At 73.8% G+C, this 115,343-nt stretch carries 103 protein-coding genes, 3 tRNA genes and 1 pseudogene (2 of these 107 only partly in view); 60 read left to right on the top strand and 47 right to left on the bottom strand.

Annotated elements, in window-relative coordinates; translation table 11 throughout:
• Positions 1-588, bottom strand: partial view of an endonuclease/exonuclease/phosphatase family protein gene (locus LBW97_RS06840; protein WP_224498657.1) — the 5' portion only. 180 nt of this gene lie to the left of the window's left edge; the window shows 588 of its 768 coding nt (coding positions 1-588); it begins with the start codon at positions 586-588; its stop codon lies beyond the left edge, outside the window.
• A 78-nt stretch (positions 589-666) separates the two neighbouring features.
• Between LBW97_RS06840 and LBW97_RS06835 the strand changes: the two genes are divergently transcribed.
• On the top strand, positions 667-1,233 hold the full coding sequence (locus tag LBW97_RS06835; protein ID WP_224498656.1) for a nucleotidyltransferase family protein: 567 nt from the start codon (positions 667-669) through the stop codon (positions 1,231-1,233).
• Here the strand turns inward: LBW97_RS06835 and LBW97_RS06830 are convergent.
• Positions 1,226-1,537, bottom strand: coding sequence for a DUF202 domain-containing protein (locus LBW97_RS06830; RefSeq protein ID WP_224498655.1), 312 nt, complete (start codon positions 1,535-1,537; stop codon positions 1,226-1,228). The two genes, LBW97_RS06835 and LBW97_RS06830, sit on opposite strands and share 8 nt — an antisense overlap.
• A 7-nt stretch (positions 1,538-1,544) precedes the next feature.
• Positions 1,545-1,904: a DUF202 domain-containing protein gene (locus tag LBW97_RS06825; RefSeq protein ID WP_224498654.1), complete on the bottom strand. Its 360-nt coding sequence runs from the start codon at positions 1,902-1,904 to the stop codon at positions 1,545-1,547.
• Positions 1,905-2,041: 137 nt separating this feature from the next.
• On the opposite strand from LBW97_RS06825, the pseudogene LBW97_RS06820 reads away from it, so the two are divergent.
• Positions 2,042-2,224: pseudogene (locus LBW97_RS06820) on the top strand (cold-shock protein); the annotation flags it as partial.
• Between the two features lie 206 nt (positions 2,225-2,430).
• Here LBW97_RS06820 and LBW97_RS06815 read toward each other — a convergent pair.
• A complete protein-coding gene (locus tag LBW97_RS06815) occupies positions 2,431-2,880 on the bottom strand; it encodes a DUF2771 family protein (protein WP_224498653.1) in 450 nt (149 codons plus the stop codon).
• Complete coding sequence (locus LBW97_RS06810; protein ID WP_224498652.1) at positions 2,877-4,502, bottom strand: MFS transporter; 1,626 nt, start codon at positions 4,500-4,502, stop codon at positions 2,877-2,879. The genes LBW97_RS06815 and LBW97_RS06810 overlap by 4 nt, the downstream gene beginning before the upstream one ends.
• A gap of 108 nt (positions 4,503-4,610) precedes the next feature.
• Between LBW97_RS06810 and LBW97_RS06805 the strand changes: the two genes are divergently transcribed.
• Positions 4,611-5,411: a DUF3027 domain-containing protein gene (locus tag LBW97_RS06805; protein WP_374489528.1), complete on the top strand. Its 801-nt coding sequence runs from the start codon at positions 4,611-4,613 to the stop codon at positions 5,409-5,411.
• A gap of 30 nt (positions 5,412-5,441) precedes the next feature.
• Here LBW97_RS06805 and LBW97_RS06800 read toward each other — a convergent pair whose 3' ends face one another.
• On the bottom strand, positions 5,442-6,680 hold the full coding sequence (locus tag LBW97_RS06800) for a DUF222 domain-containing protein (protein WP_308010431.1): 1,239 nt from the start codon (positions 6,678-6,680) through the stop codon (positions 5,442-5,444).
• A 215-nt stretch (positions 6,681-6,895) separates the two neighbouring features.
• Positions 6,896-7,123, bottom strand: coding sequence for a DUF2530 domain-containing protein (locus LBW97_RS06795; protein ID WP_224498650.1), 228 nt, complete (start codon positions 7,121-7,123; stop codon positions 6,896-6,898).
• Positions 7,124-7,239: 116 nt separating this feature from the next.
• Here LBW97_RS06795 and LBW97_RS06790 point away from each other — a divergent pair, with 116 nt between their 5' ends.
• Genes LBW97_RS06790 through thpR form a run of 5 tightly spaced genes read left to right on the top strand, consistent with a single transcriptional unit; the run spans position 7,240 to position 11,656 of the window.
• Positions 7,240-8,805, top strand: coding sequence for an NCS2 family permease (locus LBW97_RS06790; protein ID WP_224498649.1), 1,566 nt, complete (start codon positions 7,240-7,242; stop codon positions 8,803-8,805).
• 26 nt (positions 8,806-8,831) lie between these two features.
• Positions 8,832-9,269: a MarR family winged helix-turn-helix transcriptional regulator gene (locus tag LBW97_RS06785; protein ID WP_224498648.1), complete on the top strand. Its 438-nt coding sequence runs from the start codon at positions 8,832-8,834 to the stop codon at positions 9,267-9,269.
• A 47-nt stretch (positions 9,270-9,316) separates the two neighbouring features.
• Positions 9,317-10,651, top strand: coding sequence for an MFS transporter (locus LBW97_RS06780; RefSeq protein ID WP_224498647.1), 1,335 nt, complete (start codon positions 9,317-9,319; stop codon positions 10,649-10,651).
• Between the two features lie 52 nt (positions 10,652-10,703).
• A complete protein-coding gene (locus LBW97_RS06775; protein WP_224498646.1) occupies positions 10,704-11,090 on the top strand; it encodes a hypothetical protein in 387 nt (128 codons plus the stop codon).
• Positions 11,091-11,101: 11 nt separating this feature from the next.
• Positions 11,102-11,656 (top strand): RNA 2',3'-cyclic phosphodiesterase, encoded by a 555-nt coding sequence (gene thpR, locus LBW97_RS06770; protein WP_224498645.1) that lies wholly within the window; start codon positions 11,102-11,104, stop codon positions 11,654-11,656.
• Here thpR and LBW97_RS06765 read toward each other — a convergent pair.
• A complete protein-coding gene (locus LBW97_RS06765) occupies positions 11,637-12,605 on the bottom strand; it encodes an aldo/keto reductase (RefSeq protein ID WP_224498644.1) in 969 nt (322 codons plus the stop codon). The genes thpR and LBW97_RS06765 overlap by 20 nt on opposite strands.
• A 27-nt stretch (positions 12,606-12,632) precedes the next feature.
• On the opposite strand from LBW97_RS06765, the gene LBW97_RS06760 reads away from it, so the two are divergent.
• Together LBW97_RS06760 and LBW97_RS06755 are read left to right on the top strand one after the other, a co-directional pair.
• Entirely contained in the window at positions 12,633-13,454 is an 822-nt protein-coding gene (locus LBW97_RS06760; RefSeq protein ID WP_224498643.1) for an acyl-CoA thioesterase II, read from the top strand.
• Positions 13,451-14,998, top strand: a complete 1,548-nt coding sequence (locus LBW97_RS06755; RefSeq protein WP_224498642.1) for an APC family permease — start codon at positions 13,451-13,453, stop codon at positions 14,996-14,998. The genes LBW97_RS06760 and LBW97_RS06755 overlap by 4 nt, the downstream gene beginning before the upstream one ends.
• An 8-nt stretch (positions 14,999-15,006) precedes the next feature.
• On the opposite strand, the gene LBW97_RS06750 is transcribed toward LBW97_RS06755, so the two are convergent.
• From LBW97_RS06750 to LBW97_RS06735, 4 genes are all read right to left on the bottom strand, one after another.
• Positions 15,007-15,558, bottom strand: a complete 552-nt coding sequence (locus LBW97_RS06750; protein WP_224498641.1) for a TetR family transcriptional regulator — start codon at positions 15,556-15,558, stop codon at positions 15,007-15,009.
• Positions 15,559-15,623: 65 nt separating this feature from the next.
• Complete coding sequence (locus LBW97_RS06745; RefSeq protein ID WP_224498640.1) at positions 15,624-16,397, bottom strand: ABC transporter permease; 774 nt, start codon at positions 16,395-16,397, stop codon at positions 15,624-15,626.
• Positions 16,394-17,116, bottom strand: a complete 723-nt coding sequence (locus LBW97_RS06740) for an ABC transporter ATP-binding protein (RefSeq protein WP_224498639.1) — start codon at positions 17,114-17,116, stop codon at positions 16,394-16,396. Before LBW97_RS06740 ends, LBW97_RS06745 begins: the two co-directional genes overlap by 4 nt.
• Positions 17,117-17,194: 78 nt before the next feature.
• Positions 17,195-19,258, bottom strand: a complete 2,064-nt coding sequence (locus LBW97_RS06735; protein WP_224498638.1) for a bifunctional diguanylate cyclase/phosphodiesterase — start codon at positions 19,256-19,258, stop codon at positions 17,195-17,197.
• Positions 19,259-19,373: 115 nt separating this feature from the next.
• On the opposite strand from LBW97_RS06735, the gene LBW97_RS06730 reads away from it, so the two are divergent.
• Positions 19,374-20,180: an RNA methyltransferase gene (locus LBW97_RS06730; RefSeq protein WP_224498637.1), complete on the top strand. Its 807-nt coding sequence runs from the start codon at positions 19,374-19,376 to the stop codon at positions 20,178-20,180.
• Between the two features lie 5 nt (positions 20,181-20,185).
• Here the strand turns inward: LBW97_RS06730 and LBW97_RS06725 are convergent, their stop codons facing one another.
• Together LBW97_RS06725 and sepH are read right to left on the bottom strand one after the other, a co-directional pair.
• On the bottom strand, positions 20,186-20,662 hold the full coding sequence (locus tag LBW97_RS06725; RefSeq protein WP_224498636.1) for a general stress protein: 477 nt from the start codon (positions 20,660-20,662) through the stop codon (positions 20,186-20,188).
• 58 nt (positions 20,663-20,720) lie between these two features.
• Positions 20,721-21,617 carry a septation protein SepH gene (sepH, locus tag LBW97_RS06720; RefSeq protein ID WP_224498635.1) on the bottom strand — a complete coding sequence of 299 codons (897 nt, stop codon included), beginning with the start codon at positions 21,615-21,617 and terminating at the stop codon, positions 20,721-20,723.
• Positions 21,618-21,852: 235 nt separating this feature from the next.
• Here sepH and LBW97_RS06715 point away from each other — a divergent pair, with 235 nt between their 5' ends.
• Positions 21,853-23,781, top strand: a complete 1,929-nt coding sequence (locus LBW97_RS06715; RefSeq protein ID WP_224498634.1) for a prolyl oligopeptidase family serine peptidase — start codon at positions 21,853-21,855, stop codon at positions 23,779-23,781.
• A complete protein-coding gene (locus LBW97_RS06710) occupies positions 23,778-25,253 on the top strand; it encodes a circularly permuted type 2 ATP-grasp protein (RefSeq protein ID WP_224498633.1) in 1,476 nt (491 codons plus the stop codon). The genes LBW97_RS06715 and LBW97_RS06710 overlap by 4 nt, the downstream gene beginning before the upstream one ends.
• 8 nt (positions 25,254-25,261) lie before the next feature.
• Here LBW97_RS06710 and LBW97_RS06705 read toward each other — a convergent pair whose 3' ends face one another.
• From LBW97_RS06705 to LBW97_RS06695, 3 genes are all read right to left on the bottom strand, one after another.
• Positions 25,262-27,928: an ATP-binding protein gene (locus LBW97_RS06705; protein WP_224498632.1), complete on the bottom strand. Its 2,667-nt coding sequence runs from the start codon at positions 27,926-27,928 to the stop codon at positions 25,262-25,264.
• Between the two features lie 60 nt (positions 27,929-27,988).
• A complete protein-coding gene (gene serC / locus LBW97_RS06700; RefSeq protein ID WP_224498631.1) occupies positions 27,989-29,101 on the bottom strand; it encodes a phosphoserine transaminase in 1,113 nt (370 codons plus the stop codon).
• Positions 29,102-29,206: 105 nt separating this feature from the next.
• On the bottom strand, positions 29,207-30,331 hold the full coding sequence (locus LBW97_RS06695) for a citrate synthase 2 (RefSeq protein ID WP_224498630.1): 1,125 nt from the start codon (positions 30,329-30,331) through the stop codon (positions 29,207-29,209).
• A 124-nt stretch (positions 30,332-30,455) separates the two neighbouring features.
• On the opposite strand from LBW97_RS06695, the gene pdxH reads away from it, so the two are divergent.
• Both pdxH and LBW97_RS06685 read left to right on the top strand, forming a co-directional pair.
• Positions 30,456-31,112: a pyridoxamine 5'-phosphate oxidase gene (gene pdxH / locus LBW97_RS06690; RefSeq protein ID WP_224498629.1), complete on the top strand. Its 657-nt coding sequence runs from the start codon at positions 30,456-30,458 to the stop codon at positions 31,110-31,112.
• Between the two features lie 79 nt (positions 31,113-31,191).
• Positions 31,192-32,511 (top strand): MFS transporter, encoded by a 1,320-nt coding sequence (locus LBW97_RS06685; RefSeq protein ID WP_224498628.1) that lies wholly within the window; start codon positions 31,192-31,194, stop codon positions 32,509-32,511.
• A gap of 75 nt (positions 32,512-32,586) precedes the next feature.
• Here the strand turns inward: LBW97_RS06685 and LBW97_RS06680 are convergent, their stop codons facing one another.
• A complete protein-coding gene (locus LBW97_RS06680; protein ID WP_224498627.1) occupies positions 32,587-33,255 on the bottom strand; it encodes a UdgX family uracil-DNA binding protein in 669 nt (222 codons plus the stop codon).
• Positions 33,256-33,344: 89 nt separating this feature from the next.
• Between LBW97_RS06680 and LBW97_RS20360 the strand changes: the two genes are divergently transcribed.
• The 6 genes from LBW97_RS20360 (at position 33,345) to LBW97_RS06650 (ending at position 41,488) form a co-directional block, all read left to right on the top strand.
• The gene (locus tag LBW97_RS20360) at positions 33,345-34,259 is read left to right on the top strand and encodes an ABC transporter ATP-binding protein (RefSeq protein WP_224498626.1); all 915 of its coding nucleotides are present in this window, start codon (positions 33,345-33,347) and stop codon (positions 34,257-34,259) included.
• Positions 34,256-35,437, top strand: coding sequence for an ABC transporter permease (locus tag LBW97_RS06670; RefSeq protein WP_224498625.1), 1,182 nt, complete (start codon positions 34,256-34,258; stop codon positions 35,435-35,437). The genes LBW97_RS20360 and LBW97_RS06670 overlap by 4 nt, the downstream gene beginning before the upstream one ends.
• A gap of 33 nt (positions 35,438-35,470) precedes the next feature.
• Positions 35,471-36,451, top strand: coding sequence for a TIGR03557 family F420-dependent LLM class oxidoreductase (locus LBW97_RS06665; RefSeq protein ID WP_224498624.1), 981 nt, complete (start codon positions 35,471-35,473; stop codon positions 36,449-36,451).
• A gap of 115 nt (positions 36,452-36,566) precedes the next feature.
• Positions 36,567-37,430 carry a tetratricopeptide repeat protein gene (locus tag LBW97_RS06660; RefSeq protein WP_224498623.1) on the top strand — a complete coding sequence of 288 codons (864 nt, stop codon included), beginning with the start codon at positions 36,567-36,569 and terminating at the stop codon, positions 37,428-37,430.
• A 154-nt stretch (positions 37,431-37,584) separates the two neighbouring features.
• Positions 37,585-40,389 (top strand): phosphoenolpyruvate carboxylase, encoded by a 2,805-nt coding sequence (ppc, locus tag LBW97_RS06655; RefSeq protein ID WP_224498622.1) that lies wholly within the window; start codon positions 37,585-37,587, stop codon positions 40,387-40,389.
• Complete coding sequence (locus LBW97_RS06650) at positions 40,382-41,488, top strand: inositol monophosphatase family protein (RefSeq protein ID WP_224498621.1); 1,107 nt, start codon at positions 40,382-40,384, stop codon at positions 41,486-41,488. Before ppc ends, LBW97_RS06650 begins: the two co-directional genes overlap by 8 nt.
• Here the strand turns inward: LBW97_RS06650 and LBW97_RS06645 are convergent.
• On the bottom strand, positions 41,485-42,909 hold the full coding sequence (locus tag LBW97_RS06645) for an NADP oxidoreductase (RefSeq protein WP_224498620.1): 1,425 nt from the start codon (positions 42,907-42,909) through the stop codon (positions 41,485-41,487). The two genes, LBW97_RS06650 and LBW97_RS06645, sit on opposite strands and share 4 nt — an antisense overlap.
• A gap of 74 nt (positions 42,910-42,983) precedes the next feature.
• Here LBW97_RS06645 and LBW97_RS06640 point away from each other — a divergent pair, with 74 nt between their 5' ends.
• Complete coding sequence (locus LBW97_RS06640) at positions 42,984-43,292, top strand: putative quinol monooxygenase (RefSeq protein WP_224498619.1); 309 nt, start codon at positions 42,984-42,986, stop codon at positions 43,290-43,292.
• On the opposite strand, the gene LBW97_RS06635 is transcribed toward LBW97_RS06640, so the two are convergent.
• Genes LBW97_RS06635 through LBW97_RS06625 form a run of 3 tightly spaced genes read right to left on the bottom strand, consistent with a single transcriptional unit; the run spans position 43,289 to position 45,340 of the window.
• Positions 43,289-44,119, bottom strand: coding sequence for a hypothetical protein (locus tag LBW97_RS06635; RefSeq protein WP_224498618.1), 831 nt, complete (start codon positions 44,117-44,119; stop codon positions 43,289-43,291). The two genes, LBW97_RS06640 and LBW97_RS06635, sit on opposite strands and share 4 nt — an antisense overlap.
• 55 nt (positions 44,120-44,174) lie before the next feature.
• Positions 44,175-44,984: an Fpg/Nei family DNA glycosylase gene (locus LBW97_RS06630; RefSeq protein ID WP_224498617.1), complete on the bottom strand. Its 810-nt coding sequence runs from the start codon at positions 44,982-44,984 to the stop codon at positions 44,175-44,177.
• Positions 44,985-45,019: 35 nt separating this feature from the next.
• The gene (locus tag LBW97_RS06625) at positions 45,020-45,340 is read right to left on the bottom strand and encodes a GNAT family N-acetyltransferase (RefSeq protein ID WP_224498616.1); all 321 of its coding nucleotides are present in this window, start codon (positions 45,338-45,340) and stop codon (positions 45,020-45,022) included.
• A gap of 188 nt (positions 45,341-45,528) precedes the next feature.
• Between LBW97_RS06625 and LBW97_RS06620 the strand changes: the two genes are divergently transcribed.
• The 3 genes from LBW97_RS06620 (at position 45,529) to LBW97_RS06610 (ending at position 49,839) form a co-directional block, all read left to right on the top strand.
• Positions 45,529-45,601 (top strand) — tRNA-Arg (locus LBW97_RS06620).
• Between the two features lie 150 nt (positions 45,602-45,751).
• The gene (locus tag LBW97_RS06615) at positions 45,752-47,230 is read left to right on the top strand and encodes an MFS transporter (RefSeq protein WP_224498615.1); all 1,479 of its coding nucleotides are present in this window, start codon (positions 45,752-45,754) and stop codon (positions 47,228-47,230) included.
• A 35-nt stretch (positions 47,231-47,265) separates the two neighbouring features.
• Positions 47,266-49,839 (top strand): SpoIIE family protein phosphatase, encoded by a 2,574-nt coding sequence (locus LBW97_RS06610; RefSeq protein WP_224498614.1) that lies wholly within the window; start codon positions 47,266-47,268, stop codon positions 49,837-49,839.
• A gap of 13 nt (positions 49,840-49,852) precedes the next feature.
• On the opposite strand, the gene LBW97_RS06605 is transcribed toward LBW97_RS06610, so the two are convergent.
• Positions 49,853-50,293, bottom strand: coding sequence for a DUF5313 family protein (locus tag LBW97_RS06605; RefSeq protein ID WP_224498613.1), 441 nt, complete (start codon positions 50,291-50,293; stop codon positions 49,853-49,855).
• Between the two features lie 177 nt (positions 50,294-50,470).
• Between LBW97_RS06605 and LBW97_RS06600 the strand changes: the two genes are divergently transcribed.
• Positions 50,471-51,865, top strand: coding sequence for a hemolysin family protein (locus tag LBW97_RS06600; protein WP_224498612.1), 1,395 nt, complete (start codon positions 50,471-50,473; stop codon positions 51,863-51,865).
• A complete protein-coding gene (locus LBW97_RS06595) occupies positions 51,862-52,899 on the top strand; it encodes a hemolysin family protein (protein WP_224498611.1) in 1,038 nt (345 codons plus the stop codon). Before LBW97_RS06600 ends, LBW97_RS06595 begins: the two co-directional genes overlap by 4 nt.
• Positions 52,900-52,970: 71 nt before the next feature.
• Here the strand turns inward: LBW97_RS06595 and LBW97_RS06590 are convergent, their stop codons facing one another.
• From LBW97_RS06590 to LBW97_RS06565, 6 genes are read right to left on the bottom strand one after another with little or no spacing between them, the layout of a single operon-like run.
• A complete protein-coding gene (locus tag LBW97_RS06590) occupies positions 52,971-53,513 on the bottom strand; it encodes a hypothetical protein (RefSeq protein WP_224498610.1) in 543 nt (180 codons plus the stop codon).
• On the bottom strand, positions 53,510-54,088 hold the full coding sequence (locus tag LBW97_RS06585) for a hypothetical protein (RefSeq protein ID WP_224498609.1): 579 nt from the start codon (positions 54,086-54,088) through the stop codon (positions 53,510-53,512). Before LBW97_RS06585 ends, LBW97_RS06590 begins: the two co-directional genes overlap by 4 nt.
• Positions 54,085-54,648, bottom strand: a complete 564-nt coding sequence (locus LBW97_RS06580; RefSeq protein WP_224498608.1) for a hypothetical protein — start codon at positions 54,646-54,648, stop codon at positions 54,085-54,087. The genes LBW97_RS06585 and LBW97_RS06580 overlap by 4 nt, the downstream gene beginning before the upstream one ends.
• Positions 54,645-55,844, bottom strand: coding sequence for a hypothetical protein (locus LBW97_RS06575; protein ID WP_224498607.1), 1,200 nt, complete (start codon positions 55,842-55,844; stop codon positions 54,645-54,647). Before LBW97_RS06575 ends, LBW97_RS06580 begins: the two co-directional genes overlap by 4 nt.
• On the bottom strand, positions 55,841-57,292 hold the full coding sequence (locus LBW97_RS06570) for a putative T7SS-secreted protein (protein ID WP_224498606.1): 1,452 nt from the start codon (positions 57,290-57,292) through the stop codon (positions 55,841-55,843). The genes LBW97_RS06575 and LBW97_RS06570 overlap by 4 nt, the downstream gene beginning before the upstream one ends.
• Positions 57,292-57,576, bottom strand: coding sequence for a hypothetical protein (locus LBW97_RS06565; RefSeq protein ID WP_224498605.1), 285 nt, complete (start codon positions 57,574-57,576; stop codon positions 57,292-57,294). The genes LBW97_RS06570 and LBW97_RS06565 overlap by 1 nt, the downstream gene beginning before the upstream one ends.
• 135 nt (positions 57,577-57,711) lie before the next feature.
• On the opposite strand from LBW97_RS06565, the gene LBW97_RS06560 reads away from it, so the two are divergent.
• Genes LBW97_RS06560 through LBW97_RS06550 form a run of 3 tightly spaced genes read left to right on the top strand, consistent with a single transcriptional unit; the run spans position 57,712 to position 59,790 of the window.
• Positions 57,712-58,569 (top strand): NAD-dependent protein deacetylase, encoded by an 858-nt coding sequence (locus LBW97_RS06560; protein ID WP_224498604.1) that lies wholly within the window; start codon positions 57,712-57,714, stop codon positions 58,567-58,569.
• On the top strand, positions 58,566-58,859 hold the full coding sequence (locus LBW97_RS06555) for a biopolymer transporter Tol (RefSeq protein WP_224498603.1): 294 nt from the start codon (positions 58,566-58,568) through the stop codon (positions 58,857-58,859). Before LBW97_RS06560 ends, LBW97_RS06555 begins: the two co-directional genes overlap by 4 nt.
• 16 nt (positions 58,860-58,875) lie before the next feature.
• Positions 58,876-59,790, top strand: a complete 915-nt coding sequence (locus tag LBW97_RS06550) for an MSMEG_6728 family protein (RefSeq protein ID WP_224498602.1) — start codon at positions 58,876-58,878, stop codon at positions 59,788-59,790.
• On the opposite strand, the gene LBW97_RS06545 is transcribed toward LBW97_RS06550, so the two are convergent.
• A complete protein-coding gene (locus tag LBW97_RS06545; RefSeq protein ID WP_224498601.1) occupies positions 59,787-60,197 on the bottom strand; it encodes a PaaI family thioesterase in 411 nt (136 codons plus the stop codon). The genes LBW97_RS06550 and LBW97_RS06545 overlap by 4 nt on opposite strands.
• On the bottom strand, positions 60,194-60,556 hold the full coding sequence (locus LBW97_RS06540) for a VOC family protein (protein WP_224498600.1): 363 nt from the start codon (positions 60,554-60,556) through the stop codon (positions 60,194-60,196). The genes LBW97_RS06545 and LBW97_RS06540 overlap by 4 nt, the downstream gene beginning before the upstream one ends.
• A 120-nt stretch (positions 60,557-60,676) precedes the next feature.
• Between LBW97_RS06540 and LBW97_RS06535 the strand changes: the two genes are divergently transcribed.
• Positions 60,677-61,378, top strand: coding sequence for a YbaK/EbsC family protein (locus tag LBW97_RS06535; RefSeq protein WP_224498599.1), 702 nt, complete (start codon positions 60,677-60,679; stop codon positions 61,376-61,378).
• Here LBW97_RS06535 and mscL read toward each other — a convergent pair.
• The 4 genes from mscL to LBW97_RS06515 all read right to left on the bottom strand — a co-directional run bounded on the left by mscL (position 61,375) and on the right by LBW97_RS06515 (position 63,538).
• Complete coding sequence (mscL, locus tag LBW97_RS06530; protein WP_224498598.1) at positions 61,375-61,818, bottom strand: large conductance mechanosensitive channel protein MscL; 444 nt, start codon at positions 61,816-61,818, stop codon at positions 61,375-61,377. The two genes, LBW97_RS06535 and mscL, sit on opposite strands and share 4 nt — an antisense overlap.
• Positions 61,819-61,859: 41 nt before the next feature.
• Complete coding sequence (gene cpaB, locus LBW97_RS06525; RefSeq protein WP_224498597.1) at positions 61,860-62,483, bottom strand: Flp pilus assembly protein CpaB; 624 nt, start codon at positions 62,481-62,483, stop codon at positions 61,860-61,862.
• 92 nt (positions 62,484-62,575) lie between these two features.
• Positions 62,576-62,908, bottom strand: a complete 333-nt coding sequence (locus LBW97_RS06520; RefSeq protein WP_224498596.1) for an FmdB family zinc ribbon protein — start codon at positions 62,906-62,908, stop codon at positions 62,576-62,578.
• A 126-nt stretch (positions 62,909-63,034) separates the two neighbouring features.
• Complete coding sequence (locus tag LBW97_RS06515; RefSeq protein WP_224498595.1) at positions 63,035-63,538, bottom strand: putative immunity protein; 504 nt, start codon at positions 63,536-63,538, stop codon at positions 63,035-63,037.
• Between the two features lie 65 nt (positions 63,539-63,603).
• Here LBW97_RS06515 and LBW97_RS06510 point away from each other — a divergent pair, with 65 nt between their 5' ends.
• Positions 63,604-64,161, top strand: coding sequence for a sugar O-acetyltransferase (locus LBW97_RS06510; RefSeq protein WP_224498594.1), 558 nt, complete (start codon positions 63,604-63,606; stop codon positions 64,159-64,161).
• 21 nt (positions 64,162-64,182) lie between these two features.
• Here the strand turns inward: LBW97_RS06510 and LBW97_RS06505 are convergent, their stop codons facing one another.
• The 6 genes from LBW97_RS06505 to LBW97_RS06480 all read right to left on the bottom strand — a co-directional run bounded on the left by LBW97_RS06505 (position 64,183) and on the right by LBW97_RS06480 (position 71,791).
• Positions 64,183-66,561 (bottom strand): excinuclease ABC subunit UvrA, encoded by a 2,379-nt coding sequence (locus LBW97_RS06505; RefSeq protein WP_224498593.1) that lies wholly within the window; start codon positions 66,559-66,561, stop codon positions 64,183-64,185.
• A 97-nt stretch (positions 66,562-66,658) separates the two neighbouring features.
• Positions 66,659-67,069 carry a VOC family protein gene (locus LBW97_RS06500; RefSeq protein ID WP_224498592.1) on the bottom strand — a complete coding sequence of 137 codons (411 nt, stop codon included), beginning with the start codon at positions 67,067-67,069 and terminating at the stop codon, positions 66,659-66,661.
• 5 nt (positions 67,070-67,074) lie between these two features.
• Positions 67,075-67,524, bottom strand: coding sequence for a helix-turn-helix transcriptional regulator (locus LBW97_RS06495; protein WP_224498591.1), 450 nt, complete (start codon positions 67,522-67,524; stop codon positions 67,075-67,077).
• Between the two features lie 127 nt (positions 67,525-67,651).
• Complete coding sequence (locus LBW97_RS06490) at positions 67,652-69,205, bottom strand: carboxyl transferase domain-containing protein (protein ID WP_224498590.1); 1,554 nt, start codon at positions 69,203-69,205, stop codon at positions 67,652-67,654.
• Positions 69,202-70,425, bottom strand: a complete 1,224-nt coding sequence (locus tag LBW97_RS06485) for a CaiB/BaiF CoA-transferase family protein (protein WP_224498589.1) — start codon at positions 70,423-70,425, stop codon at positions 69,202-69,204. Before LBW97_RS06485 ends, LBW97_RS06490 begins: the two co-directional genes overlap by 4 nt.
• Before the next feature lie 28 nt (positions 70,426-70,453).
• Positions 70,454-71,791: an SLC13 family permease gene (locus LBW97_RS06480; protein WP_224498588.1), complete on the bottom strand. Its 1,338-nt coding sequence runs from the start codon at positions 71,789-71,791 to the stop codon at positions 70,454-70,456.
• A 114-nt stretch (positions 71,792-71,905) separates the two neighbouring features.
• Between LBW97_RS06480 and LBW97_RS06475 the strand changes: the two genes are divergently transcribed.
• From LBW97_RS06475 to LBW97_RS06450, 6 genes are all read left to right on the top strand, one after another.
• Entirely contained in the window at positions 71,906-72,823 is a 918-nt protein-coding gene (locus tag LBW97_RS06475) for a UTP--glucose-1-phosphate uridylyltransferase (RefSeq protein WP_224498587.1), read from the top strand.
• A 112-nt stretch (positions 72,824-72,935) separates the two neighbouring features.
• Positions 72,936-74,360, top strand: coding sequence for a gephyrin-like molybdotransferase Glp (gene glp / locus LBW97_RS06470; RefSeq protein WP_224498586.1), 1,425 nt, complete (start codon positions 72,936-72,938; stop codon positions 74,358-74,360).
• 14 nt (positions 74,361-74,374) lie between these two features.
• Positions 74,375-75,007: a GNAT family N-acetyltransferase gene (locus LBW97_RS06465; RefSeq protein ID WP_224498585.1), complete on the top strand. Its 633-nt coding sequence runs from the start codon at positions 74,375-74,377 to the stop codon at positions 75,005-75,007.
• Between the two features lie 191 nt (positions 75,008-75,198).
• The gene (locus LBW97_RS06460) at positions 75,199-75,903 is read left to right on the top strand and encodes a hypothetical protein (protein WP_224498584.1); all 705 of its coding nucleotides are present in this window, start codon (positions 75,199-75,201) and stop codon (positions 75,901-75,903) included.
• Positions 75,904-75,972: 69 nt separating this feature from the next.
• Positions 75,973-76,046, top strand: a tRNA-Ala gene (locus LBW97_RS06455).
• A gap of 233 nt (positions 76,047-76,279) precedes the next feature.
• Positions 76,280-79,120: a PQQ-dependent sugar dehydrogenase gene (locus tag LBW97_RS06450; RefSeq protein ID WP_224498583.1), complete on the top strand. Its 2,841-nt coding sequence runs from the start codon at positions 76,280-76,282 to the stop codon at positions 79,118-79,120.
• A 55-nt stretch (positions 79,121-79,175) separates the two neighbouring features.
• Here the strand turns inward: LBW97_RS06450 and LBW97_RS06445 are convergent, their stop codons facing one another.
• The gene (locus LBW97_RS06445) at positions 79,176-80,684 is read right to left on the bottom strand and encodes a dolichyl-phosphate-mannose--protein mannosyltransferase (protein WP_224498582.1); all 1,509 of its coding nucleotides are present in this window, start codon (positions 80,682-80,684) and stop codon (positions 79,176-79,178) included.
• Positions 80,685-80,737: 53 nt separating this feature from the next.
• Between LBW97_RS06445 and rsmI the strand changes: the two genes are divergently transcribed.
• On the top strand, positions 80,738-81,577 hold the full coding sequence (gene rsmI, locus LBW97_RS06440; RefSeq protein WP_224498581.1) for a 16S rRNA (cytidine(1402)-2'-O)-methyltransferase: 840 nt from the start codon (positions 80,738-80,740) through the stop codon (positions 81,575-81,577).
• Positions 81,578-81,635: 58 nt separating this feature from the next.
• Here the strand turns inward: rsmI and LBW97_RS06435 are convergent, their stop codons facing one another.
• Both LBW97_RS06435 and corA read right to left on the bottom strand, forming a co-directional pair.
• On the bottom strand, positions 81,636-82,523 hold the full coding sequence (locus tag LBW97_RS06435; protein WP_224498580.1) for an endonuclease domain-containing protein: 888 nt from the start codon (positions 82,521-82,523) through the stop codon (positions 81,636-81,638).
• A gap of 131 nt (positions 82,524-82,654) precedes the next feature.
• Entirely contained in the window at positions 82,655-83,776 is a 1,122-nt protein-coding gene (gene corA, locus LBW97_RS06430; protein WP_224498579.1) for a magnesium/cobalt transporter CorA, read from the bottom strand.
• 122 nt (positions 83,777-83,898) lie between these two features.
• Between corA and LBW97_RS06425 the strand changes: the two genes are divergently transcribed.
• From LBW97_RS06425 to LBW97_RS06385, 8 genes are all read left to right on the top strand, one after another.
• Positions 83,899-85,407, top strand: coding sequence for an amino acid permease (locus LBW97_RS06425; RefSeq protein WP_224498578.1), 1,509 nt, complete (start codon positions 83,899-83,901; stop codon positions 85,405-85,407).
• A gap of 103 nt (positions 85,408-85,510) precedes the next feature.
• Complete coding sequence (locus LBW97_RS06420; RefSeq protein WP_224498577.1) at positions 85,511-86,194, top strand: hypothetical protein; 684 nt, start codon at positions 85,511-85,513, stop codon at positions 86,192-86,194.
• A gap of 59 nt (positions 86,195-86,253) precedes the next feature.
• Positions 86,254-88,047, top strand: a complete 1,794-nt coding sequence (gene metG / locus LBW97_RS06415; protein ID WP_224498576.1) for a methionine--tRNA ligase — start codon at positions 86,254-86,256, stop codon at positions 88,045-88,047.
• A complete protein-coding gene (locus LBW97_RS06410; protein WP_224498575.1) occupies positions 88,044-88,928 on the top strand; it encodes a TatD family hydrolase in 885 nt (294 codons plus the stop codon). The genes metG and LBW97_RS06410 overlap by 4 nt, the downstream gene beginning before the upstream one ends.
• Positions 88,929-89,114: 186 nt before the next feature.
• A complete protein-coding gene (locus LBW97_RS06405) occupies positions 89,115-89,954 on the top strand; it encodes a hypothetical protein (RefSeq protein ID WP_224498574.1) in 840 nt (279 codons plus the stop codon).
• A 360-nt stretch (positions 89,955-90,314) separates the two neighbouring features.
• Positions 90,315-91,406, top strand: a complete 1,092-nt coding sequence (locus LBW97_RS06400) for a ubiquitin-like domain-containing protein (RefSeq protein ID WP_308010429.1) — start codon at positions 90,315-90,317, stop codon at positions 91,404-91,406.
• A gap of 54 nt (positions 91,407-91,460) precedes the next feature.
• Positions 91,461-92,282 carry a 16S rRNA (adenine(1518)-N(6)/adenine(1519)-N(6))-dimethyltransferase RsmA gene (rsmA, locus tag LBW97_RS06390; RefSeq protein ID WP_224498573.1) on the top strand — a complete coding sequence of 274 codons (822 nt, stop codon included), beginning with the start codon at positions 91,461-91,463 and terminating at the stop codon, positions 92,280-92,282.
• Positions 92,279-93,205, top strand: coding sequence for a 4-(cytidine 5'-diphospho)-2-C-methyl-D-erythritol kinase (locus tag LBW97_RS06385; protein WP_224498572.1), 927 nt, complete (start codon positions 92,279-92,281; stop codon positions 93,203-93,205). Before rsmA ends, LBW97_RS06385 begins: the two co-directional genes overlap by 4 nt.
• Before the next feature lie 11 nt (positions 93,206-93,216).
• Here LBW97_RS06385 and LBW97_RS06380 read toward each other — a convergent pair whose 3' ends face one another.
• A complete protein-coding gene (locus tag LBW97_RS06380) occupies positions 93,217-93,870 on the bottom strand; it encodes a TetR/AcrR family transcriptional regulator (protein WP_224498571.1) in 654 nt (217 codons plus the stop codon).
• Positions 93,871-93,896: 26 nt separating this feature from the next.
• Entirely contained in the window at positions 93,897-94,856 is a 960-nt protein-coding gene (locus tag LBW97_RS06375; RefSeq protein WP_224498570.1) for an acyl-CoA desaturase, read from the bottom strand.
• A gap of 245 nt (positions 94,857-95,101) precedes the next feature.
• Between LBW97_RS06375 and LBW97_RS06370 the strand changes: the two genes are divergently transcribed.
• The 13 genes from LBW97_RS06370 to LBW97_RS06310 all read left to right on the top strand — a co-directional run bounded on the left by LBW97_RS06370 (position 95,102) and on the right by LBW97_RS06310 (position 113,465).
• Positions 95,102-95,174, top strand: a tRNA-Gln gene (locus LBW97_RS06370).
• Between the two features lie 33 nt (positions 95,175-95,207).
• The gene (gene glmU, locus LBW97_RS06365) at positions 95,208-96,734 is read left to right on the top strand and encodes a bifunctional UDP-N-acetylglucosamine diphosphorylase/glucosamine-1-phosphate N-acetyltransferase GlmU (RefSeq protein WP_224498569.1); all 1,527 of its coding nucleotides are present in this window, start codon (positions 95,208-95,210) and stop codon (positions 96,732-96,734) included.
• Positions 96,731-97,711 (top strand): ribose-phosphate diphosphokinase, encoded by a 981-nt coding sequence (locus LBW97_RS06360; RefSeq protein ID WP_224498568.1) that lies wholly within the window; start codon positions 96,731-96,733, stop codon positions 97,709-97,711. The genes glmU and LBW97_RS06360 overlap by 4 nt, the downstream gene beginning before the upstream one ends.
• Positions 97,712-98,001: 290 nt before the next feature.
• Positions 98,002-98,700: a 50S ribosomal protein L25/general stress protein Ctc gene (locus LBW97_RS06355; RefSeq protein WP_224498567.1), complete on the top strand. Its 699-nt coding sequence runs from the start codon at positions 98,002-98,004 to the stop codon at positions 98,698-98,700.
• A gap of 56 nt (positions 98,701-98,756) precedes the next feature.
• Positions 98,757-99,356 carry an aminoacyl-tRNA hydrolase gene (pth, locus tag LBW97_RS06350; protein ID WP_224498566.1) on the top strand — a complete coding sequence of 200 codons (600 nt, stop codon included), beginning with the start codon at positions 98,757-98,759 and terminating at the stop codon, positions 99,354-99,356.
• 201 nt (positions 99,357-99,557) lie between these two features.
• Positions 99,558-101,063, top strand: a complete 1,506-nt coding sequence (locus tag LBW97_RS06345; protein WP_224498565.1) for a sugar transferase — start codon at positions 99,558-99,560, stop codon at positions 101,061-101,063.
• A gap of 175 nt (positions 101,064-101,238) precedes the next feature.
• Positions 101,239-102,492, top strand: coding sequence for a DUF1972 domain-containing protein (locus LBW97_RS06340; RefSeq protein ID WP_224498564.1), 1,254 nt, complete (start codon positions 101,239-101,241; stop codon positions 102,490-102,492).
• Positions 102,489-103,238 (top strand): CDP-alcohol phosphatidyltransferase family protein, encoded by a 750-nt coding sequence (locus LBW97_RS06335; RefSeq protein WP_224498563.1) that lies wholly within the window; start codon positions 102,489-102,491, stop codon positions 103,236-103,238. Before LBW97_RS06340 ends, LBW97_RS06335 begins: the two co-directional genes overlap by 4 nt.
• Entirely contained in the window at positions 103,235-103,906 is a 672-nt protein-coding gene (locus tag LBW97_RS06330; RefSeq protein ID WP_224498562.1) for a hypothetical protein, read from the top strand. The genes LBW97_RS06335 and LBW97_RS06330 overlap by 4 nt, the downstream gene beginning before the upstream one ends.
• A 281-nt stretch (positions 103,907-104,187) precedes the next feature.
• Positions 104,188-109,308, top strand: coding sequence for a PKD domain-containing protein (locus LBW97_RS20355; RefSeq protein ID WP_224498561.1), 5,121 nt, complete (start codon positions 104,188-104,190; stop codon positions 109,306-109,308).
• A gap of 292 nt (positions 109,309-109,600) precedes the next feature.
• Complete coding sequence (locus LBW97_RS06320) at positions 109,601-111,724, top strand: glycosyltransferase (protein ID WP_224499017.1); 2,124 nt, start codon at positions 109,601-109,603, stop codon at positions 111,722-111,724.
• Positions 111,721-112,722, top strand: coding sequence for a glycosyltransferase family 2 protein (locus LBW97_RS06315; RefSeq protein WP_224498560.1), 1,002 nt, complete (start codon positions 111,721-111,723; stop codon positions 112,720-112,722). Before LBW97_RS06320 ends, LBW97_RS06315 begins: the two co-directional genes overlap by 4 nt.
• Entirely contained in the window at positions 112,719-113,465 is a 747-nt protein-coding gene (locus LBW97_RS06310) for a polysaccharide deacetylase family protein (RefSeq protein ID WP_224498559.1), read from the top strand. Before LBW97_RS06315 ends, LBW97_RS06310 begins: the two co-directional genes overlap by 4 nt.
• A gap of 21 nt (positions 113,466-113,486) precedes the next feature.
• Here the strand turns inward: LBW97_RS06310 and LBW97_RS06305 are convergent, their stop codons facing one another.
• A protein-coding gene (locus tag LBW97_RS06305) for an oligosaccharide flippase family protein (protein WP_224498558.1) crosses the window boundary here: on the bottom strand, positions 113,487-115,343 show its 3' portion. Its footprint extends 654 nt past the window's final position; 1,857 of the gene's 2,511 nt are visible here — the last part of the coding sequence; its start codon lies beyond the right edge, outside the window; the stop codon is at positions 113,487-113,489.

The raw sequence follows: 115,343 nt of genomic DNA, 5'->3' as shown, positions 1-115,343 counted from the left end.
GGCCGCCTTCCGCTGCATGTTGAGGTCGCCCATCAGCACCAGCGGCTCGCGAGTGCCCTCGAGCGACCGCACCAAGGTGCGCAGCTGCCGGCCGTTCCACCGCGGGACGAAGGTCAGGTGGGTGTTGCAGACGGTGAACTGCCCGAACGGCCCGTCGAGGACGGCGGCGACGGCGACCCGCGGTTCGTCGTGCAGGAGGAAGGGACGCCGGCTGTCCGGCGACCACATGGGGACCCGCGCGTTCAAGGGGGCCATCCGGACCACCCGCCAGGAGACGACGGGATAGCGCGACAGCAGCGAGATGCCGTAGCTCGCCGCGCCGGGCTGCTCCTCCCCGGTGACGGCCATCCAGGTGCCACCGGGCGTTCCGGAGATCGCGGCGACGAACTGCGAGTGCTCCGCGCCCATCGCCTCCGCCGCGACCGCGGTGAGGTCCGCGCCCATGGAGCGGGGCTGGTCGCGGTCGACCTCCTGCAGGCCGAGGACGTCGGCGTCCAGGCTCTTCACGGCCGCGGCCAGCCGGTCGACGTCGACCCGGCCGTCGTCCAGCGAACGCCCGTGCAGGATGTTGAAGGTCGCGATGCGCACGAGCACCCTGTGCCCGCTGACCTGTGGATCTACCCCATCCCGCGCGTGCGCAGGGTGTTCCCGGGTAGCGGGCCCTCCGTGCAGCCCTCTCCCCGCGACCAGGTGCGCGACCTGCTGAAGCGGACCGCCGTGGCCCTCAAGCAGGGCGAGGTGCCCTTCGCGCTCTGCGGTGGTTACGCCGCCTGGGTGCGCGGCGCCCCCGAGCCCGACCACGACGCCGACTTCCTCGTGCCCGCGGCCGAGGCGGAGCGGGCCGCCAAGGCGTTGGCCGACGCCGGGCTGCAGGTGGTCGACCCGGCGGAGGACTGGCTGCTCAAGGTGATGCGCGACGACGTCTTCGTCGACGTGCTGTGGCGAACCTGCGGCCGGCCCACGGAGATCGACCTGGTCGAGCGGGCGGAGGTGCTGCCGGTCCTGTCGGTGCAGATGCCGGTGCTCGACCCGACCGACATCCTGATCACCAAGCTGATGGCGCTGGACGAGCACTACTGCGACTTCTCCCGGATGCTGCCGGTCGCGCGGGCGCTGCGGGAGCAGGTCGACTGGGCGCAGGTGGCCCGCGACGTGGCGGAGAACGACTTCGCCGTCGTCTTCCTGCAGCTGCTCGGCCGCCTTCAGATCGTGGCGGTCGACGAGGTCAGCTGAGCACGGCCACGGCGGCGGCCACCGCGGTGAGCAGGACCGTCGCGGTCACCGCGCGGGCCACCCAGGGATCACAGACGGCGCGGCCCCGCTCGACCCTGCCGCGCACCTGGCGGTAGCGCAGGGGGGCGAGCGCCCCGAGGACGGCGAGCCCGAGAAGTGCGACGGCCCCGGCGGCGACCAGCAGGGTGGGGCTCCCGATGTGCAACGCGCGGTGCCCGAGCAGACCCGCGACGGCCAGCACGCCCAGCCCGGTGCGCTGCCAGGCCAGCGCGGTGCGCTCCGGCTGGGTCTCGACGGCGGTCACCGGCCCGTCACCGCTGCAGCACCTCGACGCCCACCAGCACTCCCACGACGACCACCACAGCGGCCAGCGCGGCGGCGACGGCCGGGACGACCCCGCTCGCCGGCAGCGGCCGGCCGGCTCCGATCGCCTCCTCGTTGGCCCGCCACCGGCGGTAGCCGGCCAGCGCCGTCGCCAGCCCGAGGAGGACGAGCCCCAGCGCGACGGCGGCGCTGCCCCAGCGCACGCCCAGGTCCGGGGCGTAGGTGGCGACGGCGACGCCGCCGGCCACGAGCGCGAGACCTGTGCGCAGCCAGGCCAGCAGGGTGCGCTCGTTGGCGAGGGTGAACCGGTAGTCGGGGTGGTCGGGGGCGTCCGGGGTGGCGGGCACCCGGCCAGGGTAGGGACGCGCTTCGAAAAGGCAGGTCCGGGCGCAGCGGCGGGCGGTTAACCTGTGCGACGAGCGGCTCGGAGCCGCCGCCGTCACCCGGCCGCGCGCCGCGTCATCGAGGAACTGAGGGATCCACCGTGCCCACCGGCAGAGTCAAGTGGTTCAACGCGGAGAAGGGCTTCGGCTTCCTCTCCCGCGAGGACGGTCCCGACGTCTTCGTGCACAAGGACGCGCTCCCGGCCGGCACCGACCTCAAGCCGGGCCAGCGGGTGGAGTTCGGGATCGTCGCCGGGCGCCGGGGCGACCAGGCGCTGCAGGTCCGCCTGCTCGACCCGCTGCCGTCGGTCTCGGCGTCGGTCGCCGCGGCCAACCGGAAGAAGCCCGACGAGCTGGTCCCGATCGTCGAGGACCTCATCAAGCTGCTCGACGACGTCTCCGAGGGCCTCCGCCACGGCCGCTACCCCGACCGGCAGCACGCCAAGAAGGTCGGCTCCGTGCTGCGCGCGGTGGCGACCGACCTGGAGGGCTAGCCGCCGGCGCGGAGGAAGCCGACCGGCCACGCGCCGGTCCACTCGCCGCAGTCGCCGCCCTTGTCCTCGACCACCACGAGGTAGAAGGCCGGGGGGACGACGTCGGAGGAGTTGATCTCGGCGAAGGTCTCCGTGCCTTCGGGGACGTCGACCTCGCCGATCACCTCCTGGAGCTGGTCGTCGAACACCTGGACCTGCCAGCCGCTCTCGGCGACCGACTCGGGCACCGTGAGCGAGATGGCGGTGTCGGGGGAGACCTCGACGATCGGCGGCGTGATCTCGTAGCGCTGGGGGTCGCCGTCCAGGCAGAACTGCGTCGGCCGGGCGGTGATGTCCTGGCTGCCGGCCTGCGCGCGCACCTCGCCGGGGCCGTCGGGTTCCCCGGCGCAGCCGGACAGGCCGGCGGCGAGGCCGAGGGCGAGCAGGACGGACGCGGGTCTTCTCACGACCACGACGGTCCCACCGGCGTCGTCGGCGGTTCCGCGGAGCCCGTCGCCGGCGCGGCCGGGCGGCCGCGGTAGAGGGTCCAGAGCACCAGCCCCACGGCGACGGCGAGCAGCGCCGCAGCGACGGTGAAGCCGAGCCAGCCGGTCGGCGGGAGGGCGATGCCGAGCGCGCCGCCGACCACCCAGGCCAGCTGCAGCATCGTCTCCGAGCGTGCGAACGCCGAGGCGCGCAGGCGCTCGGGCACCTCCCGCTGGATGATCGCGTCGAGGGAGACCTTGCCGATGGCGTTGGCGACGGCGGAGACCCCGGCGACCAGGACGGCCATCCAGAAGCCGTAGAAGATCGCGGCGACGACGGTGACCGCCGCGGCAGCGGTGGCGGCGTAGAGCACGAGCTTGTCGGGCGCCGCGGTGTGCAGCCGGGAGCCGACGGCGGTGCCGGCGAAACTGCCTGCTCCGGCGGCCACGGCGAGCGAGCCGAGGGCGAGCGTCGCCTCCCAGCCATCGGCGAAGGTCGCCTGCACGAGGAACGCCGAGAAGATCGTGAGGAAGCCACCCAGCCCGCGGAGCGCGGCGTTCGCCCGCAGCGCGAGGACGACGTGCGGGCTCACCTGGCGGCGCTTCCCCGGCACCGGGATCTCCGCGGTGCGCAGGACATCGGCCGGCTCCTCGCCGGTCGGCACGTCCACGTGCGCCGGCAGCCGGACGGCGAGCACGCCGCCCGCGACGAAGACGGCGGCGGTGGCCCACAGCTCCCAGTCGAAGCCGATCAGCGCCGCCACGCCTGCGGCCAGCGCGCCGGCGACGCCGGCGGTGGCCAGCCCGAACACCGACAGGCGGGCGTTGGCAGAGGTCAGCGACATCGCGCCCGGCAGCACCCGGGGGACCACCGCCGCGCGCAGCACGTTGTGCGCCTTGGACAGCACGAGCACGCCGAGCGCGGCCGGGTAGAGCCAGAGGTCGTCGAAGTGCGCGGCCATGACCAGCGCCAGCACCGCACGGCCGAGGTGGCAGGCGGCCATCGCCCAGCGGCGGCCGCGTTGCAGCCGGTCGAGCGCGGGCCCGATGACCGGCGCGACGACGGCGAACGGGGCCATCGTCACCAGCAGGTAGAGGGCGACGTTGCCGCGCTGCGCGTCGGTGGTCGCGGCGAAGAAGAGGGTGCCGGCGAGCGAGACGGCGATCATCGCGTCGCCGGCCATGTGCAGGGCGTTGACCCAGAGCAGGTGGGTGAGCCCGCTCTCGCCGGCGCCGTCGGCGCGGCTGGCCGCCTTCACCCGGCGGGCGGCGGCGACGGTCAGCTGGCGGCTCCGGGCGGCGGCCACCCGCGTGACGGTGACCTTGGGGCTGCCCGGCAGCGGGGGAGTCGGCGTCGGCCCGGGGGCGGGAATGGTCGCCTCTGGTGCCGTCGCGTCGGGAGCCGGCGTCGGGCCGGGGGTCGGAATGGTCGTCGTCGGCCGGTCGTCACCCGGTGGCTGGGCGGCCGCGGACGGCATCGGCCGGGTCTGCGGCCGCGGAACGGCCACGGGCGCGGTGTCCACCCGGTCGGGGCCGACGGGGCTCCGTCGACCGGTCAGCCGGGAGCGCCGGGAAGCTCCGGGCGGACGGCGGGAAGCGGACACCTCCCCATGGTGCCGCACCGGCCTGGGAGTTCGGCCCCGACGCCCGTATCCCACCCGGAGGGACGCCGATGTGCCGCCGCGACCCCCGCGTCCGCCACAATGGGTGCCGTGTCCGAGTTCCCCGCCGCAGTCCGGCCCGCATCCGCCGCGGACTCCCCGCTGACCGCCGCGGTCGAGCCGGCCCGGGAGGCCGCGGTCGAGACGGCTGGGGATGCCGCCCTCGTGGGCGAGCACCTCGGCGCCGCCCCGGAGCCCGCCGCCGGGCCCGAGCTCGGCGAGGTGGTCACCCACACGTTCGCCAGCACGCTGCCCGGCTACGTCGGGTGGCACTGGGCGGTCACCCTCGCTCGTGTGCCCGGCGCGGACCGGGTCACGGTCGACGAGGTCGTCCTGCTCCCTGGCGACCAGGCGATCCTGGCGCCGGCCTGGGTGCCGTGGCACGAGCGGCTGCGTCCCGGCGACCTGTCGGTGGGCGACGTGCTGCCCTCGACCGAGGACGACATCCGGCTGGCGCCGTCCTACACCGTCGACGACGACTCCGCCGAGGACCCCGAGGGCCGCGTCGTCGCCTCGGAGCTCGGCCTGGGCCGCGAGCGCGTGATGTCCCGCGAGGGGCGGTCCGACGCCGTGGGTCGCTGGACGGCCGGCGAGTTCGGCCCGGCGGCTCCGATGGCCCGGCAGGCGCCCGGCCCGTGCGCCACCTGCGGTTTCTACCTGCCGCTGGCGGGTTCGCTGCGGCAGATGCTGGGTGTCTGCGGCAACGCCTACGCGCCGGCCGACGGTCGCGCGGTCACCGCCGACTACGGCTGCGGCGCGCACAGCCAGGCCACGCTCATGCCCGTCGACGACACCGAGGTCGTCAACTCGGCGCGCTACGACACCTCGGGACACGACGTCCTGACCGACTGACCGACTGACCGACTGCTCCCTTGGGGCCGGTCAGCCGGCGCGGGTGGTGACCGGTTCGTCGGTAATCCGCGGGAGGATCAGGATTTCGCTGCCGTCGGGTCGGTAGGTGTGCCATCGGCCGGATTCGTCGCGTTCGACCCTGAATCCGTGGTGGACCTTGGTGTGGTGGCGTTCGCACAGCAGGGCGAGGTTGTGCAGGTCGGTGTCGCCGCCGTGGGCCCAGTGGATGAGGTGGTGGGCCTCGCACCAGTGGGCGGGGGCGTCGCAGCCGGCGAAGACGCAGTGCTGGTCGCGGGCGGTGAGTGCGCGCCACAGGTGGGGCGGTACGACCCGGTGGCTGCGGCCCTGTTCGAGGGGTTGGCCTTCGGGGCCGATGACGATGCGGGTGACGTTGCCGTCGCAGGCCAGCCAGCGGGCGCGTGCGGCGGAGATCGTCGCGCCGAACCCGAGGTCGGCGGTCGCGTGGGCGGTGTCGGAGCCGACCAGGTCCTCGATCGGGATGGTGACCACGACGTGCGGCTTGAACGTGCGCATCGTCGGGAGGGCGCCGGCGGCGAGCTGGTTGTCGCACAGCTGCACCAGCGCGTCGGCGGACTGCTGGGCGCGGGTGCGCAGATCACCGGCGGGGCGTGAGGCCTGCAGGATCGACTCGATCGCGGCTTGGAACTTTTCCCCACCGACCGCGTCCAGTTCCCCGCGGAAGGACAGGCTGCCGTTGGGGTGCTTCGACATGGTCAGCGACCGCTGCTCGGTGGGATCGGGTTCGGGGCCGTCGGGATCCAGCCGGTCGAGGTAGTGGGAGACCGCCGTGCGCAGCTGCGGATGGAACTGGGTGCGGGCAACATCGGCGAGCAGCGCATCGACCGCGGCCGCATCCACGCCCTGCTCGGCGGCGGCCCTCAGGTTCTTCGGCGCGGCGGCCGGCGCGATCACCGACACCGCCTCAGCCGAGATCGCCCCTGCGGCGAACGCCGCAGCCACCGCGGGCAGGTGCTCCAGCGCCCGACCGTTGCGCACCACATGACCGGCCGCGGACTGCGACATCCGGGCGTGCCCACGCAACCAGGACGCCATCGACGCCTTCCCGTCGAACTCCGGCGCATCCGCGAGTTCGCACTGCCGCACCGTCCGCGCCACCTCCGCGGCGATCCGGTTCTGCAGCACCAGCAGCGGGCTCAGCCGCTCCAGCAACTGCGGACCGAACATGCCCTCCAGCCGCTCGCCCGAGAGCTCGTCGAGCAGCGACCCCAGCGCCTCCAGCTGCTGCACGACACCTCCCGGACGACTCGAACGTATGTACGAATCCTAGCCGAGATGGCCCGAGCGTGCAGCACGAATCCCCAGGTCAGAGGCCTGTCCACAGATCCGAGAAAGGTCTTGACGAGAGGAGCTGGCCAGCGCTCAGAAAGGTGGGCCGTGCTCGAGGCGGGGTTCGGCTGCGCAGGGGAGGCGGCGGCTCGGAGGGGTGCCGACCGGGCGCGGAATCAGTCCCGGTGGCGCGAGCGCGACTGGCCCTGCAGCCGCATGATCCACAGCCCGAGCACCGCCAGGCCGAGCGCGGCCACGCAGGTCCAGGTCCACATCCGGTCGACCCGGTCGCCGAGGATCAGCAGGACGACGAGGGCCACCGCCCACGCCGCCATCCCTGCCAGCACGACGCGGGCAGTGTCGATCTGCAGCGGGGGAGGAGCCTGCTTCAGGGGACCGGGCACGGACGAACCCTAGATTGCGGGCGGGTCACGGAGGACGCTGCCCGGTCCGGCGCGTGTGGCGCGTGTGGCACGCTGTCGCCGCTCGTTGGCCGCCCGCACCGTCCCGGAGAGTCCGCATGCCCCAGCAGTCCAGTTCCTCCGGCGGCGCCAGCGCCTCGGGTGCCCCGCGCGCCGACGGTGACACCCCTGCCGACGTCGCGGCCGGCACGCCGACGCCGCGTCGCAGCGCGGGCCCGCAGGTCAAGCCGAAGAACGGCCTGGACCGCTACTTCGAGATCAGCGCCCGCCGCTCGACGATGACCCGTGAGCTCCGCGGTGGCCTCACCACCTTCTTCACGATGGCCTACATCGTGGTGCTCAACCCGATCATCCTGACGAGCATCGCCGGCCCCGACGGCACGCCGGGTGCCGACGTCGAGGGCACGGTCCTCCCGTTCGGCTCCATCGCCGCCGTGACCGCCCTGCTGGCCGGCGTCCTGACGATCCTCATGGGCATCGTCGGCCGCTACCCCTTCGCGCTGGCCACCGGCCTGGGCATCAACGCGCTGGTCGCCGTCTTCGCGGCCACCCAGCTCTCCTGGCCCGAGATCATGGGCCTGGTCGTGCTCGAGGGCCTGCTGATCACCGTCCTGGTGCTCACCGGCTTCCGCAAGGCCGTGTTCGAGGCCATCCCGCCGCAGCTGAAGACGGCCATCGCCGTCGGCATCGGCTTCTTCCTCGCCATCATCGGCCTGGCCGACGCCGGGGTCATCCGCCCGGGCACCCCGCTGATCAGCTTCGGCGTCGGTGGCCAGCTGGCCGGCTGGCCGCTGCTCGTCTTCGTCGTCGGCCTGCTGCTCAGTGCCGTGCTCGTGGTGCGCAAGGTCAAGGGCGCGCTGCTCATCGGCATCGTCGTGACGACGGTGCTGGCGATCATCGTCGAGGCGATCGCCGACATCGGCCCCAAGTTCGGCGACGACGGCTCGGTGAACGACCGCGCCTGGGCGCTGCAGGTGCCCGAGCTGCCGGAGGACGTCATCGGCAGCCCCGACCTGTCGCTGCTCGGCAACTTCTCGCTGTTCGGCGGCTTCGAGCGGATCGGCATCATCGCCGCGCTGCTCATCGTCTTCTCGATCATGATCGCCGACTTCTTCGACACCGTCGGCACGGTCACCGCCGTCGGCGCCGAGGGCGACATGCTCGACAAGGACCGCAACCTGCCGAAGTCCCAGCCCGTCCTGCTGGTCGACTCGATCGCCGCCGCGGCCGGTGGCGCGGGCAGCGTCTCGTCGAACACGACCTACATCGAGAGCACCGCCGGTGTCGCCGACGGCGCCCGGACCGGCCTGGCCAGCGTCGTCACCGGACTGCTGTTCCTGGTCGCGGTCTTCTTCACCCCGCTGGTGGCCGTGGTGCCCTCCGAGGCGGCGGCACCTGCGCTGGTCATCGTCGGCGCGCTGATGATCAGCCAGATCAGGAACCTGGTCTGGGACGACATGTCCCTGGTCATCCCGGCGTTCCTGACCATCGCCCTGATGCCGTTCACCTACTCGATCACCAACGGGATCGGCGCCGGCGTCGTCAGCTTCGTGCTGCTGCGGGTGGCCGTCGGGCGGCGCCGCGAGATCCACCCGCTCATGTGGGTCGTCGCGATCATGTTCCTCGTCTACTTCGCGCTGGAGCCGCTGCAGCAGCTGTTCTGACCCACTGCTGAGCTAGGCTAACGATCGTGCGCCGGACGACGCTCGACACGGCCGCGCTCTCCCACGAGCTGCGGCTCTCGGTCATGCGGTTGTCCCGCAGGCTGCGCAACCAGCGCGTGGACACCTCGGTCACGCTCACCCAGCTGGCGGCGCTGTCGTCCCTCAAGCGCCACGGCCCGATGAGCCCGGGGGAGCTGGCCGCCCACGAGCGCGTCCAGCCTCCGTCGATGACCCGGGTCGTCGGGGCGCTGGAGAGCGCCGGCCTGGTCAGCCGTACCCCGCACCCGACCGACGGGCGTCAGGTCGTTCTCGACCTGACGCCCTCGGCCGAGGAGCTGCTCGAGGCCGAGGCCCGGGCGAGGGAGGCCTGGCTGGCCGGCCGGCTCCAGGAGCTCACCCCGGAGGAGCGCGCCGTCCTGCGCGAGGCCGCCGGGATCATGGACGCGCTGGCCAGTGGTGGGTGACCTGCACGAGCACTGACCAACGGACGGCGGCCGATCCGGGGAACGGCATGTTCCGGGCGCTCCGGGTCCGGAACTACCGGCGCTACGCGTCCGCGAACCTGCTGAGCCTGACCGGTACCTGGATGCAGCGCATCGGCCAGGACTGGCTGGTGCTGCAGCTCTCCGACGACAGCGGGATCGCCCTCGGCCTCATCACCGCGCTGCAGTTCGGCCCGTCGCTGCTGCTCAGCATGTACGGCGGTGTCCTGGCCGACCGCTATCCCAAGCGCCGGCTGCTGCTGATGACCCAGGTGCTCATGGGCCTGCTCTCGCTGGTCCTGGGCGTGCTCGTGGCCACCGAGGCGGTCGAGCTCTGGCACGTCTTCGTGCTCGCCGGCGGACTGGGTGCGGTCTCGGCCGTCGACGCCCCGGTGCGCCAGGCGTTCGTCTCGGAGATGGTCGGCCCGGCGCTGCTCACCAACGCCGTCAGCCTCAACTCGACGATCTTCAACGGCGCGCGGCTGGTGGGCCCGGCGCTGGCCGGGCTGCTGATCGCCGCGGCCGGCGGCGACACGGCTCCGGCCTTCTTCCTCAACGCGGTCAGCTTCGCCTTCACCATCACCGCGCTGGCCGGGATGCGCACCGAGGAGCTGCGACCCAGCAAGCCGGTCGCCCGCGGGCGCGGCCAGCTGCGGGAGGGGCTGGCCTACACGTGGGCGCACCCCGACCTGGTGCTCGCGATGGCGCTCGCCTTCGTCCTGGGCACCTTCGGCTTCAACTACCAGGTCACGATCGCGCTGATGGCCCGCGAGACCTTCGACCTGGGCGCCGAGGCGTTCGGGCTGCTCTCGACATTCTTCGCCGTCGGCTCCCTGTCGGGGGCGCTGCTCTCCACCCGGCGCAGCGTCCGCCCCCGGCAACGGTTCCTCGTGGGTTCGGCGGTGGTCTTCGGGCTGTTCACCGTCGTCGCCGGGCTCATGCCGACGTACGCCAGCTTCGCCCTCCTGCTGATCCCCACCGGAGCCGCCGCGCTGGTGTTCAGCGTGGCCACCAACAGCTTCGTGCAGCTCGGCGTCGACCCGCAGATGCGCGGGCGGGTGATGGCGCTCTACTTCATGTGCTTCATGGGCGGAACTCCGGTCGGCGCGCCCCTGGTGGGCTGGATCTCCGAGCACCTCGGTGCCCCGTGGGGGCTCATCCTCGGCGGCGCCGTCTGCGTCGTCGCGGGCCTGGGCGCGGCGGTGTTCCTCTCCCGGCACCGGTCGGTCCGGCTCGAGCTGCGGCGCTCGCCGCTGCGGGTCCGGCTGCGGGTGGGTGAGCGCCGGGACGCCGTCCCGGCGCCGCAGCTGCGTGCGGCGGAGGAGACCCTCGCCGAGCGGGCGCCGGGCCAGCAGTCGGTCTGAGCCGCGGGTACCTTCGGCGTCGCCGGTTCCACACCCGCACTGGGGGCGCGCCATGGCCACCGCACTGGTCCAGCTCGTGCTCCTGCTGGCGCTGTTCGCCGGGCTGGTCGCCTTCGCCGGCCCCGTCGCCCGGTGGGCCGGGAGCCGGCTGGCCCGCCGGAGGGCGGTGCGGCACCCGGTCCCGGCCGTCCGGCCGCTGGAGAACGTCGCCGCCGATCTCCGCCGGCTGGGCCGGCAGGTGGAGTTCGCCCCCGCGGGCGTCCCGATGGCCCGGCGTCGAGCGGTACGGGCCGCCTACGACGACGTGCTGACCGAGGCGGCGGGCATCCTGGGCGTGTCGACGTCGCTCCCCGAGCTGGAGGAGGGGCGCCGCCGGGACGTCGAACGGCTGCGCGTGACCGCCTCGCTGCGGGCCGCCGGGCTCCAGGTGCCGGTCTGAGCACCCGTCGGGTGTTCTTCGCGATCGTTCCGCCCGAGCCCGCGCGGCAGGACCTGACCGAGGCGCTGGCCTCGGTGCGCGACCTGCCCGGCGCTCCGCGATGGGGGAGGCCGGAGCGCTGGCACCTGACGCTGCTCTTCCTCGCCCAGGTGCCCGAGGAGCTCGTCCCCGCCCTGGTCGCCGCGGCCGGACCGGCCGTGACCGCGGCGCCGCCGATGCTCCTGCGGCTGGCCGGTGGCGGGCGGTTCGGCTCGGTCCGCCGTCCGCAGGTGGCCTGGGCAGGTGTCGACGGCGACGTCGTCCCCCTCGGAGCGCTCGCCGGCCGGCTGGCCGACGTCGCTCGGGAGCTCGGGCTGCCGGTCGAGGACCGGGCCTTCCAGCCGCACCTGACCCTCGGCCGCTGGAAGCCCGGGCGCCCCGCCGACGGCACGCTGCCCGACCGGCTCGCCGGCTACCGCGGACCGGAGTGGCCGGTGGCCGAGGTGCAGCTGCTGGAGAGCCGGCTGGGCGGCCGGGCGCCCTACGACGTCGTGACCAGCTGGCCCGTCACCACGCGTACTCCATAGGAGCGGCCTTGTAGCCGGGGAAGATCTCGTCGAGCCGGGTCAGCGTCGCGTCGTCCAGTTCGATCTCCAGCGCGCGCAGGCCGCCCTCGAGCTGCTCCATCGTGCGCGGCCCGACGATCGGCGCCGTCACCGCCGGCTGGTGCAGCAGCCAGGCCACGCCGACGTCGGCCGGCGCGTGCCCGAGGTCGCGGCACAGCGCCTCGTAGGCCTCCAGTGCGGGGCGGTGCTTCTCCACCCGCTCCTGCGTGCGCGCGTCACCGCGCCGTCCGCCCTCGGCCTTCTCCAGCACGCCGCCGAGGAGGCCGCCGGCCAGCGGGCTCCACGGCAGGATCCCGACGCCGTGGTGCGACGCCGCGGGAAGCACCTCGAGCTCCACGAGCCGGGTGAGCAGGTTGTAGTGCGACTGCTCGCTGACCAGTCCGGTGAAGTTCCGGCGGGCGGCGACGGCGTTGGCCTCGACGATCTGCCAGGCGGCGTGGTTCGACGAGCCGACGTAGAGCACCTTGCCCTGGGCGACGAGCGTCTCGCAGGCCTGCCAGATCTCGTCCCACGGCGTCTCCAGGTCGACGTGGTGGAACTGGTAGAGGTCGATCCAGTCGGTGCCCATCCGCCGCAGCGACCCCTCGCAGGCGCGCACGATGTTGCGGGCGGACAGGAAGGTGTCGTTCGGCCAGTCCGACATCCCGCCGTAGACCTTGGTGGCCAGCACCGTCTTCTCCCGGCGCTCCCCGCCCTGGGCGAACCAGCTGCCGAGCACCTCCTCGGTGCGGCCCTTGCCGGCGTCGAAGCCGTAGACGTTCGCCGTGTCGAAGAAGTTGACCCCCTCGGCCAGCGCCCGGTCCATGATCGTGTGCGACTCGGCCTCCTCGGTCTTCCAGCCGAAGTTCATGGTGCCCAGGCAGAGCCGGGACACCTGCAGGCCGCTGCTGCCGAGGTGCGTGTAGTCCATGTGGATCACCCTGGCACCCTGTGCCCCGTGTCGCAGAACGATGAGACCTCCGCCTTCGACCTCGCCACCGCCGTGCGGCGGGCGGAGGGGTCCGCGCTCCAGGTCGACCTCGACCCCACCTGGGACGTCGGCAACGGCATCCTGAACGGGGGTTACCTGCTGGCCACGGCCGGGCGGGCGGCCGTGCTGGAGAGCCCGCACGAGCACCCCGTCGCGATGTCGGCCAGCTACCTGCGCGCCGGCGCGGGCGGCCCCGCGACCCTCGCCGTGACGCCCGGCCCGGCCGGCCGGACGCTCGCCCACTCCCTGGTCACGCTCGCCGACGACGGCGGCCCGGTGATCACCGTGCAGGCGACGACGGCGACGCTCGTCGAGGGCCCGTCGGAGTACTCCTCGCCGATGCCCGACGTGCCCGGGCCCGACCAGTGCCTGGACATGGCGGCCAACGCGCACCTGGCCGCGGTTCCGATCCAGCTGCCCGGGCTGACCCGGCACGTGGAGAGCCGGCTGGACCCGGCGACGGCGATGTGGGCGCTGGGCCGGCCCTCGGAGGACCCGGTGCTGCGGGCGTGGGTGCGGTTCGCCGACGGCCGCCCCGCGGACCCGCTGTCGCTCCTGCTGTTCGCCGACGTCCTGCCGCCCACCAGCTTCGCCACCGGCCGGATGGGCTGGGCGCCCACGGTGCAGCTGCAGGTCCTCGTGCGGGCGCTGCCCGCGCCCGGCTGGTGCCTGGTCGAGGCGCGCGCGAGCGAGATCGCCGGCGGCTGGAGCGACGAGGACTACCGGATCTGGGACTCCACCGGCCGCCTGGTCGCGCAGAGCCGGCAGCTCGCCCGGACCGCCCGATGAGCGCCGACGTCGCGCCCGCGGGTGCCCAGCACGACGGCGACTCCCTGGCCGGGTTCGGCTACAAGCAGCAGCTGGACCGCAGCCTCGGCCGGTTCTCCAGCTTCGCCGCCGGCGTCAGCTACATCTCCATCCTCACCGGCACGTTCCAGCTCTTCTACTTCGGCTTCGGCGCCGGGGGGCCGGCCTACGTCTGGTCCTGGCCGATCGTGTTCGTGGGCCAGCTCATGGTGGCGCTGTGCTTCGCGGAGCTGGCGGCGCGCTACCCGGTGGCCGGCTCGCTCTACAACTGGACCAAGCGCCTGGGCAACCGCACCACCGCCTGGATGGCCGGCTGGATGATGCTCACGGCCTCGATCGTGACGCTCGCGGCGACGGTGCTGGCCTACCAGATCACGCTGCCCCAGCTGTGGTCCGGCTTCCAGATCGTCGGCGACGGCACCGGCCCCTACGACTACGCGGTCAACGCTGTGATCCTGGGCAGCGCGCTCATCGTCTTCACCACGCTGGTGAACGTGTTCGGCGTGAAGCTCATGGCCCGCATCAACAGCACCGGCGTCTTCATCGAGCTCATCGCCGCGGTGCTGATCATCGTGCTGCTCGCCGCGCACGCCACCCGCGGTCCCGACGTCGTCCTCGACACGGCGGGTGCGGGGGAGGGTCAGGACCTGGGCTACCTGGGTGCCTTCCTCATCGCCGCGCTGGCCTCCGGCTACGTGATGTACGGCTTCGACACCGCCAGCTCGCTCGGTGAGGAGACCGTCGATGCCCGCCGCACCGCCCCGCGCGCCATCATCCGGGCGATCACGGCGTCCTTCGTGCTCGGCGGCCTGATCCTGCTCTTCGGCCTGATGGCGGTGGAGAACATCCGCGACCCGCAGCTCGCGTCGAGCACCGGCGGCCTGCAGTACGTGCTGCTGCAGGCGGCGGGCAGCGGCATCGGCCGGATCTTCCTGCTCGCGATCGTCGTCGCGATCACCGTCTGCTGCCTGGCGGTGCACACCGCCACCATCCGGATGATGTTCGGGATGGCGCGGGACAACAACCTGCCCGGCTCGGCGCGGCTGGCCAAGGTGCACCCACGCTTCAAGACGCCGGTCGTCCCCGCCGTCGTCATCGGGCTGCTGTCGATCAGCATCCTGCTGATCAACATCCGGCAGCCGCAGATCTTCACGGTCATCACGAGCATCGCCGTCGTGATGATCTACCTCGCCTACCTGCTGGTCACCGTGCCGATGCTGATCAGCCGGCTCCGCGGCCGCTGGCCCGTGGCGGATGACGGCGAGCGGCACTTCTCGCTCGGTCGCTGGGGGCTGCCGGTGAACGTGCTCGCGGTCCTGTGGGGCGCGGGCATGGCGATCAACCTGGGCTGGCCGCGGCGGGAGGTCTACAACGCCACCGAGCCGTACCACTGGTACCTGCAGTGGGGCGCGGTGCTCTTCATCGGGGCGATCGCGCTGACCGGGCTGGCGTACTACCGGCTCCGTCAGCGGCACCGCACCGGCGTGCTGCCCGACCACGCGGCGGCCGTTCCCGCGGAGGCCTGACCGGCGGGTCAGCCCGGCAGGGCGACGTCGCCGGTGAGGTAGCGCTGGACCGAGGGGCCGATCGCGGCGACGAGCTCGTCGCGGTCGGCCGACGCCAGCGGCTCGATCCGCAGCACGTAGCGCCCGACGACCAGCCCGATGAGCTGCGAGGCGGCCAGGCCTCCGCGGATCTCCGCCTCGCCGGGCGGCAGGTCCAGGGTGGCCAGCACCCGGCGGAGCACCTGGGTCACCAGGAACTCGCGGAGCAGCTTGGCGGTCCACTCGTTGCCGACGGCGGAGCGCACCAGGGCCAGCCCGGCGGCCTGCGCGGGACCGTCCCAGACGGTGAGCAGGGTGCGGACGACGCCCGCGCCGACGTGCTCGGGCCCGGCCGCGAGCAGCTCCGGCAGGAGCTCGCCCGGGTCGGCCGGCGCCTCGATCGCGGCGAGGAAGAGCTGGTCCTTGCTGCCGAAGTAGTGGTGCACGAGCGCGGGGTCGACACCTGCCGACGTGGCGATCTGCCGGATGGTCGCGCCGTCGAACCCCCGCTCGGCGAAGGCCTCGCGGGCTGCTGCCAGCACGGCGTCCCGGGTGTCGGGGCTGCCGGGACGCCGCCCGGTCCGCCGGCGCGGCTGCTCGCTGGTGCTCAGTCGGTCCTCCTCCGCAGGGTCGCCGCCGCGAGCGCGAGGGCGAGCAGGGCCGCGCCGGCCACGATGCCGACGTCGGTCCACATCGTGCCCGTCGCCTCCACCGAGCGACCCACCTCCCGCAGCGCCTCGACCGCGTAGGTCAGGGGGAGGACGTCGCTGACGGCCTGCAGCCAGCCCGCCATCTGCTCGCGCGGGACCAGCAGCCCGCAGAGGAAGAACTGTGGCAGCACGATCACGGGCATGAACTGCACCGCCTGGAACTCGCTGCGGGCGAAGGCGCTGGCCAGCAGGCCCAGGGCGACGCCGAGCACCGCGTCGACGACGGCGATGAGCACCACGAGCCCGACCGAGCCGGCGACGTCCAGGTCGTAGAGCGTGGTCGCCACCGTGACGGTGACCGCCGCCTGCAGCGCCGCGGCGAGGCCGAACGCCAGACCGTAGCCGAGCAGCAGGTCCAGCCGGGACAGCGGGGTGCTGAGCAGCCGCTCGAGGGTGCCCGACGTGCGTTCGCGCAGCATCGCGATGCTGGTGACCAGGAACATCACCACGAAGGGGAAGACGCCGAGCATCGTCAGCCCGACCCGGTCGAAGACGTCCGGCTGCCCGGGAACGGGAGGCACGTCCTGCCACAGCAGGTAGAGCAGGCCGAGCAGCAGGCTGGGCAGCACGAGCAGCATCGCGATCGTGCGGTGGTCGTGCCGCAGCTGGCGCAGCACGCGCACCGCGGTCGTCGTGGTCAGGCGGGGGCTCAGGTGGGTCGCGGTGCTCATCGGGCCATCTCCTGCGCGCTCGCGCGGACGACGTTCAGGAACGCCTCCTCGAGGTCGTCGGAGCGGCCGTCGGTGCGCAGCCGCCCCGGCGTGGTGTCGGCGAGCAGGGCGCCGTCGCGGAGGAGCAGCAGCCGGTCGCACCGGGCGGCCTCGTCCATGACGTGGCTGGAGACGAGCAGCGTCGTCCCGGCCGCGGCGAGGCCGGAGAAGCGCTCCCAGAGCTCGACCCGCAGCACCGGGTCCAGGCCCACGGTCGGTTCGTCAAGCACCAGCACCTCGGGTTCGCCGACGAGCGCGCAGGCCAGCGACGCGCGGCCCCGCTGGCCGCCGGAGAGGTCGCCGACCAGCTGACCGGCGGCCTCGCCGAGCCCGACGTCGGCGATCGCGGCGTCGGCCTCGCGCGCCCCTCTGCCGTAGAGCGCGGCGAAGTAGCGCGCGTTCTCCCGCACGGTGAGGTCGGCGTAGACGCTGGGGGACTGGGTCACGTAGCCGACCCGGTCGCGCAGGGCGGGGGAGCCGGCGGGATGCCCGAGGACGGTCACCGTGCCCGACCGGATCCGCTGCACGCCGACGATCGCCCGCAGCAGCGTGCTCTTCCCGCTGCCGCTCGGTCCGAGCAGGCCGGTGACCTGGCCCTCCGGCACGGCGAAGCTCAGGCCGGGGAGCACCCGGCGCCTGCCTCGGTCGACGACGAGATCGCTGACGGTGACGACGTCCATGACGCGCTCCCAGAATTCACCGGTTAATGAACTCAACGCTAGATGAGTTCGGTGACCGGTGTCAACGCCGGCTGCGCGTCAGCTCCGGATGGCGGGAGCCGGGAGGTGGTCCCGCAGCCAGCAGGTGAGCTCCTCGGCCGGCCGGGGCGCGGTGTAGAGGTAGCCCTGGCCCACGTCGCACCGCAGGTCGGCGAGCGCCGCGGCCGTGGCCGGGTCCTCGACGCCCTCGGCGACGACCGTGAGGCCCAGTTCCCGCCCGAGGTCGATCACGGAGCGTACGAGCGCTGCGTCGCCGGGCGACCTGGTCATCTCGGCGATGTAGCTGCGGTCGATCTTGAGCTCGTTCACGGGCAGCAACTTCAGGTGGCCCATCGAGGAGTAGCCGGTGCCGAAGTCGTCGATCGAGAGCCGCACACCCGCGGCGTGCAGCCGCTCGAGCACCTGCCTGGCGGCCTCGGGCTCGGTCAGCAGGGCGCTCTCGGTGAGCTCCAGCTGCAGGAGCTCGGCCGGCACCCCGTGCGCCGCCAGCCGGCTGAGCACGCGGTCGGGGAGCCCGGGCAGGTGGACCGACCGTGCGGAGAGGTTCACCGCGACCGGGACGGCGAGGCCCTCGTCGGCCCAGGCCCGGGCCTGGGCGAGCGCGAGGTCGAGCACCCGGTCGGTCAGCGGCTCGATGAGCCCGGTCCGCTCGACCGCCGGCAGGAACTCGGCGGGGGACAGCAGCCCGCGGTCGGCGTGGACCCAGCGGACTAGGGCCTCGACGCCCACCACGCACCCGGTCTCCAGGGACACCTGCGGCTGGTAGTGGAGCACGAGGTGCCCCTCGGCGAGCGCGCGGCGGAACTCGGTGAGCAGCACCAGCCGGCCGCGGTCGTGGCCGTCCGCGGTGGGGTCGTAGACCTCCACGCCGGACTGCCGCTCCTTGGCGGTGTACATGGCGATGTCGGCCCGCCGCAGGAGCGCGTCGACGTCGGTGGGGCCGTCGTCGGACACGGCGACGCCGAGGCTGGCGTCGACGTCGAGCACCAGACCGTCGACCAGGAACGGCTCGCCCAGGGCGGTGCGGATCCGCCCGGCCACCGCCCGCGCCCCGGTCGGGCTCATCTCGGGCAGCACCAGCAGGAACTCGTCGCCGCCGAGGCGGGCGACCAGGTCGACGTCGCGCACCAGCGGGTGCAGCCGCGGCCCGATCTGGGCGAGCAGGCGGTCGCCGTAGCCGTGGCCGAGCGTGTCGTTGACCTCCTTGAACCGGTCGAGGTCCAGGAGGATCACCGCCACCTGGGCGTTCCCCCGCCGCACGGCCAGCAGCTCGGCGCCGTGCGCCAGGGCGGCCGCCCGGTTGGGCAGCGAGGTCAGCTCGTCGTGCGTGGCCTGGTGGGTGAGCTGCTGCTGCAGCTCCATGCGCTCGGTGACGTCGCGGGCGCTCAGCAGCACCGCGCCGATCACCGGATCGGTGCGACGGTCGGAGCTGGTGACCTCCAGGTACCGCCAGCCGCCGTCGCGGTGCCGGACGCGCAGGACGAGGACCTGCGGCAGTCCGTCGGAGGAGAGGTCGAACCCGGTGCCGCCCTCGCCCATGAGCAGGGGCAGGTCGTCGGAGTGGATGAGGTGCTGGGGAGGGGCCCCGAGGAGGTCCTCGGCGGGCCAGCCGAGCAGTTCGCGCACCGAGTCGGAGACGAAGGAGATCTGCCCGGACGGGTCGATCAGCAGGATGACGTCGCTGGTGGAGTGCACGACGGAGCGGAACCGGCGCTCACGGTCGAGCGCGGCCAGCATCGCGTTGAACGCGACCGCGGTGCGCGCCAGGTCGTCGGGTGCGCCCACCGGGAGCACCAGGTCGGCCCGGGGGAGCGGGCTCGAGGAGCCGGCCGCCAGGGGCGAGCCCACCGTCTCGGCCACGTCGGTCAGGCGCGTGGCGAGCAGCCGCAGCCGGGTGCCGATCACGCGGCGGGTGAGCAGCCAGTTGGCGGCGCCCAGCACCAGCCCGGCACCGAGGCAGGCGAGGCGGAACGCAGGCGCGCGGGTGTACTCGGCCGGGACCTGGAGCAGCTCGGCGAAGTACGGGAAGACGGCGCCGACGCAGACCCCGAGCGCGGCCATGCCGAAGGCCAGCCGGGTGAAGACGCCCCAGCCGGCACTCACCTCCGGGACCGTCGCCCGCATTCCTGGCATGGCAAGGAGATCGGCAGCACCCGCGGGAGGCTTGAATCCCGGTCCCCCGCGGGAGGGGGAGCGGGGCACCGGCACAATTCCCGTCGTGCCCGCCCCCGTCGTCATCACCGACCCCGCCGACCCGCGGGTGGCCGACTTTCGCGACCTCAAGGCCGGTGACCGGCCGGAGGGCACCCCGCGGTGGGGCGGACCCGTCATCGTCGAGGGCGTCTCCGCCGTCCAGCGGCTGCTGGCCTCGCCCTACCGGATCCGGGCCGTGCTCGGCGTGCCGGGACGCGTGGCGGCGCTCGACCTGCCCGACGACGTGCCCGCCTACGAGGCGGACAAGTGGCTGCTGTCGGAGGTGATCGGCTTCCGGCTCACCCGCGGGGTGATCGCCTCCGCCGACCGCAGGCCACCGGCCGACCTCGACGAGCTGCTGGCCGGCCCGGACCCTGCGGCGCCGCGCCGGCTCGCCGTGCTCGAAGGCCTCAACGACGCGGAGAACCTCGGCTCGATCGCCCGCTCCGCGCTCGCGCTGGGCATCGACGGACTCCTGCTCGACCCCCGCTGCGCCGACCCGTTCTACCGGCGGTCGGTCCGCGTCTCGATGGGGCACATCCTGGCGCTGCCGTTCACCGTGCTCTCGGACTGGCCGGCCGACCTCGGCCGGGTGCACGACGCCGGGTACACCACGGTGGCGCTCACTCCGGCGGCCGACGCCGTCGACCTGACCGACGTCGACCCGGTCGCGCACCCGCGCACGGCGGTGCTGCTCGGCGCCGAGGGGCCGGGGCTCACCCCCGAGGCGCAGCAGGCCGCGACGGTGCGCGCCCGCATCCCGATGCGCCCGGGGGTGGACTCGCTCGGCGTGGCCGCCGCGGCGGCCGTCGCCTTCGCGACCCTCAGGTAGGCCTCCTACTGGTTGCGCAGCGAGAAGCGGGCGAGCATCGCCCGGGCCTCCTCGGCGTGGGCCGGGGCGCACATCACGTCGTAGCGGCTGGCCTTGATGGTGCTCGTGCTCGTGAAGTCGCGCCGGCCCTGCGTGGCCGCGTACCCCATGCCGCCGAAGGCCGCACCGAACGCGAGGCCGATCAGCAGTCCGGTGAGCACCGAGCCGAGCCAGTTGCCGCCGTCCTCGGCGAAGATGCCCAGCAGCAGCCCGACGAAGAGGCCCCACCACGCGCCGCCCGCCGCGCCCGCGGCGATCGCGCGGCCCATGGTCAAGCGGCCGGTGACCTTCTCGATCATGCGCAGGTCGGTGCCGATGATCGTCACGTTCTCGACGGCGAACTTCTCGTCGGAGAGGTAGTCGACCGCGGCCTGCGCCTGCTCGTAGCTGTCGTAGGAACCCACCTGGACGCCGCCGAGCGGCATCGATACCGACGCTGACATGCCCGGGTCGGTACCCCGGAGACCGGACGGCATGCGCCCCGTCCCCCGGACGGGGACGTCAGCGGTTGCGGCGGACCCCGAAGACGATGTCCTCCCACGCCGGGATGCGGGCGCGCGGGTCCTCGTCGCCGTCCTCGCCGGTGCGCCCGAGGACGACGGTGTCGTGCTCGGCGACCTCGTCGAGAAGGGCGGTCATGTCGTCGTCCGCGGGCGAGCCGTCGGGCGCGTGGACGTCGCGGACGTGCTCGTCCTCGTCGTCCTCGTCGTCCTCGAGGAACTCGGCCGGTGCGGACTCGGGGGCGCGCACGACCGACACCGGGCGACTGCGGGGCGCCGGCGCCACCTCGGGAACCACCCGGACCAGCCGGGTGCCCTCCGCGAAGTCGGTGGTCGCGGCGTCGGTCGGGGTCGCCGTGCGCGAGGGCAGGTCGAACCGCCAGCGGGTCGTGCCGGACTTCTCCCCGGCCCGCCACGCGCCGGTGACGATCCAGCTGCCGTCGTCGTCGCGGAACGCGTCCCACTCCACGGCGCCGAAGTCGCTGCCGATCAGCCGGAGCCGCTCGACCATGAAGCGCTGCAAGGTGGTGCTGGCGCTCGGACCGCCGTCGGAGAGGCGGACCTGGGCCTCGCGGCCCTGGTCGGCCACCCGCTCGCGCTCCTGGAGCACGGGATGGGCGAAGCGCATGATCCGCTCGACCCGCGTGCCGGAGTCGGCGGCCACCTGCTCGGGGGTCTCGCCGGCGCGGATGCGGGACTGGATGACCCGCGGCGGGAGCTCGCTGCCGTTGTCGACGTCGATCTGGATCAGCCGGCGGGCATCGCCCCGGGCGGCCGCGCGGACGCGGTCGTCGATGGGGAGCGTGAACTTCTCGCCGTCGGCACCGTCCGGGCCCTCGGCCATCAGGACCAGGCTCTGCCCGTCCTCGGAGAGTGCCACGAGGCGCAGCGTGCGCATGGCGACCTCCTACCAGCCGACGGGGGGCCCGACGGGGAGCCCGGTCCCCGAGGTTATCCGGGCGCGGCGCGTGCGGCCCGCAGGCGGCTCGGCGTGGCGCGCCCGCCGACGGTGGTCCAGGTCCCTCCGCCGGGGGGTGCGGATGAGGGTTTTCCACGCCGATGACAGTCCTGACACATGACCGCAACGAGGAACCACGACAGTGGGGTCTCGGAGCCCGAGCCGAGGAGGCGCGATGGCCAGCCCGGTCACCCGCCGGCGTACGGCCGTGCCCGCAGGGCTCGCGACCAGCCTGCCCCAGGGCGGGATGCCCGCCCTCGAGGCGCTCGTCCCGCCCGAGACGCTGCCCGCCGACGTCCGCGCCGCAATCTCCGGCATCGCCGGCGCCGCCGGCGCCTGGTGCCCCGCGCCGTCCCCGGACGGGCTGCGCACCGCCTACGTCTCCGACCGCTCCGGTCTGCCTCGGCTGGAGGTCGCCGCGCTCGACGGCGCCACCCCGCCGGCCGTCCTCTCCGAGCCGGGGGAGGAGGTCATCTCCGTCTCCTGGTCGCCCGACGGTGCCTGGCTGACCTACCTGGTGAGCCCGGGCGGCTCCATCTGCGCCGAGCTGCACGTCGTCCGTCCCGACGGGACCGGCCACCGCGTGCTGGCCGGCGCCGACCCGCGCGCGGCCGTCTTCGCCGGCGCCTGGGCCGGGCCGCGGCACTACGCCTGCTCGATCGCCCCGGGGCACGGCCCCGATGCCGACGTCGTGCTCGTCGACGTCGTCACCGGCGAGCTGCGCACCCTCGCCTCCGGCGGCTTCCTCTCCGTCACCGCCGTCTCGCCCGACCACCGCACGGTCCTCGCCCGTCGTGGGCCGCGGGCCTTCCGCCACGTCGTGGTGATCGACGTCGCCACCGGCCTGCAGCGCCGGGCGATCCGGCTCGACCAGCCCGGCGGCATCGCCTCGGAGGACGGCCGGTTCTCCGCCGACGGCCGCGCCGTCTACGTGCGCGCCTCGCTGCCCGGCCTGCCGTTCACCGACCGGGCCGGTCTGGTGGAGGTGCCGGTGGACGCGGACGGCGTCCCGTCGCCCGGTCGCCGTGTCCTGTACCGCCCGGAGGCCGACCTCGACGGCTACGTCGTCCGCGCCGACGGCACCGTCCTCGCCCTCTGGAACGTCGAGGGCGTCAGCGAGCTGTGCCTGCACGACCTGGCCGACGGCGCGCTGCTGCGCACCGTGCGGCTGCCGGAGCGGGTGCTGTCCGGCTGGGCGGTCCTGCCCGGTCAGGACGCCGTCGTCGCCGAGCTGAGCGGCCCGCGGTCGCCGCGCGGCCTCTGGCGGGTGCCCCTGGACGGCGAGAGCCCGGCCGAGGCGCTGGCCTGCACGCCGGCCCGGCCGGATCCGGATCTGCTCGTCGAGCCCGTGCGGCACGACTACCTCGCTCCCGACGGCCTGCGCCTCTCGGGCTGGCTCTACACCCCGCCCGGCATCAGCGGACCGAACCGCACAGTCGTCAGCTTCCACGGCGGTCCGGAGGGGCAGACCCGCCCCGACTGGTCGCCGATCACGCAGTCGATGGTCGCCGCGGGGCTCACCGTCTTCGCGCCCAACGTCCGGGGTTCCGGGGGCTTCGGCCGGGCGTTCATGACCGCCGACGACGGCAGGGCCCGCGAGGCGTCGTTCGCCGACGTCCGCACGACCGTGGACGAGCTGGTCACCGCGGGCATCGCGATCCCGGGCCGGATCGGCGCCCACGGCTGGTCCTACGGCGGGTACCTGACGCTCGTGGCCCTGACCCGCTGGCCGGAGCTGTTCGCCGCCGGCGCCTCGCTGGCCGGGATGAGCGACCTGCGCACCTTCTTCGCCGGCACCGAGCCGTGGATGGCGGCGGCGTCGGTCACCGAGTACGGCGACCCGGTCACCGACCGGGAGCTGCTGGCGAGGCTCTCCCCGATGTCGACCCTGGACCGGCTCACCGCGCCGGTGCTGCTGGCCCACGGGGACCGGGACACCAACGTGCCGGTCGCCGAGTCGGTGCAGGCGCACCAGGCGCTGCAGGCGCACGGCGCGTGCAGTGATCTGCTGCTCTTCCCGGGCGAGGGACACGCCATCGTGGGCCGTGAGGCACTGGTCGGGCTGGGCCAGCGGCTGGCCGCCTGGTTCGATCGCTGGCTGTGAGCGGAGAACTCTTCGCCGGTTACCCCCCTGTTCGCACCGATGAGGCCGTCGGTCCGGACGGCCGGCTGCGCAGCGGATGGGTGGCGCTGGCGACTGCCCTGGAGATGATGGGTCCCGACGCGCTCGCGCTCGCCGCGGACGACCTGGCGGCCCGCCGGCGGGCGCTCGGCGTCGCCGTCTCCCTCTGGGTCGACGGACGGCAGGAGCTGCACCCGGTTCCCATGGACCCGGTTCCGCGACTGGTCGGCGCCACCACGTGGTCGACGCTGTCGGCCGGGGTGGCTCAGCGGCACCGTGCCCTCGACGCGTTCCTGACCGACACCTACCGCCCGGCCGGGCGCCGGCGGGGCGACACCGACCGGGCCGCGGAGATCGTGCGGGCCGGGGTCCTGCCGGAGTGGGCCGTGGCGCACAGCCCTGGCCGGAACCCGGACGCGGTCGGCCTGGCCTGGCCGGGTCAGCGCCGCGCCGCCGTCGCCGGAACCGACGTCGTCCGCGCCGCGGACGGCCGCTGGGTGGTGGCCAAGGACAACCTGCGCGTCCCGTCAGGCATCGGGTACGCCCTCGCCAACCGGGACAGCGCCCGCACGGCCGCTCCGGAGCTCCTGGCCCAGGCCGGCCGGCAGGTGGTCGACCCGGCCGGCGCCGTTCCGCTGCTCGCCGGTGCGCTGGCGGCCGCCGCGCCGCCGGGATGCCCCGGCCCGCCGCGCGTCGCCGTCCTCACCCAGGGGGAGACCGACGGCGCCTGGTTCGAGCACCAGGTCCTCGCGGCGGCGCTCGACGTGCCGCTGGTGCGCGCCGGTGACCTGCACCCCCGCGGGGACGGCGGTCTGGAGGCAGCCGTCGACGGCGAGCGCGTGCCGATCGACGTCCTGTACCGGCGGTTCGACGACGCCTCCCTGGGCGCCTACCGGACCGGAGCGAACCTGCCGCTCGACATGGCCCTCTCCGAGGCGGTGCGGGCCGGGAAGCTGGGCCTGGCCAACGTCCCCGGCAACGGGGTCGCGGACGACGCGGCGGGCTACGCCTGGGTGCCGGCGATGATCCGGTTCTACCTGGGCGAGGAGCCGCTGCTGGACTCGGTCGAGACCTGGGTGCTGGCCGACCCCGCCGCGTGGACGGCGGTGCGCGACCGGCTGGCCGAGCTCGACGTGGAGGAGGTCGCCGGCTACGGCGGGCGGCGGATCGTGCACGGGCCCACCTGCTCCCGGGCCGAGCTCGAGGCCCTCCGGGCGGAGATCGCCGCCGCGCCGCACCGGTTCGTGGCCCGGGAGCCGCTGGAACCGTCGACGGCGCCGACCCTGGTCGACGGCCGGCTGCTGCCGCGCACCGTGGACCTGCGGATCTTCTCCGTGTCGGGTCCGACGACGACCACGTTGCCGATCGCCCTGACCCGGGTGGCACCGGACGCCGGTCCGGCGCGGCCGGGCGCTCCCCGGGGCGGCAGCAAGGACACCTGGCTGCTGCGCTGAGCTCCGCCTCAGGTCGTCGTGCGGCGGCGCAGCCTCGGTGAGCTGATCCGCACGAGCGTGCCCTCGGGGCTCGGTGTGGCGGTGACGTCGGCGAACGCGCTCATGAGCGTGGAGCCGCGGCCGCGGTCCATGCTCGGCACCCGCTCGCGCCACTGGCCGTGGTCGCGCACGGTGATCTCGACCCGGTCGTCGCCGACGCTGGCGGCGATCTCGATGACCGGCTCGGACGGCTCCTGGGCGTGCTCGACGGCGTTGCTCGCGGCCTCGCAGGCGGCCAGCAGCAGGTCGTAGGCCTGGTCGTCGTCGACACCGGCGACGTGCAGCAGCGCGCGCAGCCGGCGGCGCACGACCGGGATCGACGCGGGGTCGGAGGGCAGCTGCCACTGGGCCCGGTGCTCGCCCTCGCCGAGGACCGGCGCGGCGACGGCGGCCGGCTTCTCGGGAGCCGGGACCACCGCCACCGGGGCGGTCGGTGGCACCTCCGGGGGAGCGGCGACCGGTGCCGGCTCGGTCGGCGCGGGGGTGCGGCCCGCGGCGCGGTCCAGGGCGATGCGCACCCGTGCCAGCAGCTCGGCCGCCCGGAACGGCTTGGCGAGGTAGTCGTCGGCGCCGGCCTCCAGCCCCTCGACGGAGGCCTCCTGCCCTGCCCGTGCGGTGAGCATGATGACGGGGATGTGCTGGGTGGCGGGGTCCGCCCGCAGCGCGCGCAGCAGCTCGAAGCCGTCGATGCGCGGCATCATCACGTCGGTCAGCACGAGGTCCGGCTGCCGCTCGGCGACCGCGGCGAGCGCTTCCTCGCCGTTCGCCGTGGTCCGGACCGCCCACTGCTGGCCCAGCAGGCGGGCGAGGTAGGCCCGCATGTCGGAGTTGTCGTCGACGACCAGCACCGACGCCTCGCCGGCGGCCCCGGTGGTCTCGCCCCGGGGGCGGGTCATGTCCTCCTCCCAGCTCGCGGCCTCACCGCGGGCGGCGTCGGAGGGGGCGAGGTCGGGCAGGGCCGGCTCGGCGTCGGCGGCGCCGTGCGGGAGCGTGACGGTGAAGGTGCTGCCCTGACCCGGCTCGCTGCTGACCGCGACGGATCCGCCGTGCAGCGCGGCCAGCTCCTGGACCATGGCCAGGCCGATGCCGGACCCCTCGCGGGTGCGCGCCGTGGCGCCGGGAACCCGGTGGAAGCGCTGGAAGAGCTGGGGCAGCTCGTCGGCCACGATGCCCACGCCGGTGTCGGCCACCGCCAGCGTGAAGCCCTCGTCGCCCTCGCGCAGGGTGACGTCGATCCCGCCCACGAAGGTGTACTTCACGGCGTTGGCCAGCAGGTTGACGACGATCTTCTCCCACATGCGGGGGTCGACGAAGGCCGGCCGCCGCAGCGCCGGGCAGTCGACGGTCAGCCGCAAGCCGGCGCGCTCGGCGGCCGAGCGGAAGATGCCGGCCAGCTCCGCGGTGAAGGTGGCGACGTCGGTGCGCACGCGGATCGGCGTCGCCCGCCCCGCCTCGATGCTGGCGAAGTCCAGCAGGTCGTTGACCAGCCGCTGCAGTCGCCGTCCGTTCCGCATCGCGAGGGTGAGCTGCTCGCGCGCGTCGGGGGTCAGCGGTGAGCCCTGGTCCTCGAGGACGTCGCCGATCGGCCCGAGCAGCAGGGTCAGGGGCGTGCGGAGCTCGTGGCTGACGTCGGAGAAGAACGTCGTCTTGGCCCGGTCGAGCTCGGCCAGCGCCTCGGCGCGCAGCCGCTCGGTCTCGAACGCCCGCATGTTGGCCACCGCGCCCGCGAACTGGCCGGCCATGAGCTCGTGGAAGGCGGCGTACTCCGCGTCCAGCGCCCGGTTGGGCGACGTGCCCACGACCAGCAGGCCGACCGGGTCCGCGCCCACGGTCGTCCGGAGCGGAAGCACGGCAGCCTCGGTCACGGGGTCGCCGAACGGCCCGCCCGTGACGCCCAGCGACCCGATCGACGGGAGCGCCGATCCGTCCCCGGACAGCTCGGCCGGCAGCAGGGCCGCCTCGATGCCGGTGGTCGCCACCCGGGCGTAGCCGCCGTCGGCGGTGGAGAGGTAGACGGCGGCGAACGGGACGTCCAGCTCGTCGGTGGCCAGGGCCGCGCACATGGCGGCGACCGTCTCCCGCTCGTCGCCGAGCTGGGCGCCGACCGCGGAGAGGTCGTGCAGCAGCTGCTGACGGCGTGCGGCCAGCAGTTCGCCGGTGACCTCGGTGCACACGGCGTGCATTCCGGCGACCCGGCCCTCGTCGTCGAACGCGGGGGCGTGGGAGACGGTGAAGTAGGTCTCCTCGCGATAGCCGGCGCGCTCCAGCAGGAGAAGCAGGCCCGGGAGCCAGGAGGCCTCGAGGGTCGCCATCGCGTGCTCGACCGGTGGGCCGAGCGCGTCCCAGCCCTCGGCCAGCGTCTGCCGGATGTCCTGCCCGATCGCGGGGTGCTTGGCGCCGATCAGCGGGGCGTAGGCGTCGTTGTAGAACTGCAGGTAGCCCGGGCCCCAGGTGAGCACCATCGGGAACTTCGAGACCAGGACGGTCCGGACGGCGTAACGCAGGCTGGCGGGCCAGTCGGCGACGGGGCCGACCGGGGTGCTCGCCCAGTCGTAGCCGGCCATGATCCGGCCTGCCTCGCCACCGACGGCGAACAGGTCGTCACCGGCAGGGACCGACGGGGTTCCGGGGCCCACGCTCACCTCCTACCGCTCAGCTGAATCACGACGTCCACGAGCCCCCGCGGGGGCGCCCGTTCAGAACCGCTCGACCACGTGCTCGATGCACGCGGTCAGCGCGCTGACGTCGTCGGGGTCGACGGCGGGGAACATGCCCACGCGCAGCTGGTTGCGGCCGAGCTTGCGGTACGGCTCGACGTCGACGATGCCGTTGGCACGCAGCGTCGTCGCCAGGGCGGCGGCGTCCACCGAGTCGGCGAAGTCGATCGTGCCGACCACGTAGCTGCGGTGGTCGGGGTTCGCGACGAACGGCGTCGCGTACTCCGACTTCTCCGCCCAGCGGTACAGGCGGTCCGACGACTCGCGGCTGCGGCCCACGGCGCCGGTGAGGCCACCGAGCCCGAGCATCCACTGGATCTGGTCAGCGAGCAGGAACAGGGTCGCGACGGCCGGGGTGTTGTAGGTCTGGTCCTTGGTGGAGTTGTCGACGGCGATCGACAGGTCCAGGAAGCCCGGGATCCAGCGGCCCGACGCCTTGATCTCGGCGACCCGCTCCAGGGCGTCGGCCGACATCAGGGCGATCCAGAGGCCACCGTCGGCGGCGAAGGACTTCTGCGGCGCGAAGTAGTAGACGTCGGTCTGCGAGACGTCGACCGGGAGGCCGCCGGCGCCGGAGGTGGCATCGATCAGCACGAGGGCGTCGTCGGTGCCGGCCGGGCGGGCGATCGGCGCCATGACGCCGGTCGAGGTCTCGTTGTGCGCCCAGGCGTAGGTGTCGATCCCGGGGGTCGCGGTCGGCAGCGCCAGCGAACCGGGCTCGGCCGTCACGATCACCGGGTCGCCGAGGAAGGGCGCCTCCGCAGCACCCGAGGCGAACTTGGCGGAGAACTCCCCGTACGTGCCGAAGGCGGCGCGGTCGCGGATGAGCCCGAGGAGCGCGGCGTCCCAGAACGCCGTCGTCCCGCCGTTGCCCAGCACGACCTCGTAGCCGTCGGGCAGGTCGAACAGCTGGGTGAGGCCCTCGCGCACCTGCCGGACGAGGTTCTTCACCGGCGCCTGGCGGTGCGAGGTGCCCACGAGCGCCGCACCGTTCCCGGCCAGCGCCTGCAGCGCCTCCGGACGCACCTTGGACGGGCCGCACCCGAACCGGCCGTCAGCGGGCAGGAGCTCGGCGGGGATGGTGATGCTCATCCGTGGGGGAAGCCTTCCGGGGTTCGGTGCGTCGCGCGGGGCGTCCGACGGCGACGGCCCGGGTCGTGGTGCAGATCCGGGCCGTCGCCGTCAGTCGGCCGAGAACTAGGCCGGCTGGTCCACGGCCTTGGTCTTGATGGTGTCCCAGCCCTCGACGGCCTCGGGCTTGCGGGAGTCGGGGCCGACGTAGCGGGCCGACGGACGCACGAGGCGGCCGGTCTTCTTCTGCTCGAGGATGTGCGCGGACCAGCCGGCGGTGCGGGCGCAGGTGAACATCGAGGTGAACATGTGGCTCGGGACCTCGGCGAAGTCGAGGACGATGGCCGCCCAGAACTCGACGTTGGTCTCGACCGGCCGGTCGGGGCGCCGCTCGCGCAGCTCCTTGAGCGCCGCGTTCTCCAGGGCGAGGGCAGCCTCGAAGCGCGGGGCGCCGAGCTCCTCGGACGTGCGGCGGAGCACGCGGGCGCGGGGGTCCTCGGCGCGGTAGACGCGGTGACCGAAGCCCATCAACCGCTCCTTGCGGTCGAGGAGGTCCTTCACGTACTTATCGGCGTCGCCGGTCTTCTCGACCTCGTCGAGCATGTGCAGCACGCGGGAGGGGGCGCCGCCGTGCAGCGGGCCGGACATCGCACCGATCGCGCCGGACATGGCGGCGGCGACGTCGGCGCCGGTGGAGGCGATGACGCGGGCGGTGAACGTCGAGGCGTTCATGCCGTGCTCGGCGGCCGAGGTCCAGTAGGCGTCGACGGCTGCGACGTGGCGGGGGTCGGGCTCGCCGCGCCAGCGGACCATGAAGCGCTCGACGATGGTCGAGGCCTCGTCGATGCGCTTCTGGGGGACGGCGGGGGTGCCGATGCCGCGGGCCGACTGCGCGACGTAGGAGAGCGCCATGACGGCGGCGCGGGCCAGCTGGTCGCGGGCCTCGTCGTCGCTGATGTCGAGGAGCGGGCGGTAGCCCCAGAAGGGGGCGAGCATCGCGAGCGCGGCCTGGACGTCGACGCGCACGTCACCGCTGTGCACCGGGATGGGGAACGGCTCGGCCGGCGGGAGGCCCGGGCCGAACTTGCCGTCGACCAGCAGGGCCCAGACGTTGCCGAAGGTGACCTTGCCGACGAGGTCCTCGATGTCGACCCCGCGATAGCGGAGCGAGCCGCCGTCCTTGTCGGGTTCGGCGATCTCGGTCTCGAAGGCGATGATGCCTTCCAGGCCGGGTACGAAGTCGTCGGCCATCTCGCATGCTCCTCTGCGCGCGAACCACGTGCGCACTGGAGAGCCGCACGATTGCCTGCCGACCCTAGGCCGTCGACGCCCGCCCGGCACACGGGGGGCCGCGCCGCGATGTCAGCATGGGGATGTGCCTGACCTGCCAGACCTTGCCCGGATGCGCCGCGACTACGACGCCGGCGGCTTCGCCGAGGAGGACCTCGCCCCCACGTGGCTCGAGCAGTTCGACCGCTGGTTCGGCGACGCCGTGGCCGCGGAGCTCCCCGAGCCGAACGCCGTCGTCGTCGCCACGGCCGACGCGGACGGGGCGCCCGACGCCCGCATCGTGCTGATGAAGGGGTACGACGCCGCGGGCCTCGTCTTCGGCACCAGCTACGCCTCGGCCAAGGGCGCGCAGCTGGCGGTGAACCCGCGGGCGGCGCTGGTCTTCCCCTGGCATCCGATGCAGCGGCAGGTCCGGATAGCGGGCCGGGTGGAGCGGATCGGCGACAGCGCCTCCGACGGGCTCTGGGACCCGCGGCCCCGCGGGGCACAGCTGGCCGCGGCGGCGTCCCTGCAGTCGACGGTCGTGGACTCCCGGGACGAGCTCGCCGCGCGCGTGCGGCTGCTGGACGAGCAGACGCCGGAGGGGCGGCTGCCCCGGCCGGCGACCTGGGGTGGCTACCGGGTGGTCCCGGAGCGGGTGGAGTTCTGGCAGGGCGGCGGCGACCGGCTGCACGACCGGCTGCGGTTCCTGAGGGACGACGCGGAGGGTGGGGGCTGGATCGTCCAGCGGCTCGCGCCGTGAGCGAGCAGGAGCGTGGGCATCGCAGCGAGCGCAAGCGAGCGAGGAGCGGAGCGGTCCGCGCGAGCGAACCGATGACGCCGTGAGTGGCCCGGTCGACGCGGGGCAGCCCGACCGCGGGATCGAGGAGCCGGTGCCCGAGCCGGCGCGCAGGCGCCGCAGCCTGGCGCTGGACACGACGCCGCTGCGGATCCCCGCCTACCGCCGGCTGTTCGGTGGTGTCGCGGCGACGATGATCGGCCAGCAGATGACGCTGGTCGCCGTCCCGTTCCAGGTCTACGCACTCACCGGCAACTCGCTGTACGTCGGTCTCACCTCGATCGTCGCGCTGGTGCCGCTGGTCGTGTTCGGGCTGCTCGGCGGGGCGATCGCCGACGTGATGGACCGGCGGAAGCTGATGCTGATCACGTCGACGGGTGCCGCGGTGACCAGCGCGCTCTTGGCGGTCCAGGCGCTGCTGCCCGGCGGCGGGAACCTCGCGCTGCTGTGGGTGCTGACCGCGTTCGTCTCCGGCTTCTCCGCGGTGAACCAGCCGGCCCGCAGCGCGTCGATCCCGGCGCTCGTCGGCACCGAGCTCATCCCGGCGGCGAACGCCCTGGCGATGACCGTGCGGCAGGCCGGGGTGATCGCCGGGCCGCTGCTCGCGGGGGTGCTGATCGCCTCGGGCGAGCTGTTCCTCACCTACGTGATCGACGCTCTCGGTTTCCTCGCCGCGGCGCTGCTGCTGCGCGGGTTGCCGTCCCTCCCGCCGGGCGGCCGCGTGGTGAAGCTGAAGCTGGGGGCCGCCATCCGGGGCGTGGGGGAGGGCTTCACCTTCCTGCGCACGCAGCCGGTGCTGCTGATGACCTTCGTCGTCGACATCATCGCGATGTGCTTCGCCTGGCCGAACGCGGTCTTCCCGGAGCTGTCGGAGGGCCGGTTCGCCGACTCCCCGAACGCGCTCGGCTGGCTGTTCGCCGGGGTGTCCATCGGCGCGCTGGTCATGGGGCTGACCTCGGGGTGGGTCTCGCGGATCGACCGGCAGGGCGCCGCGGTGCTGGGCGCGATCGCGGTGTGGGGCGTGGCCACCATCGGCTTCGGTCTGTCCGACTCGCTCTGGTTGGCCGTCCTCTTCCTCGCCGTCGCCGGGGCGGGCGACATGGTGAGCGCGGTGCTGCGCTCCTCGATGCTGCAGCTGGCCGCGCCCGACGAGATGCGCGGCCGGATGCAGGGCGTGTTCATCGTGGTCGTCGCCGGGGGGCCGCGGCTGGGCGACCTCCGCGCGGGCGCGCTGGCGAGTGCTGCGGGCGTGACCACGGCGATGGTGTCCGGCGGCATCGTGGTGGTGCTGGCGATGGTCGCCGTCGCGCTGCTGGTGCCCTCGTTCTGGCTCTTCCGCGCCTCGCGCTCGACGGTGGAGTGACGCTGTCCCTGGAGCGATGTGCACCTGTGGCGCCTTCCGGGCCCCGGAACCCGCCGCAGGCGCACATCGCTGCCGCTAGGCCAAGGCGCGCGCGACCACCGTGAGGTCGGCGACCAGCGCGGCGTAGGCGGCGTCCCGCGTCTCGTCGGGCGTGCGCAGGATCGCCGACGGGTGCGTGGTCGCGAGGATCCAGGTCTGGTGCGCGGCGTCCTCGTCGTCGTCCTCGGTGGGCGCGGGAGTGCCCGGGGGAGTCCACGGCATCAGCCGGCCGTGGTCCTGCGTGATCCGGAACGACGGCGAGATCAGCGACTTCGCCGCCGTCGCCCCCAGCGCCACCACCACCTCCGGCTGCAGGACGGCGAACTCGGCGTCCAGCCACGGGCGGCAGGCGCGCAGGTGCTCGGGCCGCGGCGTCTGGTGGATGCGGCGCTTGCCCTTCACGGTGTGCGAGAAGTGCTTCACGGCGTTGGTGATGTAGCTGTCGCGACGCTCGATCCCCGCCTCGGCCAGCGCCTTGTCCAGCAGTCGTCCGGCCGGCCCCACGAACGGCTCGCCCTTCCGGTCCTCCTGGTCGCCGGGCTGCTCGCCGACGAAGACCACCCGCGCGGTCTCGGGACCCTCGCCGAAGACCGTCTGGGTGGTGTCCTGCCACAGCTCGCACGCCCGGCACCCGGCCGCGGCGGCCCGCAGGCCCTCGAGCCCCACGCCCTCGGGGGGTTCCGCTCCGCCGTCGCGCTCGCTCATCGCCCGATGACACCCCAGACGGCGGTGCCGCGCGAGGCGGACCGACCGATACGGTCGGTGTTCAGGTGCAACGAGACGCAGGAGGACATGTGCTCGAGTTCGACGGGCTCACCAAGAGCTTCGGTGCGAACCAGGTGCTCGACGGCGTGAGCTTCGCCGTGCAGCCCGGTTCGATGTTCGGGTTCTGCGGCTCCAACGGCGCCGGGAAGACGACGACGATGCGCGTCGCCATGGGGCTGGTCGCGCCTGACGGCGGGGAGGTCCGCTGGCAGGGTCGCGCCCTCGACCAGTCGGCCCGGCGCCGGATCGGCTACATGCCGGAGGAACGCGGGCTCTATCCGAAGATGAAGGTGGCCGAGCAGGTCGCCTACTTCGCCCGCCTGCACGGCATGGACGGCCGCGCCGCGACGACGTCGGCCGGCGAGTGGGTCGAGCGCCTGGGCCTCGGCGAACGCCGCAACGACGCCGTCGAGAAGCTCTCCCTGGGCAACCAGCAGCGGGTGCAGCTGGCCGCGGCCCTGGTGAGCCGGCCCGAGGTGCTGATCCTCGACGAGCCCTTCTCCGGCCTGGACCCCATCGGCGTCGACTCGCTCGCCGAGGCGCTGCTCGACCAGGCTCGGGCGGGCGTTCCCGTCGTCTTCTCCAGCCACCAGCTCGACCTCGTGGAGCGGCTCTGCGACTCCGTCGGCATCCTCGCCCGCGGTCGCATGGTCGCCACCGGCACGGTCGACGAGCTCCGTCGCCGCGAGGCCGGCCGGCTGCTGCGGGTCGTGGTTCCCGACGCCGGTCCGCAGTGGGCGGACGCCGTCCCCGGGGCCCGGGTGGTGTCCGAGCAGGCAGGCGACACGATCCTCGAGCTGTCCGACGGCGCCGACGACCAGTCGGTCCTCGCCGCGGCCCTGCGCACCGGCCGGGTCACCCACTTCGCCTGGCAGCAGCCGACGCTGGTGGAGCTGTTCCGCGGCGCCGTGGCCGCTCCGACCGCCGAGGAGGTGGCGGCGTGAGCGAGCCGCGCACGCTGAGCAGCACCGCACTGGTCCGGCTGGTCGCCGCCCGGGAGATCTCCGCCCGGCTCCGCGACAAGAACTTCATCATCAGCTCGGTCGTGATCCTCGTGATCCTGCTCGGCCTCCTCGGGTTCCAGGTCGCGGTGGGCTCGGGGGAGAACGAGACCCGGGTAGGGGTCGTGGGCAGCTCCGCGCAGCTGGAGCAGGCGCTCCAGGCCCAGGGCGAGGCGCTCGACACCGACGTCGTCGTCGTCGACCTGGACGACGAGGCGGCCGCCCGGGAGGCGGTGGAGGCCGAGGACGTCGAGGGCGCCCTGCTGGCCGGGGAGTCCGACCCGCGGCTGCTCGTGCAGTCGAGCGACGGGTTCGTCGAGGCCCTCGTCGGGGGTGCGGTCACCCAGCTGGCGGTCGCGGAGCAGCTGACGGCGGCCGGCATCACCGACCTGGCGGCGCCCGAGGTGGCCGTCGAGGCGCTGGACCCCGATGCCGACGCTGACGAGCAGAAGATCCTGGTGGCGCTGATCGGCGCGGCGCTGCTCTACACCCTGCTCATCCTGTTCGGGCAGTTCGTCGCGCAGGGCGTGGTCGAGGAGAAGGCCAGCCGGGTCGTGGAGCTGCTGCTCGCCACGATGAAGCCCTGGCAGCTGCTGGCCGGCAAGATCCTCGGCCTCGGCGTGCTGGGCCTGGCGCAGATCGTGCTCATCGCCGGGGTCGGGGTCGGCGGGGCCATCGCGTTCGACATCGTCGACGTCCCGGGCGACCTGATCGGCACCGCGGTCTCGGTGATCGCCTGGTTCGTGCTGGGGTACGCCCTCTACGCCTCGATCTTCGCCGTCGCCGCCTCGCTGGTGAGCCGGCAGGAGGACCTCAACACGGTGATCATGCCGCTGACGCTGGTGCTCGCCGGCGGGTTCATCGTCGGCGTGCAGGCCGCGAGCGATCCCGACGGCACGCTCGCCCGGGTCACCTCGTTCGTGCCCGGGCTCTCGCCGCTGGTGATGCCGGTGCGGCAGGCGGCCGGGAACGTGGCCATCTGGGAGATCGGCGTCGCCGTCGTCCTGATGCTGATCGCCGTCGCTCTGGTCGTGCGGCTCGGCGGGCGGATCTACGCCGGCGCGCTGCTGCGCACCGGCGGGAAGATCAAGATGCGGGAGGCGCTCACGGCCGAGCGTTGATTGCCCGGGCTCCCCTCGGGTAGCGGCGGCTGCATGGCGATGCAGCTGGGCTACACGATGATGACCGAGCAGGCCGGGCCGAGGGAGCTCGTCGGCCACGTGGTGCGGGCCGAGGAGGTCGGCTTCGACTTCGCGGTGAGCAGCGACCACTACTTCCCGTGGCTGGACGAGATGGGCCACTCGCCCAACGCCTGGGTGACGCTCGGGGCGGTCGCACAGGCCACCAGCCGCATCCCGCTGATGACCTACGTGACCTGCCCGACCTTCCGGTACCACCCGGCGGTCGTCGCCCAGCAGGCCGCGACGCTGCAGATCCTGTCCGAGGGGCGCTTCACCCTCGGCCTGGGTTCGGGAGAGAACCTCAACGAGCACGTCGTCGGGCAGGGCTGGCCGCCGGCCGACGTCCGCCAGGAGATGTTCATGGAGGCCATCCAGATCATCCGGGAGCTCTTCGACGGCGACGGCTACACGAACTTCCGCGGCCAGCACTTCGACGTCGAGTCCGCCAAGCTCTGGGACCTGCCGGAGAAGCGGGTGCCCATCGGGGTGGCGTCGGGCGGCAAGCAGGCCTCGCGGATCGCCGGTGAGCTGGCCGACGTCCTGATCGCCACCGAGCCCAAGCCCGAGCTCGTCGAGGCGTTCGACGCCGCCGGCGGTGCGGGAAAGCCGCGCGTCGCGCAGATGCCGATCAGCTTCGGCACCGACAAGGCCGCTGCCGTCAACCGGGCGCACTCGCTGTTCCGCTGGTTCGGCTTCGGCTGGAAGGTCAACTCCGAGCTGCCCGGCCCGATCGCCTTCGACGCCGCGGCCCAGTTCGTCCGCGAGGAGGACGTCGAGGGCTCGATCCCGTGCGGCGACGACGTCGGGGCGGTCATCGAGGGGGCCAAGGAGTTCGCCGAGGCGGGCTTCACGCACCTGGCCCTCGTGCAGATCGGCGGGGACCAGCAGGAGCCCTACCTGGAGTGGACGCGGAACGAGCTGCTGCCCGCCTGGCGGGAGGCCTTCGGGAGCTGATCGGGGCCCCGGGGCAGCTGATCGGGTGACCGATCGGCCCCGGGGCGATCCCTTGGGGTGAGGTGGAGCCGCCGGGGGGCGCGGAACCGGCCTCCGCGCCGCGATCATCGTCGGCATGACCGAGGACCTCGATGCGCGCATGCGGCGGCTGCTTGCCTCCGACGATGCCGACGCGCTGATCGACCTCGGCTGCGACCTGGCCGACGTCGGCCGGCAGACGGACGCCGAGACGTGCTTCCGGCGCGCCTTCGAGCTCGGCGACAGCATGGCGGCCTTCAACCTCGGCAACTCCCTCGCGGCGCAGAACCGGTGGGAGGAGGCGGTCGACGCCTACGAGGTCGCGCTGCGCGGTGGCGAGGCCGACGCGTGGCGGAACCTGGGCCTGGTGCTCGAGGACCTGGGCGACCTCGCCGGCGCCATGCGCGCCTACCGCGGTGCCGCGGCCGCCGGCGACATGGAGGGCGGGCTGCAGCTGGCCTTCCTGCTCCGCGAGCAGGGCGAGCGGGACCAGGCGATGGCCGTGGCCGAGGAGTTCGCGGCCGCTGGCGACGAGGAGGCCGCGGCCGTCGTCGCGTGCTGGCGCTGGTGCTCGTCGCTCGACCCGTCGCTGGAGGACGATCTGCGCGCCGGCCAGCAGCACTTCCCGGCCGCCCGCGCCGACCTCGCCCACCTGCTGCGCGAGACCGGCCGCCCCGCCGAGGCCCGGTCGGTGCTCGAGCGCGGCGCGAAGCTGGGCGAGCAGGTGGCCTGGCTGCCGCTGGGCAACCTCTACCGCGAGGAGCTCGGCGACGAGGAAGCCGCCGAGGAGGCCTACCGCAGCGGGATCGCCGCGGGGGACACCTACTGCCACCAGAACCTCGCGGTGCTGCTGGCCGACCGCGGTGACCTCGAGGGTGCGGTCGAGCAGTTCCGCCTCGGTGCCGCCGCCGGCGACTCCCTCGCGGCGCAGTGCCTGCAGGAGCTCGAGCGCGACAGCTGAACGACCGCGGCGCTCTGTCGGTGCCGCGGTGCGGATGCCGCGTCCGCGCTGTGCCGCGGCACCCGCCCCCGTAGCGCGGCCGCGGTGGCCGGTCGGCTGAACGACGGCGCGCTCACGACATGAGTCCGTCACCTCCGTCCCCGATACTCGGGCGATGTCCGAAGCCACGGTCGACGTCGCCGATCTCCGCCACCACGCCGGTGAGGGGTCGCCCGACGACCGCGCCGACGAGCACCCGCTGCGCGAGGACATCCGGCTGCTGGGGCGCGTCCTCGGCGAGGTGATCGGCGAGCAGGCCGGCTCCGACGTCCTGGAGCTGGTCGAGTCCACCCGCGTGGAGGCCTTCCGCATCCGTCGCTCGGAGGTCGACCGGGCGGAGCTGACCCAGCGCCTGGCGGGCCTGGACGTCCGCGCCGCCAACCACGTGATCCGGGCGTTCAGCCACTTCTCCGTGCTGGCCAACCTGGCCGAGGACATCCACCACGAGCGCCGTCGCCGGCACCACCGCCGCGCGGGCTCCGCGCCGCAGCAGGGCAGCCTGGCCGCGACGTTCGCCCTGCTGGACGAGGCCGACCTGTCCGCCGACGACGTCGCCCGCGAGCTGGCCGGGGCGCTGGTCTGCCCGGTCGTCACCGCGCACCCCACCGAGACCCGCAGACGCACCGTCTTCCAGGTGCAGCGCCAGGTCACCCAGCTCATCCGGCAGCGGGACCGTGCGGGCGACGACGTCGACGAGGCGTGGTCGGCGCAGCTGTGGCGCTCGGTGCTCACGCTCTGGCAGACGGCGCTGCTGCGGCTTTCCCGGCTGCGGCTGCAGGACGAGATCGACGAGGCGCTGCGCTACTACGAGCTCTCGCTGTTCGAGGTCGTGCCGGCTCTCAACGCCGAGCTCCGCCGCGCGGTCGAGCAGCGCTGGCCCGGAGCCGGGCTGCTGCGCCGGCCGATGCTGCTGCCCGGTTCCTGGATCGGCGGCGACCGCGACGGCAACCCCTTCGTCACCGCCGAGGCGCTCCGCCGGGCCACCACCCGGCAGGCGGAGACGGCGCTTGCCCATCACCTCGCGGAACTCGTCGAACTGCGCAGCGAGCTGTCGATGTCCGACCGGCTGGTGACGCCGACCAAGGAGCTGTACTCCCTGGCCGAGGCCTCCCGCGACGACTCCCCCTTCCGCGCCGACGAGCCGTACCGCCGGGCGCTGACCGGAATCTCCGCCCGCTTGGCCGGCACGGCGCGGCGGATCCTGGGCTCGGTGCCGGGGGAGGCGGAGCCGCGGCCGAACCTGCCGGCCTACGACGGCCCGGACCAGCTGCGGGCGGACCTCGACGTCGTCGACGCGTCGCTGCGCAGCCACGGGGCCGGGTCGCTGGCCGACGACCGCCTGCTGCGGCTGCGCGAGGCGGTGGAGGTGTTCGGCTTCCACCTCTGCGGCCTGGACCTGAGGCAGAACTCGTCGGTGCACGAGCAGGTGGTCGGCGAGCTGCTGGCGTGGGCCGGCGTGTGCGACGACTACGCGGGCCTGGACGAGGCGGCACGGGTGGAACTGCTGGCCGGCGAGCTGACGCTGCGTCGTCCGCTGGTCCGCCCCGACGCCGAGCTCTCGGAGGAGGCGCGGAAGGAGCTCGACGTCCTGGTCGCCGCTGCCGAGCGGGTCGCGCTGCTCGGCCCCCGGACCATCCCGAACTACGTGATCAGCATGTGCGAGTCGGTCAGCGACGTGCTGGAGGTCGCCGTCCTGCTCAAGGAGGTCGGGCTGCTCGACCCGGCGGGCGAGGACGGCCCGACCTGCCCGGTCGGGATCTCGCCGCTGTTCGAGACGATCGACGACCTCAAGGCGGCCGCCACCACCCTCGGCGCGGTGCTCGACCAGCCGCTCTACCGCGCGCTGCTGGCGAACCGCGGTGACGTGCAGGAGGTCATGCTCGGCTACTCCGACAGCAACAAGGACGGCGGTTACCTCGCCGCCAACTGGGCGCTCTACCGGGCCGAGCTGGAGCTGGTGGAGCTGGCCCGGGCCGAGGGCGTGCGGCTGCGGCTCTTCCACGGGCGCGGCGGCACCGTCGGCCGGGGCGGCGGACCCAGTTACGAGGCGATCCGGGCGCAGCCGCCGGGCGCGGTGGCCGGCGCGCTGCGGATCACCGAGCAGGGCGAGGTCATCGCCGCCAAGTACGCCGACCCGGACCTCGCGCGGCGCAACCTCGAGGCGCTGGTCGCGGCGACCCTGGAGTCGACCCTGCTCGACGTCGAGGGTCTCGGGGACGACGCCGACGACGCCTACGCGCTGCTCGACGAGCTCGCCGGCCGCGCCCAGCGGGCGTACGGGGAGCTGGTGCACGAGACGCCGGGCTTCGTGGAGTGGTTTCGCGCGGCGACCCCGATCCGCGAGCTGGGCGAGCTGAACATCGGCAGCCGGCCGCCGTCGCGCAAGAAGGGCGACTCGATCGCCGACCTGCGCGCCATCCCGTGGGTGTTCAGCTGGTCGCAGACCCGGATCATGCTGCCCGGCTGGTACGGCACGGGCACGGCGCTGGAGGAGTGGGTCGGCGACTCCGAGGAGCGGCTGGAGCAGCTCCGCGACCTGCACCGGCGGTGGCCGTTCTTCCGCACGGTGCTCTCCAACATGGGCATGGTGCTGGCCAAGACCGACCTCGGACTCGCCGCCCGGTACGCCGAGCTGGTGCCGGACGAGGAGCTGCGGGCCCGGGTGTTCGACCAGATCACCGCCGAGCACGAACGGACCTGCCGGATGACACTGGCGGTGACCGGTGACGACCACCTGCTCGCCGACAACCCGTCGCTGGCGCGGTCGATCCGCAACCGGTTCCCCTACCTGGAGCCGCTGCACCACCTGCAGGTCGAGATGCTGCGCCGTCGCCGCGCGGGAGAGGACGACGAGCTGACCAGCCGCAACATCCAGTTGACCATCAACGGCATCGCGACCGCCCTGCGCAACAGTGGCTGACCGCTGGTTCCTGCGCCGCCGGCCGGTGCCGGACACGGACCTGCGGGTGGCGGTGAGCGGCGCGGACGTGCGCACCGCGGCGCTGGGTCTCGGGCTGTCCCCGGCGGCGCTCGCGCCGGGGGTGCACGATCCGCGGCTGCGGGTGCTCGTGGGCGAGGGGCAGGCGGCGCTGGTCCGTCGTCAGTGGCACCACGAAGGATTCGCCGAGGCGGTCCTGCTCCGGCGCTCCGGCGTGCCGCTCGAGCACCCCGGCGTGCTCGCGCTGGCCGCCGGCTGGGGCTGCGAGCGGGTGCGGCACGGCAGCACCGACCGGTGGCGCGAGGTCCCCGGCCCGGATGCGGACGCACCGCTGACCGACCGCTTCCGGCACCTGGCCGCGCTGGCGGCGAGCCGGGTGGAGATCGCCGTCGGCCTCGCCCGGGACAGCGGCGTGGAGCGCATCAAGGGCGACGGCAGCCCGTCGCTGGCCGCCGACGAGGCGGCGCACGAGGCGGCGGTCGAGTCGCTGTCCGGGCTGGGGGTCACCGTCCTCAGCGAGGAGCGCAGCGACAGCCCGGTCGGCGCCGGCGAGCCCTGGATCGTGCTGGACCCGCTGGACGGCACCGGCAACTTCTCCGCCGGGCTCCCGCCGTGGGCGTTCTCGGCGGGGCTGGTCCAGGACGGCGTCCCGGTGGCCGGGCTGGTCGCCGACCTCGCCTCCGGACGGCGGTGGACCGGGGTGGACGGCGTCGGCGCGGAGCGGGACGGCGTGCCGATCGCGCCGCGGCCCGGCACCACCGTCGCCGTTCCGAGCGGGCCGTCGGGGCGCACCGTCTCGGTGCCGTCGACCGCGCGGCGGGTGCGGATCAGCGGCTGCACCGCCGTCGACCTGTGCGTCGTGGCCGACGGCGCCGCCGCGGCCTGGCACGACCTCGACCGCAGCGGCACCCACGTGCACGACGTCGCCGGTGGGCTCGCGGTGCTGTTGGCCGCGGGGGGCGTGGCGCTGGACCCGGACGGCCGCCCGCTGCACCTGGAGCCGGACACCGAGAAGCTCGTCCGGCTCGTCGCGGCGTCGTCGGTCGAGGAGGCCGCGGCGCTGATCGCGGCGATGGCTTAGCGGGCGGCCGCCGCCCGTACCGCCGCCAGGAGCGACTCCCGCTCGTGCAGCGTGGTGCGGGCGCGGCCCTTGCTCGCGCCCAGCGCCTGCTCGGCGGCGTCGATCGCCCGCCAGTCCTCCAGCAGCACCGGCTCCGCACCCCGCGCCTGCAGCGTGTGCACCAGGTCGTCGACCGGGCCGCGCACCCGCAGCGTGCCGTCTGCGGCGTCGGCGAGCAGGCCCGCGACGGTCTCCCGTGCGTCGTGCTTGTTGTGCCCGACGACGCCGGACGGCCCGCGCTTGATCCAGCCGGCCACGTACTCACCCGGCGAGGGGTGGCCGTCGCGCAGCACGCGCCCGTCCTCGTTCGGCACCGTTCCGGACCGCTCGTCGACCGGCAGCCCCGGGAGCCGCGTGCCGAGGTAGCCGACGGACCGCACGACCAGGTCGGCCGGGATCACCTCGAGCTCGCCGGTGCCCACGGCCCGTCCGTCGCCGTCGACCGCCGTGCGCTCGACCTCCACGCCGGTGACCCGATCCTCGCCCAGCAGCCGCACCGGGCGGCGGAAGAAGCGCAGCCGCAGCCGGGCGTGCCCGGGCTCGGGGGAGTGCTGCGACCACTCGCGCAGCACCGCGAGGTTGCGGACGATGCCGCGGTCGGACGCGGCCCGTTCCTCGGCTCCGGGATCCAGTTCCAGCTCGGCGGGATCCACCAGCACCGTGGCCCGCGCCAGCTCCCCGAGCTCGCGCAGCTCCTGGGTGGTGAAGGTCGCCTGGGCCGGCCCCCGGCGGCCGAGCACGGTGACCTCCTCGACCGACGTCGCGGCGAGCGCGTCGAGCACGTGCTGCGGCATGTCGGTGGACTCGAGCTCCTCCGGCGTGCGGGCCAGCACGCGGCCGACGTCGAGGGCCACGTTGCCCACGCCGATGACCACCACGGAGCGGATCCCGGCCAGGGCGGCCTCCACGCGGGCACGGTCGGCGTCGGGGTGTCCGGTGTACCAGGAGACGAGGTCGGTGGCCGCCAGGCTGCCGGGCAGGTCCTCGCCCTCGATGCCCAGGTGCCGGTCGAGCGCGGCCCCGTAGGTGTAGACGACGGCGTCGACGTGGTGCCGCAGCTCGTCGAGCGTGATGTCGGTGCCGACGTCGACGTTGCCGACGAAGCGCACCAGCGGGTGGTCGAGGCTGCGGTGCAGGGTGTCGCGGATGGCCCGCATCTTCGGGTGGTCCGGGGCGATCCCGTGCCGGACGAGGCCGAACGGCGTCGGCAGCCGGTCGATCAGGTCGATGGCGACCGGGACGTCGCTCTGCCGTGTCAGGGCGTCGGCGGTGAAGATGCCGGCCGGCCCGGCGCCGACGACGGCCACCCGCAGCGGGTGCCGGTCGGAGGGGGAAGGTGCCGACGGGGGAGCGGGAACTGCGTCGTCGGCCACGACTGGCATCCTGACCCGGCCGGGGCCGCTCCACCAGGGCTGGGCTCCGGAATCGTCCGTTCCCGTCCCTCCTGGAGGCCCCTGTGTCCGTCGTCGTCGTCGCCACCATCACCCCCCGGCCCGATGCGGTGGACGCCGTCCGGGAGGCGGTGCTGGCCGCCGTACCGCAGGTGCACGCCGAGCCCGGCTGCGAGAAGTACGCCCTGCACGAGGCCGACGGCGTCTTCGTCATGGTCGAGCGCTGGGAGAGCCGTGAGGCGCTGAAGGCGCACGGCAAGGCGGAGGCGCTGACGAACCTGGGCGCCGCCATCGGCGACAAGCTGGCCGCGCCGCTGGACGTCCGCTACCTGACCGCCGTTCCGGCCGGCGATCCGGAGAAGGGCGCGATCTAGCGGCAGGCGTGGTTGAGGTCGAGCTCGCCCGGGACGTACTGGGTGAGCTCGACCCGGCCGCGCGGGACCAGCGCGTCCGTGCGGCAGTCGGCGATCGCCTCGCTGCGACTGGTCGAGCCCGCGAGCCAGCTGGGCAGGCCGGCCAGCGGGCTGTCCGAGGGCACCTCGCCGACGATCTGGCCCCACTGCTGGCCCGTCGAGTAGACGCCGACCCGGCCGTCCTGCTCCTCCAGGTACTCGACCATCCCCTCGAGGGTGGCCCGGTTGCGCTCGCGGGCCTCGGACGAGCCGGACTGCCAGGTGTTCATGGTCTCGACGTCGAGCCACCACGTGTACCGGGCCGGCTGGCTGTCGAGCCGGGCGGCCCGGGCGGCGGGACGGAAGAAGGACTCGACGCTCGTGAGCGCCCGCTCCCAGCCGTACTGCCACGAGCAGGCCGCGGAGTTCCCGCCGTCGCAGCTGCCGTAGGGGGTCGATCCGGCCGACGGCCAGGTGGCGATCTGATCGCGCACCTCGCCAGGGTTGGCGGTGTTCACGTAGAGCTGGACCCGCGGCTGGTCGCGCACCGCGCCGGTGGACTCGTCCGCCCAGAGCAGCTGCTCGGTGAGGCACGGGTTGGTGCGGGTGGCGAGGCCGCCGTTGACCCCGATGACGGCGAAGGCGCCCGGATCCGGCAGCTCCGCGTCGCACTGCGGGTGCGAGATGTCGTAGCCGACGGTCCGCGGCGCATCGGTCCGGTCGGGGGCTGCCGACGCGGCCGCCGGGCTGCTGAGCAGCGCCGTGACCGTCGCGAGTGCGACGACGACCCACCGTGATCCCGATCTCATCGGCGGCGAACGTACACGCACTTCCTGGGAACCCGACAGCCCGGTCGACCAGGCCTCATGTCGCCTGGCAGACGGGGCACCAGTAGAGGTTGCGGCCCACCATCACCTGGGTCTGCACCTCGGTTCCGCACACCCGGCAGGGCAGCCCGGTGCGGCGGTACACGTAGTGCGCGTCCTCCCGGGTGACGGCGCCGCTGCGGCGGGAGCGATCGGCCGGCCGGGTCGTGACGATGCGCCCCATCCGGACGCCGGACCGCAGCAGGGTGACCAGGTCCGGCCACATCCGGCCCCACAGCTCGGCGTCGACCGAACGGCCCGGGCGGAACGGGGAGACCTGGTGCCGGAAGAGCAGCTCGGCCCGGTAGACGTTGCCGACGCCGGCCAGCACCGACTGGTCCATGAGCAGCGCGCCGATCGCCGTCCGGCTGCCGGCGATGCGGCGGAACGCGACGGCGCCGTCCGCCCGCGGGCGCAGCGGGTCGGGGCCGAGCCGGTCCAGGATCCGGTCCACCTCGGGGGTGCTGAGCACCTCGCAGGCGGTGGGGCCGCGCAGGTCGGTCCAGACGCCCGCACCGTCGGCGCCGTCGGCTTCCCAGCGCATGCGCAGCGCACCCTTGGCCGGTGGCGGGGTGCCCGTGCCGGTCAGGTAGGTGCCGTAGAGCCCGAGGTGCACGTGCAGGGAGTCGCCGCCGAAGCGGGCGAACAGGTGCTTGCCGTAGGAGAAGACCTCGTCGAGCACCCGGCCGTCGAGCAGCGCGGCACCGGCGTCGAACCGGCCCTGCGGGCTCGTGACGTGCACCGGCCGGCCGGCGAACAACTGGGTCTGCTCCCGCGCCAGGCGGTACAGGGTGTGGCCCTCGGGCATCCGCGCAGCCTAGGTGGCCGTCGCCGTCGCTCCGCTCAGCGGTCTGCGGTCTCCAGGCCGAAGTGCTTGCGGTCCTCGGCGGCCACGAGTTCCACGTCGCCCGGATGCTGCTGGATGTAGTGCCGGATGAAGGAGCAGTAGGGGAGCACCGTGAGCCCGCGCTCGCGGGCCGCGGTGAGGACGCCGGCGACCAGGACCTTGCCGAGACCGAGACCGCCCATGCTGGGGTCGATCTCGGTGTGCGGGAGCGTCATCTGCCCGTTGTCCACGTGATAGCTGGCCAGCCCGACCACGCGCTCGCCGACCCGGATCTCGAACCGCCCCTTCTCGGGAACGTCCACCACCGTGCTGTCCATCGACCCTCGTCCACCCTTCCGTCGTTCCCCGGCGTCATTGCCGGAGCAGGACGTACGTCGCAGAACCGTAACCCCGCGCGGACCGTCCGTGTCCTCATTGGTTCGACGCGTCGGGTGCGCGGCAGGTTCCGCAGCGTCGCCCGTTAGCCTCTGACTCGTCGGTCCGGCGCGGGCAGTGCTCCGCCGTGGCCCCCGTAGCTCAGGGGATAGAGCATCGGTTTCCTAAACCGTGTGTCGCAGGTTCGAATCCTGCCGGGGGCACTCAGCGCGCCGGAAATCCGGCTGACCGGACGCTGCCGGGCGGGCATCATCACCGGGCACCGATGAGCGGGCGCCTCCCACGCGGTCTCTTCTGCAGACCGCACCGCCGGGCACCCGCCCCGGACCCTGGTGCCGACGGAGGAGGACACCATGGCCGACCGGGCTCCCGCACTCGACCTGAGCTCAGCGCGCGAGCGGGCCTTCGCGCACCTGCTGGTCAACAACCTGCTGGTCTCGGTCGTGAACTACACCGTCTGGTTCGCGGTGACCTTCTGGATCTTCCTGGAGACCGGATCGGTCTTCGCCACGGGCATGATCGCCGGCATCTTCCTGGTCGCGACGGCCGCGACCGGGATCTGGTTCGGCAGCCTGGTCGACCACCACCGCAAGCACGCCGTGATGCAGGGCTCGGCGGTCGCCTCGATCGCGTTCTACTCCGGGGCGCTCGCGGTCTACCTGCTCACCCCGGAGCGGTCCTTCCAGACCGCGGCCAGCCTGCCGCTGTGGATCTTCGTCGTCCTCCTCATGGCGGGGGTGATCGCCGGCAACCCGCGCATGATCGCCCTGCCGACCCTGGTCACGCTGCTGGTCCCCGAGGACCGGCGGGACCGCGCCAACGGGCTGGTCGGCTCGGCGACCGGCCTGTCCATGCTCGTCACCTCGGTGATCAGCGGGCTGCTGATCGCCTTCGGCGGCATGGCCGCCGTCCTCGCGCTCACCCTGACCGTCCTGGTGCTGTCGGTCCTGCACCTGACCGGGGTGCGGATCCCGGGCGACGGCGCCGCGTCCGCATCGGGGAGCGGGGACGACGCCGGAGCCGCGTCCGGCGTGGACCTGCGGGGCACGATCCGCCTCGTCCGCGGGGTGCCCGGCCTGCTGCCGCTGATCCTGTTCAGCTGCTTCAACAACTTCCTCGGTGGCGCCTTCATGGCGCTGATGGACCCCTACGGCCTGTCGCTGATGTCCGTCCAGGCGTGGGGCCTGCTCTGGGGCGCGCTCTCCGCCCTGCTGATCGTCGGCGGGCTGCTCGTGGCCCGCGTCGGCCTGGGCAGCCGCCCGATCCGGGTGCTGCTGCTGGTCAACGTGCTGATGTGGACCGGGACGATGCTGTTCCCGTTGGTCTCCTCGGTCCTCACGCTCACCGTGGCGATGGCCCTGTTCATGGTTGCGATGCCGTTCGCCGAGGCCGCTGAGCAGACGGTGCTGCAGCGGGTGGTGCCCTACGAGCGGCAGGGCCGGGTGTTCGGCTTCGCCCAGAGCGTCGAGCAGGCGGCCTCCCCGCTGACCGCTTTCCTCATCGCCCCGCTCACCGAGTTCGTGGTGATCCCGTTCATGACCGACGGCGCCGGGGCGCGGTCGATCGGCGGATGGTTCGGCACCGGACCCGTCCGCGGCATGGCCCTGGTCCTCACCGTCACCGGCCTGGTCGGGGTCCTCGTCGTCCTCGCGGCTCTCGTCAGCCCCGCCTACCGACGGCTGAGCGCGGCCTATGCCGCGGCCCGGGACGACGCCGTCGCCGCGGGGGAGCCCGACGGGGAGACCGCCGCCGTCCCGCCCCTGCCTGCGGCTCCCGCGCCGGTGGTGGCAGCGGCGGCGGCGCTCCGCCCGGGTGGAGACCCGTCAGCGTGACGACCGGCCAGGACGGGCTTCGTTAGATTGGGGCCGTGCTGACCAGCGGGCCCGGTTCCCCCGGAGCGGGCGAGACGGCACGCACCGGTGAGGAATGGACCTCGACGGCCGACCGGACGGCGCTGGACCGCGTCACCGATCTCGCCGCCCGCCTGCTGCACGTCCCGTCCGCCCAGGTCTCGCTGCTCTCCGACGTCCAGACCGTCGTGGGCGGCACGGGGCTGTCCCCGGGCGCGGTGGGCAGCCGGACGCCGCGGGAGGACTCGTTGTGCACCGTGACGGCGGGGTCCGGCGCCCCGCTGTTGGTCACCGACGCCGGCAGCGACCCGCGGGTCTCGGCGCTGCCGCCGGTCAGGTCGGGCGCCGTCGGCTCCTATCTCGGGGTTCCCCTCGTCGGCCCCGACGGGCAGCCGATCGGTGCGTTGTGCGTGTTCGACCCCGCCCCTCGGGAGTGGACGCCGTCGGACGTGTCGGTGCTGGAGCAGCTGGCGCGCGCCGTCGTCGCCGAGCTCGAGCTGGCCGCGGTCAGCGCCGACCGGCGCGCGGACCGCACCCGGTGGGACCTGGCGGCCGAGGCCGGGGGTGTGGGGGCCTTCGACCTGGATCTGGAGAGCGGGGTGCTCGTCCTCGACGACCGGCTGCTGGAGCTCTCCGACCTGGACCGGGCCTCGTTCAGCGGGCGGGCCGAGGACGTGTACGCCCACGTCCACCCCGACGACGTCGAGGACGTCATCACGCGCGTGCAGGAAGCGATCGCCACGGGCGGTTCCTACGAGTCGGAGTACCGGATCGTGCCGGCCGACGGCGGGCGCCGGTGGGTCGCCGCCCGCGGTCGGGTGGTCGTCGACCACGGCCGACGGCGGCTGATCGGCGTCGCCAGCGAGACCACCGCCCAGCGGGAGCCCATGCAGCGCACCGCGGAGCTGCTGGAGGGCCTGGCCGTGGCGTTCATCGCCATGGACCGCGACTGGGTGATGACGCACGTGAACACCGAGGCCGAGCGGATCGCCGGCCTGCCCCGCACCGCGATGCTCGGCCGCTCGCTGTGGGAGACGTTCCCGGCGACGCTCGGCACGGAGTTCGAGGACAACTACCGTCGGGCCGCGGCCACGGGGCAGCCGGTGGTCTTCGACGCCTACTACCCCGAGCCGCTCAGCGTCTGGGTCGAGGTCCGGGCGGTCCCCGGGCCGCACGGCGTCGCGCTCTACTTCCTGGACATCACCAACCGGGTGCGCCTGCAGCGGCGCAGCGAGTTGCTGGAGCGGGTCAGTGCCGAACTGACCGGCACCCTGGACGCCGAGGTCGCGGTCGCCCGCCTGGCGCAGCTGGTCGTCCCTGCCCTCGCCGACTGGTGCCTGGTGACCCTCGTGGGGGACGAGCAGCACCACGGCTTCCGGCACGGGCTGCGAGACGTGGGCTGGTCGCACAGCGACCCCGAGCTCCTGCCGGTCGCCGCCGCCTACGCCCGGGAGCGGATCCCGGCGCTCTCGGACACCTCCTTCGTCGCACGGGCGCTCAGCACGGGGCGGCCGGTGGTCCTCGACCGCGACGCGGCCGCCAGCATCCGCGAGGTGCTGGCGCCCGGTCCGGCACAGGAGCTGCTCGGCGAGCTGGCGCCGGAGTCGTTCGCCGCCCTGCCGCTGCGCGGGCGGGGGCGCACCGTCGGTCTCCTGAGCCTGTTCAACGGGGCAGGCCGGGGGTCGCTCACCTCCGAGGACCTCGCCACCGCGGCCGACATCGCCGGCCGGGCCGGCCTGGCCCTGGACAACGCGCGCCTCTACCGCCAGCAGACCCAGCTGGCGGAGGGGCTGCAGCGGTCGCTGCTGACCGCGCCGGCGCAGCCGGACCATGTGCAGGTCGTGGTGCGCTACACCCCGGCGGCCGAGACCGCGCAGGTCGGCGGTGACTGGTACGACGCCTTCCTGCAGTCCGGCGGCGCCTCGATCATCACCGTCGGCGACGTCCTCGGGCACAACGTCGAGGCCGCGGCGGCCATGGGGCAGATCCGGTCGATGCTGCGGGCCATCGCGGTGACGACCGGCGCGGGGCCCGCGGAGATCCTGCGCCGCGTCGACGAGGCGATGACCACGCTCCAGCTGGACACCACCGCCACCGCCGTCGTCATCCGGCTGGAGCAGAGCGAGGACGAGGCGCGGCGCGGCCGCACGACGGTCCGCTGGTCCAACGCCGGCCACCCGCCCCCGATGGTCATCGCCCCCGACGGCTCCGTGTCGCCGCTGACCGGGCCGCGGGCAGACCTGCTCCTCGGTGTCGACGAGACCGCCCGACGTCGCGAGTTCGAGGTGACGCTGCCCTGGGACTCGACGCTGGTGCTCTACACCGACGGGCTCATCGAACGGCGCGACCAGGACCTCGACGAGGGGCTGGGCCGGCTCTCCCAGGCTCTCGAGGAGCTGGCCGACCGCGATCTGGACGAGCTGTGCGACGAGCTGCTGGTCCGGATGCTGCCGGAGCGGACCGACGACGACGTGGCGCTGGTCGCCGTGCGGCTGCACCGCCAGGACCGGCTCCGCCCCGCCGAGGCGGGCCCCAACCGCATTCCCCCCGACGTCGCGGACAGCCCGGCGGTCATCGTCCCGGAGCGATGAGCCCGGAGGCCGCTCAACGGCCGGTGCGCTCCCGGTAGCGGGCGGCGCGCTTCGCGGCGGCGGCCCGTCGGCGCTCGCTGTCCCGCAGGTCCCGCTGCTGACCGGCGCGGTCACGGACGGCGGTGGCGGTGCCGGCGGGATAGCCCGCCTTCATCACCCGGGTCTCCGTCGTCTCCGGCATGTAGGCCAGCGAGTAGATGAGCCCCAGGAAGATCCCGCCGCCGCAGACGGCCACGCGCAGGCCGAGCGGAGCCGGCAGGAAGATCATGACCAGCGCGATCGGGACCGCCATCTGCACCAGCATCCGGGCCACGTGGCGCAGCCCCCAGGTGCGGGTGGTGGTGTCGAACAGCACCCAGCTGCTGTGTCGCGGGGGCAGTGCGCCGCCCAGGGCGTACCAGAGCCAGCGGTGCGCAGCCGGCCGGACGATCGGTTCGTCGGGGGCGCTGGTCACGGCGTCCAGGGTAGGCCCGGGCGTCGGTCGTCGTCCGGAGCCCGGGAACGTGGACGGCCCCTCTACCGTTGTGCCGTTGAGCCGACCCGGCCCGTCCGCATCGTCGAAGAGAGCCATGAGCCCGTATCACAGTCCCGAGGCCACGCCCACCCAGTCCGCTGAGGGGGTGCGTGGCCGGTGACCGAAGTGCTCTCCCTGCTGCTCGGACTGCTGGTGGTGCTGGCCATCACCGCGGTGACCGGGTACTTCGTGGCTCAGGAGTTCGCCTACATGGCGGTCGACCGGGCCACGCTCGCCGCCCGCGCCGAAGCGGGTGACACGGCCGCGAAGCGCGCGCTGGGCGTCACCCGCCGCACGTCCTTCATGCTGTCCGGGGCTCAGCTCGGCATCACCGTCACCGGGCTGCTCGTCGGGTACGTGGCCGAGCCGCTGATCGGTCAGTCGCTGGGCGCACTGCTCGGCGATGTCGGCATCCCCACGGCGGTGAGCCTGGGAGTCGGCGCGGTGCTGGCGCTGCTGTTCTCCACCGTCGTCCAGATGCTGTTCGGCGAGCTCTTCCCCAAGAACCTGGCCATCTCGCGCCCGGAACCGGTCGCCCTCTGGCTCGCCGTCTCCACCGTCGGCTACCTGAAGGTGTTCGGCTGGCTGATCTGGGTGTTCGACCAGGCGTCGAACCTGCTGCTGCGGGCGCTGAAGATCGAGCCGGTGCACGACGTCGAGCACGCGGCCACCGCCCGCGACCTCGAGCACATCGTCGAGGACTCCCGGGAGAGCGGCGACCTGCCCGCGGAGCTGTCGATCATGGTCGACCGGATTCTCGACTTCCCGCAGCAGCACGTCGAGCACGCGATGATCCCCCGCCCGCGGGTGGGCTCGGTCGCCGAGACCGACACGATCGGCCACCTGCGCGAGCTCATGGCCAGCGGCCACTCCCGCTACCCGGTGCTGGAGAGCGCGACCGGCGACGTCGTCGGGGTGGTCCACCTGGCCGACGTGCTGACGACGACGAAGCCCGACACCGTGCCGGTGACCGCGATCGCCCGCGAGCCGCTGGTCGTCTCCACCTACACGTCGCTGCCCGACGCGCTGCAGCAGCTGGCCGACACCGAGAACCAGCTGGCCTGCGTGCTCGACGAGTACGGCGGCTTCGCCGGCGTGATCACCCTCGAGGACCTCGCCGAGGAGCTGGTCGGGGAGATCACCGACGAGCACGACGCCGATCACCCGGAGTACGTCCCGATCGAGGGGGACGGCGTCTGGGAGATGCCCGGTGACGTGCACGTCGACGAGGTCGAGCGCTCGCTGGGCGTCGACCTCCCGCGCGGGCACTACGAGACCATCGCCGGGCTGGTCATCGCCGCCGCCGGTTCGCTGCCCCCGCCGGGGACGTCGCTGGCGATCGAGCTGCCGCCGGATCCCGGGGACCTCGTCCTCGCCGACGAGCCGGCTCCGCGCCAGCTGCACGTGCACGTGCTCGCCGTCGAGCGGCACGTGCCCTCCCGGGTGCGCCTCGAGCTGCCCGACCGCATGCCGGACGCCGACCCGGCGATCGTCCAGGAGGAGACCCGATGAGCGACGACCCGCTGGTGGTCGTCATCGCCACCGTGGTGATCGTCGCGCTGTCGGCGTTCTTCGTGGCCGTGGAGTTCGCCGCGCTGGCCGCCAAGCGGCACCGCCTGGAGGAGGCTGCTCCCGACAGCCGCGCCGCCCGGGCCGCGCTGCGGAACTCCGCGGAGCTGACGCTGCTGCTGGCCGGCTCCCAGCTGGGGATCACCGCGGCCACGCTGGCGCTGGGCGCGATCAGCAAGCCGGCGGTGCACCACTGGCTCACGCCGTTGTTCGAGACCTGGGGCCTGCCGCTGGTCGCGGCCGACGTCGTCGGCTTCGTGCTGGCTCTGCTGGTCGTGACCTTCATCCACCTGGTGGTGGGCGAGATGGCACCCAAGTCGTGGGCGATCGCCCATCCGGAGCGCTCGGCCACCCTGCTCGCCGTGCCGATGCGCGGGTTCATGCTGGTGTTCCGGCCCCTGCTGCGGCTGCTCAACGCCATGGCCAACCGGCTGGTCCGCGCGGTCGGCGTCGAGCCGGCCGACGAGCTCGCCGTCGGGCACAGCCCCGAGACGCTGCGCCACCTGGTGGAGCACTCGGCCAACGTCGGCGCACTGGACGCGAGCTTCTCCGCGCAGATCGCCGGCGTGCTGGAGCTCGAGCGGCTCACCATCCGCGAGATGGTCGGGCCGGTGTCCCGGCCGACGGGTGTGCGCTCGGCCGCGACCGTCGGCGAGGTCCGTGCGCTCACCCAGGCATCGGGGCACCTGCGGATCCTGCTGGGCGCGGTCGACGGCGAGGAGATCAGCGGCGTCGTGCACGTCCGCGACACGCTCACCGCGGCCGACTCCGCGTCGGCGGCGCCCTTCGCCCGGCCGGTGTTCGCCCTCGAGGCCGACACCTCCGTGCACGCGGCGCTGAAGGCGATGCGGGAGACCCGCAACCACCTCGCCGTCGTCCGCGACGCCGACGCGGTGATCGGCGTCGTGACCCTGTCCGACGTGCTGCGCCGGCTCTTCCCGCAGCCCGCGGGAGAGACCGCGCAGACGACGGCGTGAGCGGCGGCGTGCCGGCGGCGGGCGAGAAGGTCAAGGACGCCTTCAGGTAGCCGGACGCGGCGGTGGCGAGGTCAGCCGTCGGTGAGCCGCAGGCCTGCGGCCGCCGCGTCGGCCAGGGCGACCAGCTCCGGGCCCAGGGCGACGGCGCCCCAGGACAGGTCGATGCGCAGCCCGGTACCGCGGCCCAGCGGTACGACGTGCTCGACGGTCTCCACCACGGTGCCGTCCGCCGCGGCGTTCACCCCGTGCCGCCGGGCTGCCGGACCGAGCGGCAGGTCGGCCCGGGTGAGCTCGGGGGAGACGATGTCGGCCGCCGACTCCGCCGCGAGCTCGGCCAGCACCGCATCGGCGTCCTCCGCGCAGGCCACCTGGTGGACGACGAGGACCCCGACGATCGTCTGCGGCAGTGTCTCGGGCACCAGGACGGCGCAGGCCAGCGGATCCAGCGGCTGCAGGCGTTCGGCGATGGTGGCCAGCTCGGCGGCGAGCGGCCCCGGCGGCTCCCGGTCGGCGCACAGCTCGTCGGCGGTGCGTTCGGCCCACTGCCCCAGGTCCCCGGCGACCGGGACCTGCACCCATGGGCCCGCCGGCAGGTCTACGTCGACGCGGGTCATGCCGACCACCTGACCGTGTGGGCGACGGACTCGAACAGCTCCGCCAGCGCGTCGGCCACCACGACCAGCGGGCTGGAGAACGACAGCAGCAGCAGCGTCCCCCGGGGGCCTTCGAACGTGTAGTCGACGAGCAGCAGTTCCTGTCCCGCCGGCACCCCCAGCTCGGAGTGGCCCAGCGCCTGCACGCGCTGCCGCCGCACCGCCCGGCTCCCGCCGAGGTCGACCAGCACGGGGCGGGCCTCGTCGTCGGTCATGTCGCGGGCCACCGCCTCGAGGGTGGGCAGGTCCGGAGGCTGTGGGATCAGGCTGACGACGAGGCTCACCCCGATCGGAACGCCCGCGACGGGGTCGAGGCTGAGGTACATGTCCACGCCACCGCCCGCGCGGGCCCGCCGCGCACGTTCGAGCAGGGCCTCGGCCGACTCCCGGCGCAGCACGGGCTGGTTGTCGACGCCGCGGAACTGCCGGGCCACCGCGGTGTCGACGGCCCGGCGCAGGGCGGCGTCGTCGGTGAGCGGCAGCCGCCACCAGTCTTCGGGGACGACGAGGCCGAGCCGGTTCTGCGCGGCGGTCACCACACCTCCACGAGTGCGTCGCGGGCGATCCCGTCGGCCATGTCCGCCAGCGAGGAGGCGTCGGGGTGGTGCTGCGGCCACTGCATCCGCAGCACCACGGCCCCGGGTGCCCTCGGCGGCACCACGACGTGCAGCACCTGTTCGGTGAGCCGCTCCAGCTCGTCGGGCACGGCTCCGCGCAGCCGCACCGCGGGGCCGCCGGCCACCTCGACCCGGTCCTGTTCCACCGGGTGCCCGGTGCGCGCCATCGCCCGGTGGAACGGACCCGAGTACGCGGCCGGCCCGCGGCGCAGCCACGAGCTCCGTCGGACGGGAAACACGAGCAGCACGGCGTGCAGGTGGGGCGCCTCGGCGCGGCCGTGCACGAGCGTCTCGACCGAACCGGTCACGTCGTCGAGGTAGGTGACGTCGATCAGCTCGTCGGCCACCGCCTCCCGCTCGGCCTCGTCGGCGCCGGAGAGCACGTGCTCCAGGATGCCGGCGATCCAGGCGTCAGGATCGTCGCGTGAGAGCTCGTACCACCCCAGGGGAAGCGCCAGCCGCGCGGTGAAGGACGTCACCGCGCGACGTCGAGCCAGCGGGTGGCCGCCGCGCGGGCCAGCACCGGTCCGAAGAGCAGAACGCAGTTCACCAGTCCGAGCAGCAGGGTCGGCGTCGACTCGTAGCCCCGGAGCGCCACCACGAGCGGCACGATGCCCACCCCCGCTGCCAGGCTGGCGTCGTTCCTCAGCCCCAGGCCGCCCGGGAACTCGAAGGTGTCGAGCGGGAGCCCTCCGGATCGCGGCACCAGGAGCAGCTCCGCCGCCCGGCCGAGGCCGGGTGCGACAGCCCGCTCGACGGGGATTCCTCGGCGGCGGAACACGTCCAGCTGCCCGTCGTCGTCGCCGAACCACTGCTCCCACGGCAACCGCACGACCGCACGGCCGAGGCCGTCGAGCAGGTCCACGCGCTCGGGCCGGTCGGCTCCCGGTGGCGTGACGACCACCGCCCGCTGCGCGCCGAGCGGGAAGTTCGGCCCGTCGAGCCAGGTCTGACGCCGTTCGCGGTCGCGGACGACCAGCACGTCCACCGGGCCGGTGGCCGGTGTGAGCACCAGGCGCGCGACCCGGCGGAACCTCCGGCTGACCGGGACCGACGGTCGCGGGCTCACGTCGTCCCCGGCCGGCACGCGCAGACCGCGTCGGCGCCGCAGGGCCTGCTCGACGCACAGGACCGCGGCGCAGATCGTGGTGAGCGCCAGGGCGGCCGGTGCCAGACGGGGGTCGGGCAGGTAACCGGTCAGCAGGAAGGCCACGAACCACAGCACGCCCAGCAGGCTCATCGTCATGCTGACCTTCGTGGCGAAGGCGACGCGCGGGGCCGCGGGCCAGAAGTCGACCTTCGCCTCGATCCGGCCGCGCTCGAGCGGAAGGCCGGCCGTGGCGGCCAGCTGCTGCAGCCCCGTCCACTCCACCGGGTCCTCCGACCCGCCGCGGCACTGCGGCGCCACCCTGACCAACGGAGGTGTCCAGTGGCCGAGTTCGAGGACTGCGACCGCCTCCTTGTCCGGGCCGAGGAACGCCGCCCGTCCCGCCCCGCCGTCGGCCGCGTCCCAGCGGACCGCCACGACGTCGGTGCCGACCCGGAGGACGCGCTGCTCCGCGCCGGCGGGCTCGAGGACCACCTCGCCCGGGCGGGCGGTGACGGTCGCGGCCGCGACGCGCGGGTCGTCGGCGCCGGCGGATCGCAGGCGCACCATCGTGCCGGCGCGGGTCACCGGGCCACCGGGGTCGGGGGGATGTCGGACGACGGAGCGACGAAGCCCTCGGGGAGTCCGGAGGCCGGTGCGTCGAAGGTCCCCATCGACGGGTCCGGGGCGAGCGCCTCGGAGGCGCTGAACCCGTCGACGACGGTCCCGGTGAGGGTCGTCGCGCCCGTCAGTGCCGTCGTGGCCCGTGCGCCGAGGTACGTGCTCCGGGCGGCGCCGGAGTTCAGCAGGACGTCGTCGACCGCCGAGAGCGCACGGTAGTCGGCCGTGACGCCGAGCTGCGGGGCCACGCCGTTCCGCCAGAACTGCCCCCCGGTGAAGGCGGAACGCGCCTGCTGGAAGTCGTCCACCCACGTCGCCCGGCCGTTGCGCACGGCCGAGATCGCCTCGGTCACGACCTGCCGTGGCGCGCGCGCCACCTCCCTGGCCCCGCCGGCGAGGTGCCCGGCGAAGCTGGTGGTCCCGTGCGCCCGGTCGGCGGCGCGCATCGGGCCGCCGATCAGGGTCCACGCATCGGCTCGTCGCGAGGCGTGGTTGCCGGTGCCGGCCAGGACATTGCGGGCGTTCTGCCAGGCCCGGCTCCGGGTGGCGAGCGACGACGTCTTCGCGAGGGCTCCGAACAGTCGCCCCACCCCGAAGAGCGCGAGGCCCAGGATGTCGCTCTTCAGCTGGTCCCACCGGTCCTTGCCGTTCATGATCAGCAACCCGTTGCAGAGCAGCGAGACCGCCGTGGCCACGAGCGCGACCGCCGCCAGCACCTGACCGAGGATCGGCACCCAGCTGAGGAGCAGCGCGAGGACGCCGGCGATCGCCGCGATGGCGCTGGCGACGTTCGCGATGCTCTTCACGACGCCCAGCGCGTTGTCCTTCCAGCTGTCGTTGAGGTCGTCGGTGTCGATGGCGGCCTGCAGGCTGCTGGCGGCCCGGTTCCCGGCCGCGTGCTGGTCGTCGTGCGCCCGCTGGACGTCGTTCTTCGCCCGCTGGAGCTCCGAGCGCGCGTGCTCGAGATCGCGCTGCGCCGCGTTGCGACCGGCGGTGACGGTCGGGTCCTCCGGCTCGCCGGCGACGGCGGGGGTGTTCTCCAGCCGGTCGAGGTTGCCCTGGGCGGACTCCTGGAGCTCGAGCGCCTGGCGGGCCCGGGACAGGGCGGCGTCCGCCGTCACCTGGGCCGCGTGCTGCTGCGGGTGGTAGGCCTCCAGCGCATCGGCGGCGGCGTCGTACCGGTCGTGGAGCTGCCCGACCTGCTCGGAGAGGTCGCGGGTGCGCTCCCGCAGCGCGTCGCCGCCCTGGCCCTCGTACGCCGTTCCGTTGCCGATCCGCCCGAGGTTGGTCGACGCCGTCGCCACCGCCTCGGCGGTGCGCCGGTAGCGCAGGGCGAGGTCGGCGACCCGGTCGGGATCTCCCGGGGTCGGGTCGGTGGACCAGCCCACCGGCGACCAGTCGCGAGGCCGGCCCATCACTCGCCTTCCAGTGCGGCGACCAGGTGGCGCTCGATCTCCTCGAACGCCTTCCCGGCCTCCTCGACGACCTCGCCGAGCCCGTCGATGCCGTCGCGCAGATCGTTGCGGCGGTCGTCCCACGAGCCCTGCATCTCGTCGAGGGTGTGGGCCAGGCGGGGGTGACCGACGTCGTCGGCGTAGGCCTCGACGATGTTCTCCGCCTCGCTCAGCTCCACCGACAGCAGTCGCAGCGCGGCACCGGTCTCCCGGAGTTCCGTGGTGTTCAGCTTCAGATCGGGCATGCCCCCGCCTCCTCGCGCGTCGGGGCAGAGAATAAGGGCTCGTGCCGTTTCCCGAAGTCCGGGGTCGGCGTGCCTGTGGAGAGTCGGTCCCTCCGGCCGGCGGCACGAGCGGCCTCCGGCAGGGACCATGGAGACGTGACAGTCGCTCCTCCCGCCGTCCCGGGGACGGCGGCCGCGCTCGACGCGCTGGCCGACCTCGTCGCCGATGGCGACGCACTGGTGCTCTCCGGCGCCGGCCTCTCCACCGACTCGGGCATCCCGGACTACCGCGGAGCCACCGGCAGCCTGCGCCGGCACACCCCGATGACCTACCAGACCTTCACCCGGAATCCGGCCGGCCGGCACCGCTACTGGGCGCGCAGCTTCGTCGGCTGGCGGCAGATGCGCGACGCCCGGCCCAACGACGGGCACCGTGCCGTCGCCTCGCTGCAGGCCGTCGGGCTGCTCAGCGGCGTGATCACGCAGAACGTCGACGGGCTGCACCAGGCCGGCGGCGCCCGCGACGTCGTCGAGCTGCACGGCGGGCTCGACCGCACGGTGTGCCTGGGGTGCGGCGACGTCGCCGGTCGCGCCGAGCTGGACGAGCGGCTGCACGCGGCCAACCCGCACTTCTGGCCGCGGGTCGAGGAGATCAACCCCGACGGCGACGCCGAACTGCCGGACGAGGTCCTCGACGGCTTCGTGATGGTCGACTGCCTGGCCTGCGGCGCCGGCCCGCTCAAGCCCGACGTCGTCTTCTTCGGGGAGACCGTGCCGCGCGACCGGGTGGACTCCTGCTTCGCGATGGTCGAGGAGGCCGGCAGCCTGGTGGTGCTCGGCTCCTCCCTGGCGGTCATGAGCGGGTACCGGTTCGTGCTGCGGGCGGCGAAGCTGGGCATCCCGGTCGCGATCGTGACCGTCGGCCCTACCCGGGGCGACGCGAAGGCCGACGTCCGCGTGGACGCGCCGCTGGGCGTGGTGCTGCCCGAGCTGGCCGCGCGACTCGCGGCGTGACCCCGGAGCGGACGCCGGACGGGCGGTACGTCGTCGTCGACGGCCGCCGGTGGCGGACCGCCGACCCGGCACTGCCCGAGGACGTGCGGGCCCGGCTGCTGCACCACCTGGGGGTGGCGCGTTCGGCCGTGCGCACCTCGAAGGGGGACGACCACGCCGTGGCCGCCGCCCGCGCGCGGGTGCAGCTGGCGAAGACCGGGCTGGGCGAGCGCGGGCCCGCCTGGTGGGAGCAGGACGACGCCGCCCGGCGCGAGCGGTGGGAGCTGGCACTGCGCGAGCTCGAGCGCTGACCGAGACTGGTCGGCGATGCAGACCTTCGTGCCGGTGCCCGACTTCGCCGACAGCGCCCGGCTCCTGGACTCCCCGCGCCTGGGCAAGCAGCGGGTGGAGACCCTCCAGATCCTGCGGGCGATCGAGCTGCCCGACTACGGCTGGGCCAGCCATCCCGCCGTCCTCATGTGGAAGGGCCGGACGCCGGCGCTGGTCGCCTACGGCCTGGCGATGGCCCGCGTGTGGCGGGAGCGCGGGTTCGCCGACAGCACCGAGGCGCAGATCGGCGAGTTCGCGCCCGACGTCGTCGGCCGGCCGCAGTCGGAGCTCGCCGAGGCCGGGCTGCTGCCCTCGTGGATCGGGAACGAGGAGCTGCACCTCTCGCACCGGTCGAACCTGATCGCCAAGGACCCGGAGTTCTACCGCGGCCGGTTCACCGAGCTCTTCGGCCCCGAGCCCGACGACCTCCCCTACCTGTGGCCCGGTCCGGACGACGTGCCGCCGGCGCCCGACCCCGAGGGTGTGCGGGTGTGGGTGGCCCGGCCGCGCAACCACAACGAGCTGGGCGCCTGCCTCGCTGCCGGCGTCGTCGGGCTGGGCACGCAGTCGGGGATCGACGTCGACGCGCAGGGCATGACCCCCGTGGAGCTCCGGGCGCTGTCCAAGGAGATCTCCGGTCGTCGCCCGGCCAAGGACCTCCGGCAGCTGTCGGCCTTCCTCGACGAGATGCGCCCCGGGGACCCGGTGGCGCTGCCGATCGAGCACGGCGCCGGCCTGCTGCTGGGTGAGGTGGTGGGGGAGTACCTCTTCCAGGGGCGCGAGCTGCTCCCGCACCGGAGGTTCGCGCGGTGGGACCGGGTCGTGCCGCGAGCAGCCGCCCGGCCGCCCGCGACCCTCCAGGACCCGCGCGCTCTCTTCCAGGTGACGCTCGACCCCGCCGTTCTGCGCTAGCCGGGCAGCGGCACGTTCTGCAGCCGCACCTGCCCGCGCGCGACGAGCTTGCCGTCCTCGCGGGCCAGCTGGACCAGCCAGAGCTGCTGGGTGCGGCCCTGCTGGATCGGCTCGGCGACCACGTCGAGCCGGCCGTCGGTGGCGCTGCGCAGGAAGTCGGTGGTGTTGTTGACGCCGACGGCGAACTGCCCCTTGTCCCGGACCGCGAGGCTCGCCCCGATGCTGGCGGCGGACTCGACGACGGAGCAGTAGAGGCCGCCGTGGACCACGCCCCACGGCGTGTGCTGTTCCGGGCCGAGATCGACGTGCCCGGTGACCCGGGTGCCGGTGGCCTCGGCGACGTCGAACTTCATCGCCGCGACGAAGGCGCCCGCGGCCGTGAGGTCCACCGGCTGCTCGGCGCTCACGCGGCGTCCCAGACCAGGCAGAAGGGGTGGCCCACCGGGTCGGCGTAGACGCGGAAGTCGCCGCCGCCGCCGGGCAGCGCGCGGGCACCGAGGGCGAGCACCTTCGGCTCGGCCTCTTCGACGTCGGCGACCCGGATGTCGAGGTGGAACTGCTGCGGCCGGCTCGGATCCGGCCAGTCCGGCGGCTGGAGGTCGGGTGCCTGCTGGAAGGCCAGCCGATAGCCGGCGCCGGTGACGACGACCCAGTCGTCGCCGGGCTCTCCCTTGCTGATCTCCATGCCGAGCAGCTCGGCGTAGAAGCCGGCGAGGGCGTGCGCGTCGGGCGCGTCGATCACGACGGAGTGGAGTTGACCGATCATGCGGCCATCCTTCCGCTCCGTCCCGCGTGCCGACAGCCGGAGGAGTGTCCCGCTTCGACGGGATCCGGCCACGCTGCCCCCCGCTGCGCGAGCGCGACGGCGTGCCGCAGGATCGGGGGCATGCCCGATCCCGCTGCACCCTCGCTCGGCTCGCTGACCTGGCTCCCGGCCGCCGACCGGCCCGACCTGCTGGGACCGCCGGTCGCCGCGGCGCTCCCGTCGCTGACCGGGGCGGCGTGGGTGGCCGAGATCGACGACGAGCGGGCCGACACCGCCGCCTTCACGGAGGCCTACGGGGTGCCCCTGGCCGCGTCGGCCAATTGCGTCGTGGTGGCGGCCCGCCGGTCGGGGGAGACGACGATGGCAGCCTGCCTGGTGCTCGCCACCACGCGGGCCGACGTCAATGGGCTGGTGCGCCGGCAGCTCGGGGCGCGCAAGGCGTCGTTCGCGCCGCAGGACGTGGCGGTCGCGGAGTCCGGCATGGCCTACGGAGGCATCACGCCGGTGGGGCTGCCCGCCGCCTGGCCGGTGCTCGTCGACGCCGCCGTCGCCGCGGCCGACCTCGTGGTGATCGGGTCGGGCACGCGGGGCAGCAAGCTCGCGGTTCCCGGGTCGCTGCTGGCCGCACTTCCCTCTGCCGTGGTGCTCGAGGGGCTCGGCCAGCCGCTGCCCGCCGAGGCCCCGGCCTCGCCGCCGGCCCAGCCGCTGCGGCTGGACCGCGCACCCGACGACAGCGACGTCGGCTGGGGCGAGCGCCCCTCGGTCTCCGACGACGACCAGCGCTACCTGGAGAACCGGCCGCCGCACTGGGGCAGCGACTAGAAGGACCCCGTCCTCCCCGACCCTCGTTCGCTCGGGTCGGGTCCCTGGGCGGGGCCGAGCCCTGCTTGCTGCGCGCGGAGCAGGTCGCGAATCTCGATCAGCAGCTCGGTCTCCGTCGGCGCGGCAGGGCCGGCCTCCTCGCCCTTCACCCGGCGCTGGAGCAGCCGGTGCAGCGGCAGAACCACGACGAAGTAGAGCACCGCGGCGGTCAGCACGAAGGTGATCAGCTGGCTGACGAAGGCGCCCCAGGTGAACTGCTGCTGGTTCACCTCGAACACCCCGCCCAGCTGGCCGCCTCCTCCGAGGACACCGATGAGCGGAGTCAGGAACGAGCTGGCGAAGGTGTTCACCAGCGCGGTGAACGCCGAGCCGATGACCACCGCGACGGCGAGGTCCACGACGTTGCCGCGGAACAGGAAGTCCTTGAAGCCCTTGAGCACCCGACCATCCAGCCACATCCCTGCCGACTGCGCGCAACCGGTCAGGGTGGCGGCAGGCTGATCGTGAGCGTCGCGCCCGCCGAGGCGGTCGCCAGCTGCGTCGCGGTGGCGTCGTCGACGGCGAGGAGCAGCAGCCCGGCGCCGGCGTCGTCGTCCCCCGCGGAACCGGGGGCGGCCAGGACGAGGGCCCCGGTGGCCACCCGCTCCGTCGTGCCGGTGTCGGTCGTCGTGGCCAGCACGTCGACCCGGTCGCCGGGGCGCACCAGGGCGGTGACGGCGAGATCGGCGAGGCGCACCGGTGCGGCCACCTGGCCCTCGGGCAGCAGGGTGGTGAGGCCGGCGCCGACCAGCCGCGCGTCGGTCAGCGGCTCGCCGCGACGCACGGGGCCGGCGAGGACCTGGTGGTGCAGGAGCTCGGTGCGGTCGACGACCCCCGACGGCACGGCGTCCTCGGGGAGCCGGACGACGGCCAGGTGCTGCGCCGACAGCCGGGTGCCGGCGGGCAGGTCCGAGGTGGCCACCACGACCGGACGGCCGGACGCCGCGGCCTCGGCGGGCGCGGGCCCCGGGCGCAGCGCCAGCACGAGGGCCAGGGCCGCCAGCAGGCCGGCGGCGAGGCGGCGGGCCAGCAGCGCGGGGGAGCGGGGTCGGCGCAGACGGGGCATGCGCCGACCCTGCGCGCTCCCGGGGGCGGAAGCGCCGTCCCGGGGAGAGCTGTGGAGAGGACCGGCGGCTGTGGACGCCGCCGGTCAGCCGGTCAGTTGGCGGCCTTGGCCGAGCTGCCGGAGGTGCTGGGCGCGGTGGTCGAGCTGCTCGACGAGGAGCCGCTGTCCTTGCTGCCCGACGACGAGCTCTCCTTGGGCGACGACGACGAGCTGGTGCTCGGGGCGTCGGAGGAGCTGCTGCTCTTGCGGCTGTCGGTGCGGTAGAAGCCGGAGCCCTTGAACACCACGCCCACCGAGCCGTAGACCTTGCGGACGGCGGCGCCGCACTCGGGGCACTCGCTCACCGGCTCGTCGGTGAAGGACTGCACGATCTCGAACTGGTGCTTGGTCTCGGGGTTGGTGCAGGCGTACTGGTACGTGGGCACTGCGGTGGCTCCCTGGTCGAGCGGAGGAACGCGGGGCTGGCACTCGGCCCCGTCGACTGCCAATCATGCGTCATGGGCCCGCCCGGCGTCCACGAAGCGGGGCGAGCGTCACCTCTGCCGGGTGGTTCAGCAGTCGAACGCCGACCAGCAGATGTCGTTCCGCAGCCGCTGGTCGTAGAGCACGAGCTCCCGGACCGCCTCCGGCAACTGGTCGCGCTGCCACCGGCACTCGGCCAGTCCCGCGTCCTCGCCGTCCGCCGCGCGCACGGCCTTGATCGCGTAGGCGGCCGCACCCAGCTCGTGTGCCGCGACGTGCGCGACCACCCCGGCCTGACCGGCGGCATAGGCGGCGAACCGGGCCGCACCGGTCAGGTCCCGCGCCGCACCCATCGCGTGACCGCCCGCCGCACGCGCCTGCATCATCCCGACCTCGCGGCGCACCCAGGCGCGGGCGTGATCGATCGCCCGGCGCGGTCGCGGGTCGTCGGGCCGGACCGCCTCGAAGAGGGGCAGCACGTGCTCCGCGCACTCCGCTGCCCAGAGCGCGAGGAAGTGGTGGTCGGCGTCGGTCAGGGTGCCGCCGCGGCGGATCGTGGTGAAGCGCGGGTCGCGGACCTCGGGCAGGATCACCGCCCGATCCTCCCTCCCGCGGCCCGTACGGTCGGACCACGAGCTCGGGAGCCGACGACCGCACGATGCGCGAGCGGATGCTCGCCGGCGACCTCTCTCTCGCCGACGACCCGGAGATCGCCGAGGCGAGCGCCCGCGCGCTCGACCTGGCCGACGCCTACAACGCGACGTCGGTGCGCCAGGGCCCGCTGCGTCAGCAGCTGCTGGCGGAGCTCCTCGGCGCGATCGGCGAGGGCACCGAGATCCGCCCGCCGCTGCGCGTGGACTACGGCAGCAATCTCCGCATCGGCGCCCGCTGCTTCGCGAACTTCGGGTTGGTCGCCCTCGACGTCGCGGCCATCACCATCGGCGACGACGTCCAGATCGGGCCGAACGTCCAGCTGCTCACCCCCACCCACCCGGTCGAGCCGGGCCCCCGCCGGGACAAGTGGGAGGCGGCGCAGCCCATCACCATCGGCGACAACGTCTGGCTCGGCGGCGGCGCGATCGTGCTGCCCGGCGTGACCATCGGCGAGAACACCGTGGTCGGCGCCGGGGCGGTCGTTCCCAAGGACCTCCCGGCGAACGCGATCGCGGTCGGCAACCCCGCCCGCGTCGTGCGCACCCTCGACACCGACGCCTGACCTCTCCCGCACTCCGGCAGGTCAGGCGCCGACGTACTCCGCGAGGTGCTGGGCGGTGAGCGTCGAGCGGTCGGCGACCAGGTCGGCCGGGGTGCCCTCGAAGACGATCCGGCCACCGTCGTGGCCGGCGCCGGGGCCCAGATCGATGATCCAGTCGGCGTGCGCCATGACGGCCTGGTGGTGCTCGATCACGATCACCGTCTTGCCGGAGTCGACCAGCCGGTCCAGCAGTCCGAGCAGGTTCTCGACGTCGGCCAGGTGCAGGCCGGTGGTCGGCTCGTCGAGGACGTAGAGGCCGCCCTTCTCCGCCATCCGGGTGGCCAGCTTGATCCGCTGGCGCTCGCCGCCCGACAGAGTGGTGAGCGGCTGCCCGAGGGTGAGGTAGCCGAGGCCGACGTCGACGAGCCGGTCGAGGATCGCGTGCGCGGCCGGCGTCTTCGCCTCGCCGGCGCCGAAGAACTCCTCGGCCTCGGTCACCGACATCGCGAGCACCTCGGCGATGTTCTTGCCGCCGAGGGTGTACTCCAGCACCGCCGCCTGGAAGCGCCTGCCCTCGCACTCCTCGCAGGGTGACTCGACCGTCGCCATCACGCCGAGGTCGGTGTAGATGACGCCGGCGCCGTTGCAGGCCGGGCAGGCGCCCTCGGAGTTCGCGCTGAACAGCGCCGGCTTCACCCCGTTGGCCTTGGCGAACGCCTTGCGGATCGGCTCGAGCAGCCCGGTGTAGGTGGCCGGGTTGGAGCGCCGTGATCCCTTGATGGCGCCCTGGTCCACGACGACGACGTCCTCCCGCTTGGCCAGGTTGCCGTGGATCAGCGAGCTCTTGCCCGAGCCGGCCACACCGGTGACCACGGTGAGCAGCCCGGTCGGCACGTCGACGTCGACCTTCTTCAGGTTGTTCTGGTCCGCCCCGCGGATCTCGATCGCGCCGGTGGACGAGCGCAGGCTCTGCTTCAGCGCCACCCGGTCGCCGAGGTGGCGGCCGGTCAAGGTGTCGCTCGTCCGCAGCTCCTCGACGGAGCCCTGGAAGACGATCTCGCCTCCGGCGGTGCCCGCGCGGGGGCCGAGGTCGATCACGTGGTCGGCGATGACGATCGTCTCCGGCTTGTGCTCGACGACGAGCACCGTGTTGCCCTTGTCGCGCAGCCGCAGCAGCAGGTCGTTCATCCGGGCGATGTCGTGCGGGTGCAGCCCGATGGTGGGCTCGTCGAAGACGTACGTGACGTCGGTCAGCGAGGAGCCGAGGTGGCGGATCATCTTGGTTCGCTGCGCCTCGCCGCCCGACAGCGTTCCGGCCGGACGGTCGAGGGAGAGGTAGCCCAGCCCGATCTGGACGAAGGAGTCCAGCGTGTGCTGGAGGCCGGCCAGCAGCGGCGCGACGCCGGGCTCGTCGAGGTCGCGGAGCCAGGCCGAGAGGTCGCTGATCTGCATCTGGCAGAGCTCGGCGATGTTCTTCCCGCGGATCCGCGAGGACCGCGCCTCGGCCGAGAGCCGGGTGCCCTCGCAGTCGGGGCAGGAGGTGAAGGTGATCGCCCGCTCGACGAACCGGCGGACGTGCGGCTGCATCGCCTCGACGTCCTTGGAGAGCATCGACTTCTGGATCTTCGGGATCAGGCCCTCGTACGTGAGGTTGAGTCCGTCGACCTTGATCTTGGTGGGCTCGGCGTGCAGCAGCGTGTCGAGCTGCTTCTTCGAGTACTGCGCGATGGGGGTGTCCATCGGGAGGCCCGCGCCGGAGAAGACCCGGCCGTACCAGCCGTCCATGCTGTAGCCCGGCACGGTCAGCGCGCCGTCGTTCAGCGACTTGCCGTCGTCGTACAGCGCGGTCAGGTCGAAGTCGGTGACCGCGCCCATGCCCTCGCAGCGCGGGCACATGCCGCCCTGGTAGACGGCTTCCTTGACCACGTTCTTCTCGACGCGGCCGCCCTTCTCGGTGCTCATGACGCCGCTGGCCTTGCGGGTCGGCACGTTGAAGGCGAACGCCGTCGGCGGCCCGATGTGCGGGTCGCCCAAGCGGCTGAACAGGATGCGCAGCATCGCGTTCACGTCGGTGGCGGTGCCCACGGTGGAGCGCGGGTTGGCGCCCATCCGCTCCTGGTCGACGATGATCGCCGTCGTCAGGCCCTCGAGGACGTCGACCTCCGGGCGGGCCAGGTTCGGCATGAAGCCCTGCAGGAACGCGCTGTAGGTCTCGTTGATCATCCGCTGCGACTCGGCGGCGATCGTGCCGAAGACCAGCGAGCTCTTGCCCGAGCCGGAGACACCGGTGAAGACCGTGAGCCGGCGCTTCGGGATGTCGACGCTGACGTCCTTGAGGTTGTTCTGCCGCGCGCCCACGACCCGGATCAGGTCGTGGCTGTCGGCGGCGTGCAGCGCCGTCTGCTCGGTCGGTGTGCTCATCCGGGGGGTCTCCGTCCGTGCGGGCCGGTCGCGTGCGCGACCCGCCCGGTGTCTATCAGCGGTGTCCGACAGTGGTGACTGCGCGGGCGACGACTTCTCAGCGCAGTTCCTGGATGCGGACGGTGTTTCCTGCCGGGTCGCGGAAGGCGCAGTCGCGCACCCCGTAGGGCTGGTCGGCCGGCTCCTGCATGACCTCCGCGCCGGTGGCCTGCACCGCGTCGAAGACGCCGTCGAGGTCCTTGGTGGCCAGGATCAGCGAGGCGAAGGTGCCCTTGGCCATCATCTCGGCGATGGTGCGGCCCTCGTCCGCGGTGATGCCCGGATCGGCCGTCGGCGGGTACAGGACGAGCTGGGTGCCGGACCCACCCGGCGCGCCCATCGTCAGCCAGCGCATGCCGTTGTAGCCGACGTCGTCGAGCAGCTCGAAGCCGAGGGTGTCCCGGTAGAAGCCGAGGGCGGCCTCCGGGTCGTCGGCCGGGAGGAAGGTCTGGTGGATGGTGATGTCCATGCCGGTCACGCTAGGGACGCCGTGGTCGCCGGCGCTTCTCGATTCCTGACCGGTCTGGTGGCCTGCTTCGCGAGGCACGACGGGATCCCCGCCGTCGCCCCGGACGCCTCCCGCCGGTAGACGCTCGGCGGCATCCCGACCAGTTCGGTGAACCGGGTGCTGAAGGTGCCCAGCGACTGGCAGCCGACGGCGAAGCAGACCTCGGTGACGCTCAGGTCACCGCGCCGCAGCAGCGCCATCGCCCGCTCGATCCGGCGGGTCATCAGGTAGCTGTAGGGAGATTCGCCGTAGGCCCGCTTGAACTCCCGGCTGAGGTGGCCGCTGGACACGTGCACCCCGCGGGCCAGCGCCTCGACGTCCAGCGGCTGCGCGTACTCCCGGTCGATCCGGTCGCGGACCCGGCGCATCAGCGCGAGGTCGCGCAAACGCTGCGCCTCCGCGGGGGTCCCGACCATGATCGCGATCCTGCCAGCGGGGACGGCGGAGGAGAACCCGGCTCCGCCGTCGGGGGGAGTGTGCGCCCGGGGCGGGTTTCCGGGCGGAGAACCCGCCTCGGGCGCGCAATACCCCGGTGCGCCGCCGTCAGCGGCCGAGGTGGCGGTACCGGTGCAGCCGGGTGCGGAACCGCTCGGTGTCGTCGCGGCCCAGCAGCCCGGCCAGCTCCTCGCCGAGCACCCGCCCCAGCCGCAGGCAGAACTCGATGGGCTCGTCGGCGGCGTCGGGCCGCTCGGGCACGACCCGGTCGACGATGCCCTTCCGCCAGAGGTCGGTGGCCCGGACCCCCTGGTTCGCGGCCATCTCGTCGGCCCGGTCGGTGCTGCGGTGCACGATCGCCGAGGCGCCCTCGGGAGGCAGCGGGCCGAGCCAGCCGTTCGCCGCGGCCAGCACCCGGTCCGCCGGCACCAGCGCCAACGCGCCGCCGCCGGTGCCCTGCCCCAGCAGCACCGCCAGGGTGGGCGCCTTGAGGATCACCAGGTCGTGCAGGCAGCGGGCGATCTCCCCGGCCAGCCCGCCTTCCTCGGCCTCGCGGGACAGCGCGGCGCCGGGGGTGTCGATGAGCGTGACGAGCGGCAGCCGCAGCTGCTCGGCGAGGTGCATGCCGCGCCGGGCCTCGCGCAGCGCCGCCGGGCCCAGCGGCGCGGACATCGACTGCCCGCGCCGGTCCTGGCCGAGCACCACGCAGGGCGCGCCGCCGAAGCGGGCCAGCGCGAGGAGCAGGCCGGGGTCCTTCTCGCCCGCGCCGGTGCCGGACAGGCCGACGACGTCGGTCGCCGCGGTGCGCAGCAGCCGCCGCACGCCGGGCCGGTCCTCCCGCCGCGACGCGGTCACGACCTCCCAGGCGCTCCGCCCGTCTGTGCCGTCGACCCCGCCCGCCCCGTCGGCGTCGATGCCGTCCTCGGCCGTCGGGCGCTCGGCGCCGGCGACGTCGTGGTGCCAGGTCTGCCGCGCGGCCAGCACCCGCAGCGCGCGGTCGGCGACCTCGGCGATCTCCTCGTGCGGGACGACGGCGTCGATCAGCCCGTGGTCGGCCATGTGCTCGGCGGTCTGCACGTCCTCGGGGAACGGCTCGCCGTAGAGCGCCTCGAACACCCGCGGGCCGAGGAAGCCGATGGAGGCGCCGGGCTCGGCGATCGTCACGTGACCGAGCGAGCCCCACGACGCCAGGACGCCGCCGAAGGTGGGGTTGCGCAGATAGACCAGGTAGGGGAGCCCGGCCTCCTTGTGCCGGGCGATCGCCGCGGTGATGCCGATCATCTGGAGGAAGGCGACGGTGCCCTCCTGCATGCGGGTGCCGCCGGAGACCGGTGCGGCCAGCAGCGGCAGCCCCTCGTCGGTGGCCCGCTCGACCGCGGAGATCAGCCGCTCGGCGGCGGCCACCCCGATCGAGCCGGCGAGGAAGCCGAACTCACCGGCGACGACGGCGACGCGACGGCCGCGCAGCCGCCCCTCGCCGGTGATGATCGACTCGTCCTGGCCGGTCTTCTCCGCGGCGTGCTCCAGCTCGCGGGCGTAGCTCTCGCCCACCCCGCGCGGCGGGATGGGGGAGTCCCACGACTGCCACGAACCGGCATCGAGGACCAGGTCCCGCAGCCCCCGGGCGTCGAGTCGGGCGGGCCGGTCGGTCGGTGCGCTCACGGGGCGGGATCCTCCTGGGTCGCGGCCAGCCAGGCGCGGATGGCGTCGCCGTCGGCACCCAGCACCGGGGGAGCGGCGTGGTCGCGGCGCGTGGTCTCGGTCTCGCCGTCCGGACCCGGCGCGAAGAACCGCAGGGGCGGCCCCGGCAGCTGGAGCCGGCCCAGGGTCTCGTGGTCCACGTCGACCAGCAGGCCCTGCGACAGGGTCTGGTCCCAGCCGTAGACCTCGTCGATCGTGCGCACCTTGCCCGCCGGGATGCCGGCCGCGGCCAGCCGGGCCAGCAGGTCCTCGGGGCCGATGGAGGCGAACGCGCCCTCGAGCAGCTCGATGACCTGCTGCCGGTTGCCCACCCGCTCGCCGTTGGTGGCCAGGCCCGGGGCGTCGGGGTCGAAGCCGAACTCGGCGCAGAGCTTGCGCCACAGCCCCTCCGACCCGCAGGAGAGCTGCACGCTGCCGCCCTGGCAGCGGAACAGGCCGTAGGGGGCGATCGAGGGGTGGTGGTTCCCCTGCGCGGAGCCGACCTTCCCGGCCACGGTCCACGCCGTCCCCTGGAACGCGTGCACGCCGACGATGGCGGCCAGCAACGACGTCCGCACCACCTGGCCGCGGCCGGTGCGCTCGCGCTCCATCAGGGCGGCGAGCACGCCGTAGGCGCCGTACATCCCGGCCAGCAGGTCGCCGATCGGCACGCCGACCCGCTGCGGGTCCTCGGGCCCCGGCCCGGTGAGCGACATCAGCCCGCCCTCGCCCTGCGCGATCTGGTCGTACCCGGCGCGGCCGCCCTCGGGGCCGTCGTGGCCGAACCCGCTGATCGCCAGGGTCACCAGCCGCGGGTTGAGCTCGGCCAGCACGTCGGTGCCGAAGCCCAGGCGGGCCAGGGTGCCGGGCCGGAAGTTCTCCATCAGGACGTCGGCCCGGCGCAGCAGCTCGGTGAGCACCGCCTTGTCGGCGTCGTCCTTGAGGTCGAGGGTGATCGACTCCTTGTTCTTGTTCGCCGACAGGAAGTAGGTCGACTCCCGGGCGGCGTTGCCACCCGCCCCACCGCCCCGGCCGTCGGGCTCCACGAACGGCGGGCCCCACCCGCGGGTGTCGTCACCGCTGCCCGGGTTCTCCACCTTGATCACGCGGGCGCCGAGGTCGGCCAGCATCATCGCGGCGTGCGGCCCGGCGAGGGCTCGCGTCAGGTCGACGACGAGGACGCCGTCCAGGGGGCCAGTCATGGAGTGATCCTCGCCTACGGATATCGGCTCAGAGCCAGCCGGGGACGACGAACACCAGCCACGCGAGCAGCGGTCCGGCGGCCACGACGATCCCGGCGTAGGCCAGGATCTGCTTGTAGAAGCGGTCCCTGTCCACGTCCTGCGCGTTGGCCAGGACCAGCGCGCCGTTCGTGGAGAACGGGCTGACGTCGACGATGGTCGAGGCCACGGACAGGGCGACCACCACGCCGACGGCGCCGATCTCACCGGCGAGCAGGAACGGCACGGCCAGCGAGATGGCGACGCCGATGATCGCCGTCGACGACGCGAACGCCGACACCACGCCACCTATGTAGGCCAGCAGCAGCGCGATCAGCAGCGGTGCGCCGAGGCCGATGACGGCGTCCCCGACGTAGTCGATCGTGCCCGCCTCCTGCAGGACGAATACGAAGGTCAGCACGCCGGCGATCAGCAGGATCGTGCTCCAGCTGATCTGGGTCACCGCGCCCTTGTGCTGCTGCGCGGAGAACAGCGCGAGGACGACGGCGACGGTGATCGAGACGAACCCGATGTCGAGGTCGAAGGCCAGCGCCAGGACCGCGACTGTGGCCAGTCCGATCAAGGTCAGGATCTGCTCGAACCGGACGGGCTGCGGCACGTCCGGGTGGATGTGCTCGTCGTCGTCGCCACCCACCGCGGGCCCGGGCGCCGCACCGTGCCCACGGACGACGGTGCCGTGCGCGTGCTCGGTGTGCGGCACGCCCTCGGCGGCGACCTTGCGACCCAGCAGCGACCGACCACCCAGCACGAGGAACAGGACGAGGGCGATCGCGATGTTGAAGAACAGGCTGCCGAGGAAGATCGTCAGCGGGCTGCTGGGCAGGTCCTCCTCGGCGACGATCCGGTTCACCGTCACGCCGTAGACGCTCAGCGGGGAGAACCCACCGCCCTGGGCGCCGTGGATGACCATCATGCCCATCAGCAGCGGGCTGATCCCGTGCCGCGCGGCGAAGGTCAGCGCGATCGGCGCGATGATCGCCACCGCCGCGGGGGAGAGGGCTCCGATCGCGGTGAGCAGCGCGGTCACGAAGAACATGACCCACGGGATCGCCGCCACGTGGCCGCCCACGAGCCGGACCGCGCCGCGCACCAGCAGGTCGACGGTGCCGTTGTTCTGCGCGATGGCGAACAGGTACGTGACGCCGATCAGCGTGAGCACCAGCCCGGACGGGAAGCCGCCCAGGATGTCGTCGGTGGAGAGCCCGACCGACAGGGTGCCGACGACGAAGGCGGCGACGAACGCCAGCGCCCCCATGTTGATCGGCAGGAAGGTCGCGATCGCGAAGATCACGACCAGCGCGAGGATGGTGACGATTTCTGGCGACACGATCTCTCCCACGTCGTCGGGGGTGAGGATCAGGCAACTTTGACAGTCACCCGTCGGTAGCGCCTGCTCAGTCGCTCGTGCTGCTCAGCGGCCCGCGCTGGCTAGGCTGCCCGCATGTCGAACCTCGCGCGCCGCCCGGCCCGGAAGGCGGTCATCCCCGTCGCGGGGATGGGCACCCGCTTCCTCCCCGCCACCAAGGCGGTGCCCAAGGAGCTGCTGCCGGTCGTCGACCGGCCGGCCCTGCAGTACATCGTCGAGGAGGCCGCGCGCGCCGGCCTCGGCGAGGTGCTCATGGTCACCGGCCGCAACAAGGCGGCCATCGAGGACTTCTTCGACCGCGTGCCCGAGCTCGAGGCCGCCCTGGAGAAGAAGGGCGACGCCGACCGGATCGCCGCCGTGCACGAGTCCACCGAGGTCGCGCAGGTCCACTTCGTCCGGCAGGGCGAGGCCCGCGGGCTCGGCCACGCCGTGTTGCAGGCCGCGGCGTTCGTGGGGGACGAGCCGTTCGCCGTCCTCCTGGGCGACGACCTCATCGACGCCCGCGACCTGCTGCTCGAGGAGATGCTGGCAGTCCAGGCCGAGCACGGCGGCTCGGTGATCGCGCTGCTCGACGTCGGCATGGAGAACATCGACAAGTACGGCGCCGTCGCGATCCGGGAGGACGTGCAGGAGGGCGTCGTCACGGTCACCGGCCTGGTCGAGAAGCCGCCGGTCGAGGAGGCCCCCAGCAGCCTGGCGATCATCGGCCGCTACGTGCTGGCCCCCGAGGTCTTCGACGTCCTGCGGGAGACCGCGCCCGGCCGCGGCGGCGAGATCCAGCTGACCGACGCGCTGGCCACCCTCGTGGAGCGCGGCGAGCCCGTGCACGGCGTCGTCTTCGGCGGCCGGCGCTACGACACCGGCGACAAGCTCGACTACCTCAAGGCGGTCATCCGGCTGGCCAGCGAGCGCGACGATCTCGGTCCCGCGCTGCGCGGCTGGCTGCGCGACTTCGTCACCGAGCTGCCCGCCGAGGGCGCGTCGTCGTCCTGACCGGCGCTCGGCGGGGCACGATCGGGCGGCGACGCGGAACCGGAGGTCCTCCGGCTCCGTCGGCGTGCGAGCCGTTGCCGGGCCACGGCACGGCAGGACGACGGTGGTGAGGATGTCGGGGCACAGCGACAGCGGCAACAGCGGCGGCGGATCCGGGGTGAACCGGGACACCGCCCAGGTCGACATGCCCGTGGCGCCACCCCAGCGCTCCGGGCCGATCGGGGTGCGCGGCTCGACGCCCGTGCCGCCCAAGCCGGCCCTCACGGGGCCGGTCCCGCTCCCGGCCGACGGGCGCTCGGACGCCTCGCCGATGGTGCGCACCGTGGAGCGGCACCTCGACGAGATCCTCGCCGCGGTGCCGCAGCCCGATGCGATCGAGCTGGCCGTGCTCGACGCCCAGGGGCTGCTCTGCGCGGAGGACGTCGTCAGCCAGCGCGCGCTGCCCGCGTTCGACCAGGCGGCTTTGGAGGGCTACGCGGCCCGGGCCGAGGACGTCGCCCCCGCCTCCGTGCGACGCCCGGTGGAGCTCGCGGTCGTGGGGGAGAGCGTGGCCGGGCTGGACGCGCCGACGGCGATCGGCCCCGGACTCGCGGTCAAGGTCTCCGCCGGGGCGATGCTGCCGGCCGGCGCCGACGTCGTCGTCCCCGGCGTCTGGACCGACAACGGCACGGCGCGGGTGGCGGTCCAGGCCGGCCCGCCGCCGGGCAGCTACGTGCGCCGTACCGGTGACGACGTCGCTCCCGGCGACTCCGCCGTCCACGTGGGCACCCCGATCGGACCGGCGCAGATCAGCCTGCTCGCCGCCGTCGGCAGGGACCGCGTGCTCGTGCGTCCGCGGCCTCGCGTCGTCGTGCTCAGCGCGGGCAGCGAGCTGGTCGACGTCACCGCGGCCCCCGCACCGGGGCAGGTCGTCGACGTCAACAGCTATGCGCTCGCCGCGGCCGCCCGGGACGCCGGCGCCGACGCCTACCGCTCCGGCATCCTGCCCGCCGACCCCCGCCGGCTCTCCGAGGTCCTGGAGAGCCAGCTGCTGCGCAGCGACCTGATGCTGATCTCGGGAACCCTGAGCGGCAGCGGGTTCGACGTGGTGCAGGAGGCGCTCGCCCAGCTGGGCGAGACGCGGTTCCGGCAGGTGGCGATGCACCCCGGCCCGGCGCAGGGCTTCGGGCAGCTCGGCCGGGACGGCGTGCCGGTCATCTGCGTGCCCGGCGAGCCGGTGGCGGCGCTGGTCTCCTTCGAGGTGTTCGTGCGTCCGGCGATCCGCCTGATGCTCGGCAAGCGGCAGCTGTTCCGCCGCACGGTGCAGGCCATCTCCGGGCAGCAGCTGCTCTCCCCGCTGGGCTACCGCCAGTACCTGCACGGCACGGTCATGCGGCATCCGGACGGCGGCTACGTCGTCGAGCCGGTGGGCGACGCGACCGACGCCCTGCTGGCACGGATGGCGCGGGCGAACTGCCTCATCGTCATCGACGAGGACGTGACCGAGGTGGCCGCGGGCGGTCTGGTCACCGTGATGCCGCTGCTCCTCGGCGGCTGACCCGCCCCGGATCCGTGACCGAACCGCTGCTGCACCCCGGTTGGCCGGCCCGGCTGGCCTCCGGGCCGGTCGAGCTGCATCCGCTGCGCCGGCGCGACGCCGCGGAGTGGAGCCGGCTGCGGATCGCCAACGAGAGCTGGCTGCGCCCCTGGGAACCCACCCCCCCGGTGCCGTGGGTGCCCCGGCACAGCCCCGCCGCCTACCGGGCCATGCGACGGACGGTGGCGCGCCGCGCGCGGCTGGGCACGTCGCTGCCCTTCGCCGTCCGGGTGGACGGGCGGCTGGCCGGTCAGGTGACCGTGGACAACATCGTCCGAGGTGCCCTGCGCACCGGCCACCTCGGCTACTGGATCGACCGTGCGGTCGCCGGCCGCGGCGTCGCCTCGCTGGCCGTGGCGCTCGTGTGCGACCACGCCCTCGGGCCGGTCGGCCTGCACCGTCTGCAGGCCGACATCCGGCCGGAGAACCTGCCCAGCCAGCGACTGGTGGAGCGGCTCGGTTTCCAGCGCGAGGGACTGCTGCGCCGCTACCTCGACATCGACGGCGACTGGCGCGACCACCTGACCTACGCGCTGCTCGCCGAGGACCTGCCGCGCGGCGTCCTGACGCGCTGGCGCGAGATGTCGCCAGGTCGATCCGTCGACTGATCGGCGCGCCGACATAGCACGCACGGTGGTGGCCGCCAGGGCTCCCGCGGACGACACGCCGTCCCCCGTCACACCGGTCCCACAACACATCAACGACACGCCCGCGCGCCTCCCTGATCGCGCCGTCGTCCCTGCTTAGCCTCGCCTGGCGAGTGACTGATGTGACAGGTGGTGTTCCTATGGGATCGGGTGTGCTTCTCGCCGCTCTGGTCGTGCTGTGGTTTGTCGTGCTGGTGCCCATGGTGGTGACCCGTGGCGATGCCCAGGACGGCCGGACGACGGCTGCCGACTCCGGCCGCACGCTGCAACGGCGGCGTTCGGTGGAGACGGTGCGACACCTGGCGACCGAGCGGGTCGAGATCGACCGCGAGGTCCTGCGCACCACCGGTGAGCTGAAGGTGGACGTGCACGCTCTGCGGCGCCGGGCCCTCGGCGGCCTGGTGCTGGCCACGCTGGCCTCACTGGCCGGCGCGCTGCTGATCAGCCCGTGGCTGTGGATCGCCCAGGGCGTGTTCGGCCTGGCGACCGTCGGCTACGTGCTGGTCCTGCGGAAGGTGGCCCGCCGCGAGCGGATGGCCGCCCGCCGAGCGGCGCGCGTCGCTGCCCGTGCGTCGATGCAGGCGCGGCCCCAGGCCGCTCCGGTGCCGGCGCCCGTCCAGCGGACCGCCCCGCCGGCCGAGCTGTGCGAGACCGTGGCGCAGCAGGGCATGCCCGTCCTGCCGCACCCCAGCGTTCCGCTGGCCCCGGTGCACACGCTGCGCCCGGGCCGGGTCGTCGCGGCACGCACCCCGGCGCCGGCCGGCTGGCAGAACAGCGCGGTGGTCGGTCTGGACGACGACGACATCGGTTTCGCGGACATCGACGAGTACCGCCCCGCCCGGGCGGCCAACGCCTGACGGCTCCGCCGCTTCCCGACGCCCCGGTGGTGGCGTCGGGGAGCGGGGCCGCTAAACTCGTTCCCGCAAGGGGCTGTGGCGCAGTCCGGTAGCGCACCTCGTTCGCATCGAGGGGGTCAGGGGTTCAACTCCCCTCAGCTCCACCCAGTACGAAGGCCGGACCCGATCGGGTCCGGCCTTCGTCGTTCCCGGGGGTGTTCGGTACCCGACGCTCCGGCGCGACGCTCCGCGCGCGACCTCGTGCTATGACGAAGCGTAAGAGATTTCGTGACTCTGCGTGCACGGGGGCGTGCTGCCGGAGAGGGCTTACCGGACGCCGACGCGACGCCGCGCGGGGTCCTTGTGCCGGACCCGGCATCCGTGACATCCACCGTGCATGCACCAGCAGGGCAACGAGACGGTCGGGTACGGAGCGCGGCGCAGCCGCTGGGGGATCGGGCTGCTCAGAACAGCGGTGGTGGCGGTCCTCCTCGCCGGCCTGGCGGTGGTCGTGCCCGGTACCGCGCAGGCGGCGCCGTACCTCCCCGCAGGCTTCGCCGTCCAGACCCTGCCGAGCGGCCAGGACGCGCTCCTCACCGACTTCGACTTCGCGCCCGACGGCAGCTGGTTCACCACCGGCAAGGACGGGCGCGTGGCATGGGTGTCGCCGTCGGGACAGGCGCGGACCCTGGCGAACCTGCCCGTCGTCACCGTCCAGGACCTCGGCCTGAGCGGCGTGGCCGTGGCCTCCGACTACGAGACCTCCCGGACGATCTACCTGGCCCGCACGTTGATGGTGAACAACCAGTGGACGATGCGGCTGTCGGCGCACCCGGTGGTCCAGGGCACGGGGGGCCCGGTCGGCCTCGGCGCGGAGCGGGTCATCTGGAACCTGCCGATCCAGTCCGACGTCCACACGATCACCGGCATCGTGGCCGCCAGCGACGGGACGCTGTGGGTGTCCATGGGTGACGCCGCCGACTTCCGCGTCGTCGACCCGCTCGCCCTGCGCGCCCTGGACATCAACACCGGCTACGGCAAGGTGCTGCACATCCACCCCGACGGTCGCGGTGTGGCCGCCAACCCGTACTACGACGCCGCCAACCCCTCGTCCTGGAAGAGCCGCGTCTACGCCTCGGGCTTCCGCAGCCCGTTCCGGCTCAGCCTCGACCCCACCACCGGCACCCCCGTCCTCGGTGACGTCGGCTGGAACACCTGGGAAGAGGTGAACCTGATCCGCCCGGGCGCCAACTACGGCTGGCCGTGCTGGGAGGGCAACACCCGCACGCCCGGCTACGCCGACCTCGCCGCCTGCCAGGGCGTCGGCAACACCGCCCCGCTGTGGACCTACGTGCACGGTCCGCTCGGCACGAGCATCACCGGCGGCATCGTCTACACCGGGTCCAGCTACCCGACGACCTACCGCGGGTCCTACTTCTACGGCGACTACTCCTCCCAGCGGGTCTACACGCTGCGCTACGACGCCAAGGGCGCCCTGGTCCGCCAGCCGGAGGCGGGTGGCTTCGGCGTGGAGAACGGGCTCCCGGTGGACTTCGAGGCGCACCCGGAGAACGGCGACGTCATGTGGGCCGACATCGGCAGCAGCACGATCAAGCGCCTCGTGTACGGGCCCGGCAACCGGCCGCCGACGGCGGTCGCGTCGTTCACCAACGACCCGGTGACCCGGACCGTCACCTTCGACGGACGTGACTCCACCGATCTCGACGGGCACGCGCTCACCTACCGCTGGGACTTCGGCGACGGGACGACGGCCACCGGCTCGACGCCGACGAAGACGTACGCGGCTCCCGGCACGACGGCGCGGACCGTGAAGCTGACGGTCACCGACTCCCTCGGTGCCACCGGCACGACGTCGTTCACGGTGGTGCCGGCGAACGCCGCGCCCAGGCTGACGCTCGCCGCACCCCCGGCGGACCGTCGGTTCGCCGTGGGAGAGACGGTGGCGGCCTCGGTGGCCGCGACCGATGCGGAGGACGGGAACCTGGCCTCGAAGGTCTCCTGGAGCGTCGTGCAGGTGCACTGCAGCGGCGGCTACTGCCACGACCACCCGGGCACCACCACCGCCGGGCCGACCTACTCCGCGCCGTTCGTCGACCACGGTGACTCCACCAGCCTGCTGATCACCGCGAGGGTCACCGACTCCGCCGGCATGACCGCCCGCGAGACGTTCGAGGTGCAGCCCCGCACGCGGATGCTCACCGTGGGGGCGAACGCGCCGAGCGCGGTCACCGTCAACGGCACGGCCCGCGCCAGCAGCGAGGTCACCGTCGGTGCCCAGGTGTCGGTCATCGCTCCGGTCACCGCGGCCGACGGCGTCGCCACCTTCGACCGGTGGAACGACGGCCAGCCGCGGGAGCGCTCCTTCCGCATGGGCGACGCCGACCTCACGCTCACCGCGACCTACTCGACGCCCATCGACCGCCGCTACGCGAGCGACGCCGCGGTGCGGGCGGTCCTGGGTGCGCCCAAGGGGGCCGAGGCCGGGGACGCGGCGCTGCGCTACCGCGAGTACACCGCCGGCCGGATGTACTGGACGCCGGCGGTCGGCGCCAAGGAGGTGCACGGAACGATCCTGGCCACCTATCTGGCGCAGGGCGGGCACGTGCGGCTCGGGGTGCCCACCACCGACGAGCTGAGGACGCCGGACGGCGTGGGCCGGTACAACAACTTCAGCGCCCTCGGGGCCACCATCTACTGGACGCAGGCGACCGGCGCCAAGGCCGTGTACGGCGACATCGCGGCGGTGTGGCGCAAGCTCGGGGCGGAGAAGAGCCCGCACGGCTACCCGAAGTCCGACGAGCGGCCGACCCCCAACGGGCGCGGCCGGTTCAACGACTTCCAGAACGGCGGCATCTACTGGACGACGGCGACGGGCGCGCACAGCGTTCGTGGCGCCATCTACGACGTCTGGGCGAAGTACCGGTACGAGGCCGGGCACCTCGGCTTCCCGCTCACCGACGAGCGGGGCACCCCGGACAAGGTCGGCCGCTACAACCACTTCGAGGGCGGCTCGGTCTACTGGACCTCGAGGACCGGTGCGCACGAGATCCGGGGTGCGATCAAGGCCCGGTGGGAAGCGTTGGGCTGGGAGACCTCCTACCTCGGGTACCCGACGTCCGACGAGCTCGTCGTCGCCAACGGGCGGCGCACGAACTTCGAGCGCGGCTACATCGTGTGGGACGCGCGCACCGGGGCGGTGACCGACCGCAGGTACTGAGCACGGCAGCGCCCGGCCGGGGAGGTCCCCGGCCGGGCGCTGCCCGTTCAGCCGCTCAGAACCAGGAGGGGAACCACATCCGCGCAGCCCACTCGGCGTTCGACAGCGGAACGCCGGTGAGCACCGGCCAGAAGAAGACGAAGGTCCCGGCCACGACGGCCACGTAGAGGCACGCCGATCCGAGGCCGAGCTGCCGGCGCAGCCAGGAGGCGTCCGCCCGACCCACGACGTCCTGCAGGGCCAGCGCGACCGCCAGCACGAAGAACGGCAGGGCGGGGGCCATGTAGAAGATGAACATCGTCCGGTCCAGGTTCACGAACCAGGTCAGCCAGCCGGCCGCGATGCCGACCGCCCCGACCAGGGCGACCGGGTCCCGCCGGGTCACGAGCCGCCAGACCAGCCACAGCAGGGCCGGGGCGAAGAGGAGCCACAGCGTGGGCGTGCCGACCATCAGGATGTAGCGGATCACCTGCTCGCCCCGGTCGTCGGCGAGGCCCTGCGGATTCCACAGCAGGATCGGGCGGCCGGTGACCAGCCACGACCACGGGCCGGACTCCCAGGGGTGGGAGCTGGACAGCCCGTTGTGGAACTCCAGCCACTCGGCGTGCTGGTGCCACAGCGAGCGCAGCGCGTCGGGGATCCAGGGGTAGGCGGTCTCCGGGTTCTGCTGGGCCCACGCCTTGCCCTGCGACGTCTCGCCGAGGAACCAGCCGGTGAAGCTCGCCAGGTACGTCAGCACCGGCACGACGGCCAGCGCCCAGAGTGCGCCGGGCAGCCCGCGGCGCGCCGCCGTCCGGGTGGGGCGGGGGACGCCGGCCTCGCGCCAGGCCGCCCGGTCCCAGAACACCGACAGGATCGCGAAGAACGCCAGGAACCAGATGCCGCTCCACTTCACCGCGACGGCGCAGCCGAAGAGCACGCCGGCGGCGATGCGCCAGCCGCGCGGTCCCAGCCGGAACCCCGACGCGCCGACCTCGGCGGCCGCGCGCACCCGCGCGCGCACGACGTCGCGGTCCACCACCAGGCAGGAGACGGCGGCGAGCACCAGCACCTGCAGGAAGATGTCGAGCAGCCCGATCCGCGAGAGCGTGAACTGGAAGGCGTCGGTCAGCAGCAGCACGCCGGCGAACAGGCCGATCAGGGTGGAACCGGTCAGCCGGCGGGTGAGCCTGAACAGCAGGACGACGGCGATCGCGCCCGCCACCGCCGAGGGGAACCGCCAGCCGAACGAGTTCTGGCCGAACAGCAGTTCGCCGACGCCGATGAACCACTTGCCCAGCGGCGGATGGACGATGAAGGAGTAGCCGCGGTTGTACTCGTGGCCCCAGGTGAGGAGCTCCTCGGCCTGGACCGGGTAGTAGGCCTCGTCGAAGATCAGGTCCTTCGGATAGCCGATGCCCCAGAGCCGGAGGGTGAGGGCGAGGACGCCGAGGACGGCGCTGATCAGCCACGATGTGCGGCGGTCCGTCGGCAGCGGCGGGACGACGTCGCGCTGCGGTCGGGGCGGGCGCAGCCGGCGGGGGGACGGGGCCCCGACGACCTGTTCGGGAGCCAGGACCGCCATGCCGTCAGGGTATGTGGACCGGCTCCGCGGCCTGCCGTGACAGGCTCGTCGTCGTGAGCGGACGGCTGGTGCTGGGTGGAGCGCCCCTGGGACAACCCGGCGACGTCGGTCCCCGGCTGCGCGAGGTGATGGCGACCGCCGACGTCCTGGCCGTCGAGGACACCCGGCGACTGCACCGGCTGGCCGCCGACCTGGAGGTCCGGTTCACCGGGCGCGTGGTCACCTTCCACGAGTCGGTGGAGCAGGCGCGGCTGCCCGGGCTGCTCGACGCCCTGGGCTCGGGTGCGACGGTCCTGCTGCTCACCGACGCCGGCATGCCCTCGGTCTCCGACCCCGGCTACACGCTCGTGCGGGCGGCGATCGACGCCGGGTTCGACGTCACCTCGGTGCCGGGACCCTCGGCGGTCACCACGGCGCTCGCGGTCTCCGGGCTGCCGGTCGACCGGTTCTGCTTCGAGGGCTTCCTGCCGCGGAGGTCGGGGGAGCGGCGGTCGACGTTCACGGCGCTGGCCGACGAGCGCCGGACGATGGTCTTCTTCGAGTCACCGCACCGGCTGGCCGATGCGCTGGTGGACGCCGCGGCGGTGCTCGGCGACGACCGGCCGGCCGCGGTGTGCCGCGAGCTGACGAAGACCTACGAGGAGATCCGCCGGGGTGGGCTCGCCGAGCTCGCGGCGTGGGCGGCCGAGGGCGTGAAGGGCGAGATCACCCTCGTGGTCGCCGGGGCGCCGGTGCGGACCGTGGAGCTGACCGCGGCCGAGATCGCCGCCGCCGTCGCCGCCGAGGAGGCCGCGGGCGAGACGCGCAAGGACGCCATCCGCGCCGTCGTCACCCGGACCGGGCTGCCCAAGCGCACCGTCTTCGACGCCGTCGTCGCCGCCAAGACCCCCTGACCCGCCGCTGCTGCGCCGCTGTGCGCAGATCGTGGTGATGCAGCCGCCATGACCACGATCAGCGCACAGTCGCTTGATCCAAGAACGCGACCACACGAGCGATGTGCTGTGCCGGGTCGCGCAGGTCGGCGGCCGTCACGAAGAAGACGCGCCAACCGGCGGCATGCAGTCGGTTGAGCCGGCGACGATCGTGGGCGAACTGGTCCGCCGCGGCGTGCCACAGGCCGTCGTACTCGAGAGCGACCTTCCGCTCGGGCCAGGCGAAGTCGACGCGCGCGACGAAACCGGCACGGTCGCGGACCGTGAACTGAGCGACCGGCGGGGGAAGGGCGCTTCGCCCGACCAGCAGCCGGAGGCGAGTCTCCTGCGGGGACTGGGCCAGCCCGTCCGCGAGAGCGCAGGCCCGCCGGGCGCGAGAGGCACCCGGTCCGCGCGCGTCTGCGGCGAGGGACCGGACGTCTTGGAGGGTGGTGAGCCCGGCCGCGGCCAGTCGGTCGACAGCCACCACGGCTTCATCGCCGTCCGACGACGACGCCAGCCTCAGCGCCGTCGCCGCAGGGGAGGTGACCGGGACATCTCGGTGCAGTCGGACGTGCCCGACGGGGAGCGCGGCCCTGCGTACCTGCACGCCCGGGATGCGGCGCGGGTTCGCGGAGGGCGGCATCGTGAGTTCGACGTCGGTCTCGACGGCAGCCATGTCGACGCCCCAGAGGACGGCGGCGCTGCGACCGGTGACCACGGATCCGGGCACCACCAAGGCGGCTGCGGCGCATGCCCTCAATGCATGCGTGACGGGGTGGTCGTCGTGGACGTAGACGTCCTCGAACAGCCGTCGCCAGGCAGGTCCACGCAGCTGGTTCGGCGTCAGGAGCCCGTCGGCGACGGCTCTGCTGCCGCGGAAGGCGCCCTGCCTGAGCGTGGGAGGGGCGACAGCGACCGGAGGCACCAGCGGAGGCTGCCGCATCGGCCGGTCACTCCGCTGCGATGTCCACAGCCTCGGGGCGGGTGTGCGCAGATCGTGGTGATCGCCGCGCCATCACCACGATCTGCGCACAGACGCACCAGCCGAGGGTCGGGCTAGAGCCAGCCGTTGCGCTTGAAGCCTCGGTACAGCAGCACGCACGCGCCGATGATGACCAGCCACACCAGGGGATAGCCCCAGCGCGACTCCAGCTCGGGCATGTGCTCGAAGTTCATGCCGTAGATGCCGGCGATGGCGGTCGGGACGGCGATGATGCCCGCGTAGGCGGAGATCTTGCGCATGTCCTCGTTGTCGGCCATCGACGTCCGCGCGAGCGAGGCCTGCAGGATCGACGTCAGCAGCTCGTCGAGCCCGTTGACCTGGTCGCGCACCCGGATCGCATGGTCCATGACGTCGCGGAAGTACGAGCGGATCGCGTCCGGGACGACGTCGATCGGCCGCTCGGCCAGCTTCTGCAGCGGCACCTCCAGCGGGGAGACCGCCCGGCGCAGCGCCATGAGCTCGCGCTTGAGCTGGTACAGCCGCCCGATGTCGTCGGTGCGGTCGGGGCTGAACACCGACGCCTCCAGCTCATCGACGTCCTCCTCGACCGCGCCGGCCACCTCGACGAAGGTGTCCACCACGAGGTCGGCGACGGCGTAGAGCACCGCGGAGCTGCCCAGGCAGAGCAGGTCGCGCTGCTCCTCGAGGCGCTGCCGCAGCTCGGCCAGCGGGTTGTGCTCCCCGTGCCGCACGGTGATCACGTACCGCTCGCCGAGGAAGACCATCACCTCGCCGGTGTCGACCACCTCGCTGGTGGCCGTCAACTCCTCGTGCTCCACGTACGTCGCTGTCTTGAGCACCATGAACAGCGCGTCGTCGTACCGCTCGAGCTTGGGCCGCTGGTGGGCGTAGACGGCGTCCTCGACGGCGAGCGGGTGGAGGTCGTACCGCTCGCCGATCGCGCCCAGCTCCTCCTCGGTCGGCGCGAACAGCCCGAGCCAGACGAAGCCGCCGCGCTCCTCGGCGACGGTCAGCGCGTCCTCCGGAGCCACCGGTTCCTGCCGGCGTCCGTCCACGTACACCGCGCAGTCGACGACGGCGTCGACGCCCGGGCGGCGGGTGGGTGTGCGCCGCTGCTGGCCGGCCGGTCGCGGGCGCAGCGTGGGCGGGCCGCTGAGGGGCGCCTCCGACGGCAGTTCGAGCGGCGCGGCGGGGGATGTGTCACCGGTGGTCATCGCGGCCCCTCCTGGAGGTGTCCTCGGGCGGATGCAGCGTAGGCGTGCGGCGCGCAGGAACCCGTGCGAACCTGCGGAAGGGGCCGCGGGACCGTCGCCCCTCGAGCTGCGAGGAGGACACCGTGGCGGCAGGCGCGCGACGGATCAAGTCCGTCGAGGACTCCATCCGCGACACCGACGAGCCGGAGCACCGGCTCAAGAAGCACCTGTCCGGCCTGGATCTCGCGGTCTTCGGCGTCGGCGTGATCATCGGGACGGGCATCTTCGTGCTCACCGGTGTGGTGGCCCGTGACCAGTCCGGGCCCGCCGTCGCGATCTCCTTCGTCATCGCCGGAGTGGTCTGCGGTCTGGCCGCGCTCTGCTACGCCGAGTTCGCCTCCACCGTGCCGGTCGCCGGATCGGCCTACACGTTCTCCTACGCCACCTTCGGCGAGCTCGTCGCGTGGATCATCGGGTGGGACCTGGTCCTCGAGCTCGCGCTGGGGGCGGCGACGGTCGCGGTCGGCTGGTCGGGGTACCTGAACCAGCTGCTCGCCGACATCGGGGCACCGCTCCCGGAGTCCATCGCCGGGGAGACGGCCAGGTTCAACATCCCGGCGATCGTCATCGTCGCGGCGATGACCGCCGTCCTGGTCCTGGGCATCAAGCTCTCGTCGCGGGTGACCGCGGTGATCGTGGTGATCAAGGTGGCCATCGTGCTGCTGGTGATCGCGGTGGGGCTCTTCTTCGTGAAGGCGGCCAACTACAGCCCGTTCGTGCCGCCGGCCCAGCCGGCCGAGGCCGGCGCGAGCGGTTGGGACGCGCCGCTGGTCCAGACCCTGTTCGGCTTCAGCCAGGGCACGTTCGGCTGGGGCGGCGTGATGGCCGGTGCCGCGGTCGTCTTCTTCGCCTTCATCGGCTTCGACATCGTGGCCACCGCGGCCGAGGAGACGAAGAACCCCGGACGCGACCTGCCCCGGGGCATCCTCGGGTCGCTGGCGATCTGCACGATCCTCTACGTCGCGGTGTCGCTCGTCGTCGTGGGCATGCAGCGGTACAGCGACCTCAGCGCGGACGCGCCGCTGGCCGCGGCCTTCTCCGACGTGGGGCTGCCCGTCTTCGCGACGATCATCTCCATCGGCGCGCTCGCCGGTCTGACGTCGGTCGTGATGATCCTGATGCTCGGGCAGTCCCGGGTGCTGTTCGCCATGAGCCGGGACCGCCTGCTGCCCCCGACCCTGGCGGCCGTGCACCCGCGCCACGGGACGCCGTACAAGATCACCATCGGCACCGGGGTCTTCGTCGCGATCCTGGCCGCCGTCGTGCCGCTCGAGGAGCTCGCGAACCTGGTGAACATCGGGACGCTGTTCGCCTTCGTGCTGGTCTCCATCGGCGTGATCGTGCTGCGCCGGACCCGTCCGGACCTGCCGCGTTCCTTCCGGGTGCCGCTGATGCCGGTGCTGCCGATCGTCTCGGCGCTGGCCTGCCTGTGGCTGATGCTCAACCTGCCGGGGGAGACCTGGTGGCGCTTCCTGGTCTGGATGGCACTCGGCGTCGTCGTGTACTTCGGCTACGGCCGCCGGAAGAGCCGGTTCGTGACCGAGGGCGGACGGGAGGACGCCGCGGCCGCCAACGCCGCTCGCAGAGGCTGATCGTTCGCCCGGACGGGGGAGATCCACCGCCGGGCGCTCCAGCACCGACCTGGATCCGCCGTCCTGACCGGAGACACCGCCCACCGGTCAGGGAGAGAACTTCGTGGCGATCAGCGTCCTCGACGTGCGCGACACCGTCGCGCAGCCGTACCTCCGTGAGCAGCGGATGTCCGGCGCGACGCACGAGGTCGACGTCGAGCAGCGACTGCGCCGCGTGCCGGCTCCTGCACTGCTGGCGGGCTTCATCTCCGTGGTGCAGGCGGTCGGCCTGCTGGCGACCGGCCTCACCGGGATCGACGGCGTGCTGGCCACCCCGACCCGGCCGCCGGGTCTGCTGATCGTCGGCACGCTGGTCGCGCTGGCCGCCTGGATCGTGCTGGCTGCCGTCGGTGGCGCGGCGCTCGTCGACGGGTGCACCCGCCGGCTCCTGGTCCTCACGGCGTCGGTGGAGCTGTCGGTCGTCGCGGTGGTCGGGGCGGTCGCCCTCTTCTGGCCGCTGCCCGATGCGCTGACCTACGGCCTGCCCGTCCCGGTGGCCTTCGCCGGGGCCGTCGCCCTCCCGGTGGCCAAGCTCCTGCTCGCCGATGCTCCGACCGCGCGGCGCTGGGTGGCGCAGGGCCCGCGTCGCACCGCCCGCCGTCCGGGACCTGACCCGGCCGTGGTCCACCGCGCGCTGTGCACCGCGACCCTGGGCGTCATCGCCCTCGGCCTGGGCGTGCTGGCCGTGGTCACCCCGCCGCAGTCCGACGCCGGAACGCCCGCCTCGAGCGTCGTCTACCAGCCCTGAACGGCCCACCGTTCGCCCGTGCGGGCGACGCCCGAGACGCCGCCGCCTAGTCTCGTCCCGTGAGTGATCGGCACATCCTGACCGCAGTCGCCTGGCCCTATGCGAACGGGCCGCGGCACATCGGCCACGTCTCCGGGTTCGGCGTCCCCTCCGACGTCTTCAGCCGCTACCACCGCATGGCCGGGGACAAGGTCCTCATGGTCAGCGGAACCGATGAGCACGGCACCCCGATCACGGTCGCCGCCGACGCCGAGGGCATCACGCCCCGGGAGATCGCCGACCGCAACAACCGGATCATCGTGAACGACCTGGCCAGCCTCGGGCTGAGCTACGACCTCTTCACCCGCACGACGACGGTCAACCACGAGAAGACCAGCCAGGAGATCTTCCTGGGGCTGCTGAAGAACGGTTACGTCTTCCCGAAGACGACGCTCGGCGCGATCAGCCCGTCGACCGGCCGCACGCTGCCCGACCGCTACATCGAGGGCACCTGCCCGATCTGCGGCTACGACGGCGCCCGCGGCGACCAGTGCGACAACTGCGGCAACCAGCTCGACCCGACCGACCTCATCAACCCGGTCAGCAAGATCAACGGCGAGACGCCGAAGTTCGTGGAGAGCGAGCACTACTTCCTCGACCTGCCTGCGTTCACGCGTGCGCTGGGCGACTGGCTGGGCACCCGCAAGAGCTGGCGGCCCAACGTCCTGAACTTCAGCGTCAACCTGCTGGAGGACCTCAAGCCGCGCAGCTACACCCGCGACATCGACTGGGGCGTCAAGGTGCCGCTGGACGGCTGGCGCGACCGCAACGACAAGCGCATCTACGTGTGGTTCGACGCGGTGGTCGGCTACCTGTCGGCGTCGATCGAGTGGGCTCGCCGCTCGGGCGACCCCGAGGCCTGGCGCCAGTGGTGGCAGACGCCGGACGCGTCCGCCTACTACTTCATGGGCAAGGACAACATCGTCTTCCACTCCGAGATCTGGCCCGCCCAGCTGCTCGGCTACAACGGCGGTGGCGACAAGGGCGGCACCCCGGGCTCGCTCGGGAAGCTCAACCTGCCCACCGAGGTGGTCTCCAGCGAGTTCCTGACGATGGAGGGCAAGAAGTTCTCCAGCAGCCGGCAGATCGTCATCTACGTGCGGGACTTCCTCGCCCGGTACGACGCCGACGCGCTGCGCTACTTCATCGCCGTCGCCGGGCCGGAGAACCAGGACACCGACTTCACCTGGGAGCAGTTCCGCCGCCGCAACAACGACGAGCTGGTCGCCGGCTGGGGCAACCTGGTCAACCGCAGCATCTCGATGGCCGCGAAGAACGTCGGCGCCGTGCCGACCCCGGGCGACCTGACCGACGCCGACCGCGCGCTGCTGGAGACGACGAAGAACGCCTTCGCACCCGTAGGCGACATGCTCTCCCGCAACCGGCAGAAGGCCGCCGCCACCGAGGCGATGCGGGTGGTGTCGGAGGCGAACAAGTACCTCTCCGACCAGGCGCCGTGGAAGCTCAAGGAGGACCCGGCCCGCCGGGACACCGTCCTGCACACCGCCCTCCAGGCGATCAGCGACTGCAACGCGCTGCTGACGCCGTTCCTCCCGCACTCGGCGCAGAAGGTGCACGAGGCGCTGGGCGGCACCGGCGTCTGGTCTCCGGCTCCGCAGATCGTGGAGACCGAGGACCTGGACGACGGCTCGCCGTACCCGATCATCACCGGGGACTACGACGCCGGCCAGGCGGTCTGGGCCTCCCGCCCGCTGCCCTCGGGCACCCCGCTGGCCGCGCCGACGCCGATCTTCAAGAAGCTCGACGAGTCCGTGGTCGAGGAGGAGCTGGCCCGCCTCGAGGGCGACGCGTGAGCCGGTCGGCGTCGTCCCGGGCCAACAGGCGCGGCGAGCCACCGCCGTCCCCGGAGCCGTTGCCGGCGCCCGCGCTGGACAGCCACACCCACCTGGACATCGTCCTGGGGGAGCGGCCGGCCGACGGTGAGCACGGCGAGTGGGCCGCCGACGAAGCGGTGGACGCCGAGATCGCCGCCGCGGCCGCGGTGAACGTGACCCGGCTGGTGCAGGTGGGTGTCGACGTCCCGTCGTCACGCTGGTCGGCCGCGCTGGCGGCCCGGCACCCGGGCGTGCTGGCGGCGGTGGCGATCCACCCGAACGACGCCGGCGCCGGTGGCGCGGACGACGACGCGCTGGCCGAGATCGACCGGCTGGCGGCGGAGCCGCGGGTCCGCGCGGTGGGGGAGACCGGGCTGGACCGGTTCCGCACCGGCGAGGAGGGCTGGGCGGCGCAGGAGGCGTCGTTCCGGGCCCACATCCGCATCGCCAAGGAGCACGGGATCGCGCTGGTCATCCACGACCGGGACGCGCACGAGGAGATCCTCCGCGTGCTCGAGGACGAGGGTGCCCCGGAGCACACGGTCTTCCACTGCTTCTCCGGCGACGCAGTGTTCGCGAAGGCCTGCGTCGAGCGCGGCTACGTGCTCTCCTTCGCCGGCACGCTGACCTTCGGCAACGCGGCCTACCTCCGCGAGGCCGCGGCGCTCACCCCGGCCGGCCAGCTGCTGGTCGAGACCGACGCGCCGTTCCTCACGCCGATGCCGCACCGCGGCCGGCCGAACGCCTCCCGGCTGGTCCCGCACACCGTGCGCGCGCTGGCCGAGGTGACCGGCATCGAGCTGACCGAGCTCTGCGACACCCTCACCACGAACGCCGAGCGCGTCTTCGGTCAGTGGTAGTAGCCCGTCCCGAGCGGGGCCCGAAGGGCCCCCCAGGGACGGGCTGAGATGGGAGAACGGGGAGCGCGCGAAGCGCTCGCGCCGAGTGGGGCCCGAAGGGTCCCGCGCAGGCGCGAAGAAGCCGCTCAGTGCAACTGGGGACGGCAATTGGTGGCGGTGTCGTCCGGGAGGACGACAATCAACAGGGTGGGTCGTCTCATCGCCGTCATCCTCTTCGTCGCCCTGCTGGCGCCGGGGGTCCTCCTCGCCCGTGCCTGGGGGCTGGCCTCCGGTCGCCGGGCGGTCGCGTCGGCCGCCGTCGAGTTCACCGATCCGACCCCCGAGGGGGTGCAGGCACTGCATCGGCAGGCCGCGCACGGGCGGCGCTGGCGCCGGCTGGGGCTGCTGCTGGGCATCGCCGGCATCGTGGTCCTGGTCGTGATGTTCGCCGAGGAGTCGGTGTTCCTCTGGGTGCCGGCACTGGCCGTCGGCCTGCTGGCCGGGGTGCTGCTGGCCGAGGTCACCCGGCCGCGGCCGCGCTGGGCGCTGACCTCCCCGGCGCGCCGGCCGAGCCAGGGCGAGCAGATCTCGGCCTGGCTGGTCTGGGCGATGCGCGCCGTCGTCGCCGGGGTGCTCGTCACCGCAGGCCTGATGTGGGACGCCGGTGACCTCGGCGGATCGGTCGCCCCGGCCGTCGTCGGTGTTCCCGTGGTGGCCTGGCTGATGGCGGAGGCGGCCCTGCTGCGTGCGCTGCTGCGCCCCACCCCGGCCGCCGGGGCGGACGTGCCGCTGGACGAGGCGCTGCGCACCTGGACGGCACACCTGGTGACGGCGGCGGCGAGCGTCACGGCGCTGTTCCCGCTGGGCACCCTGCTGCTGCGGGCCGGCCTCGACCTGGGGGACCGCGTGACCGAGGGCATCGACGTCCTGCCCGTCGCGCTGGTCGCCGGCGGCTTCTCGGCGATCGCCGCGGGCCTGGCGGTCACCGTCTTCCTGGTGACCTGGCTCCGGCCGGTGCGCTCCGCGGCCCCCGCCCTCACCGGCTGAGCCGATCGCGCCGATTGCCCCCGGACGACGCCGTCACACCGTGGGCTTCATCACCGCGAGTCGACAGGCTCCTCAGCTGTCACAGCTGCCCCACGCGGCACGCCCCTCACGCTGTGTACCGGCGTGCCCACAGAACGCGCCGGGCGGCTCCTGCTTCACTCCTCGTGACCCCTCGTGACGCGCTGCGAGTTCGTTATCGTGTCGTGATCGACCGCCGGGATGGAGCAGGACCCGGGTGACATCGAGCGGCCCGGGACCTCGGTTCCGGACCGCCGTCACCCGAGTCGGCACCGGTGGCCGCGCCGCTTCCCAGCGGTTCGGCTGCTCTCCTGCCCGGGCTCTGTGACCCCTGGAAGTGCCGTGCGCCGCTCGCTGCAACTCAGCCTCTTCGCTCTCGTCCTCGTCGGACTGGTGGGCGGGACGCTGGCGTTCTTCATCGCCCAGAAGTCCGTGACGCTCACCGTCGACGGGCAGACCCGCGACGTCGGCACCTACGCCGACACCGTGGGCGACGTGCTGGAGGACGAGGGGCTCACCCTGACCGCGCACGACGTGGTGCTCCCGTCGCCGGACTCCCCGGTGGGAGACGGCGACGCCGTGGTGCTGAACCGGGCGCGGCCGCTGAACCTGACCATCGACGGCGTCAGCCGCGAGGTCCAGGTCACCGCTCTCTCCGTCGAGGAGGCGCTGGACCAGCTCGGCCTGCGCGACGAGGGCCTGGTCGTCTCCGCCAGCCGTGGCGAACGTCTTCCGCTCGAGGGCATGCAGCTGATCATCACGACCCCCAAGGAGGTCGTGCTGACCGTCGACGGCCAGCAGCGCGTCGTCGTCACCACGGCCGCCACCGCCGGCGACCTGCTCGCCGAGCAGGGCATCGCGCTCAGCGGGACCGACCGGACCAGCCTTCGCCTCGAGCAGGCGCTGCTGAACAAGATGCGGCTGCAGGTCTTCCGCGTCCAGGTCGGCGAGGTCACCGAGACCACCGCCATCCAGCACGCGGTGGTGGAGACCAAGAACGACGCCGCGTTCCAGGGCGAGAAGGACGTCACCCAGGAAGGCGTGGACGGCGAGCAGCGGACCACCTGGCGCGTCACCGTCGTCGACGGCCAGGAGACCGGCCGCGAGCAGGTGGCGACCGAGGTCGTCCGGGCGCCGGTCGACGAGCACGTCATCGTGGGCACGAAGGCCCGCCCCGCGAACAAGCCCGCCGCCGACGGCCTGAACTGGGCCGCGCTGGCCAAGTGCGAGTCCGGTGGCCGGCCGAACGCGGTCAGCGGGACCGGCAAGTACCGCGGCATGTACCAGTTCTCGACGTCCACCTGGGCAGCCGTCGGCGGCACCGGCGACCCGGCTGCCGCTTCGGCGGACGAGCAGACCTTCCGGGCGCAGCAGCTCTACAACCGGTCCGGCGCGGGGCAGTGGCCGCACTGCGGGCCCCGCCTCTTCGGCTGACCCGGTCCCCTGAGCACTCCACCTGAGCAGACCGACGGGCTGCTGGGCCCCGCGGTGATCCGCGAGCTGGCCCAGCAGCTCGATCTGCGTCCCACGAAGACTCTCGGGCAGAACTTCCTGCACGACGCCAACACGATCCGGCGGATCGTGCGCACCGCCGAGGTGCGCCCCGACGACGTCGTCCTGGAGATCGGCCCGGGCCTCGGCTCGCTCACCCTGGGTCTGCTGCCGGCGGCCGCGCGGGTCATCGCCGTGGAGATCGATCCCCGGCTCGCCGCGCTCCTCCCGGACACGGTCGCGGCTCGCCGTCCGGATCTCGCCGACCGGCTGACGGTCGTCGAGGCCGACGCACTCCGGGTGACCGAGCTGCCGGGCCCGCCGCCCACGGCGCTGGTCGCCAACCTCCCGTACAACATCGCCGTCCCGGTGCTGCTGAACATGCTCGAACTGCTGCCGACGCTGGACCGCGCGCTGGTCCTCGTGCAGGCGGAGGTGGCCGAACGGCTGGCCGCGGGCCCCGGGTCCGGCGTCTACGGCATCCCGTCGGTGAAGGCGTCCTGGTACGGCGAGGTGCGCCGCGCCGGGAACGTGGGCCGGCGGGTCTTCTGGCCCGAGCCGAACGTCGACTCCGGACTGGTGGCGTTGGTCCGCCGTCCGCCGCCGGAGGGCGACCGCGCGGCCACCTTCGCGGTGGCGGATGCCGCGTTCGCCATGCGCCGCAAGAGCCTGCGCGCGGCGCTCGCGCGATGGGCGGGCAGCCCCGCGGCGGCCGAGCAGCGTCTGCGCGCGGCGAACATCGACCCCGCCACCCGCGGCGAGCAGCTGTCGGTCACCGACTTCGCCCGGCTGGCGGCCACCGAACCGGTGCTGCCGTGACCGGCGCCGCCGTCTCCGCCCGCGCGCCCGCCAAGGTCAACGTGCACCTCGGCGTGGGACCGCTGCGTGCCGACGGGTTCCACGAGCTGCACACCGTCTACCTGGCCGTCGCGCTGTTCGACACGGTGACCGCCCGGCCGGGGGAGGGGCTCTCGCTCACCGTCTCCGGTGAGGGGTCCGGTGCCGGCCCCGGGCACGTGCCCGGGGACCGGACTAACCTGGTGTGGCGCGCCGCCGAGCTGCTGGCCGCGCACGCGGGCGTGCCGGCCGACGCCGCCCTGGACATCACGAAGAGCATCCCGGTGGCCGGCGGGCTCGCCGGTGGCAGCGCCGACGCCGCGGCCGCCCTGGTGGCGCTGGACGCCTTCTGGGGCACCCGGGCCGGCCGCGAGGACCTGCTGGACCTGGCGGCCCAGCTCGGCAGCGACATCCCGTTCAGCCTCGTGGGCGGCGTGGCGCTCGGCACCGGCCGGGGCGAGCAGGTCGCACCGGTGCTCGCTGCCGCTGCGACGCACTGGGTGCTGGGCATCGCGGGCGAGGGCCTGTCGACCCCGGCGGTGTACGGCGAGCTGGACAGGATGCGCGCGGCCGGGCGGCTCCTCGACCCGGAGGGGCCGGCGTCCGGGGCTCCGGTCATCGCCGCGCTGCGCAGCGGAGCGGTCGCCGACCTCGGCGCGGCCCTCGCCAACGACCTCCAGGCGCCCGCGCTGGGCCTGCGCCCCGACCTGCGGCGCGCGCTGCGGTCGGCCGAGGACGCCGGCGCCGTCGCGGTGCTGCTGAGCGGCTCGGGCCCCACGGTGGCGGCACTGGCGGCCGACGAGGACTCCGCCGTCCGGATCGCCGCGGAGCTCGCGGGCGTGGGCGTCTTCCGCACCGTGCGGGCCGTGACCGGTCCCGTGCCCGGAGCGCGCCTGGTCCCCTAGGCCGGGGCAGCTCAGTCCGCGGTGCGGGTCGGTTCCTGGGGCTGCTCGAGGTGGGACAGGCCGTCGTAGGCGAGGGCGACCAGGTGGGCGGCGACCTCGTGCTTGCCGGGGGAGCGGGTGTCGAGCCACCACTGCCCGGTGAGCGCGACCATGCCCACGAGGGCCCGGCTGTGCAGCGCCGCCAGTTCGGCGCCGTAGCCGCGGCCGGCGTAGTGCCCGGCGAGGACGTGCTCGACCTTGTGCGCGACCTCCCCGAGCAGTGAGCCGAACGGTCCGGCACCACTGGTCACCGGAGCGTCGCGGGTCAGCACCCGGAAGCCGGCGGTGTCCTCCTCGATGTAGTCCAGGAGTACCAGCGCGGCCCGCTCGAGGAGCTCTCGCGGCCGGCCGGGGGCCGACAGCGCTGTGGTGAACCGGTCGAGCAGCCGGTGCAGCTCCCGGTCGACGACGTCGGCGTGCAGGCCCTCCTTGCCGCCGAAGTGCTCGTAGACGACGGGTTTGCTGACCTCGGCGCAGGCGGCGATCTCCTCGACCGACGTCGCCTCGAACCCCTTGCGGGCGAACACCTCACGGCCGACGTCGAGCAACTGCCGGCGTCGCTCGGGCGCCGACATGCGAACGCGCGAACGGCCGGTGGCGGGCGCAGCGGTGCTGCGCGCGCTCACCGGCCGCTCGCGGGGGGTGGGGATGCTCAGCCGGCCGCGGGGGCGCGCCGCTTGGCCGCCAGCCGCACCGGGTCGGGCCACTTGACGTTCCAGGCCCAGCCCAGCTTCTCGAAGGCCCAGATGACCCGGGCGCTGATGTCGATCTGACCGCGCAGGACGCCGTGGCGGGCGCACGTCGGGTCGGCGTGGTGCAGGTTGTGCCAGGACTCGCCCGCACTGAGGATCGCCAGCGGCCAGAAGTTCGTCGCGCGGTCGCGACCGGGGGAGACGAACGGCCGGTCGCCCACCACGTGGCAGACCGAGTTGATCGACCAGGTGACGTGGTGCAGCACCGCGATGCGCACCAGGCCCGCCCAGAAGAACGCCGACAGGGCGCCGGCCCAGCTCATGGTCACCAGGCCGCCGATGACGGCGGGCAGGAAGAGGCTGATGCCCGCCCAGATCACGAACATCTTGTCCGTGCGCACCAGCGCGGAGTCCTTCAGCAGGTCCGGCGCGTAGCGTTCCATGTTGGTCTTGCGGCGCTCGAACAGCCAGCCCAGGTGGGCGTGGAACATGCCCTTGAGCAGCGAGCGCAGGTCCGTGCCGTAGCGCCACGGGGAGTGCGGGTCGCCGTCGCGGTCGGAGAAGGCGTGGTGCCGGCGGTGGTCGGCCACCCACTGCACGACGGGCCCCTGGATGGCCATCGAGCCGGCGACGGCCAGGCCGAGGCGCAGCGGCCGCTTGGCCCGGAACGAGCCGTGCGTGAAGTAGCGGTGGTAGCCGACCGTGACGCCGAGCAGGGTGAGGAAGTAGAAGCCGATCGCGAGGCCGACGTCGAGCCAGGAGAGACCCCAGCCCCACACCGCCGGGACGACCGCCGCCAGGGCGAGGAACGGCACGATCACGATGACGTAGAGCGTCACGATCTCCAGCACGCTCTTGCGCCGGCCGATCGCGTTGGCCGGCAGCCCCTCGTGGGGCGCGGCCTGCCGCGGAGGAGACATGGGCCGGGTACGAGCAGGTGCGGACAAGGGGCCTCCGGGGGCGACCGACGGGGGAACGGCGGGCGCACGACGGGCCCGGCTACGTGGCCGTAACCTACGGCACCGTAGGGGGCCCGGCGACCCGGCCCGGGTCCTCGCGCGCGAGGACCCGTCCGGCGGGCAGGTGCCCCGGGCGCCCGACGGGCCCTAGGCTCGCGGGAGCGCCGGCACGCTGCGGCGCCCCCGGACCTCCAGCGGGCCCGGGATGGGGGATGGGGTAATCGGCAGCCCGCCGGCCTTTGGAGCCGTGCAGTCTCGGTTCGAGTCCGAGTCCCCCAGCGAGGAATGCGCCGCCGCCGACCGAGGAGTTCCGTGACCCACCCCCAGCCGGTCCCCGCCCCCGACGCCCCGACGGTGGCCGCCGTCGTGGTCCTCGCCGCGGGACAGGGCACCCGCATGCGCTCGTCCACGCCGAAGGTGCTGCACACACTCGGGGGGCGCAGCCTGGTCGGCCACGTGCTGGCCGCCGCCGAGCCGCTGGCCGCGGGCACCACGGTCGTGGTCGTGGGCTCCGGCCGCGACCAGGTCGAGCAGCACCTCGCGCAGGTCGCGCCCACCGCGCTGCCCGTCGTCCAGGAGGAGCAGCTCGGTTCCGGGCACGCGGCCGCGGTCGCCCTGGCCGCGGTGCCCGACCTGGCGGGCTCCGTCCTCGTCGTCAACGGCGACTCCCCGCTGCTGACGAGCCGGACGCTCGCCACGCTCGTGGCCGCGCACGACGAGGCCGGCAGCGTCTTCACGGTCCTCACCGCCGAGGTCGAGGACCCGACCGGGCTGGGCCGGATCGTCCGCGACGAGCGCGGTGCGCCGCGGGCCATCGTCGAGGAGCGGGACGCGACCGACGAGCAGCGCGCGATCCGCGAGGTCAACGCGGGCGTCTACGTCGCCGATGCCGGCACGCTGCGGCGGGTGCTGTCCGGGCTCGCGACCGACAACGCCCAGGGCGAGCAGTACCTGACCGACGCGCTGGCACCCCTGGTCGAGGGCGGCGCCCCCACGGCCGCCGTCCGTGCCGACGACCCGGACGACGTGCTCGGCTGCAACGACCGGGTGGAGCTCGCCGCCCGGCGCCGCACGCTCAACGACCGCGTCCTCGACGACCTGATGCGCAGCGGTGTCACCGTCGTCGACCCCCTCACCACGTGGGTCGACGTCACGGTCACCGTCGGGCGGGACGCCGTCCTGGAGCCCGGTACGCAGCTCCGCGGGGTGACGACGGTGGGTGACGCTGCCCACGTGGGCCCTGACACGACGCTGGTCGACTGCACCGTCGCCGAGGGCGCGACGGTCGTGCGCTCGCACTGCCTCGGGGCGGTGATCGGACCGCGGGCCACCGTGGGGCCGTTCAGCTACCTCCGCCCGGGAACCGACCTCGCCCGCGGGTCCAAGGTCGGAGCCTTCGTCGAGACCAAGAACGTGCAGGTGGGAGAGGGGTCCAAGGTCCCGCACCTGTCCTACGTGGGTGACGCGACGATCGGCACGGGCAGCAACATCGGCGCCGCCACGGTGTTCGTCAACTACGACGGCGTCGCCAAGCACCGCACGACGATCGGCGACCACGTCCGGGTGGGCTCGGACACGATGCTCGTGGCTCCGGTCACCGTGGGGGACGGCGCCTACACGGCGGCCGGCTCGGTGATCACCTCCGACGTGCCGCCCGGGGCCATGGGCGTGGCGCGGGCGGCCCAGCGCAATGTGGCAGGGTGGGTTCGACGCCGACGGTCCGGAACGCCCGCCGCGGAGGCCGCTGCTGCGGCCGAGGGACGGGCCGGGGCACCTCGGGAGGACTCGTCCGGGCCTTCCCGCACGGGAGACGACAGCGAGGGACAGCGAAGCCGATGAGCGCGATCCGGCAGACGACGAACAAGAGCCTGATGCTCTTCTCCGGTCGGGCCTTCCCGGCGCTGGCGGACGAGATCGCCGAGCAGCTGGGCGTCACGCCCACGCCGACGGCGGCCTACGAGTTCGCCAACGGCGAGCTCTTCGTCCGCTTCGAGGAGTCGGTGCGCGGCTGCGACGCCTTCGTGGTGCAGAGCCACACCGCGCCGCTGAACACGTGGCTCATGGAGCAGCTGATCATGGTCGACGCGCTCAAGCGCGCCTCCGCCAAGCGGATCACCGTGGTCGCCCCCTTCTTCCCCTACGCGCGGCAGGACAAGAAGCACCGCGGTCGCGAGCCCATCTCGGCGCGCCTGGTCGCGGACCTGTTCAAGACCGCCGGCGCCGACCGGCTCATGACCGTCGACCTGCACACCGCCCAGATCCAGGGCTTCTTCGACGGTCCGGTCGACCACCTCTTCGCGATGGACCTGCTGGTCAACCACGTCAAGGAGCGCTGGGGCGGCCGCGACATCACCGTCGTCTCTCCCGACTCCGGCCGGGTCCGCGTCTCCGAGCGCTGGAGCGACAAGCTCGGCGGCACGCCGCTGGCCTTCATCCACAAGACCCGCGACCCGCTGGTCGCCAACGAGGTCGTCGCCAACCGCGTGGTCGGTGACGTCGCCGGGCGCGTCTGCATCCTGGTCGACGACATGATCGACACCGGCGGCACGATCGTGAAGGCCGCCGACACCCTCTTCGAGGCAGGCGCCTCCGACGTCATCGTCGCGGCCACGCACGGTGTCCTCTCCGGGCCTGCCGTGGACCGGCTCAAGAACAGCCGGGTCAGCGAGGTGCTGATCACGAACACGCTCCCGATCGAGCCCGAGCGGCGATTCGACAAGCTCACCGTGCTCTCCATCGCCCCGCTGCTGGCCCAGGCGATCAAGGCCGTCTTCGAGGACGGCTCCGTGACGAGCCTCTTCGGCGGCGAGAGCTAGACCCAGCCGAGCGGGGCCCGCAGGGTCCCCGAGGCTGGGTCTGTCCCGCGGAGCGGTCGCGACGAGCGGGGGCCCGAAGGGTCCCCCGAGGAACGACGGGGGCGGCTCAGCGCAAGCCGGGACGGCACCTGGTCGCGGTCCACCCGGCGGAGCCGGGTACATTGACACGGTTGCCCGGCGAGGGAGCGGTTCGTCCGACTCCGTGATCGACGTGCGTTCCGCCCTCAGGGGTGTGCCGCGCTCGTGCGCCGGCCCGCAGACCCGATCCACCTTCTGAGGAGCACACCACCGTGGCTGACTTCCGCCTCGACGCCGAGATCCGCACCGAGTTCGGCAAGGGCAGCGCCCGTCGCACCCGTCGCGCCGGCCGCGTCCCCGCCGTCCTCTACGGGCACGGCCAGGACGTCGTCCACCTGTCGGTGCCCGCCCGCGAGTTCGCCGCGGCGCTGCGCAACGGCGGCACCAACGTGCTGCTGACGATCGTCCTGGACGGCAAGGAGCAGCTGGCGCTGACCAAGGCCGTGCAGCGCGACCCGCTGACCCGCATCCACGAGCACGTCGACCTGCTGCTGGTCCGCCGCGGCGAGAAGACCACCGTCGAGGTGCCGATCGTCATCGTCGGTGAGCCCGGTCCGGACGCGATCCCGAACCACCAGCTCAACACCGTCTCGCTCGAGGCCGACGCCACGAAGCTCCCCGAGAGCATCGAGGTCGACGTCACCGGCCGCACCGCGGGCCAGAACATCACCGCCGGGGACCTGGTCCTGCCGAAGGGCTCGACCCTGATCACCGACTCCGAGGCCCTGGTCATCGGCTTCCTCGGTGCGCCCACGGCCGAGGCCCTCGAGGCCGAGCTCGCCGAGGCCGAGGCCGAGGCCGGCATCGAGCGCGAGGAGTCCGACGCCGACGGCGACGTCGTGCCCGAGCCGCAGGACCAGGGCAGCGGCGAGTCGATGGACGCGGCGGAGAACTCCGCCGACAACGGCTGAGGTCTCCACTGACCGAGAGCACGACCCGCGGGGGCGCCGGCGATGCCGGCGCCCCTGTGGCGTCTCCGCCGCCCGAGGGGCCTTTCCTCGTCGTCGGGCTGGGCAATCCCGGGCCGGGCTACGCCGGGAACCGGCACAACGTCGGCGCCATGGTGCTGGACGAGCTCTCCCGCCGGGCGGGGATCAAGCTGGCGCCCGGCAAGGGCGCCCGCGCGCGGGCGGTCTCCGGTGAGGGCCGGCTGGTCGGGCGACGAGTCGTGCTGGCAGTGCCCTCCACCTACATGAACGAGTCCGGGAGCCCGGTGCGCGGACTGCTCGACTACCACAAGCTGCCGCCCGAACAGTTGGTCGTGCTGCACGACGAGCTGGACATCCCGTTCTCCGCCGTCCGGCTCAAGCGCGGCGGGGGAGAGGGTGGGCACAACGGCCTGCGGTCGATCAGCCGCTCCACGGGCACTCGGGACTACCTGCGGGTGCGCGTCGGCATCGGCCGCCCGCCCGGCCGGCAGGACCCCGCCGACTTCGTCCTCAAGGACTTCTCCGCGACCGAGCGCAAGGAGCTCGAGCTGCTGATCGTCGAGGCGGCCGACGCCACCGAGGAGCTGCTCACGCGTGGCCTCGAGGCCGCGCAGAACGTGGTCCACCCCCGCAGCTGACCCACGCCCGGGGCGCCGGGCGGACCGCACGGTCCTATCGGGTGAAACCGTGACGCTCCGTGTTGACGCTGGCTATGACTCCCTGTGAGTGTGAGCCGGAATCAGCACGACTGCGCGGCAGGAACTGCTGCTCACCGGCTCTCAGGCACCTGCCTGGGGTATCCGGGTGGCTACGCTGCGTAATATCGTTCGGGGGGACGCATGCTTCTGGATCGCCAGCACGCGAGCGCGGGAGCGGTGATCACGCCGGGGGCTCCCGGTGGGTCGACCGCGTCGCCGCTGCCGCGTCCGCGTCCGCTCGTGCGTCGCTCCGCGCCCTCGTGGGTCCGGTCCTACACCGTTGCGCTGGTCGTCGCGGAGACGCTGATGGCCGCCGCTGCCGGCGCCGCCGTCCTGCTGAGCCGCACCGCCGAGATCAGCCCCCGGTCCGCGCTCCTCTGGGCCTCGATGGCAATCGTGGTGGCCTGGCCGGTCCTCCTGGGATCCACCGGCGCCTACGCCGAACGGGCCTACGGCACCGGGAGCGACGAGTACCGCCGGGTCGCCCGCGCCGGTTTCCTCCTCCTGGCGCTGGTCAGCTTCCTGTCCTACGTCGCGGCGCTGGACCTCAGCCGCGCGCTCGTCGTCGTGGCCATCCCGGCTCTCACCGGCGCGACGCTGCTCGGCCGCTACGCCGCCCGCACCCGGCTGCGCGGACTCCGCGCGCAGGGGCAGTGCACGAAGAAGGTCGTCGTCGTCGGACGTGGTGGCGCGGTGCTGGAGCTGGTGACCCGGCTGCGGCGCGAGCGCTACGCCGGCCTCGAGGTCGTCGCCGCGGCCGTGACCCCGGCCGACCGGGTGCGGGTCGCCTCGCGCGCCGGCGTGCCCGTCGGTGGTCTGGACGACGTGCTGCTGCTCGCCGAGTCGCACGACGCGGACACCATCGCCGTGACCTCCGCCAGCGAGACCGCGGCGCAGTACCTGCGTCAGCTCTCCTGGCAGCTGGAGGGCACCGGCATCGAGCTGCTCGTGGCGCCGGGACTCATCGAGGTGGCCGGGCCGCGGCTGCACATCCGCCCCTTCGAGGGGCTGCCCCTGCTGTCGATCGAGCAGCCGTGCTTCGAGGGGTGGCGGCGCGTCGTCAAGGGCGGCGTCGACCGCGTGGCGGCCGGGCTCGCGCTGCTCGTCCTCTCCCCGGTGCTGCTGGGCATCGCCGCCGCCGTGCGGCTCACCAGCGCCGGACCCGTGCTCTACCGGCAGGAGCGGGTCGGGCTCAACGGCAACACCTTCACCATGCTGAAGTTCCGCAGCATGGTCGTCGACGCCGACCGCCAGCTGGACACCCTCCGGGCGGAGAACATCTCCGACGGCCTCCTCTTCAAGATGCGCGTCGACCCGCGGGTCACACCCGTCGGCCGGGTGCTCCGCCGGCTGTCCCTCGACGAGCTGCCGCAGCTGCTCAACGTCCTCGGCGGCTCCATGTCGCTGGTCGGGCCGCGCCCGCCCCTGCCGGCCGAGGTCGCGCGGTACGACACCTCGGTCAGCCGGCGACTGCTGGTCAAGCCGGGGCTGACCGGGTTGTGGCAGATCTCGGGCCGCAGCGACCTGTCGTGGGAGGAGTCCGTCCGGCTGGACCTCCGCTACGTGGAGAACTGGTCGCTGGCGCTCGACGTCCTCATTCTCTGGAAGACCGGGCGAGCCGTCCTCTCCAGCTCCGGCGCGTACTGACGTCTCGTCCGAAGGGCCTCTGAGCAGGCTCTTTGCGGCTCACCCCCCAGGGTTAGAGCGGGGTCCGTTTCGCATTGCGGAGCCCTACCGTCGGGAAGCAGGGCTCCGTGAGAAGTGACGCGGGCTCAAGGTCGACCGTCCAGGAGCCGACCGAAACCACCATGAGGTGTCCTCGATGAGAATCGCGATGGTCGGAACCCGCGGGGTTCCCGCCCGCTACGGCGGATTCGAAACCGCCGTCGAGGAGGTCGGCCGACGGCTGGCCGACGAGGGCCACCGGGTGGTCGTGTACTGCCGGACCGCCGACGGGCAGGAGAAGCCCGACGAGCACCTCGGGATGAAGCTGGTCCACCTCCCCGCGGCCCGCAAGCGCTCGCTCGAGACGCTGAGCCACTCCGCGCTGTCGGTGGCGCACCTGCTGGCGCACCGCACGGACGCGGCGTTCGTCTTCAACGCCGCCAACGCCCCGCTCCTGCCGGCGCTGCGCGCCGCCCGCATCCCGGTGGCGACGCACGTCGACGGCCTGGAGTGGAAGCGCGCCAAGTGGGGTCCGATCGGGCAGCGCTACTACCGCCTGGCCGAGGCCCTGGCCGTGCGCTGGTCGGACGCGCTCATCGCCGACGCGCAGGGCATCGCCGACTACTACCAGTCGGAGTTCGGTGCGCCGACGACCCTGCTGACCTACGGGGCGCCGGTGATCGCCCCGGGGACCGACAAGCTCGCGGAGCTCGGGCTGACCGCGGGCGGGTACCACCTGGCCGTCGCGCGCTTCGAGCCGGAGAACCACGTCGACGTGATCGTCGACGGCTACCGCCGCAGCGGCGCCACCAAGCCGCTCGTGGTCGTCGGCTCGGCTCCCTACTCCGACGCCTACACCGCCCGGGTGCACCGGCTCGCCGACGACCGGGTGCGCTTCCTCGGCGGCGTCTGGGACCAGGACCAGCTCGACCAGCTGTACGCGCACGCCTACACCTATCTGCACGGGCACTCCGTCGGTGGCACCAACCCCTCGCTGCTGCGCGCCATCGGCGCCGGCGCCGCCGTGCTGGCCTACGACGTGGACTTCAACCGCGAGGTCGTCCTCGACTCCGGCCGGTTCTTCGTCAGTCCCGCCGACGTCGCGGCGCTCGTCGACGCGGCAGAGGCCGACCCGGAGGGCATCCGTTCCGCCGGACGCCGGGCGCGCGAGCTGGCCACCCGGTACGACTGGGATCAGGTCGCGGCCGGCTACGAGGAGCTCGCCGTCCGGCTGGCCGGCCGGCACGTGTCGCACCGTCGCCCGTCCGGACGACGGACGGCCGCCGGACCCACCGGGGCCACCGTGCGCGACCTCGCCGCGGTGCGCGACCTGCCGCGACCCCGGCCGACGGCCGAGGAGGAGCGGGTCGACGGCCTCGGCGTCATCACCTTCCCCGGGGCGCAGCAGTGACCCTGCTCGATCGGCCGGTCGAGCGGGAGTCCTTCTCGACGACCGTCCAGCGGCTGTCCTCGGCGCAGAAGGGTGCGCAGGGCGCGCCGGCGTACTCGCGGTTCGTCAACCGGCCACTGGGCCGGGTCCTCGCGGCCCTGGCCTACCGCGCCGGGCTCACTCCCAATGCGGTCACCGCGGTCAGCGCCGTCTGCACCGCTGCAGGCATCGCTCTGCTGGCCCTCGGCCGGCCGACCGCCGGCACGGGCGTGGGGGTCGCCGTCCTGCTCGTGCTGGGCTACGCCCTCGACTCCGCCGACGGCCAGGTGGCCCGGCTCCGGGGCGGTGGCTCCCCCTCGGGCGAGTGGCTGGACCACATGGTCGACGCGGTCAAGGCCTCCAGCCTGCACCTGGCGGTGCTCATCGGCTGGTACCGCGCGGACGTGGTGGACGACGCCTGGCTGCTGGTTCCGCTGGGCTTCTGCGTGGTCGACGCCGTCACCTACTTCGCCACGATGCTCAACGAGGCCCTGCGGGCGCAGCACGGTGCCCGCACCCGGGCCATGCCGACGGCCGAGCGGGCCAGCATCGCGCGCTCGTTCCTGACGCTGCCGACCGACTACGGCCTGCTGGCCTGCCTGTTCGTCCTGTACGGGGCGCCGGCGCTGTTCGTGCCGGCGTACACCGCGCTCTTCCTGGCGGCGGCGGGATTCCTCGCGCTCGCCTCGTTCCGATGGTTCCGAGAGATGGGCAGGCTGCAGCGATGAGTGCTCCCGACGGCGTCCGGTCGTGGATGACGCGACGGCGCCAGGTGATCGGCGGCGTCGCCGCGGTGCTCGTGCTGGCGGCGGTCGTCCTCGGGCTGGTCCTCAGCGGCACCGGGAAGGACGGCAGCGACACGGCTGCGGCCGGAACGACCACCCCGGCCGCGACGAGCAGCTCCGCCGCGCCCTCGACCCCTGCTCCGGCGCCTCTTCCGGCACCGCCGGCCGCGTCGGAGGTGCCGGCACCGCCCGCGGACCCCGCGCAGCTGCCGCCGGGCCTGGCACCGGTGGCCTTCGACCAGGAGGCCGTGGGGGCCGACGGCGTCACCGCCCGAGTGGTGTCGCTCGACGGCGTGCGCGGGACCGCGGAAGGTGCGGGCAACATCGCCGGACCGGCACTGCGCGCGACGGTGCGCCTCACCAACGGGACGGGAGCGCCGGTCGACCTCGGTCTGGTCAGCGTGACCATGAGCTCCGGTGCCGATGCCACCCCGGCGTCACCGCTGGACGACCCGACCCGGGTGCCCTTCGGCGGCACGCTGGCGCCCGGGGGCACCGCCGAGGGCGTCTACTTCTTCTCCGTGCCCACGGGTGAGCGGGACCTGGTCACCCTCACCGTCGGGTACCGCGCGGGAACGCCGTTCCTGGTGTTCAGCGGCGCGGCCGGCTGACCTCCCGCACCACCCGCACGTCCCAGCAGGGCCCCGGCATCCGCCGGGGCCCTGCTGCGCGCGCAGCCGGCTTTCCTATCACCCGGTGTGATTAACCGGCGGGCACTTCCGGGCGAAAGACCTGGTCGTTCACCGTATCGGGGGATGCCAAGCCCCCCATTGTCACGCTTAGTGTTCGGCCTGTCGGTCCGGGGAGACCGGCATTTCGCGGTTGCACAAGCGGGGGAAATCGCATGTCTGCACTGTTGGCCGCCTGGGGGCAGTCCCTTCTGGCAAGCCTCGTGAGCCTACTCGTGGGGGTCGGGGCGACGCCGCCGGCGCCCGCACCGGCGCCCGCGCCGGTCGAGGTCGCGCCGGCTCTTCCGGTCGAGGTCGCGCCGGCCCTTCCGGTCGAGGTCGCACCGGCCGAGGCGGCCACGTCCGCCGGTTCGGTGCAGGCTGCGGCGGTGCCTCCGGCCACGCCGACCTCGCCGGTCACCGTGACCGCCGACCCGCTGCCCACCGTGCAGATCAACGGCGTCGCGTGGGCCCAGACGGTCGTCGGGAACACCGTCTTCGTCGCCGGCAAGTTCACCAGCGCGCGTCCGGCGGGTGCCCGAGCGGGCACGTCGGAGACGCCGCGCAGCAACCTGCTGGCCTACGACATCCGCACCGGCCAGCTCATCACGTCCTGGGCGCCGACCATCAACGCCCAGGCCGTCGGCCTCGCTGCCTCCCCGGACGGCACCCGCCTCTACGTGGGCGGTGACTTCACCCAGGCCAACGGCGAGAACCGCTACCGCGTCGCCGCGTTCGACACCACCACCGGCGCGCTGATCAGCAACTTCCGCCCGGCCGTGGACGCCCAGGTGCGCGCCATCGCCGCCACCGACACCACCGTGTACTTCGGCGGCCGGTTCTCCGCGATCGGCTCGGTCGCACGCGACAAGCTGGCCGCCGTGCGGGTCTCCGACGGCGCGCTGCTGCCGTGGGCGCCGAAGCCCGGCGTCGGCTCGACCAGCGGCAACCGCCTGCCGAACAACCCCACGCAGAACGCCCAGACCAGCAGCGACGTCATGTCGATGGTCCTGGCCGGCCCCAACCAGGTCGTGGTCTCCGGGCGGTTCGACTCGCTCAACGGCACCAAGGCCACCGGTGTCGGAGCGCTCGACGCGTCCACCGGCGCCACCCGGCCGTTCGCGGTCAACGCCCGGATCACCAACCAGGGCGTCAACTCGGCGATCTACGCGCTGAGCACCGACGGCACGAACGTCTACGGCGTCGGCTACGACTACTACGGACCCGGCGACCTGGAGGGCACCTTCGCGGCCGCCGCCGACGGTGGCGCGGTGCGCTGGTTCGCCGACTGCCGCGGTGACACCTACTCGGTGTTCCCGATCGGCGGCACCGTCTACACCGCGTCGCACGCGCACGACTGCCGCAACATCGGCAGCTTCGCGGAGGTCAAGCCGATCGACTACTGGCACGCCAACGCCTGGAGCGTCGCGCCGGCCGGGGTCAACACCACCGCGAACAACTGGAACGGCGGCAAGCTGGCCGGCACGCCCGCGCCGGCGCTCCTGGCGTGGCACCCGATGTTCGACACCGGCAGCTTCACCGGCCAGTACCAGGCCGGCTGGTCGGTCGCGGGCAACTCCGAGTACCTCGTCTACGGCGGCGAGTTCCCGTTCGTCAACGACAAGGCGCAGCAGGGCCTGGTCCGCTTCGCCCACCCGGCGTCGGCACCGAACAAGGTCGCCCCCCGGCCGTCCCTCCCCGGGCCGCGGGCCACGGCTGCCTTCGCCCCGACCACCACCATGAACCCCGGCGCGGTCCGGGTGTCCTGGCCGGCCGTGTGGGACCAGGACAACGAGTTCCTGACCTACCGGGTCGTGCGTGACGGCGCGACGGTGGCCTGCGAGACCGTCCAGCCCTCGCGGTTCTACAACCTGCCGACCTACGTCTGCTCCGACACCGGCGCCTCCGCCGGGTCGCACACGTACCGCATCGTCGCCGAGGACGCGGCCGGCAACAGCCTGACCTCCTCGACGCTCACGGTGACCGTGCCGGCCTCGAGCGCCGGCACCGGCACCCGCGGGTACGACGCCATGGTTGCCGGCGACGGCGCCGTGGAGCACTGGCGGCTCGGCGAGGCCTCCGGCTCGACGGCCTACAACTACTCCGGCTCGCGGAACATGACCACGAGCTCCGGGGTGTCCCGCAACGTCGCCGGCGCCATCGCCCGCGACACCGACACCGCCTACCGGTTCAACGGCAGTTCCACGGGGATGGCCTCGACGCAGACGACGCAGGCCGGTCCGCAGGTCTTCACCGTCGAGGCGTGGTTCCAGACCACGAGCAACCGCGGCGGGAAGATCGTCGGCTTCGGCAACGCCCGCACCGGCAAGAGCACGAACTACGACCGGCACATCTACATGGACGCCTCGGGCAAGCTCGCCTTCGGTGTGTACAACGGTGCGTCGTCGACCGTGCAGAGCACGGCCACCTACAACGACGGTCGCTGGCACCACGTGGCCGGCACGCTGAGCCCGCAGGGGCTGACGCTCGCCGTCGACGGACAGGTCGTCGGTACCCGTCCGGACGTCACCAGCGCCCAGGCCTACAACGGGTACTGGCGGATCGGCGGCGACACCAGCTGGGTCACCGGTCTGGACTGGTTCGCCGGCGCGATCGACGAGGTCGCCGTCTACTCCCGCGCCCTGACGGCGCAGGAGCTGGCCGAGCACCACCGCTTCGGCAGCACCGGCCTCGCGCCGAACGCTGCTCCGAAGGCGGCGTTCACCTCCGCGGTGGACGGGCTGGCGCTGACCGTGGACGGGTCGTCCTCGACCGACGCCGAGGGGCCGCTGGCCTCCTACGTGTGGAAGTTCGGGAACGGCGCCACCGCGACCGGGGCGAAGGCGTCGCACACGTTCGCCGCGGCCGGGACCTACCCCGTCACCCTCACGGTGACCGACTCCGCCGGTGCGACCGCCACGACCACCACGGACGTGACGGTGACCGCGCCGCCGGAGAAGCCGGAGTTCGGTGAGATGGCCCGCGACACCTTCGGGCGCGAGACCACCGAAGGCTGGGGGAACGCCGAGCTCGGTGGCTCCTGGACCACCACCGGCGCCTCGGCGGACGCCGCGGTGACCGCCGGCTCGGGCCGGCTCAGCGCGGCCCCGGGCGGCACGAGCGCGGCGACCCTGCCGATCTCGGTGCGGGACCTCTCGGTGCAGGCCGACGTGGTGGCCGCGAAGGCTGCCACCGGCGGTGGCACCTACGTGTCCGTCGCCGGCCGGGGGATCGACTCGGCCAACCGGTACACGACCCAGCTGCGGTTCAGCGCCACCGGTTCGGTGACCGCGAGCCTCACCAAGGTGGTCGCCGGCACGGAGACCGTCCTGGGCTCCTACCGGCTGCCGGGCACCTACACCGCGGGCAGCGTCCTGAAGGTCCGCTTCGAGGCCGAGGGCAGTGGCACGACCGCGCTGCGGGCCAAGGTGTGGGCGGCCGGGTCGGCCGAGCCGTCCGGCTGGCAGGCGGAGGCGACCGACACCACGGCTGCGCTCCAGAAGGCCGGGGCGTTCCGCTTCGACGTCTACAACTCCGGAACGGCGACGACCACGCAGACCGCGCGGCTGGACGACCTGCAGGTCATCGACCTCGGGGCGACCGCCCCGCCGGTCAACACGGCGCCGACGGCGGCGTTCACCTCCCAGGTGAGCGGCCTCGCGGTCTCCGTGGACGGCTCGTCGTCGACCGACGCCGAAGGCCCCCTGGCCTCCTACGCCTGGAACTTCGGCAACGGGCAGACCGCGACCGGGGCGACGGCGGCGCACACCTTCGCCGCCGCCGGCACCTACCCGGTGACGCTGACGGTGACCGATGCCGCCGGCGCCACGGGCACGGTGACCCTCCCGGTGACCGTCACCGCGCCGGTGACCCAGCCGGAGCCGACCCAGCCGACCGCCGTGGCCCTCGACACCTTCGGGCGCGAGGTCTCCGGAGGCTGGGGGACCGCCGAGCTCGGTGGGGCCTGGACGACGACCGGTTCCTCGGCGAACGCCCGGGTGACCGACGGGTCGGGTCGCCTCAGCGCGGCCGCGGGTGGCACGAGCGCGGCGACCCTGCCGATCTCGGCCGGGGACGTCGACGTGCAGGCCGACGTGGTGGTCGAGAAGGCCCCCACCGGCGGTGGCGCCTACGTGACGGTCGCCGGCCGGGCGATCGACTCGGCCAACCGGTACACGACCCAGCTGCGGTTCAGCGCCACCGGTTCGGTGACCGCGAGCCTCACCAAGGTGGTCGCCGGCACGGAGAGCGTCCTGGGCTCCTACCGGCTGCCGGGCACCTACACCCCGGGCGCGGTCCTGAAGGTCCGCTTCCAGACCGAGGGCAGCGGCACGACCGCCCTGCGGGCCAAGGTGTGGGCCGCGGGATCGGCCGAGCCGGCCGGTTGGCAGACGGAGGCGACCGACACCACGGCCGCGCTGCAGAAGGCCGGAGCGCTGCGCTTCGACCTCTACAACTCCGGCTCGGCGACGGCGACCCAGACGGTGCGTCTGGACGACCTCCGGGTGACCCAGCCCGGCACGGTCGTGCCGCCGACGCAGCCCGAGGTGCCGACGCAGCCGGAGACCCCGGAGGAGCCGGAGACCCCGACGCAGCCGGAGACCCCGACGCAGCCCGAGGTGCCGACGCAGCCCGAGGTGCCGACGCAGCCGGAGACCCCGGAGGAGCCGGAGACCCCGGAGCAGCCGGAGACCCCGACGCAGCCGGTCGACCCGGCCTTCGTCCGGGACACCTTCGAGCGGATCGTGGCCGCCGGCTGGGGCACCGCCGAGCGGGGCGGGAACTGGATCACCCCCGCCGCGGGCGCGCCTGCGGTCGTCGACGGGACGGGCCGGGTGACCTCGAACGCGGGGTCCACCCGGGATGCGCAGCTGGCGATCGCGCTCGGTGACGTCGCGCTGCAGGCCGACGTGGCGCTGGAGCAGGCCGCGGCCGGTGGCGGCAGCTACGTCAAGCTGGGCACCCGCACCGTCGGCACCACGCGGTACGACGCGCAGCTCCGGTTCAGCTCCACCGGTTCGATGACGCTGAGCCTGGTCTCGGTCGTCGACGCGACGGAGACCGTCGTGGGCACCTACCGCCTGCCGGGCACCTACACCCCCGGCACGGTGGTGACGGTCCGGATGGAGACGGCGGGCACCGGGACGACGGAGCTCCGCGCCAAGGCGTGGGTCGCCGGCACCGAGGAGCCGAAGGACTGGCAGGTCAGCGCCACCGACACCACGGCGGTGCTGCAGCGGGCCGGGAACCTCCGGATCGCGCTGTACGAGTCCTCGACAGCCGGCCGCGCGCAGACCATGCGCGTGGACAACGTGTGGGTCGGCGCTCCGGGCACCGCGCCCTGACCCGCCGGGGTGCGGGGGGAGTCCTTCCCCCCGCACCCCGGACCAGCACTGCGACGAGCGGATCGGCCCCGGCCGGTCCGCTCGTCGGCGTCCGGGCCCCTCATCCGAGCCGGCCTCGTCCCGAGCTCCTCACCCCCGAGGGGGAAGACGGGCCGTTCCCCCGGCCGGAGGATGGACGCACCGGGGAGGCCGTGCACGGCCGCGCGCCCGGAACACGAAGGGGGACCGCTGCTGTGGGGACCGGCCATCCGGGCAGGACGGGCATTCGGCGAGCGGAGCGGCGCCCGTGACCATGACCGTGCTCGTCCCCGGCGGACCGGCCGACACGGCTCCGGACGACGGACCGCCGCTGGGCGTCGTCGTCGTCTCCTACGGCAGCGCGCAGCTGCTCCGCGAGAACCTGGCCCCGGCGCAGCTGTCCGGCGCACACGTCCGCGTCGTCGTGGTGGACAACTTCTCGACGCCGGAGAACCGGGACGCCGTCGAGCTGCTGGGCGTCGAGCACGGCTGGACCGTGGTCGCGATGCCGGACAACCGCGGTTTCGGTGCGGCCAGCAACGCCGGAGTGGCCGCGGCTCGCGAGCTCGGCTGCCGCACCTTCCTGTTCCTCAACCCGGACGCGGTCATCACGCCGTCGGTCGTCGCCGAGCTCCGCGCGCACAGCCTGCGCGAGCCCATGGCGCTGATCAGCCCCCAGCTGGTCGACTCCGAGGGCGAGGTCGTGTTCCGCGTCGCCCGGACCGACCTGCGCGACGGCCGGATCCGGCGCCGTCCCGACGGCGAGGGGCCGCAGACGTCCGACCCCGGTGACTGGTTGTGCGGCGCCTGCGTCGTCGTGCACGACGAGCTGTTCAGCCGCATCGGCGGCTACGACGAGGAGTACTTCCTCTACTGGGAGGACGTCGATCTCGGCTTCCGGGCCGTCGCGGCCGGCGGCTCGGTGATCCTGCGCGAGGACCTGGTCGCGGTGCACGACGAGGGCGGCACCCACGACGAGGGTCGTCGGGGCCGGGCCAAGTCGGCGCTCTACTACCGCTACAACTGCCGCAACCGGCTGGTCTTCGCCGCCCGGAACCTCGACCGGCGCAGCCTGCTCCGCTGGGTGCTCACCACCCCGGCGGTCAGCTGGGAGATCCTGCTGCGCGGCGGCCGCCGCCAGCTGCTGCACACCCCCTCGGTGCTCCGCGCCGCGGTGCGCGGCTCGCTGGGCGGGCTCGCCGCCGCGCTGCCCGCGCTGGTGCGGGGACCGCGCCGGACCCCGGCGCGTCCCTCGGTGCTCGTGGTGCACCCCGGCGCCGAGCTCTACGGCTCCGACCGGGTCCTGCTCGAGTCGGTGGCCGCGCTGGCCGCGGACGGCGAGGTGACAGTGGCGCTGCCCGGTCCCGGCCCGCTGGTGGCCGAGCTCGAGCGCCGCGGCGCGCGGGTCGTGCTGGTCGCCATGCCGGTGCTGCGCAAGTCGGTGCTCCGGCCCACCGGCGCGCTGCGGCTGGTCGGCGACGCGCTGCGCGGGCTGCTGCCGGCGCTGGCCCTGCTGCGGCGGGCCGACGTCGTGCACGTGAACACCACGACCCTGCCGTCCTGGCTCCTCCTCGCCCGCCTGGCCGGCCGGCGGGTCGTCTGCCACGTGCACGAGGCGGAGTGGCCAGGGCCGGCGGCGCTGCACCGGGTGCTGCTGCGGCCGCTGCTGGCGGCGCACACGGTGGTGGCCAACAGCCGGTTCACCGCCGAGGTCCTCACCGGGTTGGTGCCGGCGCTCGCCGGCCGGACCACCGTCGTCGTCAATCCCGTGCCCGGCCCGGCCGACGTCGTCCCCGCCCGGGAGCGGCTGGACGGCCCGCTGCGGCTGCTCTTCCTCGGCCGGCTCTCCCCGCGCAAGGGGCCCGACGTCGCCGTCGAGGTGCTGCGCGAGCTGCGGGACCGCGGCGTGGATGCCCGGCTCATCCTCGCCGGGTCGGTCTTCGCCGGCTACGAGTGGTTCGAGGCCGAGCTGCGCGACACGGTGCGCACGGCGGGGCTGACCGACCGGGTGGAGTACACCGGGTTCGTCCCCGACGTGTGGCCGGTGATGGCGCAGGCCGACGTCGTCCTGGTGCCGTCGGTGCTGGACGAGTCCTTCGGCAACGCCGCCGTCGAGGCGGTGCTCGCCGCCCGCCCGCTGGTCGTGAGCGACCTGCGGGGGCTGCGCGAGGCCACCGAGGGCTTCGGCTCGGTGCGGGTGGCTGCGCCCGGCGACGCCGCCCGCTGGGCCGATGCGGTGCAGGAGCTCGTCGCCGACTGGCCGCGGGTCCGCGAGGTCGCCGCGAGCGACGCGGTCGGAGCGCGGGAGCGGCACGCCGTCGCCCGGTTCGCCGCGCGGCTGATCAAGGCCGTCGGGCTCTCCCGGCAGGCCGGGTCGCTCGCGGGCGGACGACGGTGACCGCAGTTCGGCCGGCGTCGGCCGACGCATCCCTCGGCACCGTGCGCCTCACCGTCGCCGTGCCGACCTTCCGCCGTCCCGACCACCTGCGGGCCGCGCTGCCGCTGCTGCTGGTCCAGGCCCGCGGAACGGGCGACCGGTACGACGCCGAGGTGCTGGTGGTCGACAACGACCCGGACGGCAGCGGCGCGGCCGTCGTCGCCGAGTTCGCCGCACCGGAGCTGCGCTACGTCGCCGAGCCGACGCCGGGGATCGCCGCGGTCCGCAACCGCGCGATGGACGAGGCCGCCGGTAGCGCGCTGCTGGCCTTCATCGACGACGACGAGCGGCCGGAGGAGGGCTGGCTCAGCTCCTTGCTGGCCACCTGGGAGGCCGGCCTCCCGGCCGCCGTCGCCGGCCGGGTCGTGGCCGAGTACACCGGCGAGCTGGACCCGTGGATCCGCGCCGGGGACTTCTTCGTCCGCCGCCGCCTGCCCACCGGCACCGCCGTCGACGTCGCCGCCACCAGCAACCTGCTGCTGGACCTGGTGCAGGTCCGCGCGCTCGGGGTCCGCTTCGCCACGGACCTGGGGCTCGGCGGCGGCGAGGACTCGCTGTTCAGCCGGGCGCTGACGCGGGCGGGCGCCCGCATCCTGTGGTGCGACGAGTCCGTCGCGATCGACTGCGTGCCCCGCTCGCGGATGACCCGATCCTGGGTGCTGACCCGGGCGTGGAGCCACGGCAACGCCGCCGTCCTCACCGAGCTGCGGCTCGCTGCCGGACCCGCGGCGCGTTCGGTCCTGAGGCTGCGCTGGGCCACCCGGGGTCTGCTCCGGGTGACCGGCGGTGGAGTCCGGTGGGCCTGGGGCGGGCTGGTGCGCTCCGACCGGCACCGGGCGCGGGGCCTGCGGGCTCTCTGCCGTGGGGCCGGCATGGTCGGCGCCGCCTGGGGCGTGGTCTTCCAGGAGTATGCGCGGGACGGCCGCCGCTGGCGGCTGTCGTGGGGAGGAGCCCGATGAGCGTGGCCACGACCGCCCGGAGCGCGGTGAGTGCGGCGCGGCGCACGGCCCGGCGGGGCGCCGGAACGCTGCTCGGCTCCGCCGTCGAGCTGCGCACCGACGCACCCGACGTCGTCCTGACCTTCGACGACGGTCCGGAGCCCGGCGGCACCGACCGGGTGCTCGAGGCCCTCGCCGGGGCAGGCGCCAGCGCCACGTTCTTCGTGCTGCTCACCCGGGTGCGCAAGTACCCGGGGCTGCTCGACGAGGTGCTCGCGGCGGGCCACGAGGTGGCCCTGCACGGCGTGGACCACCGGGCGCTGCCCACGCTCCCGCCGGAGGAGGTCGCGCGGCTGGTCCGCGACGGCAAGGCCGAGCTCGAGGACGCCGTGGGCCGCGAGGTCCGCTGGTACCGGCCCCCCTACGGCCGGCAGACGATGCGCAACTGGCGGGCGGTGACCGCCGCCGGGATGCTCCCGGTGCTGTGGGGCCCGACGACGTGGGACTGGAAGAGCGACGTCTCCGACAGCGAGCGCGTCAGCAGGGCGATGCAGGGCGTCGCGGCCGGGAAGATCGTGCTGGCCCACGACGGCTTCGCCGGACCCGAGGACGGCGCCTGCGACGGCCCGCCGCCGGAGCTGGACCGCGGCCGGCTGATCTCCGCGGTGCTCGACGGCTACGCCGCGCAGGGGCTGCGGGCCCGCTCGCTGGGCGACGCGCTCGACGAGGGCCGGCTGGTCCGGGAGACCTGGTTCCCCGGCTGACCTGTCAGCCCGTGCCTGCCGTCAGCGGCCGGCCATGGACCGGGCCCACCCGGCCACTCCGCGCAGGTCCGCGCGGACCGGCGGCAGCACGGCGGCCGCCGCGTAGACGGCGAGCCCGGCCAGGGCGCCGGCGCCGATGCGCACGATCGACGGGGCCCCGGCGACCAGCTCGGTGCCCAGGAACGAGGCAGCGCCGGCGGGCACGGCGCACGCGGTGATCCGCAGCGCCCCGGTCAGCAGCGCGGTGACCGGCACCGGGGTGACCCGCGAGAGCCACCACAGCGACAGCGGCCACTCGAGCAGGGCCGCCGTGGCGTAGCCGGCCGCCACGCCCAGGAGGCCCCAGCGGCTGCCGACGCCGATGCAGACGGCGCTGAGCACCAGCGTGAGCAGCGTGTAGCGCAGCAGTGCGCCGGCCAGGCCGCGGGAGAGGTACACCCAGCTGCCGACGTACGCGAGGGTCTGCGCGCTGCCGGCGACCGCCAGCAGCGCGAGCACCGGTGCCACCTCGGCCCAGCGCGCGCCCAGCATCAGGTCCACGAGCGGCACGGCCGCACCCGCGCCGATCGCCATGGCCGCCACCAGCGTGTAGCCGAGGGCCAGCTGGCCGCGGCGCAGGTACTCGCCGAAGCGCACCGGGTCGTCCTGCAGCCGCGACAGCACGGGCACGGCCAGGTTGGTGGCCGGGCCGCGCACCTGGTTCAGCGGGTTCATCAGCAGCTGGTAGCCGCGGTTGTAGATGCCCAGCGCCGCGGGCCCGGCGGTGAGGCCGAGCGCGAGGTTGTCCAGGTTGTTGCCGACGTAGTAGGCGAGCTGGGTGCCGGTGACGCCGGTGCCGAACCGGACGAACGGGCGGAGCCCCGAGCCGCGGCGCGGCCGACCGGGCAGCCAGCGGGCGAGCGAGACGGCGCCGACGAGGACGACGATGCCCTGCACCAGCTGCTGGACGACCAGCGACCAGTAGCCGGCCCCCAGCGAGGCGGCGACGACGGCGGTGCCCAGCGCGAGCACCTGCGCGCCCAGGTCGGTGCCGGCCAGGGCGCCGAAGCGCAGGTCGCGGGTGAGCCCGGCCCGGTACTGCGCCACCACGCCGTTGAGCAGGAAGGTGGCCGCCAGGACGCGGATGACCGGGACCAGCTGCGGCTCGCCGAACACGGCGGCGATCGGCTCGGCCGCCGCCACCGCGGCCAGCGCGAGGACGACGCCGGCGGCGGTGTTGAGCCAGAACAGCCCGTCGCGCTGGCGGCGGGTGAGCGAGGGAGCGCGGATCGCGGCGGTCGTCAGCCCGAGGTCGCGGACCACCTCGCCGATCCCGACGACGACCAGCCCGACGGCGAACAGGCCGTAGTCGCTGGGGTCCAGCAGCCGGGCCAGCACGGTGACCGAGGCCAGCTGCAGCAGGATGCGGGCACCCTGGCCGGCCAGCGTGACCCCGGCGCCGCGGGCGGCGGAGCGGCCGAGCCCGTCGTCCGGGGCGGTTGCAGGCGTGGCGGGCGGAACGGGGGAGGAGAGGACGTCGGCCGCGGCGCCGCCCTCGTCAGCGCGAGGCGGCACGGTCGGGCTCCGGGGCTGCGGCCGGGGGCGCGGTCGGAGCACAGCCGGTCGCGCGTACTCGCCGACGGTCCAGCCGAAGGCGCCGACGACGAGACCCGCGTAGCTGGCCAGCGTGCCGCAGGCGCGGCCGCGGGCGGCGGTCCGGCCGGTCACCGTCGCGGCGGCGAGCGCCAGCAGCGCCTGGAGCAGCCGGACGGCGGCCTTGGTCACGACGGCGGTCCGCACCCGCCAGCGGCCGACGCGGCCGTGGGCCAGCTGGACCTCGGCCCGGCTCCACGACCCGGCGGACCGGAAGCAGCGCCGCATCACCCAGCGCCGCGTCAG

Origin of the sequence: Blastococcus sp. LR1, from assembly GCF_020166105.1 — a bacterium.
In the GTDB taxonomy this organism is placed as follows: domain Bacteria; phylum Actinomycetota; class Actinomycetes; order Mycobacteriales; family Geodermatophilaceae; genus Blastococcus.
Note: the sequence above shows the minus strand (reverse complement) of the source record. Positions and strands in the feature narration are given on the sequence as shown.

Bases quoted from the DNA above. Each gene is read 5' to 3' on its own strand.
- LBW97_RS06790 (WP_224498649.1), top strand. From the start codon at position 7,240: ATGCCCCAGCAGTCCAGTTCCTCCGGCGGCGCCAGCGCCTCGGGTGCC.
- LBW97_RS06780 (WP_224498647.1), top strand. From the start codon at position 9,317: ATGTTCCGGGCGCTCCGGGTCCGGAACTACCGGCGCTACGCGTCCGCG.
- LBW97_RS06775 (WP_224498646.1), top strand. From the start codon at position 10,704: ATGGCCACCGCACTGGTCCAGCTCGTGCTCCTGCTGGCGCTGTTCGCC.
- LBW97_RS06765 (WP_224498644.1), bottom strand. From the start codon at position 12,605: ATGGACTACACGCACCTCGGCAGCAGCGGCCTGCAGGTGTCCCGGCTC.
- LBW97_RS06755 (WP_224498642.1), top strand. From the start codon at position 13,451: ATGAGCGCCGACGTCGCGCCCGCGGGTGCCCAGCACGACGGCGACTCC.
- LBW97_RS06745 (WP_224498640.1), bottom strand. From the start codon at position 16,397: ATGAGCACCGCGACCCACCTGAGCCCCCGCCTGACCACGACGACCGCG.
- LBW97_RS06740 (WP_224498639.1), bottom strand. From the start codon at position 17,116: ATGGACGTCGTCACCGTCAGCGATCTCGTCGTCGACCGAGGCAGGCGC.
- LBW97_RS06725 (WP_224498636.1), bottom strand. From the start codon at position 20,662: ATGTCAGCGTCGGTATCGATGCCGCTCGGCGGCGTCCAGGTGGGTTCC.
- sepH (WP_224498635.1), bottom strand. From the start codon at position 21,617: ATGCGCACGCTGCGCCTCGTGGCACTCTCCGAGGACGGGCAGAGCCTG.
- LBW97_RS06715 (WP_224498634.1), top strand. From the start codon at position 21,853: ATGGCCAGCCCGGTCACCCGCCGGCGTACGGCCGTGCCCGCAGGGCTC.
- serC (WP_224498631.1), bottom strand. From the start codon at position 29,101: ATGAGCATCACCATCCCCGCCGAGCTCCTGCCCGCTGACGGCCGGTTC.
- LBW97_RS06695 (WP_224498630.1), bottom strand. From the start codon at position 30,331: ATGGCCGACGACTTCGTACCCGGCCTGGAAGGCATCATCGCCTTCGAG.
- LBW97_RS06680 (WP_224498627.1), bottom strand. From the start codon at position 33,255: ATGAGCGAGCGCGACGGCGGAGCGGAACCCCCCGAGGGCGTGGGGCTC.
- LBW97_RS06665 (WP_224498624.1), top strand. From the start codon at position 35,471: ATGGCGATGCAGCTGGGCTACACGATGATGACCGAGCAGGCCGGGCCG.
- LBW97_RS06660 (WP_224498623.1), top strand. From the start codon at position 36,567: ATGACCGAGGACCTCGATGCGCGCATGCGGCGGCTGCTTGCCTCCGAC.
- ppc (WP_224498622.1), top strand. From the start codon at position 37,585: ATGTCCGAAGCCACGGTCGACGTCGCCGATCTCCGCCACCACGCCGGT.
- LBW97_RS06645 (WP_224498620.1), bottom strand. From the start codon at position 42,909: ATGCCAGTCGTGGCCGACGACGCAGTTCCCGCTCCCCCGTCGGCACCT.
- LBW97_RS06635 (WP_224498618.1), bottom strand. From the start codon at position 44,119: ATGAGATCGGGATCACGGTGGGTCGTCGTCGCACTCGCGACGGTCACG.
- LBW97_RS06630 (WP_224498617.1), bottom strand. From the start codon at position 44,984: ATGCCCGAGGGCCACACCCTGTACCGCCTGGCGCGGGAGCAGACCCAG.
- LBW97_RS06625 (WP_224498616.1), bottom strand. From the start codon at position 45,340: ATGGACAGCACGGTGGTGGACGTTCCCGAGAAGGGGCGGTTCGAGATC.
- LBW97_RS06615 (WP_224498615.1), top strand. From the start codon at position 45,752: ATGGCCGACCGGGCTCCCGCACTCGACCTGAGCTCAGCGCGCGAGCGG.
- LBW97_RS06595 (WP_224498611.1), top strand. From the start codon at position 51,862: ATGAGCGACGACCCGCTGGTGGTCGTCATCGCCACCGTGGTGATCGTC.
- LBW97_RS06590 (WP_224498610.1), bottom strand. From the start codon at position 53,513: ATGACCCGCGTCGACGTAGACCTGCCGGCGGGCCCATGGGTGCAGGTC.
- LBW97_RS06570 (WP_224498606.1), bottom strand. From the start codon at position 57,292: ATGGGCCGGCCTCGCGACTGGTCGCCGGTGGGCTGGTCCACCGACCCG.
- LBW97_RS06565 (WP_224498605.1), bottom strand. From the start codon at position 57,576: ATGCCCGATCTGAAGCTGAACACCACGGAACTCCGGGAGACCGGTGCC.
- LBW97_RS06550 (WP_224498602.1), top strand. From the start codon at position 58,876: ATGCAGACCTTCGTGCCGGTGCCCGACTTCGCCGACAGCGCCCGGCTC.
- LBW97_RS06540 (WP_224498600.1), bottom strand. From the start codon at position 60,556: ATGATCGGTCAACTCCACTCCGTCGTGATCGACGCGCCCGACGCGCAC.
- LBW97_RS06535 (WP_224498599.1), top strand. From the start codon at position 60,677: ATGCCCGATCCCGCTGCACCCTCGCTCGGCTCGCTGACCTGGCTCCCG.
- cpaB (WP_224498597.1), bottom strand. From the start codon at position 62,483: ATGCCCCGTCTGCGCCGACCCCGCTCCCCCGCGCTGCTGGCCCGCCGC.
- LBW97_RS06510 (WP_224498594.1), top strand. From the start codon at position 63,604: ATGCGCGAGCGGATGCTCGCCGGCGACCTCTCTCTCGCCGACGACCCG.
- LBW97_RS06505 (WP_224498593.1), bottom strand. From the start codon at position 66,561: ATGAGCACACCGACCGAGCAGACGGCGCTGCACGCCGCCGACAGCCAC.
- LBW97_RS06500 (WP_224498592.1), bottom strand. From the start codon at position 67,069: ATGGACATCACCATCCACCAGACCTTCCTCCCGGCCGACGACCCGGAG.
- LBW97_RS06495 (WP_224498591.1), bottom strand. From the start codon at position 67,524: ATGGTCGGGACCCCCGCGGAGGCGCAGCGTTTGCGCGACCTCGCGCTG.
- LBW97_RS06485 (WP_224498589.1), bottom strand. From the start codon at position 70,425: ATGACTGGCCCCCTGGACGGCGTCCTCGTCGTCGACCTGACGCGAGCC.
- LBW97_RS06475 (WP_224498587.1), top strand. From the start codon at position 71,906: ATGTCGAACCTCGCGCGCCGCCCGGCCCGGAAGGCGGTCATCCCCGTC.
- glp (WP_224498586.1), top strand. From the start codon at position 72,936: ATGTCGGGGCACAGCGACAGCGGCAACAGCGGCGGCGGATCCGGGGTG.
- LBW97_RS06450 (WP_224498583.1), top strand. From the start codon at position 76,280: ATGCACCAGCAGGGCAACGAGACGGTCGGGTACGGAGCGCGGCGCAGC.
- LBW97_RS06445 (WP_224498582.1), bottom strand. From the start codon at position 80,684: ATGGCGGTCCTGGCTCCCGAACAGGTCGTCGGGGCCCCGTCCCCCCGC.
- corA (WP_224498579.1), bottom strand. From the start codon at position 83,776: ATGACCACCGGTGACACATCCCCCGCCGCGCCGCTCGAACTGCCGTCG.
- LBW97_RS06375 (WP_224498570.1), bottom strand. From the start codon at position 94,856: ATGTCTCCTCCGCGGCAGGCCGCGCCCCACGAGGGGCTGCCGGCCAAC.
- LBW97_RS06360 (WP_224498568.1), top strand. From the start codon at position 96,731: ATGAGCGCGATCCGGCAGACGACGAACAAGAGCCTGATGCTCTTCTCC.
- LBW97_RS06345 (WP_224498565.1), top strand. From the start codon at position 99,558: ATGCTTCTGGATCGCCAGCACGCGAGCGCGGGAGCGGTGATCACGCCG.
- LBW97_RS06340 (WP_224498564.1), top strand. From the start codon at position 101,239: ATGAGAATCGCGATGGTCGGAACCCGCGGGGTTCCCGCCCGCTACGGC.
- LBW97_RS06330 (WP_224498562.1), top strand. From the start codon at position 103,235: ATGAGTGCTCCCGACGGCGTCCGGTCGTGGATGACGCGACGGCGCCAG.
- LBW97_RS06320 (WP_224499017.1), top strand. From the start codon at position 109,601: ATGACCGTGCTCGTCCCCGGCGGACCGGCCGACACGGCTCCGGACGAC.
- LBW97_RS06310 (WP_224498559.1), top strand. From the start codon at position 112,719: ATGAGCGTGGCCACGACCGCCCGGAGCGCGGTGAGTGCGGCGCGGCGC.